The following is an 87,753-nucleotide window of genomic DNA, read 5'->3' on the forward strand; positions in this document are numbered from 1 at the left end:
TGCCTCCACCGCCGCCGGTCCCGCCCGGGTTACCCCCGCCACCGCCGCCACCGCCGTGGCAGCCCGGGCACGGTGGTGGCGGGTCCCTCGGGGCGGAACTCGCGAGCCCCGGTTCGACCGTCATCGCGGACAAGCCGAGGCCCACCGCGAACGCCGCCGCGCTGACGACACGTTTCATAGACATTGCTGCGTCCCCTCCCGAATGTCGATCGCCTGCGCTACGGGCAGGTCACGTCCATCTCGAACGACTTGGTCACCTGCTGCGCCTGGTTCGGGTTGTTCATATCGACTCCCGTGGCGGTGCCCTTGATGGCGTAGGCCTTGCCGTTGACGGCGGCTCCGGCGTTGCTGCCCTGGTTCGGCGCGGCGTCGGAAAAGCCCAGCGTGACGCCGTTGACGCTGCCGAGGCCGACCGAATGGACGATGGGTGGATTGTCGGTGCTGACCACCGCGCCGAGCCCGGACGACGCGTCGCCGATACCAATGGTGGTGACACCATTGGCCGACGTGCACGTCACCGCGCCGCTGACGTTCTGGTTCTGGCCGTCGACTATAACCTGCGGCGCGGCCGCCGGCGGGGCCGAGCTCGACGCACCGGTGCTGGACTTGTTGCCCGAACAGCCGGCGCAGGCCGCGACCACGACGGCCACACCCCCTACCCCGGCGACGATCGCACGCTTCACTGCTGCTCTCCTTCGAGTCGCTGGACCCGGGTCTCTTTCGTTGGCTGAGCGCGGCGGAATGTGGGGATCGGTTGTCCGACACTCACAACGCCGGAGCTGCGGATACCCCCGAACGGAGCTCGCAAACCCGCGCTTTCAGCGCCTCGACGAGCCGATAGTCAGGGAAGAATGCGCAAGCCCCACTTGCCGAGCAACGGCTGGACGAGGGCGAAGTACGTCGTGTTGTCGTCCCCGTCGGGTGACGACATCAAGATACCGACGGCGCTCGCGCTGCCGTCCGGGTTCTTGACGAACCCGGGGCTGCCGCTGTCGCCGTTGAGGCTGTAGACACTCGCCTCGACGACGTCGCCTTCGATGTCCGTGATCGAGCCGCACGTCTCCCCGGTGACCGAGCCGACCTTACAGAACGGCATGCCCACCCGAATCTGGTTCAGGCCGAGCGTATCCCGAACCGGCCTCCCACCCACGGCGCCTATCGGGGCGCCGACGCCGGGGTCGAGGCGGATGATCGCCGCGTCCCTCTTGTCGCCTTCCTGCTCGCTGGCGCTGATCTTCCCGAGCGGGACGCCGTCTCCATAGCTCCATTCGGATCCGTCGTGCGCATCGCAGTGCCCGCTGGTCAGCAGGAAGTAGGCTCCGTCGTTGCCCTGGGCGGCGAAACCCGCTGTGCACTTGCCGTTTTCGTCGTCGACCTCAATGCCGGGCGACGGCGGTGGCGCCGCCGCGGCACTGCCCGCGAGGATCGTCGCGGCGATCGCCGTGGCAGCGGCCACGGTCACACCTCGCAGCCACGATATGGTCACGGCGCCTCCTTCGCTCGTTCCGCGAAGCATGATTACAACCGACTACCGTCGGAGTTGGCAAGGCGGCACGAACCCGGCGCCCTTCGAGGGCGCCGGAGACCGCTTGGCACCCATCATCTTCGACCACGGCACGGGTCACGTCACGGCATGAGCCGTGGCGAAGATGTTTGCGGCGCGGAACTCCTCGACGCCGACGGCGTTTCGCAGGCGCCCGGCTGCCGCGTCACTCGGGCGTGGCGGCGGGTTCGGGCTTCATCTTGAGGTAGTGACCGATCCGGAATCGCCCGAACTCGCGACGACGGCGGGGTGACAGCTGAGGACCGGCGGTCGCCGCGTCGATGATCTCCGGCTCGACGGCGGGGCAGGTTTGACCGTTGACGTGCAACGTGGCCCGCCCCGCGGCCATCACGTTGCGGAGCCAGTCCACCTCCGTGCCATAGGGAAGCGGAATCATGTAGCCGTCACCGACCCGATCGATCACGACCGGCGTGGTGTACGTCTTGCCCGAGCGCCGCCCGGTGTGCTCGACATATCCCGCGTACCAATACCGTTGGCCCGCCACGAGCATCATGACCGGGTTGAGCACGTGCTTGTTGAACACCCGGACGGTGTCAAGGACCATGCCGATCACCTCGATTCTCCGAATCTCGATGATCACGGTAGGGCCGCCCAAGGCGGCGCGGTAGGGCCTTTCGACCCCACCGCCATGACCGCGCCGTCACGGCCGAATACGGCAGCGGCGCAGGTGATTCCGCGGCAGCAACCGCAAGCGCGGTCAGTCGACGTGCCGGGCCAGGAAGTCCAAGACGGCCCGCGCGAAGATGTCATTGCGGTCGCCGGCGACCATGTGTCCGGCGCCGCGGACATCGGTGAACTCAACCTGCGGGAATCGTTCGAGGAACTCGTCCGCGCGGTCCTGGCTGACCAAATCGCTCACCTGGCCCCGCACCAGAAGCATTGGCACCCCGCTGTTCAGAATCGTCTCGACGGCCGTGTGCATGCGGTCGGGATCGGTGACCTCGAACGGGGGGAAAGCGGCTGTGCCGCTGATGAATTGCGGATCCCAATGCCAATACCAGCGGTCGCCGCGACGGCGAAGATTGGCCGTCAGCCCCTCGAGGTCCGACGGGCGTGGACGGTGCGGGTTGTATTCGGCGATCGCGTCGGCGACCTCGTCGAGCGAGCCGAAACCCGATTCGACCCGGTCGGACATGAACGCGTGGATCCGATTAGCCCCCGACTGGTTCATGTTGGGCACGATGTCCACCAGCACGACGGCGCTGGCGATGCCGGGCGAGATCTCCCCCGCCAGCAGCATCGAGGTGAACCCGCCGAGCGAGGCGCCCACCAGCACCGGCCGCGGCGGAAGCGTGCGCAGCACCTCCTGGACATCGGCCGCAAAGCTCACGACGCGGTAGTCGCCCTCGCTCGACCAGTCCGATTCGCCGTGCCCGCGCAGGTCGATCGTCACCGCTTGCCAGCCGCGCTCGGCCACGGCCGCGGCCGCCTTGCCCCACGAGCGACGCGTCTGACCGCCGCCGTGCAGGAACACCACGGCCCGTGCCGACGGATCGCCCAGGCGGTCGGCGACGATGCGAACCCCGCCGGGTCCCTCGATGGAGAACGGTTGCGCGGCCATGGGCATCTGGTGATAGTAAGACGCCCGGGCCCGCGGTGGCGGTGAGGTGGCTCAGCCGATCAGCTGTTGGGCTTGTCCTCCGGGGACGCGTGGTCGCCGCGCCACAGCGTGGCGAACCGCCGGGCGACGTCACCCAACCGGATTCGCGACCGCCGTGAGTCGTTGATGTTGTCGAGCGTCTGCTTTCCCTCGGCCGCGTAATCCTTGACGGATTCGTCGCCTTCCTCAGCGCGCATGCCTGTCCCCCTGCTTGGTCGAAATGGTTATGTATCCCACGCCCGCCGCGGGCAGCCGAACGCCGTGATCGGGCGGCTCAACGGTGCCTACCCGCGCCCGCCGTGTCCGAAACGGGCGCGAGCGCGAGTTCCCAGCGCTATCACGCTGCGGATTAACCGGTTTCAGGACACCCGCTGCTTGCTGGCCTTGATGGGCGTGGTGCTGGGCGGGGATGTGAGCAGATTTCCGCGCAGGCTTCCGCGGGCGGTCCGAACCGCCACCAGCACCCAGGTCAGGAGCAGACCGGCGTAGGCGACGACCGCGGCGATCCGGAAGGCCGGGAGGTGCGTGTGCGCCGCAAGCTGCGCCGTCCCGGTGACGAACGTCCCGACCGGAAAGGTCAGGCTCCACCACGTCAGGGCGAACGGCATGCCGCGCACCAGGGTGCGGGCGGTCAGGGCGGTGGCCAATGCGATCCACAACACCGCGAAGCCCCACACCGGAACTCCGTAGAGGATGGCGAAGGCGTTCATGTCCTCGGCGATCTCGCCGTCGACGGCCAGCGCGGCGTTGGTCCCCAAAAGCCCTGCCGCCGTGATGGATTGGCCGAGCGGACCAAGAACGATCCACAGCGTGGGCACCCGCGCGGTGCCCGACGTCCCGTAGAGAACGAGTCGGCTCCAGATCATCGCGATGATGTTCAGCGAGGCCACCAGCGACAGCCCGAACATCGCGTAGCAGCCGTACAGCAGGGTTTCCCGGCCCGTCCCGGCCGCCATGTGTGGCAACAACAGCGCCCCGGTCGCCGCCGACACCATCGGCGGAACCACCGGCATCAGCCAGCCCCCGAACGCCGCGTCCGGCTCGACGTCGTGCTGGGTGAACATCAGGTAGGGGATGCTGACGGCCGTGAACAGCCCGCCGAGTGTGCCCCCGGCCCACAGCACCCAGTCGAGGTCGACGGCCGCGCGCTCACCGATCAGGTCGCGTCCCACCAGCACCGCTCCGCCGCCCACCGTCATCAGCGCCATCGGCGCGGCGCCGTAGAAGTGCGCCATCTGTGGGTTGCGCGCGTGGCTTCGCGCCACCGTCGGGTGCCGCAGCCAGTGGCCACCGACGAGCGCGAGCAGGAACACCAGTAGGACCGCGGCGATCACCCAGACTCCTTGGGTGAATGCGCGCAGTCCCGCGACGTGGACGGGCAGCGTGGCTCCGGCAACGGCGACGATGCCGGTGCCCATCACGGAGGCGAACCAGTTGGGCCCGATGTTGCCCAGGACTTCGACCCGCGGCTGCGGCGACGGCGCCGGACCCGGGTTGGGGGTGGCCATAGCTGTGAAACCTACTTGGCCGAGGGCCGCGCGTGCCCCCTTATCCGAATCGGTGCGGGACGGATGCGCGGCCTGGTGCACGATCGTTTCCCTACTGTGACGGCGCTGACACAGCATCGGAATCTGCATGGCTAAAAGCGCTGGTAGACGGCCCGGCATGGACCGCCGGGCCAGGCCAAGAGGACGCTTGGGCGTTTGCTCGGGGGCACTTTGATTGGGGGCTGGCGAGCAAGCTCCCGCATACTTGACACCATGCTTGAAGCGACATTGCCGCAAACCGCCGACGCGGTCCGCGGTGATGCGCGTGATGCGCTGGGCCGAGGTCTGTGATGGGACGCTCCGGCGGTGCTCACCACCGCCATCGAGCCCCTCGCAAGCCCTCGCGGTTCCGTAGGGGGCTGGTGCGCGGCCTGATGGCGCTGGGGTCGGTGGGCGCCCTGCTGATGACGGCGGCGGGCTATTACGTGGCCCACGGCGCGCTGGGCGGCATCACCGTGTCGCAGGCGCTGCAGCCCGACGATCCGCGCTCCAGCGGCAACAACATGAACATCCTGCTGATCGGGCTGGATTCACGCAAAGACCAGGACGGCAACGACCTGCCCTGGTCGATCCTGAAGCACCTGCACGCCGGCGACTCGGACGACGGCGGCTACAACACCAACACGCTGATACTCGTGCACGTCAGCGCCGACAACAAAGTGGTCGCGTTCTCGATCCCGCGCGACGACTGGGTCGCGTTCAACGGGGTCCCTGGGTACAACCACATCAAGATCAAGGAGGCCTACGGGCTCACCAAGCAGCACGTCGCGAACAAGCTGGCCAATCAGGGCGGGATGGACCAGAAGGAGCTGGAGACCAAGGGCCGCGAGGCCGGCCGGGCCGCGACCCTACGCGCGGTGCGCAGCCTGACCGGTGTGCCGATCGACTACTTCGCCGAGGTCAACCTGGCCGGCTTCTTCGACATGGCGCAGACGCTGGGCGGTGTGGAGGTGTGCCTGAACCACCCGGTGTACGACGAGTACTCCGGCGCCGACTTCCCTGCCGGTCGGCAGAGGCTGGACGCCTCGCAGGCGCTGTCGTTCGTCCGGCAGCGCCACGGCCTCGAGAACGGGGATCTGGACCGCACCCACCGCCAGCAGGCGTTCCTCTCGTCGGTGATGCAGGAGCTTCAGGACTCGGGCACTTTCACCAACATCGACAAGCTCAAGGGGCTGATGGCCGTTGCCCGCAAGGACGTCGTGTTGTCGGCCGGCTGGGACGAAGACATGATCCAGCGGCTCGGGGCGCTCGCGGGCGGCAACATCGAGTTCCGGACCCTGCCGGTGGTGCGCTACGACAACATCGACGGCCAGGACGTCAACATCATCGACCCGGCCGCGATCAAGGCCGAGGTGGCCGCGGCGATCGGCACCCCCGTCCCGACGACCACGCCGGCCACCACCGCCGCGAAACCGAGCCCGTCCACGGTGGTCGACGTGGTCAACGCCGGAAGCATCAGTGGTATGGGGACCCAGGTCTCCAGCGCCCTGAAGAAGCAGGGCTATACCGCCGGTACGGTCCGCGACCGCAACTCCGGTGAGCCGACCACCACCACGGTGCAGTACGGCATCGGCGCGGAGACGGACGCGCAGAACGTGGCCAATGCCCTGGGCATCGACTCCCCCACGCAGCTCAGTCCCAGCCTGGAGCCCGGGCACATCCGGGTGATCGTGGACACCAACTTCTCGATGCCGGCCGCGGACGAAACCACCACGACCACGAGCACAACGACGTCGAGCAAGGCGAGCACGTACTACTACAACGGCACCACCACCACCTATCCGACGCCCAACGAGGGCAAGCCGATCGACGGCGGCGGGGTGCCCTGCGTCAATTAACGGCGACCCGCAGCGCCCGGCTACGCCGCCCTTGCGATCGCCACGCCAATTAATGGCGACCCGCAGCGCCCGGCTACGCCGCGCTTGCGATCACCACGCTAATCAATGGCGACCCGCAGCGCCCGGCTACGCCGCCCTTGCGATCGCCACGCCAATTAGTGGCGACCCGCTAGGCGTGCGTTCCGCCGTCGATGCGGATCTCGGTGCCGGTGATGAACGCGCCGTCGTCCGACACCAGCATGGCGATGACCCCCGCCACCACCGACGGGTCGGCCATGCCGGTTCCGCTGGATTCCACGGTGGTGGGCAGGACGGGCATCAGCCGGGTGAACAGCGACCAGTCCGCGTCCTGGGGAATGTAGCCGCCCGTGGCGTCGGTGATGCCCGACTTGATACTGCCCGGCGCCACGCACACCGCGCGCAGGCCGTCGCGCGCGTACTCGAGCGCCAGCGAGTGGGTGAAGGCCTGGATCCCGCCCTTGCTGGCCGCGTAGGCCGCCATGTAGGGGTGCGCGAACGAGGCCGACGTCGAGCTGAAGTTGACGATCGAGCTGCCCGACTTCGCCAGCAGCGCCGGCAAAGCTTCGCGAACCACCAGGAAGGTCCCGGTGAGGTTCACCCCGATGATCTGATTCCACAGGTCCAGGCTCGTCTCGTGGGTGTGGGCGGCGCGCAGCATGCCCGCCGCGTTCACCAGCGAGTCCAGCCCGTCGAGCGTCTGGACGGCCCAGCACACGCCGTCGATGACGGAGTCCTCGTTGCTGACATCCATCGGCATGGTGGTCAGGCGGTCGGCCGTCCCCCTCTCGTCGGCGCGGGAACGGGTGGCGCGGAGGCCTTCCTCGGCGACGTCGGAGGCCACGACGCGGGCGCCCTCGTCGAGCAGTCGCAACGCCGTGGCCTGCCCGATGCCCGACGCCGCCCCCGTCACCAGGATCCGTTTGCCCTCGAGTCGGTTCATCCACTGCTCCCGTCGCTCAACGTGCCCATCATCGTAAGGACCCCCGGACCGGGATAGGGCAGGCTGGACGCATGGAAATCGGATTCGTGGGCCTGGGGAACATGGGCCGGGGCATGGCAGCCAACCTGATCAAGGCCGGTCACCACGTGATCGTCTATAACCGCTCCCCCGACAAGGCGGAGGCCCTCGCTCAGCAGGGGGCGACGGCCGCGCGGACGGTCGCGGAGGCCTGCGCCGGCGAGGTCGTGTTCACGATGTTGTCCGACGATTCGGCCGTCGAGGATGTGACGTTCGGTGAGGGCGGCATCGTGGCGTCGCTGAAGCCCGGCGCCACCCACGTCTCGTCGAGCACGATCAGCGTCGCCCTCTCGCAGCGCCTGGCGACCGCCCACGCCGAAGCCGGCCAACACTATGCGTCGGCACCGGTATTCGGCAGGCCCGAGGCGGCCTCGGCGGCAAAGCTTTTCGTGATCGCCGCCGGCGACCCCGAGGTGCTGCGGCCGCTGTCCGAGCTCTTCGACGCGATCGGTCAGCGGACCTTCGTGGTGTCCGAGTTGCCCCATACCGCCAACCTGGTGAAGCTGAGCGGCAACTTCCTGATCGCCTCGGTGATCGAGAGCGTCGGCGAGGCGGTCGCGCTCGTCGGCAAGGGCGGGGTCGACAGGCAGCAGTACGTCGACATCCTCACCTCGACGCTGTTCGCCGCGCCGGCGTATCAGACGTACGGCGGGCTGATCGCCCGGCAAGAATTCGAGCCGGCCGGCTTCGCGGCCCGCCTGGGATACAAGGACATTCGGCTGGCGCTGGCCGCCGCCGAGCAGCTCGAGGTGCCGCTGCCGTTGGCCAGCCTCCTGCATGACCGCTTCCTGACGCTGGTGGCGACCGGAGGGGGGAACCTGGACTGGTCGGCGGTCTCCACGCTGGCCGACCGGGACGCCGGGGTTCACTCAGACCAGTCCGCGTAACCCCTCGGCCCCGAACGCCGGCTCGAGCATCGCGGAGAAGTCCGGCCCCCGTCGCAGGATGTGACCGCCGTCGACGTTGATGCACTGCCCGGTGATCCACGCGGCCGCGTCGCTCAGTAGGAACATCACCAGGTTGGCGACGTCCTCGACCTCACCGGGCCGCGGCAGGGGGGTGCAGGTCGCGTAGTCCGCGCTCAGTTCCGGCGAATCGAGCACGGGCGCAACGAGATCCGTGCGGATCAGGCCGGGACGGACGCTGTTGACGCGCACCCACGAGGGTCCGAGCTCGTCGGCGGCCAACTGCATCATGTGGTCGAGGGCCGACTTGGTGACGCCGTAGGCGCCGAACCAGCGGTGGGTGTTGCTCGCCGCGATCGAGGAGATCCCGACGAAGGAACCCCCGCCGCCGCGCACCAGCTCGCGCGCGGCGTGCTTGAGCACGTACATGGTGCCGTTGACGTTGAGGTCGACGGTGCGCCGCCACGCCTCGGAGTCGATCTGGGTGATCGGGCCGATCGTCTCCGACCCACCGGCGCAGTGCACCGCGCCGTGCAGCCGGCCCTGCCACGCCGTCGCGGCGTCCACCGCGCGGGCGGCCTCGTCCTCGTTGGTGATGTCGGCCGGCTCGTAACGGATCGCGCCGTCGCCCTCGCGCCGTTCGATGTCCTCGACGGCGGCGGCCAGCCGGTCGGGATTGCGGCCGACGATCATGACGTTCGCGCCGGCGGCGACGAGCCCGGCGGCGACACCCTTGCCGATCCCGCTGCCACCGCCCGTGACCAGGTACGTCCGGTTCTCGAAAGAAAGCTGCACGCGAGCTCCTCACGCCCAAACTGAAACAGGTTCTAGCATGCTGTCACACGCCAGACGGGCTCCGCCGAGCGAGGGCTAAGGGACGTCGCGGCGGGCGATCTGCGTCGGCTTGGCGTTGCGCCAGTCCTCGACGTCGGGCGGCAGGCCGACGGCGTACCGGTTCTCGTTGTGTGCGGCCCAGTGCGCGTGGCCCAGCTCGTGAATGTGGAACGCGTGACGCAGCGCCTCGGTGAAGCCCATCGCGTCCGAGGCGGCGTTGACCGAGTCCTTGACCAGCAGCGCCGCCATCGTCGGCCGATCGGCGATGCGCCGCGCGAACTCCAGTGTCTTCTCGGCCAACTCGTCGACCGGAAACACCTTGGACACCATGCCGAGCCGGTAAGCCTCGTCGGCGTCCAGCGAATCACCGGTCAGCAACAGCTCTTTCGCCTTCCGGGGGCCGAATTCCCAAGGGTGGGCGTAGTATTCGACGCCGGGCATCCCGAGTCGCACGGCTACCACGTCGCTGAACTTCGCGTTGTCGGCGGCCACGATGAGGTCGCATGCCCAGACGAGCATCAGGCCGGCCGAGATGGCGTTGCCCTGGACCTGGGCGATGGTGATCTTGCGCAGATCCCGCCAGCGGCAGGTGTTTTGGAAGAAGTAGTGCCACTCCTGCAGGTAGATCTTCTCGGCGATCGGTTCGCGGGTGCCGCCGTTGATGCGAAAGCTCGGCAGCTGGCCGCGCTCGGCGATGGCCAGCTCCGAGCCCAGGTCGTGTCCCGCGGAGAAGTTGCGGCCGCGCGCCGCGAGGATGACCACGCGCACCGTGTCGTCGGCCTCGGCGCGCAGGAAGGCCTCGTCGAGCTGGATCAGCAGGCCGCGGCTTTGCGCGTTGTGGGCCTCGGGCCGGTTCAGCCAGATGCGGGCGATGCGGCCCTCGTCGAGGGTCTCGTAGGTCACCAGCTCGTCGCCGTCGGCGGGGGACGCCTCGGACCCGGCCTGCTCGGAGAGCGTCATTTGCGCACCTTCTCTCGGATCGGACTTGTTTACACATTACGGCCAGGGTGTAAGCGAAACGCCCGCGGGGTGGAGGCCCTGGCGAGAGCCCTCGGAGGTCCGATTAAACCGCGGTGACCGGCCTCCGGGAGATCGGCGCGAGCCGGTGGTCGCGGGTGAACAACAGCCGGACCAGGCCGAGGGCGACGACGACGGTCGTGGCGGCGACCGAACCGAGGATGAGGAACATGACGACGGCCTGGACCAGCACCGCCTGCACCGGGGGGACGCCCGCGAGGATCAGGCCGGTCATGGCGCCCGGCAGGAACACCAGGCCGGTGGCCTTGGTGGTCTCGATCTGGGGCGAGATGGCCGACCGGAGCGCGGTCCGCAGGTAGGGGCCGGCGGCCTGCCGGGACGTCTGACCGAGCGCGAGCCTGGCCTCGACCTCGTCGCGTTTGTCGCGCAGCTCGTCGACGAGGCGCCGGGCCACCAGCACCATGGCCGTCATCGAGTTGCCGATCATCATCCCGGCGATCGGGACGAGGGTCCGCGCCTGCAGCGGGAACACGCGCATCCCGAAGATGACGCCCAAGGTGACGGCGGCCGCGGTGGCGAACGCCGCCATCGCCAGCGGCGCCAGCCTGGGCACCTCCGGGGCCCGTCGGCGCGCCACGTCCCCGGCGTACGCCACCATCGCGGCGACCCATGCCCACGACCACCACAGCGACCGGCCGGGCGCGAACAGCAGGGTGAGCGCACCGCCGACGAGCAGCAACTGGGCCAGGGCGCGGGCGGCCGCCCAGGCCAGCTGCCGCTCCAGGCCCAGGCGCTGCCAGACGGAGACGGCCGCGGCGACCGCGACCAGCGTCAGCGATGTCGCAAGGCCCACCCAGCCGACCTGACCGTTCATCGGGGCCCCGACCGGACCGGCTCCAGCCCCAGGCTGCGGCCGCGCTCGATGTGCACGACCCGGTCGGCGGCCCGCTCGACCTGTGCCGCGTCGTGGGTGACCCACAGGGCGGGCGTCCCGTCGGCGGCCAGGTCCCGCACCGCGCGCTCGATCGCGGCGGCCGCTTCCGCGTCGACGGCCGACGTGGGCTCGTCCAGGAGCAACACGTCCGGTCGCGCCATCAGGGTGCGCGCGAGGCACACCCGCTGCGCCTCGCCGCCCGACAGCGCGGTCGCGTCGCGGTCCAGCCACGACCCCGTCAGCGCCACCCGCTCCAGCAACTCGCGCATCCGAGCGTCCGACGCGTCGGGGTCGGCGGGCCGCAGGTTGTCGGCCACGGTCCCGGGAAACGGCGTCGGACGCTGGAAGCACATGCCTACCCGCCGCCGCAACCCCAACGGGTCGACGTCCGCGATGTCGTCGCCGCGGAACAGCACCCGCCCGCTCGTCGGCACCTCCAGCCGGTTGCACAACCGCAGCATCGTCGACTTCCCGGAGCCCGACGGCCCGAACACGGCCGTCACGCCCTGCCCGGGAATCGTGACCGTCAGTCCGTCGAGGGCACGCGTCCCGTCGCGCTCCACCACCACGTCGACGAAGTCGAACACCAAGTCCTCACCCCCGCCCGCCATCCTGCCCGAGATCCGGCGGGCCGCCCACCCCGCCAAGACCCCTGCGGCCGGGCAAAACGGTCGCCTACAGTTGTGTCATGCCTACGAAATCTGACCCGGCCGAGATCGGCGACGTGGAGCCGGTGGCCGACAGCACCGCAAGCCAGGCGCGGCGAGTCGTGGCGGCCTACGCCACCGACGCCGACGAATGCCGCGTGTTCCTGTCCATGCTCGGTATCGGACCGGCGAAACTCGACACCTAAATGGCTCCCGCGCGAGGGAGACGGCCGGCAGGTTCCCGCTTCGGGAACTCCGACTTCGTCGTGGTCGCCAACCGATTGCCGGTGGACCAGGAACGGCTCCCCGACGGCACGACCGCCTGGAAACGCAGCCCCGGCGGACTGGTCACGGCCCTGGAACCGCTGCTGCGTCGCCGGCGCGGAGCCTGGGTCGGGTGGCCCGGTGTCGCGAGCGAGGAGACCGACGTCGACGACGAGCCGGTCGTCCAGGACGACATCGAGCTCCACCCGGTCCGCCTCTCCGCCGACGACATCGCGGAGTACTACGAGGGATTTTCCAACGCCACCCTCTGGCCGCTCTATCACGACGTCATCGTCAAGCCCCTCTACCACCGGGAATGGTGGGACCGCTACGTCGACGTCAACCGCCGCTTCGCCGAGGCCACATCGCGCGCGGCCGCCGAGGGCGCGACGGTGTGGGTGCAGGATTACCAGCTGCAACTGGTCCCGAAGATGCTGCGCGAACTGCGGCCCGACCTCACGATCGGCTTCTTCCTGCACATCCCGTTCCCGCCGGTCGAGCTCTTCATGCAGCTGCCCTGGCGCACCGAGATCACCGAAGGTCTGCTCGGCGCCGACCTCGTCGGGTTCCATCTCGCCGGCGGCGCCCAGAACTTCCTGATCCTGTCCCGGCGGTTGATCGGCGCCAACACGTCACGGGGGTCGGTCGGGGTGCGCTCCCGCTTCGGGGAGGTCGATCTGGGGTCGCGCACCGTGCGCGTCGGCGCCTTCCCCATCTCCATCGACTCCACCGCGCTCGACCACTCGGCCCGCCACCGCGATGTGCGCCGCCGCGCCCGCGAGATCCGTGCCGAACTCGGCAACCCGCGCAAGATCCTGCTCGGCGTCGACCGGCTCGACTACACCAAGGGCATCGACGTCCGGCTGAAGGCTTTCTCCGAGCTGCTCGCCGAGGGCCGCGCCAAGCGCGACGACACGGTCCTGATCCAGCTGGCGACTCCGAGCCGCGAACGCGTGGAGAGCTATCAGCTGCTGCGCAGCGAGATCGAGCGGGAGGTCGGCCACATCAACGGTGAGTACGCCGAGGTCGGACACCCGGTGGTGCACTACCTGCACCGCCCGGTGCCCCGCAACGAACTCATCGCGTTCTTCGTGGCCGCCGACGTCATGCTCGTCACCCCGCTGCGTGACGGGATGAACCTGGTCGCCAAGGAGTACGTCGCCTGCCGCAGCGACCTCGGCGGCGCGCTCGTGCTGAGCGAATTCACCGGTGCGGCAGCCGAACTCCGGGCCGCCTACCTGGTCAACCCGCACGACACCGAGGGCGTCAAGGACGCGATCGAGGCCGCGCTCGGCCAGACGGTGGAGGAGGGCCGGCGCCGGATGCGGTCGCTGCGGCGGCAGGTGCTCGCGCACGACGTGGACAGGTGGGCGCGTTCGTTCCTCGACGCGCTCGCGGAATCGCACCCGCACCGCGACTGACTGGCCTCAAGCCATGGTGTTGGCGCGCAAACGCTGTGATACTCGATGCAGCGTGAAGGGAGGGCACCATGGACATCCGTCGCACGCTGGCCGCGGGTGCCGGCGTCTGCTCGGTGTTGGCGATGGGGTTCGCGCTCGAGTCGGGCGATCCGGCGAAAGCGGTCGCCCCACCTGCCGACGGCACCTACACCCTCAATGAGGCGGGCGCGTCCGGGGTGAAGTGGACGATCGGCGTGCTGTGCGACCAGGTCAACGGAAGCCGTTACTACAAGGACTATTCCAATCCCGACATCATGGCCGACTTCTGCGCCTTGAACGTCGTCAGTTCCACGGATGAGCAGATCAGCCAGCAGGACAAGGTCCAGAACTTCAGCGGACGGGCCCGGCTGGTCAGCGGGCTGTGGACCTTCAAGGTCGACAAGGCGGACGGGGTGTCGTGCCCCGGCGGCGGCACCGGGTCGTCCAGTGAGACCTACGCGTTCGACAACGAGAGCCTCGCCGGCACGCACACCATCGTGCACGGGGCCGTCTGTGGCCTGCAGCCGGCGATGACCAAGCGGCCGTTCTCGTTGGTGCTCAGCGGACCGCCGCCGAGCCCGATAGAGCGCTACCCGTTGCGCTGCAACGACATTGCGATGTGCTTTTAGAGCCCTAGATCGGCGTGATGTAGGAGATCAGCCACTGCTTGCCGATCTTCTTGAAGTCCACCCGCAGGCGGCTGCCGTCGTACAGCGGCTGCCGTGACTTGTCGGTGACCGTGCGGTTCATGTAGACCATCACCGACGCCGAATCCCGCTTGGCGGTCATCACTCCCACGCCGACGACGTTGGCCTGGACGACCACTTCGCGCTTCTTGGCCTCCGGGATGATCTGCGTGTTGGCGCTCTTCTTGAACTCCTGGCGATAGTCCGGCGTCAGCAACGGATACGCGTCGGCCAGGCTGCGCTCGACGGTCTGGTAGTCGTAGGCGAACACCTCCGGTATCCGCTTGGCGGCCAGCCCGGGCAACACCGCCCGCGCGGCCTGCTCGTCCCGGGTCTGCACCCGGTCCCAGTAGAACCAGCCGGCCGCGGCCGACAGCCCGACGATGCCCGCCACCAGCAGGCATCCCGCCACGGCGACCAGCCACCTTCGCAACCGCGGCCAGCGCATCAGTTGCCCCCGTCGGGATACTTCAGGTCGTAGCCGGTCATCTGCCCGGTCTGCTCGTCTTCGTGCACGATGACGCGCAGCCGATAGGGCATCGACGGCTTGTTGACCCCGTCGATGTCGGCGACCGTCACCCGCACCGACACCAGCACCGAGGCGTTGTTGGTGACCGCGTCGATCCCCTCGAGGGCGGCGCCGTTGACGACGGCCTCCGAGGTCGCGTTGGTCGATCGGAACAGCCCCTTGAGGTTCTCGATGTTGTTGTTGGCGCCCAGCATGCCGCGCAGGGGCCCGCTGGTGCCGTTGTAGAACCGGTTGACGCTGTCGTCGATGTTGTCCTGCTTGTAGCTGAACATGTTCACGACCGTCTGGGTTGCGGTGTCGACGAAGCGCTGGTCGCGCGCCTGTTCGGCGTTGGCGTGCCGTTGCTGCCCGACGAGCGCGACCACGCACGCGGCCAGGGCCCCGACCGCCACCAGTGCGACGGCGAAGGCGATCGAGGCGACGAGGGTCCGGTGCGGCCGCCGTCGCGGCGGCGGCTTGACCGGCTTGAGTTGCTTGGCGCCCTTGCCAGTTTGCTTGGCCGCCGGCTTGGGGGCGACGTCGACCGCGACCGTCGCGGGCTCGGCGGGTTCGTTCCGGGCCGGGCCCGCCGCGCGGGACGCCCGGCGGCGGACGCGCCGCGCCGGCTCGGCCTCGTCCTTCGCGTCCCGCACCGTTTCGTCGGTGACTGCCTGGTCCGTCACTACATCGGCCTCGGATCAAGCATCAGGTCCACCCAGTTCTCCGCGCTCGACGCGCCAGTCGCGCCGGCCGCGAAAATACCAGTTCCGCCGGCCGGGTCCACGAACGCACCCGTCCGTTGGTCGTAGGTGGTGTAGGCCGTCCCGCTGGCCTGCGGCTGCGAGGCGCCTGGCGGTGGGCCCCACGGCTTCTCCGGTCCCGGGCCGGCCGGCGGAGGATTGATGCCCTCCGGCGGCGGCGGTGGGGGCAGCCACTTCGGGTACGGCAGCTGAGGCGGCACCGGCGGGTAGTTGGGCGGCATCCACGACGGGTTGCCGGGTGGCGGCGGCCTGTCGTTCGGCGGCGGCGGGTCATAGGCGGGCTGATGCGGCGCCGGCCCGGGCCCGGGCACGACACCGGGAGGCGGCGGTCCCACGATCGGCACACCCGGATCGGGGTCCGCACCCGGCGGGATGTACGGAAACTTGTTGGGCGGCAGGGTGTTCAGCCCGTTGGTGACCGGGGTGTCGTAGGGCACCGGCGGACCGCGCCACGGGTTGCGACCCACCGGCACATAGCCTTTCGGGTCACGGCAGAGCTGGATGGTCGGCGCGCGCTTGCCGGGGAACTCCTGGCACGGGTAGTTGCGTGCGCCGCGCACGGTGCTCGGGTCGTTCTGGGCGACCTTGCAGTACATGTCCCTCGGCAGCTCGCGCAGCGTCTCGTCGGCCGGCGTGCGCATCAACGGCGGGGGCAGGAATCCGACCGCGCACGGCGGCGGGTCGTTGAGGTCCAGCTTGAAGTCCAGCTTCGCGCCCTCGTCTTGGGGCACGCCGCCGGCGGCCGTCGTGATCGCGGCGAACAAGGCCGGGAACGTCACCAGCAACTGCTCGATCGACTTGTGGTAGATCACCCCGACCCGGCCCAGATTGGACAGGCTGGCCGCGAGCATCGGGAAGGACGGGCGGATGCCGGAGAACGCCGTGCTGGCCTCGTCGGCCGCGCCCGGGGCCGTGGCGAGCGTCTGGCGAAGCTGCGGATCGGCCTGCCGGACCTCGGAGGTGAACCGCGCCAGGCCGTCCGACAGCGACTTGATGTCGGCGCCGGCGCGAATCTGGGCCTGCAGGAACGGGCCGGCGTCGTCGATCAGCTGGGAGATCTGCGGGTAGTTGGCGTTGGCCTCGTCGACCAGCAGCCGGGCGGATTCGAACAGCCGGGCCAGCTCGGGGCCCGACCCGTTGGCCGCGAGGAACGTCTCGTGCAGCAGCTCGCGCAGCCGCGTGTCGCCCAGGCTGTTGACCAGCGCCTCCGCCCGCTTCAGCAGGTCGGCGACGTCCTGCCCGATCCGCGTGTTCTGCCGGTCGATGCGAAAGCCGTTGTGCAGCTTGCTGGTCGCCGGCTTGGCCGGTGGCACCAGGTCGATGTACTGCTCACCGACGGCCGACACGCTCTTGACGGTGGCGGTGACGTTCGACGGGATCGGCGTGCCGCTGTTGAGCCGCATGGTCGCGGTGACCCCGCTGGGGTTGAGCCCCACCGACTCCACCCGGCCGACCGCGACGCCGCGGTAGGTGACGTTGGCGTTCTTGTACAGGCCGCCGCCGGCGACGAAATCGGCCGTGCCCGCATAGGTTCCAATGCCGAACGTGGCCGGCAGCCGCAGGTAGAAGATGGCCATCAGGGTCAGCGTGATCGCGGTGATCACCGCGAAGATGCCGAGTTGGACTCGCGTGAGTTTGTCGATCATCCGCCGCTCCCTGTCGTCCCCGTCGAACCCGAAGCCGTGCCGGGCGGAATCGTGAACGGGTCGGCCGCCTGTCCGGAGAGGTTGGCCAGTTCACCGGTCAGGAAGTCCGGTGGGTTGACGATCTCGCTCATGTGCATCATGTTCGGGTCGAGCGCATACGACGTCGTGAAGAACGTCTCGCCGATCCGGCGCAGGGTGAGGTCGAACGTGGTGAACACGTTGAGGTAGTCGCCGCGCACGGCCTGCTTGATCCCGAAGTTCGGGAACGGGAACGTCAGCAGCAGCTGCAGCGAGGTGACGAAGTTTCGGCGGTTGTCATTGAGCTCCTTGACGACCGAGTAGAGGCCCTTGAGGTCTTCGGCGAAGTCGACCTTGGTCTTGGCCAGGACGTTCGACGTCACCAGCGCCAGCCGCCTGAGCGAGGCGAAGGCGTCGACGATGTTGCCGCGGTTCTTGTTGAGCACGCGGATCGCTTCCGGCAGCGTGTCCAGCGCCCGGCCGAGGTTGTCCTTGTCGCGCGCCAGGGTGGCCGAGAAACGGTTCAAGCCGTCGACGGCGTCGATGATGTCGTTGACCTGCCGGTTGAGTCCGGCGGTCAGCTCCGCCAGCCGCGGCATCAGGCCCGAGAATTGGTCCTGCCGCCCGGCGACGGCCTGGTAGGTCTCGTCGGTGATCTCCTGCAGCGCACCGACATTGCCCTTGTTGACCACGACTCCGAGGGCGGACAGCACCTCTTCGGTGGTCGGGTACCGGCCCGTGTGCGACTCGGGAATCTTCGAGCCGTCGGTCAGCCTGCCGGTCGCGGGCTTGTCCTTCGGGCGGATCAGGTCGATGTGCATCGAACCCAGCAGCGACGTCTGCGCCACCGTGGCCGTCGTGTTGGCCGGCAGCTCCACGTTCTTGTTCAACGCCAATTTCACTGCGGCATAGAACGACCCGTCGGCCCTCTGCTCGGCCGAGATTCCGGCGACGCTGCCGACCGTGACGTCGTCGACCATCACCGGCGAGTTCTGCGGCAGCGTCGCCACGTCGGGCATCTCGACCGTGATCGAGTACGCGCCCAGGCCGTGGCCGGCGGTGCCCGGCATCGCCAGGGAGTTCAGCCCGTTGAACTGGCAACCGGCCAGCAGGGCACCACCCATCGCCAAAACGCCGCAGCGCAACCAGTTTCGGCTCATCCGCCGCCCTCCTGGTCGGGCGGGGCAGGGGCCGCGTTGGGCGGCGGCCCGGGCAAGGGGCCGAACGGGGAGTTCGGCGCCCCGGCCGGCCCCGGCGCACCCGCGCCGGCCGGCGGCGGTCCGGGAAGCGGTACCCCGCCCGCGCCGGCCGGCGGCGGACCGGGTAGCGGCGCCGACGGGACGAGCAGCGCCTGCAGGTCCGCGGGGTTCTGGGCGGCGGGCGGCGGTTGGGCGCCCTTGGCGGGTATCCAGGTCAGCTGCGGGATCGGGGTGGCCGCCTTGGCCTGGGTCTGCGGGGTGTCGTAGATGATCTGGCCCTTGTACGCCGTGATCGTGTTCAGCGGGTGGAACATGACCGGCGGGTAGTTCACCGCGAGCCGGCGCAGCACCGGGCCCAGCCGCTCGCGACAGATCTCGGCGCGCTTGTAGTAGTCGGGCGCCCTTGGCCCGCCGGCGGTTTCGAATGATCCGCCGCAGATGAACTGCACGGGGTTGGCGAACTCGGGGATGGACAGCAACCCGTTCAGGGTGCCCTGCGCGGGGTCGTAGATGTTGTAGAAGTTCGCGATGCCGGGCCCCGCAACGTGCAGCACCTGCTCGATGTTCTCGCTCTGGTCACTCAGCGTCTTGGCGAAATCGTTGAGCTGGTTCACCGTTTCGATGAGCGTCGAGTTGTTCTCGTGCAGGAATCCCCGGACGTCCGACAGCGCCTGATTCAGGGTGCCCAGTGTGTTGTCGAGGTGGCGCGAGCTGTCGGCGAGCACCTGGGACACCGAGGCGACGTTGCCGGCGAACTGCACGATCTGGTCGTTGCTCTTCGACAGCACATTGACCAACACCTGCAGGTTCTTGACGGTGCCGAAGATGTCGCTGCGCGAATCCCCGAGTCGCCCAGCGACCTGGGACAATTCGCGCAGCGCGTTGTGGAACGAGTCCCCGTTGCCGTCGAAGGTGTCGGCGGCCTGGTTGATGACGGCGCCCAACGGTCCCTGCATCGCTCCCGTGGTGGGGCCCAGCTGGACGGCGAGCTGGGTCAGCGCCTCCTTGACCTCGTCCCATTCGACCGGAACCGCGGTGCGGGACAGGTCGATGGTTCCGCCGTCGGGCAGCACGGGGCCACCGGTGTAGGCCGGGGTGAGCTGAATGAACCGCGCCGACACCAGGTTCGGCGAGATGATGACGGCCTTGGCGTCCTTCGGGATCTTGACGTCCCGGGAGACCGACATGGTGATCTTGACGTCGGAGGGCCGCGGTTCGATCGTGTCGATGGTACCGACGGGCACCCCGAGCACCCGCACCTCGTCACCGGGATAGAGCCCGACCGCGGACTGGAAGTAGCCCGCGAGGGTCCGGTTCTTGCCGTGCGAGTTCAGGACATACACGCCACCCACCAGCACCGCGATCAGCGCGATGACGGTGGCGTAACGCAGCCCCCTGCTGCCGGCAATCCGTCGGATCATGGTGACTTCGGCCTGATGATCCAACGCTCCTGGATGAGCCCGCGCAGGTAGTCGGCGAGGCTCGCGGGCAGCTTGCCCGGCTGGTAGAAGAAGTCGAACATCGTGGCCATCAGCGGCGCCGGGATCACCCCGTAGACGTTGACGTTGAAGCCCGGTCCCGAGCCGACCACCTCACCCAGTTCGGTTGCGTACGTGGGCAACCGCTTGAGCGCCTCGGTGATGTAGTCCCGGCGCTGATTGAGGTTGTCCAGCACCTGGTTGAGCTTGCTCAGGGCCGGACCGAACTCCTTGCGGTTGTCGGCCACGAACCCGGAGATCTGCGCCGAGACGTCGTCGATCCCCGAGATCAGTTGTCCCAGCGCCGCACGTCGCTCGTCGAGCGCGGCGAACAACTCGTTGCCGTCGTCGACCAGCTTGTTGACCTGCTCCGCGCGTTGCGCGAGCACCGACGTCACCGACTTGGCGTGCGCCAGCAGGCCCTGCAGCGCCTCGTCGCGGCGGTTCAGCGTGCGCGACAGCGACGTCACGCCGTCCAGCGCGCCGCGCAGTTCGGGGGTGGCGTCGTGCAGCGTGTCGGTGAGCACGTTCAGCGCCTGTTCGAATTGCGGCTTGTTCAGATTGTTGGCGTTGTTGCCCAGATCCTCCAGCGCCCCGGCCAACGTGTACGGCGTGGTGGTGCGCGACAGCGGAATCGTTGTCGTCTTGCCGGTTCCGGCGGGCGTCAGGGCGATGGAGCGCTCGCCGAGGATGGTGTCCGTCCGGATCGCGGCGAGCGACTGGTCACCGATCGTCACGTGCCGGTCGACGGAGAAGGTCACCTTTGCGCTGTCCCCGGCCAGCGCGACGGACTGCACCTTGCCGACCTTGAAGCCGGAGACGTAGACGGAGTTGCCACCCTTGATGCCGCCGGCGTCGGAGAAGTAGGCCTCGTACGTCTTGCCCTGCGGGAAGAACGGCAGGTTCGCGTATCCGAATGCGACGAGCACGACGCAGACCACGAGCACCACGCCGAAGATGCCGGTGCGGATCGGGTCGCGCTCGTGCTTACGGCTACTTGGCAAAAGCGCACCTCCCCTTGCTCGGATCGACTGAGCCACCGAGCGGCAACAGGATGTCACCGCCGGCCGGTCCGTTGATCTTGATCGTCACGGAGCAGAAGTAGATGTTGAAGAACGACCCGTAGGCGCCCAGCGCCGCGAGCCGCAGGTAGTCCTCGCCGAGCTGCTCCACGTCGTTGTTCACCTCGGCCTTGCGGTTGTCCAGCTCCGTCGCGAGCGGACGGGTGTTCTCAAGGATGCCCTGCAGGGGCCGGCGCGAATTCTTCAGCAGCTCGGTCAAATCCGTCGTCGTCGAAGCCAGCGGCGGGATCGCGCCCGCGATGTCGTCCTTGTTCTTGGCCAGTCCGGTGATCAGTTGCTGCAGCTGGTCGACGCTCGCCGAGAACTGCGCGCTCTTCTGGTCGACGGTCCCGAGCACCGAGTTGAGGTTGGTGATCACGTCCCCGATGAGCTGGTCGCGCTGGCCCAGCGCCGTGGAGAAGGCGCTGGTGTTGGCCAGCACGTCGGACAGCGCGCCGCCTTGTCCCTGGAGCAGTTGGATGACGGCGCTGCTGATCGTGTTCACCTTGTCGGCATCCAGGCCCTTGACCACCGGTCGCAGACCGCCCAACAGAGCGTCGAGATCCAGGGCGGGCTGGGTGTGCTGGGAGTTGATCGTGCCTCCGGCCGGCAGCTTGCGCAATTCCCCGGGGCCCGAGGTGATTTCGAGGAACCGGTCACCGACCAGGTTCTCGTACCGGATCACCGCCCGCGTCGACGAGTACAGCTGGTAGCGCCGGTCGACACCGAACTCGACGTCAATCGTGTTGTCCTGATTGAGTTTGATTCCCGACACCGCGCCCACCGGCACGCCGGCGATGCGGACCTTCTGCCCGGCCTTCAACCGCGACACATTGGTGAACGTTGCGTGGTACGTGTTTTCGGCGCCGAACCGGAAATCGCCGAAGATCACCACCAGGCCCGCGGCGACCACCAGCATCGCGGCCGCGAAGACGCCGACCTTGATCACCATCGAGCGGTGCGACGGCATTCCCGACGCGGCCATCAGAAGTCGTCCCTTTCCGCGAAGGCGCCGTGGAACAGGAACTGCAGCGTCGAGGGCGCGTCGAACTGCAACTCCGTGAACGGCTCGTACGGGATATTGGCGTTGTCGGTCACCAGGAACGGTGAGCGGAAAAACGATCCGCCGGTCTGCTTGGTCGGGATGTCCGGCAGCCCGCGGCAATTCGGGCCACCGGAGGCGTTGACGATCGGCAGCGATTCGGGATAGGTGTAGGACGGCGCGCCGAGCACGAAGCTCGAGGACGTGAACAGCCCCGCCTTGCGGACGCCGATCAGCGGCGCGAATTCCTTGATGCCGCGCTCGATACCGGCGAACAGACAACCGAACTCGGGCGAGTAGTCGTGGGCCACCTTGATCGGGGCCCGCAGCCGCTGGAGCGCGTCGATCAGGTCCTGTTCGGCCGGAGCCAGCGTCTCGTAGGCGTTGTTGGCCAGCCCGATCGTCGCCAGCAGCGTGTCGTTGAGGTTGTTCTGCTGGTCGACGACGGTGCGGTTGATCGTCGGCAGGTTGTCGAAGATGGTGTTGAGGTCGGGGGCGGCGTCGGCGTAGTTGTTCGCGACGACGGCGGTCTTGCGGAAGTCCTCCTGCAGCGCCGGCAGCTTCGGATTGGACTGGCGCGTCAGGGTGTTCAGTCCCGACAGGGTGTCACCGAGGTCGTTGCCGTGACCCCGCAGCCCCTCGGACAACGCGCTGAGCGTCCCGTTCAGCTCGACCGGGTCGACCTTGTGCAGCAGGTCCACGAGCGACTGGAACAGCGTGTTGACCTCCAGCTGAACCGCGGACGCCGCGACGTGCGCGTCCGGGCGCAGCGATGTCGGCGACGGCGCCTGCGGCGGAACGAATTCCACCGACTTGGCGCCGAAGATCGTGTTGCCCGCGATGTGCACTGTCGCGTTGGAGGGGATGAAGTGCATGTCGTCGCTGTTGATCGCCAGTGTCAGCCGGGCCTGGTCGGCGGCATAGTCGATGGCCTCCACCTTGCCGACCTGGATGCCGCGGTACTTGACTTTGGCTCCCTTGTCCATCACCAGCCCGGCCCGCGGCGCGCTGACGGTGACGGTGTCCACCGAGGCGAAAGCCGCTGTGTAGGAAAGGTAAGTCAGGACGGCGAACGCCACGATCAAGCTGGCCAGCAGCGCCGCTGCCAGCCGGACACTTGTGCGTCGCGATCCGCCGTCTGCCATGACTGTTGAGCGGTCCCCCTTATCCGGAGAGGTTGAAGTTACCGGACGCCCCGTAAACAGCGAGCGAGATGAACAAAGTAATGACGACGACGACGATCAGCGAGGTCCGCACCGCCTGGCCCACCGCGATGCCCACGCCGATCGGGCCGCCGCTGGCGTTGTAGCCGTAATAGGTGTGCACCAGCATCACCGCGATGGACATCACGATGGCCTGCAGGAACGACCACAGGAGGTCGGAGGGTATGAGGAAGGTATTGAAGTAATGGTCGTAGAGGCCCTTGGACTGCCCGTTGATGTACACCGTGGTGAACCGCGCCGCGAAGAACGCCGCGAGCACCGACAGCGAGTACAGCGGGATGATCGCGACGAGCCCGGCGATGAGCCGCGTGGAAACCAGATACGAGACCGAATGAACCGCCATGCATTCCACGGCGTCGATCTCCTCCGACACCCGCATGGCCCCCAGTTGTGCGGTCGCGCCGGCGCCGATCGTGGCGGCCAGCGCGATGCCCGCGATCACCGGAGCGACCACCCTGACGTTCAGGAACGCCGACAGGAATCCCGTCAGCGCCTCGATGCCGATGTTGCCCAGCGACGAGTAGCCCTGCACGGCAATGACTCCGCCGGAGGCGAGGGTGAGGAAGGCCGCGACCCCGACCGTGCCGCCGATCATGACGAGCGCCCCCGCGCCGAGCGTCATCTCGGCGATGTTGCGGATCGTCTCCTTGCGATACCGGGTCAGCGCGTTGGGGACGTACCGGATCGTCTCGCCGAAGAACAGCGCCTGCTCACCGAAGTCGTCGACGGGGCCCTGCAGCCGGGAGAAGACGTTGCGGAGCCGGTAGGTGAGGTCGTAGCTCATCGCGGGCCCCCTTCCGCCGTCACTTGGCCGTGACCCGCACGCCGATGGCCGTCATCACCACGTTGATGACGAAGAGGCAGATGAACGCGTAGACGACGGTCTCGTTGACGGCGTTCCCCACCCCCTTGGGCCCACCCTTGACGGTCAGGCCGCGATAACACCCGACCAGCCCGGCCATCACGCCGAACAGCAGCGCCTTGACCTCGGCGAGGACCAGCTCTTTCAACCCGGTCAGAACGGTGAGCCCGTTGATGAACGCGCCGGGGTTGACCCCTTGGAGGAAGACGGAGAAGACGTAGCCGCCCGAGAGGCCGATCGCGCAGACGAGGCCGTTGAGCAACAGCGCGACGACGGTGGACGCCAGCACGCGGGGCACGACGTGCCGTTGGATCGGGTCGATGCCGAGCACCCGCATCGCGTCTATCTCTTCGCGGATCGTGCGGGCACCCAGGTCGGCGCAGATGGCGGTGGCTCCGGCGCCGGCCACGACGAGCACCGTCACCACCGGGCCGAGCTGGGTGATCGTGCCGAACGCCGTTCCGGCGCCGGACAGGTCGGCGGCGCCGATCTCGCGCAACAGGATGTTCAGGGTGAATGCCACGAGGACGGTGAACGGGATGGACACCAGCAACGTCGGCACCAGGGACACCCGGGCGATCATCCACGTCTGTTCCAGGAACTCGCCGAACTGGAACGGCCGGCGGAATGCCGCACGGCCGGTGTCAATCATCATTTCGAAGAACCCGCCAACAGCGCGGGCGGGGACGGCAAGCTGTTGAATCAACCTCGCAGCCCCCTCTGCTGCTCACGGCGAAGCCTATGGGTCGCCTTTGCGTTGTCATCGGTCACACTCGGCTCGCTGTGAGCCGGATCATATTAACTCAGAAGAAGTTCATGGTGTCAACGAACTGCTTATCTCTGTCTTAAACGTTAATTTTGCTGGTCAGACCCATTCTTTCGTTATAAAACTGACACCCGTTCCACGTCACATATCCCCCCGGTTATGTTTCATAGAATTGCTATTGTTCCATCAGTCCGACGGCGGAGAAGTTTTTCTCCGGGTCGCGGCCAGCAAAGTATTTCTGCAATGTCGAGCTCAGTTGCGCCGCCTCCCAGGCCGCCCCGTCCGCGCTGAATCTCTGCTCGGCGGTGGGCGCCGCGACCAGCGTCACCTGAGGACCGTAGACGATGAACACCTGGCCGTTGACCTCGGCGGCAGCCGGGGAGCACAAAAACTGCACCAGCGTGACCACGTGGTCGGGCGACAACGGGTCGATCTCCCCCGCCGCCGCTTCCGGCTGCGCCCCGAAGACGTCGGCCGTCATCGCGGTGCGGGCCCGGGGGCAGATGGCGTTGGCGCAGACGCCGTAGCGGCCCAGAGCCCGGGCGGCCGAGAGCGTGAGGGCGATGATGCCCGCCTTGGCCGCGCCGTAGTTGGCCTGACCCACCGGGCCCACCAGCCCCGCCTCCGAGGAGGTGTTGACGATGCGCCCGAAGATCGATCCACCAGCGTCCTTGGCCTTGCCGCGCCAGTAGGTGGCCGCGTTGCGAGTCAACAGGAAGTGGCCGCGCAGATGCACGGCGATCACCTGGTCCCATTCCTCGTCGGACATGTTGAACAGCATCCGGTCGCGGGTGATCCCGGCGTTGTTGACCACGACGTCGAGCCCGCCCAGTCCGTCGGCGGTGGCGATGAGTTCGTCGGCCGTCGAGCGCTGACTGATGTCGCCGGCCACCGCGATCGCCTTGGAACCGGCCGCGTTGATCTCGTCGATGACGTCGGACGCGTTCAGCGCGGCCTCGATGTCGTTGACCACGACGGTCGCGCCGAGCCGGGCAAGGCCCAGGGCCTCGGCGCGCCCCAGTCCCGCGGCCGCGCCGGTCACCACCGCGACCTTTCCGGAAAGATCGGTCGCGTTCGTGCTGCTAGTCAATTTATGAATACCTCTAGTTGACGGTGACGGGTTCTAGTCCTGGCGCTGCAGCGCGGCCCGCGGGCATTCCGCGATCGCCTGCTCCGCCAGCTGCTCCTGGTCGGGGGGAACGGGGTCGAGCTTCACGACGGCGTAGTCCTCGTCGTCCAGGTCGAAGATGTCCGGCGCGATGCCTAGGCACACGGCGTTACCTTCACACCGATCACGATCCACGATCACCCGCACAGCACCCTCCTCGTAGCTGGCCGTCAATTCGAGCACCTGTCCCGTCAGCGCGTAGGTACACCATAGGGCCCCGATGCCTCCAGGGGAACGGTCGCTGGATTCCCAGACTAGAACGTGTTACAACCGGGGAAGCGAACGGGTCGCGCCGCTGCTCGCGGCAACGAATCGAAGGACGGCTGACATGCGCATCAGTTACACCCCCGAACAGGAGGAGCTGCGTCGCGAGCTGCGGTCGTACTTCAGCACCCTGATGACCCCGGAGCGCCGAGAGGCGCTGAGCTCGACCCAGGGCGAGATCGGCACCGGCAACGCGTATCGCGAGGTCGTTTCGCAGATGGGCAAGGACGGGTGGCTCACCCTCAACTGGCCCGAGGAGTACGGCGGGCAGGACCGCTCGCCGATGGACTCGCTGATCTTCACCGACGAGGCGGCCGTCGCGGGCGTGCCCGTGCCGTTCCTGACGATCAACAGCGTGGCGCCGACGATCATGGCGTACGGCAGCGACGAGCAGAAGAAGTTCTTCCTGCCGCGCATTGCTGCGGGGGATCTCCACTTCTCCATCGGCTACTCCGAGCCCGGCGCCGGGACCGACCTGGCCAACTTGCGCACGAGCGCGGTGCGCGACGGCGACGACTACGTCGTCAACGGCCAGAAGATGTGGACCAGCCTGATCCAGTACGCCGACTACGTCTGGTTGGCGGTGCGCACCAACCCCGAGGCGAAGAAGCACCGCGGCATCTCGGTGCTGATCGTGCCGACCACCGCGGAGGGCTTCTCGTGGACGCCGGTGCACACCATGGCCGGTCCCGACACCAGCGCCACGTACTACACCGACGTGCGGGTGCCGGTGAGCAACAGGGTGGGCGAGGAGAACGGCGGCTGGAAGCTGGTGACCAACCAGCTCAACCACGAGCGCGTCGCGCTGGTGTCGTCGGCGCCGATCTTCGTGGCGCTGCGCGAGGTTCGCGAATGGGCGCAGAACACCAAGGACGCCGGTGGGTCCCGGCTGATCGACTCCGAATGGGTGCAGCTGAACCTGGCCCGGGTGCACGCGAAGGCCGAGGTGTTGAAGTTGATCAACTGGGAACTCGCGTCCTCTCAGGGTGATTCGCTCGGCCCGGCGGATGCGTCGGCGGCCAAGGTCTTCGGCACCGAGTTGGCCACCGAGGCCTACCGGCTGCTGATGGAGGTGCTGGGCACCTCGGCGACGGTGCGCCAGGATTCGCCGGGCGCGTTGCTGCGCGGCCGGGTCGAGCGCATGCACCGGGCCTGCCTGATCCTGACCTTCGGCGGCGGCACCAACGAAGTGCAGCGCGACATCATCGGGATGGTCGCGCTGGGACTCCCCCGAGCCAACCGCTGAGCCCCTTCTCTCTTCAAGGACATCGAACCCATGGATTTCACCACCACCGAAGCGGCAAACGACCTCGGGAGCCTGGTCGACACCATCGTCGACGCGGTGTGCACGCCGGAGCACCAGCGCGAACTCGACAAACTCGACCAACGGTTCGACCGTGAGTTGTGGCGCAAGCTGGTCGACGCCGACATCCTCACCAGCGCCTCGCCTTCGTCGCTGGGTGGCGACGGCTTCGGGGTCCTCGAGCAGGTGGCCGTGTTGGTGGCCCTCGGCCACCAACTGGCCGCGGTGCCCTACCTGGACTCTGTGGTCCTGGGCGCGGGCGCGTTGGCCCGGTTCGGTTCTGAGGAGTTGCAGCAGGGTTGGGGCGCGCCCGCGGTGGCCGGCGAGAAGATCCTCGCCGTCGCGCTGCTGGGCGAGATGGGTGAGGGACCGGTGCAGGCGGCCCGCGCCGGCGCCGGCTACCGCCTGACGGGCAGCCGCACCCAGATCGGCTACGGCCCCGTGGCGGACGCATTCCTTGTCCCGGCCGAGACGGATTCCGGGACAACGGTTTTCCTGGTCGCCGCCGATGACCCGGGGGTGTCGGTGACGGCGATGGAGACGACGGGCCTGGGCAGTGTGGGGCACCTCGTCCTCGAGGGCACGGAGGTCGACGGCGGCCGGGCGGTCGGCGGCGCCGAGGTCGTCCTATGGCTCGACACGCTTGCGGCGCTGGGCCGCAGCGCATTTCAGTTGGGCGTCCTGGAACGGGGCCTGCAACTGACGGCCGAGTACGCGCGCACCCGCGAGCAATTCGACCGCCCGATCGGCAGCTTCCAGGCCGTGGCGCAGCGGCTGGCCGACGGGTACATCGACGTCAAGGGGTTGCGGCTGACGCTCACCCAGGCGGCCTGGCGCGTCTCGGAAGACATCCCCGCCGAGATCGACGTCGCCAGTGCGGCGTTCTGGGCCGCCGACGCCGGCCACCGAGTGGCGCACACGATCGTGCACGTGCACGGCGGTGTCGGTGTCGACACCGACCACCCGGTGCACCGCTACTTCCTTGCCGCCAAGGATGCGGAGTTCGCTCTCGGCGGCGCCACCGGGCAGCTGCGCCGCATCGGCCGTGAACTGGCGGAAACGCCCGCCTGATCGCTCGAACGTGAAGCTAGCCGCACACTCGAGCCCGAACGTGAAGCCAGCCGCACATTCGCGACGACGGGGACGTGGATGCTCGACCCGACCGACCTGACCGTCACCCAGCTCCTGGTGCCGCTGGCCGAAATCGACGATCGCGGTGTCTATTTCGAGGACTCGTTCACCAGCTGGCGTGATCACCTGCGGCATGGCGCAGCGATAGCGGCGGCGCTGCGCGCCCGCCTCGACCCGTCCCGGCCCCCACACGTCGGCGTGCTGCTGGAGAACACCCCGTTCTTCTCGGCGATGCTGGCGGCGGCCGGGATGTCCGGCATCGTGCCCGTCGGCCTCAACCCGGTGCGGCGCGGCGCCGCGCTGGAACGCGACATCGCCCGCGCCGATTGCCAATTGGTGCTGGCCGACACCAATTCGGCCGCCCCGCTCGGCGACATCGACCACGTGAACGTCGATTCGCCGGACTGGGCGGCCGAGGTGGACGCGCATCGGGACGCCCAACCGTCATTCCAGTCCGCGTCGCCCGCCGACCTGTTCATGCTCATCTTCACGTCGGGCACCAGCGGCGACCCGAAGGCGGTGAAGTGCAGCCACGGCAAGGTGGCGGTCGCCGGCGTGACCATGACGCAGCGGTTCGGCCTCGGCCGCGACGATGTCTGCTACGTGTCGATGCCGCTGTTTCATTCCAACGCGGTGCTGGTCGGCTGGTCGGTGGCGGCGGCGTGCCGGGGCTCGATGGCGTTGCGGCGCAAGTTCTCCGCGTCGAACTTTCTGCCCGACATCCGCCGCTACGGCGCCACCTATGCGAACTACGTGGGCAAGCCCTTGTCGTACGTGCTGGCCACCCCGGAGCGCCCGGACGACGCGGACAACCCGTTACGGGCGGTCTACGGCAACGAGGGCGTGCCGAGCGACATCGACCGCTTCGCGCGCCGGTTCGGCTGCGTCGTGCAGGACGGCTTCGGGTCCACCGAAGGGGGCGTCGCGATCGCCCGCACGCCCGATACCCCGCCGGGCGCGCTGGGCCCGCTGCCCGAAGGCATCGAGATCATCGACCCCGACACCGGCGACCCGTGTCCCGCGGGCGTGGTGGGCGAGCTGGTGAATGTCGCCGGCCCGGGGCGCTTCGAGGGCTATTACAACGACGAGGCTGCCGAGGCGGAGCGGATGGCCGGCGGCGTATACCACAGCGGTGACCTCGCCTACCGCGATGACGCCGGCTACGCGTATTTTGCCGGACGGCTTGGTGATTGGATGCGCGTCGACGGGGAGAACCTGGGCTCGGCGCCAATCGAGCGAGTCCTGCTGCGCCACCCCGACGTGGCCGAGGTCGCGGTGTATCCCGTGCCCGACGCAAGAGTCGGCGACCAGGTGATGGCCGCGCTGGTGCTGAGGCCGGGCGCGGAGTTCGACGCCGACGCGTTCCGCGCCTTCCTGGCCGGGCAGCCCGATCTCGGGCCCAAGCAGTGGCCGGCGCACGTGCGGGTCAGTGCCCAGATGCCGCGCACGGCAACCTTCAAGGTGCTGAAGCGTCAGCTGTCGGCGGAGGGTGTGGATTGCGGCGACCCCGTCTGGCCGATTCGCCGATAGCGCCGCGATGGATGTCTCGCTGGAGGAGAGCTTCGGCCGGCTCCGCGCCGGGGTGCGGGCCACCATCGGCGTCGCGGTCGCCGGGCCGGGCGGCGTGCGGTCCTTCGGCGACTGGACCACCGGGGTCGCCTGGTCGACCATCAAGGTTCCCCTGGCGATCGCGGCGGTGCGCGCCGAACCCGCGCTTGCCGGACCGTTGTTGACCAGCGTCATCACCGAATCCGACAACGCGGCCTCCGAAGCGTTGTGGCGACTGCTGGGCCCACCGGTCGACGCCGCTCGCCACGTGCGGGCCGTCATCGAGGATGCGGGCGACTCGGAGACCGCGGTCGAATCACGGCGGCTGCGTGACGGATTCACGCCGTTCGGCCAGACGCAGTGGCCGCTGGTCAGGCAGGCGGCTTTCGCCGCGCGGTTGCCGTCCGTGCGCGGTGCCGGCACGGTGGTCGAGCTGATGCATCGCGTGGTCGCCGCGCAACGCTGGGGCCTGGCCGCGAGGAACTTCGCGGCCAAGGGCGGTTGGGGTCCCGGGTTGCGCGGCGACTACCTGGTCCGCCAATTCGGGGTCGTGCCCACCGGTTCCGGGGACGTGGGGGTGGCGCTCGCCGCGCAGGCCGAGTCGTTCGAGGCCGGGGTCGAGATCGTCGGCGCCATCGCCGACTGGACGGCGGACCACCTAGCCGAACAGTGACGGCACCACCGCGTCGATCAGGTGCGGCCCGGCCTCGGTCAGCCCCCAGCGCAGCGCGTCGGCGAATTCCTCGGCGGTGGTGACGCGGCGCGCGGGCACGCCCATGCCCTCCGAGATCTTCACGAAGTCCATCGACGGTCGCGACAGGTCAAGCAGGTCAAGGGCTTTGGGTCCCGGAGCCGCCCCAACCCCGACGCGCTGCAGCTCGACGCGCAGAATGTCGTACGCGTTGTTGTCGTAGAGCACCGTCGTCACGTTGAGGTTCTCGCGGGCCTGCGTCCACAACCCGGAGATGGTGTACATCGCGGACCCGTCCGATTCCAGGCAGAGCACCGGGCGGTCGGGGGCGGCCACGGCGGCGCCCACCGCGGCGGGAATGCCGTAGCCGATCGCCCCGCCGGTCAGCGTCAGCCAGTCATGCGCCGGCGACCCCGCGGTTGCCCCGGGAAGCAGCAGGCCCGACGTGTTCGACTCGTCGACCACGATCGCCCCTTCGGGCAGCAACGCCCCGATCGCCGCGGCCACGGACGCGGAAGTCAGTGCGCCCGTCGGGAGTTCGGGGCGCGACGCGGGCGCCAAGGGCGCTTCGGTCCCCGGCGCGACCTCGTCGGCCACCGTGAGGAGGGCGGCCTGCGCGCCGCTGTGCTCGGCCAGCACGTGCACCTCGCAGCCCGCCGGCACCAGGTCACTGGGCATGTCGGGGTAGGCGAAGAACGACACCGGCGACTTCGCGCCGGCCAGGATCAGGTGCTTGGCGCCGTCGAGTTGGGCCGTGGCGGCCTCGGCGAAGTACGCGAGCCGTTCGATGGCCGGCACGCCGGCGCCGCGCTCCAGTCGCGTCGGGAACGTCTCGCACAGCAGCCGGGCGCCCGTCGCCTGCGCGATCCGCGCGGCCGCCGCCAGACCCGGGCCGCGGGTTGCGTCCCCGCCCACCAGGATCACGGTGGGTTCCCCGGAGCGCAGCACCTCCACCACGTCGAGGGCGAGCGTCGGGTCGGCCTCCGGCGGCCGCCAGGGTGGCGTGTCGGCGGGTTGCGCCCCGTCGGTCCACGAGACGTCGGCGGGCAGGATCAGCGTCGAGACCTTCAGGCCGGCCCGGCTGGCCGCGATCGCCGCGGCAGCGTCGGAGCCGACTTCGGCCGTCTCGGTCGTCCTGTGCAGCCATCCTGAGACGCTGCCGGCGAGCGCGTCGATGTCGGATTCCAGTGGGGCGTCGTATTTCTTGTGATAGGTGGCGTGGTCGCCGACGACCACCACCATCGGCACCCGCGCGCGGCGTGCGTTGTGCAGGTTGGCCAGCCCGTTGCCCAGGCCCGGGCCCAGGTGCAGCAGGACCGCCGCCGGCCGGTCGGCGATGCGGGCGTAGCCGTCGGCCGCGCCGGTGGCGACGCCCTCGAATAGGGTGAGCACGCCGCGCATTCGGGGCACGGAGTCCAGCGCCGCGACGAAGTGCATCTCCGATGTGCCCGGGTTGGCGAAACACACGTCGACGCCGCCGTCGACCAGGGTGTCCAGCAGGGCCTGAGCACCGTTCACTTGGTTTCCTCCAGTCCGAAAACTCGCTCTGCGTTGCGGTACAGAAAGGCGTCGCGGGTCGCGTCGTCGAGCCCGAGCTCATCCAAGCCGGCGAGCGCGTGCGCGTGCGCGATCATCGGGTAGTTCGTGCCGAACAGCACCTTGCGTTGTCCCGTCGAGGTTTTCATGAACCGGACGAGCTCGTCCGGCAGCCTTCTGATCGTGTAGGCGGAGGTGTCGATGTAGACGTTCTCGTGCTTGCGCGCCACCGCGACCATCTCCTCGGTCCACGGGTAGCCGACGTGCCCGCACACGATCACCAACTCGGGGAAGTCGAGGGCCACCTGGTCGATGTAGGGGATCGGGCGGCCGGTCTCCGACGGCCGCAGCGGCCCGGTGTGACCGACCTGCGTGCAGAACGGCACCCGGGACTCCACGCATTGGGCGAACAGCGGGTAATAGCGACGGTCGGTGGGCGGCGCGCCCCACAGCCAGGGCACCACCCGCAGGCCCACGAAGCCCTCGGCGAGCCATCGCCGCAGTTCGCGGACGGCGTCCATCGGCCGGTCCAGATCGACGGCAGCCAGACCGGCAAATCGGTTCGGATGCAGGCGAACCCACTCGGCGACCTCGTCGTTGGACACCAGGTCCTGACCGTTCGGGCCGCGCCACGCGCTGAGCAGCCCGAAGCCGACGCCGCCGGCGTCCATGGCCGCGAGCGTGACCTCGATCGGGACGTCACCCTCGGGGATGGACCCGCCCGTCCACCGCCGCAGGGACGCCAGCATGTCGCTGCGCAGGAATCGCGCGGTCGGATGCTGCATCCACACGTCGATCGTCATCGCGATCGACTGTATGCCACCGTCGGATCAAGCGGCCAGCGCGGCGCGGGCGGCTGTGTGCGTCTGCCGCGCGTAACCGCCGCCGAACAGCACGACGTGCGCGAGCAGCGGGAAGAGCTGGTGCAGCCCGATGCGGTCGCGCCAGCCGGGCCTCAGCGGCCGTACCCGCTCGTATCCGGCCACGACCGCCTCGTAGTGCGGGCAGCCGAACAGCGCGAGCATGGCGAGGTCGGTCTCGCGGTGGCCGGCGTGCGCGGCGGGATCGATCAGCACCACCCCGTCGGGGGTCCACATCACGTTCCCGCTCCACAGGTCGCCGTGCAGCCGCGCCGGCGGGTTGTTGTCGTCGAAATCACCTGAGCGGCAACGCTTCATGACCGACTCGATAGCGGCCCGGGTCGGGGCGTCGAGCCTGGGCGACGCCAGCTCGGCCATCGGGGCCAGCCGCTCCTCGGCGTAGAACTCGCCCCAGCTCGGGTGGGCGTTCAGCGACATCGGCAGGGGCTGCGACAGCGGCCCGAAGAACCCGGGGCCGCCCCATCCGTCGGGACCCGCGCCGAATGCCGGCGCGCCCGCGTCGTGGGTCACCGCGAGGTGCGCGCCGAACGCGCGCGCCGCCTCGGCCGTCGGGCTTACCGAGCGCAATCGCCCGAGGGTCAGGCTCGTCGCGTCGACGGCGACGACCTCGGCGCAGCGCACGCCGCCCTCGACACCGGCGAGCCAGCGCAATCCCGCTGCCTCCCAGGCGAAGTAGCCGTCCGGGGCGCCCGGGTTCTGCTTGACGAAATCGGTCAAGCGCTCACATGGGCGGCATGCACGTCGTCCGCGGGCCTTGCCTCGGTCTGTTCCTTGGCCCAGCGGTAGTCGGGCTTGCCGGCCGGCGAGCGCTTCACCTCGTCGACGAGCCAAAGGCTGCGTGGCACTTTGTATCCCGCGATCTCCGAGCGCACGAAGCGGTCCAGTTCGGCGAGCAACGGCCGCGCGCCCGGCCGGGGCTGCACGACGGCGGCGACGTGCTGGCCGTAGCGGGGGTCGGGCACGCCGACCACCAGCGCGTCGAAGACGTCGGGATGGCCCTTCAGCGCGGCCTCGACCTCTTCGGGGTAGATCTTCTCGCCGCCGCTGTTGATCGACACCGAGCCGCGGCCCAGCATGGTGACCGTCCCGTCCTCCTCCACCAGGGCGTAATCGCCCGGGATCGCGTACCGCACCCCGTTGAAGGTCTTGAACGTCTCGGCGGTCTTCTTCTCGTCCTTGTAGTAGCCGACGGGAATGTTGCCCTTCTTGGCGATGAGGCCGCGCACGCCCGAGCCGGGCTTGACCTCGTTGCCCTCCTCGTCGAGCACGACGGTGCGGTGGTCGATCGTCACGCGCGGCCCGCCGCTGTGCGGCGCGTCCTTGGCGACGATGCTGGTGCCCCCGAAGCCCGTCTCCGAGGAACCGATCGAGTCGGTGATGACGCGGTTCGGCAGCAACTCGAGCAGCTTCTCCTTGATGCTCGGCGAGAACAGCGCCGCCGTGCTGGCCAACAGGAACAGCGACGAGAGGTCGTAGTCGTGGTCGCGGTCCAGTGCGTCGAGCAGCGGCCGCGCCATCGCGTCGCCGGTGAAGAACAGCAGGTTCACCTTGTGCTTGTGGATCGTGCGCCACACCTCTTCGGCGTTGAATTCCGGTGCGAGCACGGTGGTTTGGCCGGAGAAGATCGACATCCAGGTGGCCGACTGGGTGGCGCCATGGATCATGGGCGGAATCGGATAACGGATCATCGGCGGGTTGGCGGTCGCCCCCTTGGCCAGGTCGTACTCGTCCTTGACGAATTCGCCTGTGGCAAAGTCGGTTCCACCCAACAGCACCCGGTAGATGTCCTCGTGGCGCCACATGACGCCCTTCGGGAAGCCGGTGGTGCCGCCGGTGTAGAGCAGGTAGATGTCGTCGGCACTGCGCTCGCCGAAGTCGCGCTCTGGTGACCCCTGGGCGATCGCGTCGTAGAACGAGACGCCGCCGTAGCGCTGGAAGTCCTTGTCGCTGCCGTCCTCGATCACCAGGATCGTCTTGACGTTGGGGGTGTCCGGCAGGACGTTCGCCACCCGGTCGGCGTACTGGCGCTCGTGCACCAGCGCCACCATGTCGGAGTTGTCGAACAGGTAGCGAAGCTCGCCCTCGACGTAGCGGTAGTTGACGTTGACCAGGATGGCGCCCGCCTTGACGATCCCCAGCATCGCGATGACGATTTCGATGCGGTTGCGGCAGTAGATCCCGACCTTGTCGTCCTTCTTCACGCCCTGATCGATCAGGTAGTGCGCGAGGCGGTTGGCCTTCTCCTCCAATTCGGCGTAGGTCAACTTCTCGTCGCCGCAGATGAGGGCAACACGGTCAGGCACAGCGTCGATGGCGTGCTCGGCAAGGTCGGCAATGTTCAGGGCCACGAACCCCAAATTAGAACGTGTTACATTTCTTGACAAGTTCCAGGAGAAAGGCGGCGCCGTGAGCGAGTCCGAGAACCAGCCCTCAGAGGCGGATGCGCTCGTGGAGCAGCGCGGCCACACTCTGATCGTCACGCTGAACCGGCCGCACGCCCGCAACGCCCTGAGCACCGAAATGATGGAAATCATGGTGCAGGCCTGGGATCGCGTCGACAACGACGACGACATCCGCTGCTGCATCCTCACCGGGGCCGGCGGCTACTTCTGCGCCGGCATGGACCTCAAGGCGGCAACGAAACGGCCACCTGGTGAATCTTTTAAGGACGGCAGCTACGACCCGTCGCGAATCGACGCGCTGCTCAAGGGCCGCCGCCTGACCAAGCCGTTGATCGCGGCCGTCGAGGGCCCCGCGATCGCGGGCGGCACCGAGATTTTGCAGGGCACCGACATCCGGGTCGCCGGCGAGAGCGCCAAGTTCGGCATCTCGGAGGCCAAGTGGAGCCTGTACCCGATGGGCGGGTCGGCCGTGCGGCTGGTTCGGCAGATCCCGTACACGGTCGCATGCGACCTGCTGCTGACCGGGCGGCACATCACGGCGGCCGAGGCCAAGGAGATCGGGCTGATCGGGTATCTCGTGCCCGACGGTCAGGCCCTGACCAAGGCGCTCGAGATCGCCGAGCTGATCGAGAACAACGGACCGTTGGCCGTCCAGGCCATCCTGCGGGCGATCCGCGAGACCGAGGGTCTCAACGAGAACGACGCGTTCAAGATAGACACCCAGATCGGCATCAAGGTGTTCCTCTCCGACGACGCCAAGGAAGGGCCGCGGGCGTTCGCGGAGAAGCGCAAGCCGGAGTTCAAGAACAGGTAGTCGGTTCACCTTCTTGCGCCGAACGTGCATTCCTTGTGCATTCTCGGCCGATTTCTCGCGCTGAGTGCACGCTCGGCGAAGGTGTCGGTACCCCACGCCACACTCGGCTGCCATGGAACCGTTCATCGGGAGCGAGGCCGTCGCCTCCGGCATCGTCACGCCGTACGCCCTGCGCCGGCGTTTCGTCGCGATTCATCCCGACGTCTACATACCGGCCGGTGTGGATCTCACCGCTCGATCCCGCGCCAGCGCCGCCTGGTTGTGGTCGAGGCGGCGCGGCATCGTCGCAGGGCAGTCCGCGTCGGCGTTGCACGGCGCCAAGTGGGTCGACGATCGCACACCGGCGGTCCTGCTTTACGACTATCGCCGTCCGCCGGACAACATCATCACTTGGTCGGATCGCGTGACCGAGGACGAGGTGACCTCAATTGAAGGCATCCCCGTGACCACGCCGGCGCGAACCGCCTTCGACCTCGCTTGCCGAACGCCGACGTCGACCGCGGTTGCGGCCATCGACGCGCTGTTGCGCGCAACAAAATTTGACGTGGCCGAAGCTCTTTCGCTCACCCAGCGGCGCAAGGGACATCGCCACGTCAGGCGCGCGCGGCGCGCCCTGACCCTCGTCGACGCGGGCGCCCAATCGCCTCGAGAGACCTGGCTGCGGCTGCTGGTCATCGAGGCCGGTTATCCGCGACCACGGACACAGATCCCGGTCTACGGCGAATACGGGGAACTCGTTGCCGTCCTCGACATGGGCTGGGAGGACGTCAAAATTGCGCTCGAGTACGAGGGCGACCATCATCGGATTGATCGCCGGCAATTTCGGAGAGACATCGCCCGCTTCGAGGCGCTGCCAGACCTCGGCTGGATCACGATTCGGGTGAGCGCCGGCGACACGCAGGGCGGCATCCTGGCGCGCCTGGCCACAACTTGGGCGCGCCGAACGTGCACTCAGCGTCGAAAAACCGCGTGAATCTCGCGCTCAGTACACGCTCGACGACGCAGGGGCCTCTAGCCCACCGGGGCGGTGGGGGTGAACACCACCGGCATGGACTCCAGGCCGCTGACGAAGTTCGCCGGGCGCAGCGGCAGATCCGCGTCCGAGGCCAGGCGCATGTCCGGAAGCCGCTGCAGAAGTCGTGACTGCATGATCGACATCTCGAGCCGGGCGAGCTGATTGCCGAGGCAGAAGTGCGTCCCGAAGCCGAACGCGAGGTGGCTGTTGGGGTAGCGCTCGATGTCGAAGCTCTCCGGGTCCTCGAAAACCTTCTCGTCGAAGTTGGCCGACTCGAACAGCAGAATCATTTTCTCGCCCTGGTGCAGCGGGGTGCCGTGGAAATCGGTGTCCGCGGTGATCGTGCGGGCCATGTTCTTCACCGGGGACGTCCAGCGCAGCATCTCTTCGATGGCGTTGGGCAGCAGCTTCAGGTCTTTGACCAGGCGCCGGTGCTGGTCCGGGTGCAAGAGGAGTTGCCGTGTCCCGCCGGAGAGCGTGTGCCGGGTGGTCTCGTCGCCGCCGATCAGCAGCAGCAGCACCTCGGTGACGATCTGGTGATCCTCCAGGCGTGAGCCCTCGACCTCGGCGTGCACGAGGACGCTCACCAGATCGTCGGTCGGTTGCTCCTTGCGGGCGGCGATCATGCCCATCATGTATTCGCTGTATGCGGCGAAGGCGTCCATGGTCACCTGGACATCGGCTTCGGCCGCCGTGCTGCTCAACGCGCCGACCAGGTCATCGGACCACTTGAGGAACATCGTGCGTTCCTCCGGAAGTACGCCCAGCATATCGCCGATGACGGCCATCGGCAGCGGGGCGGCCAGGTCCCATACGAAATCGCACGCGCCGCGCTCGCACACCGCGTCGATCAGCGTGTCACACAGCGAAAGAATCTTGGACTCCTGGTCTTTCACGCGTTTGCGGGTGAAGCCGGAATTGACGAGCTTGCGGCGCAAGAGATGCTGCGGGTCGTCCATCTCGATCATCATCTCGACACCCGGTTGGTCCGGCCGGATGCCGCCCGCGTTCGAGAACAATTCGGGATTGCGCTCGGCGTCGATCACCGATTGATAGGTCGAGGCGGCCGCCAACCCGTTGCGGTCGCGGAACACCGGCTCGTTCTCGCGCATCCAGCGGTAGACGGCGTGGGAGTCACCGGCGTAGAAGGTGCCGTCGGTGAGGTCGACGTCCGGCCTGGTCATGGTCATGAGATCTCCTTGGCGTCGCCGAACGTCATCTGTACGTGGTCCGCGGAGCTGGACACCATCGCGCGCTTCGGAAGTCCCAAGGAGGCAAGCTCTTTGGCGTAGGGGTGGTCGCCCAGCCGGACGCGCACCCCCCCGAATCGGGTGCGCACACCGTCCAACGTGAACTCGAACGGGGTCTCGCGCGTGACGCCGTCGCGGTGCGAGTAGCTGCGCTGCTCCTGGTGGCGGGGCGCCAGCCGGAACGGCAGCCCGCGGGCGAAGTCCATGCCGATCACCAACTGCCCGTCCACGCGGCACTCGAACCCGAACTGCCGGTCCTCGCGAACGGTGAAGTCCGCCATGACTTTCGGGTAGCCCCAGATCTTGGTTCCCGCCTCCAGCGTGAACTCCTGGTCAACGGGCAAGTGGTGGATGAAGGCGCCCGCCGACTGCAGCGCGCGCGGTCCGCTCGCGCTCGATCCCGGGGGGTTGACCATCACGCTGGTGCCCCATTCGTAGTACTGGCCGAGGTCCCCGTCGATGTAGTGCATCAGCATGAGCACCACGACCGCGCGGCCCGGCAGGTAGCGGCAGACCCGCAGACCGCTGTAGTCGATCAGCTGCTGGGCCGCGTCGGCGTCGACCGAGAACATCGCCATGTGCTGAGTCGCCTGACGGATCCTCACCGGCATGGTGAGCACCGTGCCCGCGATGGTGTGCTGCGAGGCAGTCATTCGGTCTCCTGTCCTCGTGGCGACCCGTCCCCCAACGTGCGCGGGGGTGCCCCCGGCGCCCGGCTTCGCCGCGTTTGCGATCGCCAGACTAGAACGCGTTCTATTCCTCCGGCAACACCCTGGTTAGGTCAGCGAGGCGAGTTCACGGATATGTCCCGCGTCGCGGCCGTTGACGACCATCATGGTGACGCCCGCGGCCTCCCACACCTTCACCTGCCGGCGCACGTAGTCGAGGTCGCCGGCGATCGCGGCGTCGTCGACCAACTCGTCGGGAATGACCTCCGCGGCCTTGTCCTTCTGGTTGCTGCGGAACAGCTTGGTCACGTCGTCGACCACCTCGGCGTAACCCATCCTGCGGTAGACGTCGGCGTGGAAGTTGGTGTCCTCGGCCCCCATCCCGCCCATGTACAGGGCCAGATACGGCTTCATGGCCGCGAACGCGGCGGCGCGGTCGTCGGTGACGACGATCGTCGCGGTCGCGCAGATCTCGAAGTCCTCGCGGCTCCGGCGCGCGCCGGGCCGGGCGAACCCCTCGTCGAGCCACGCGTTGTAGGTGTCGGCCATCCGCGGGGTGTAGAAGATGGGCAGCCAGCCGTCGCAGATCTCGGCGGCCAGCGCGACGTTCTTGGGGCCCTCGGCGCCGAGCATGATCGGGATGTCCGCGCGCAGGGGGTGGGTGATGGGCTTCAGGGGCTTGCCCAGCCCCGTCGTGTTCGGGCCGGACAGCGGCAGCGGGTAGTGCGGGCCGGCACTGGTCACCGGCTTCTCCCGGGCCCACACCTGCCGCACGATGTCGATGTATTCGCGGGTGCGCGCGAGCGGCTTGGGAAACGACTGGCCGTACCAGCCCTCGACCACCTGCGGCCCGGACACCCCCAGGCCCAGGATGTGCCGGCCGCCGGAGAGGTGGTCCAGGGTGAGCGCCGCCATCGCGCAGGCCGTCGGCGTGCGGGCGGACAGTTGGACCACCGACGTGCCGAGCCGCACCCGCCGCGTCGACGAGCCCCACCACGCCAGCGGCGTGTAGGCGTCGGATCCCCATGCCTCGGCGGTGAACACGGCGTCGAAGCCGGCCTCCTCGGCCGCGGCGACGAGTTCCGCGTGGTTTGCGGGCGGCTGCGCCCCCCAATAGCCGAGCTGTAAACCGAGCTTCATGACGTTCGCCCTCCCGGAGGCTGACCCGATGTTGAATCCGTACTTAGAACCTGTTCTACTCGATGGCGTGACAGCCAGCTCAAGCAGCCCGACCTTGACCGATCACTCCGAGCCGCCGCTCTCCGCGCCGCTGACGTTGTCCTTTGACTACACCCGTTCGGTCGGCCCGACGCTCGGGAAGTTCTTCACCGCTCTGCGTGACCGCCACGTCCTCGGCGTGCGTGGCTCGGATGGCCGAGTTCATGTCCCGCCGGCCGAATACGACCCCGTCACCTACGAGCCCCTCGGCGAGATGGTGCCGGTCTCGGCCGTCGGCACCGTGGCATCGTGGAGCTGGCAGCCCGAGCCGCTCGAGGGTCAGCCGCTGGACCGCCCGTTCGCCTGGGCGCTGATCAAGCTCGACGGCGCCGACACCCTGCTGATGCACGCCGTCGACGCCGGCAGCCCCGATGCCATCCACATCGGCAGCCGGGTGCACGTGCACTGGGCCGACGAGCCGGTCGGGGCGATCACCGACATCGCCTACTTCGCGCTCGGCGACCAGGCCGAGCCGGTCGCGGAATCCTCTGGGACCGAACGGGATCCGGTGACCATGATCGTCACGCCGATCTCGATGACCATTCAGCACACCGCCTCCCACGAGGAGAGCGCCTACCTGCGGGCGATCGCCGAGGGCAAGCTGCTAGGGGCGCGCACCGGCGCGCAAGGGAAGGTGTACTTCCCGCCCCACGGCGCGGACCCGGCGACCGGCCAGCCGACCACCGAGTTCGTCGAACTGCCGGACAAGGGCACGGTGACGACGTTCGCCATCATCAACATCCCGTTCCAGGGCCAGCGCATCAAGCCGCCCTACGTGGCGGCCTACGTGCTGCTCGACGGAGCCGACATCCCGTTCCTGCACCTGGTCGCCGACGTCGACGCGCACGAGGTGCGGATGGGCATGCGCGTCGAGGCGGTGTGGAAGCCCCAGGACGAGTGGGGTTTTGGCATCGACAACATCGAGTACTTCCGGCCGACGGGCGAACCCGACGCCGACTACGACACCTACAAGCACCACCTGTAAAGGGCACATTCATCACATGAGCGCTCGCAACGTTGCGGTCGTGGGCTTCGCCCACGCCCCACACGTACGCCGCACCGACGGCACCACCAACGGCGTCGAGATGCTGATGCCGTGCTTCGCCGAACTCTACGAAGACCTCGGCATCACCAAGGCCGACATCGGTTTCTGGTGCTCCGGATCGTCGGACTACCTTGCCGGACGGGCCTTTTCGTTCATCTCGGCGATCGACTCGATCGGCGCGGTCCCCCCGATCAACGAGTCGCACGTCGAGATGGACGCGGCGTGGGCCCTGTACGAGGCCTACATCAAGATCCTGACCGGTGAGGTCGACACCGCGCTGGTGTACGGCTTCGGGAAGTCGTCGGCCGGCGTCCTGCGCCGCATCCTGTCGCGGCAGACCGACCCGTACACGGTCGCGCCGCTGTGGCCCGACTCGGTGTCGATGGCCGCGCTGCAGGCCCGCATCGGCCTGGAGAGCGACAAGTGGAGCTACGAGCAGATGGCGCGCGTGGCACTGGATTCCTTCGCCGCCGCCAGCCGCGTGGACTCGGTGGAGCCGGCGGTCAGCATCGACGACCTGCTCGAGCGTCCGTTCTTCGCCGACCCGCTGCGGCGCCACGACATCGCACCGATCACGGACGGTGCCGCCGCGATCGTGCTGGCGGCCGACGGGCGGGCGCGCGAGTTGCGCGAAAACCCCGCCTGGATCACCGGAATCGAGCACCGCATCGAGTCACCGTCGCTGGGCGTGCGCGACCTCACCGAGTCGCCGTCCACCACGGCGGCGACCAAGGCCGCCACCGGCGGCCATATCCGCGACCTCGACGTCGCGGAGATCTGCGCGCCTTTCACGCACCAGCACCTGATCCTCGCGGAGGCGATCCGGATACCGGGAGCCACCAAGATCAACCCGTCCGGCGGAGCGCTGTCGGCCAACCCGATGTTCGTCGCCGGTCTGGAACGCATCGGCTTTGCGGCGCAACATATCTGGAATGGGTCGGCCGGGCGGGTGCTCGCGCACGCCACCAGCGGTCCGGCGCTGCAACAGAATCTGATCGCGGTCATGGAAGGGAAGAACTGATGGCCGGTGCAGGGGCGCATCTCGCCGCCGTACTCGGTACGGGGCAGACCAAATACGTGGCCAAGCGCCAGGACGTTTCGATGAACGGACTGGTCCGCGAGGCGATCGACCGCGCGCTGGCCGACTCCGGTTCCACCTTCGACGACATCGACGCCGTCGTGGTCGGCAAGGCCCCGGACTTCTTCGAGGGCGTCATGATGCCCGAGCTGTTCATGGCCGACGCCGTGGGCGCGACGGGCAAGCCGCTGATCCGCGTCCACACGGCCGGCTCCGTCGGCGGATCCACCGGCGTGGTGGCGGCCAGCCTGGTGCAGTCGGGCAAGTACCGGCGCGTGCTGGCGATGGCCTGGGAGAAGCAGTCGGAGTCGAACGCCATGTGGGCGTTGTCGATTCCGATTCCCTTCATCAAGCCCGTCGGCGCGGGGGCGGGCGGCTATTTCGCCCCGCACGTCCGGTCGTACATCCGCCGGTCGGGTGCACCGTTGAACATCGGCGCCATGGTCGCCGTCAAGGATCGGCTCAACGGCGCCCGCAACCCGTTGGCGCACCTGCATCAGCCCGACATCACCCTGGAGAAGGTGATGCAGTCGCCGATGCTGTGGGACCCGATCCGCTACGACGAGACGTGCCCGTCGTCCGACGGTGCCGCCGCCGTCGTCATCGGCAACGAAGAGGCCGCGGAAGCCCGCCTGGCGCAGGGCAATCCGGTTGCCTGGATCCACGCCACCGCGTTGCGCACCGAGCCGCTGCAGTTCTCCGGCCGCGACCAGGTCAGCCCGCAGGCCGGCCGGGACGCGGCCGCGGCGTTGTGGAAGGCCGCCGGCATCAAGAGCCCCATCGACGAGATCGACGCCGCCGAAATCTACGTGCCGTTCTCGTGGTTCGAGCCGATGTGGCTGGAGAACCTGGGGTTCGCCGCCGAGGGCGAGGGCTGGAAGCTCACCGAAGCCGGCGAGACGAAGATCGGCGGTCGGTTGCCGGTCAACCCGTCCGGCGGGGTGCTGTCGTCGAACCCCATCGGCGCCTCCGGCCTGATCCGGTTCGCCGAGGCCGCCATCCAGGTGATGGGCAAGGGCGGCGACCACCAGGTGCCCGGCGCGCGAAAGGCGTTGGGACACGCCTACGGCGGCGGTTCGCAGTACTACTCCATGTGGGTGGTGGGGGCCGACAAACCCGAACCGGAGAAGGTGGGCGCATGACCGGGGCCGCCGCGACGACCAAGCATCCGGCCCACGAGGCCGGGGCCCGGTCACGCGCGGCGGTCGAGGCCCGCGACAAGGAAGCGTGGCTGGCGGTCTTCGCCGACGACGCGATCGTCGAGGACCCCATCGGCCCGTCGGCCTTCGATCCGGAGGGCAAGGGGCACCGGGGCCGCGACGCGATCTCCGCGTTCTGGGATCTGGCGATCGCGCCGACGGACAAGATCGAGTTCGTCTTCCGCGACACCTATCAATGCGGCAACGAGGAGGCCAACGTCGGCCACATCCTCATCACGACGGGCGGCTATCAGGTGACGGCGGAAGGCGTGTTCACCTACAAGGCCAACGACGACGGCCAATTGGTCGCGCTGCGCGCCTACTGGGAAATGGACCAGGCGGCCGCCAGCGTCACAAAGGTCTGACGGCCTCGGACCGGGACTTGCACCGCACGCCCGCTAGATCGGCTCCAGCCCGGCGATGTGGCGTTGTGCCAAGTCCCGGTAGGCCTGCGGGTTGACCTTGACCCACATCTCGGCGCCGGTCCCTGCGACCGGACCCTTCACCTGCGCCGGGGACCCGACCGCCAGCATCCCGGGCGGAATCTGCGTGCCGCCCAGCACGAGGGAACCGGCCGCAACCATGCAGCGCGCGCCGATGACCGCGCCGTCGAGGACGGTCGCGTGGTTGGCGATCAGCGCCTCCTGTCCCACATGGGCACCGTGGATGCAACACAGGTGCGCGACCGTGGCCCCCGGGCCGATGTCGACCGGGATGCCCGGCGGCGCGTGCAACACGGACCCGTCCTGCACATTGGCCCCCTCGCGCACCACGACCGGCCCGTAGTCGCCCCGCAGCACGGCGTTGAACCACACGGAGGCCCCGGCCTCGACGGTAACGTCGCCGATCAGCGTGGCGGTCGGGGCGATGAACGCGCTCGAATCGATCCGCGGTGCGCGGCCCTCGAAAGCAAACAGCGGCATCGCTTACATATACCCGTAGTGGGAATACCTCACAGTCCGACCCGCCATCATTGCGCATGCTGGCTGCAAAACTGTAACGTGTTCTAGTTAGAGGCCAGAAAACGGAGGTGAGAGGTGACTACCGACACAGCAGCGGTCGGGATCCGGGAGATCGATTCCGGCACCTTGCCGACCAGATTTGCCCGGGGCTGGCATTGCCTGGGCGTCGCGAGGGACTTCCTCGACGGGAAGCCGCACGGCGTCGAGGCGTTCGGCACCAAACTGGTCGTGTTCGCCGACTCCCAGGGTGAGCTGAAGATCCTGGACGGCTACTGCCGGCACATGGGCGGCGACCTGAGCCAGGGCACCATCAAGGGCGACGAGGTGGCGTGCCCGTTCCACGACTGGCGCTGGGGCGGTGACGGCCGCTGCAAACTGGTCCCTTACGCCAAGCGGACGCCCCGCATGGCGCGCACCCGGTCGTGGACGACGGACGTGCGCGGCGGGCTGCTGTTCGTCTGGCACGACCACGAGGGCAACCCGCCCGATCCCGCCGTCCGGATCCCCGACATCCCGGAAGCCGCGAGCGACGAGTGGACCGACTGGCGATGGAACCGCATCCTGATCGAGGGGTCGAACTGCCGGGACATCATCGACAACGTCACCGACATGGCGCACTTCTTCTACATCCACTTCGGGTTGCCGACGTACTTCAAGAACGTCTTCGAGGGCCACATCGCCTCGCAGTACCTGCACAACGTCGGCCGCCCCGACGTCGACGACCTGGGGACCGCGTACGGCGAGGCCCACCTGGACTCCGAGGCGTCGTACTTCGGCCCGTCGTTCATGATCAACTGGCTGCACAACAGCTACGGCGGCTACAAGTCCGAGTCGATTCTGATCAACTGCCACTACCCCGTGACGCAGAACTCGTTCGTCCTGCAGTGGGGCGTCCTCGTCGAAAAGCCCAAAGGCATGGACGAGAAGATGACCGACAAACTCGCCAAGGTGTTCACCGAGGGCGTCAGCAAGGGCTTCCTGCAGGACGTCGAGATCTGGAAGCACAAGACCAGGATCGAGAACCCGCTGCTGGTCGAGGAGGACGGCGCCGTCTATCAGATGCGCCGCTGGTACGACCAGTTCTACGTCGACGTGGCCGACATCAAGCCGGAAATGGTGGAGCGCTTCGAGATCGAGGTGGACACCACCAAGGCCAACGAGTACTGGAATGCCGAGGTTGCGGAGAACTTGAAGGCGAGGGAACTCGAGTCGGCTTCCGAGCAGCACTGACGTTCATGAGCGACGATCAGCCGGCGGTTCCCGACGTCGATCGCCTCGCACGCTCGATGCTGCTCCTGCACGGTGACCACGACGACCACAGGCACCCCGCCCAATCGGGTGAGGGGCCCCGATCCTGGTCTAAGTCAAGGAGTTTCGCCGACGACCCGCAACGGGCCGCCGCGGTCGCCGCGGCCACGCGCGCGGACCGGGAGCGCTACCTCACCTCCGGCCTGCTGCCGGTGGATTGCCGCTTCTGCCACGTCACGGTCACCGTGAAAAGGATGGGGCCGGGCCACACGGCGGTGCAGTGGAACACCGACGCGACGCGGCGCTGCGCCTATTTCGCCGAGATCCGCGATGCCGGAGGGGATCCGGCACGGGCGCGCGCCTGCCCGAAGATGACCGACAGCATCGAGCACGCGGTCGCCGAAGGCGTGCTGGAGCATGACGGTCCGCCCGTCGATTGAAGAACTAGGGCTCACAGCCCGGCGAAGCGCTCCTTCACCGCCTCGACGGTGAGCCCGTAGTCCGCCAGCGAGTAGGTGTGCTTGGGCGCGCGCGCACCGGTCTTGCTCTGGGCGTCGCTGTCGGCCATGGCCTTCCGGGCCTCCTCGGTCAGCGTCATGCCGAAGTGCCGGTAGATGTCGGCCACGGTGCCCATCGGGTCCGCGACCAGGTCGCGGTAGTGGACGTCGTAGAACTGGGCCGGGTTGTACTTGGCGCGTGCGGTGTTGAAGCGCTCCAATCCGCGCGACCACGTTTCCATTGCGTCGGAACCGATCTGGGCGCCGACGAACGTCGTCGACCAGCCTTCCGCGGTGTGCTGGGCCAGGGAACACATCGAGGCCATGATCGTCTCGACCGGCCGGTGCGTCTGGATCACCAGCGCGTCCGGATAGGTCGCCATCAGCGCGTCGAGCGCGAACAGGTGGCTGGGGTTTTTCAGCACCCACCGCTTGTCGGCGTCGTTGAGCCCGATCAGCTGAAGGTTTTTGCGGTGCCGGCGGTACGACGGCGTCCAGTCCTGCTGCGACAACCATTTCGCGTACGTCGGCAGATGCGCCAGCGTCTCGTACGACACCGAGTGCAGCGATTGCCTCAGCAGCTGCCAGCACTCCTCCAGCTCGTAGGCGGCCATGAAATGCAGACCGGTGTAGTCCGGGTTCTCCCGGTGCGCCCGCTCGAACTGCTCGTTGAGCCGGCTGTAAAACGGGTTGGACTCCCAGGTTTCGCGCGGCGGGCGCGGCTGCGGAAACTCGGCCAGCCACAGATGCAGGCCCTGGTGCGCCGGGTCGGCGCCCAGGAGCCGGTGCAGCGCGGTGGTGCCGGTGCGCACCAGCCCGGTGACGAAGATCGGCCGCTCGATCGCGACGTCGGCGTGCTGCGGGTACTGCTTCCAGGCGGACTCCGACAGTAGCCGGGCCACCAGCGCGCCGCGCAGGAAGAACCGGTTCATCTTGCTGCCCAACACCGTGAGGTTCGCCTCCCGCCGGTAGGAGTCGAGCAGCACCTCCAGCGCCTCGAGGTAGTTGTCGTCGTCGGTGCCGAAGTCGTCGAGCCCGACGAGCTTCGTGGCCGACGCTTTCAAATCGTCGACGGTGCCGACATCGGTTCTGTCGGTCATCAGACGTGGTACTCCCCGCAGTTGACGTCCAGCGTCTGCCCGGTGATGCCGCTCGACAGGTCGCTGGCCAGGAAGATGATGGCCGACGCCACCTCGTCCTCGGTGGGCAGGCGCTTCAGATCGGAGTTGGCCGCGGTGGCCTGGTAGATCTGCTCCGTCGTGGTGCCGTACTTGCCGGCCTGGTGCTCGAAGTACGCCTGCAGCGTGTCACCCCAGATATAGCCCGGAGCAACGGAATTGACGCGGATACCTTTCTCCCCCAGCTCGGTGGCCAGGGACTGCGACATCGCGAGCAGGGCTGACTTGGCCATCTTGTAGGCGCCGTACTTGGCTTGCGAGTGCCGCAGCACCATGGAGTTGACGTTGACGATCGAGCCGTGCGACTTCTCCAGCGCCGGGGTGAAGGCCTGAATCAGCCGCAGGGCACCGAGCGCGCTGAGTTCGATGGCGTCGCGGATGTGCTGAAAGCTGGTGCCGGCCAACGGCTTCATCGAGGGCACCCGGAACGCGTTGTTGATCAGGACGTCGACCTTGCCGTAGGTGGCCATGGTGGTCTCGACAAGGTAGGCGACCTCGTCGTCGTCGGTGATGTCGGCGCGCACCGCCAGGGCCCGGTGCCCGCCGTCGTTGACCTGCTTGGCGAGCTCCTCCAGCCGTTCGACGGTGCGGGCCGCCAGCACCAGGTCGGCCCCGTCGCGCGCGCAGCGGTGAGCCAGGGTCGTGCCGAGTCCCGGCCCGACACCGCTGATGACGACCACCTTCTCCTTCAACATGTCTGAGCTCACCCCAGCATCCTTGCCGCTATCTGCTGCTGGCGCAGCGCAATCCGCGCCCGCCACTGGTCGTCGGAAATCTTGTTGTGGTCGAAGTACGGCAGCTTGGTCGGAATGTCGTCGAAGTCCACCAGTTCCACGGTGGGCCCGTCGGCCTCGGTGAGCTGGCGCGACACCCGCTGCCAGCGGAACTGGAGGAAGCCGCGGCGATGCCCCAGCGTCTCGACCCAGTTGGTGACGCCCGGGTTCCGGTCGGCGACGACGATGCGGACCTTGTCGTCCGGATCCCGTTGCGCCTGAGTGTTGTTCAGCGAGGTCTGGTGGTTGATGTAGTCCAGCGAGATGTACCACATGCTGCCCAGCTGAAAGCCCAGGTATGGCGCGTCGGAGACCGGGATGGTGATGACCAGAGCCTGATCCGGCCGCAGGTCGAAATGCCCGGCCGATGAGTACTGGGTGGCCAGGCCGCCCGGTGTCAGCCGCGGCGCCACCATCGTGTTGACCGGGATGTTGAGGTAGAACCACTTCGGGAATTCCAACCACGTCTTGACCCGGTTGACGAGCTGCTTACCCGCTGTGGCGTAACGCTTTTCGATCACCTCGCGGGTCAGCGGCGGCGGCGCCGTACCGGCAGTGTCCAGCCGCGCGATCGTCAGCGTGCCGCGCCGCGCCGACCAGTCGCCGTACACCTCGCGGATCACCAACTGGCCGGGGCTCGTCGGACGCACCCGCCACTCGAAGCTGCCGTCGGGAGCGATGTCGAGTTCCCGGTCGTCGAACGCGGCCTGGCTGGCGGGCACGTTGTCGTCGGTGTATTCGCCGCCGAGCAGTTGGAAGCTCAGGTCGGTCGTGGTGCCCCGTACGCCGGTGACCACGTACTCGTGGTTCGCGTGCACGCGGGTGCCGAAGTAGAGCGTGTCCGGATTGTCCAGGCCCATCTTGGTGAACGGCCCGGTGCCCGACTGTAGGAACGGATGGTCGCGGTCGTAGTCGAAGGCCAGGTGCAGGCAGCCGGCGACGCAGCCCGCCAGGTATTGCAGCCCTTCGAGCAGGTCGGCTTCGGTCTCGATGTGCGGAGCCTCGGCCACCAATTTCTCGGCTTCGGCGATGGCAGAAGTGAGGGGATCAGAGAACACGCCTAGACGCTAGAACGTGTTCTCATTTTGAGTCAATGGCGAACATTCCCGCGTGTCGGCGGCGGCGTAGGAATACGACGCCCGCTCGCTACGGCACGCACTGCTGGGACAGGTCGATAAGGTGCTGGCGCACATCGGGGTGACGGTTCAGGTAGTCGAGGACGTTGGGTCCGCCGCCCTCCGCCTGAGACTGCGACTGGAGCCGCTGCTTCACGTCCGGATGCTTGGTCAGGTAGGAGTTGATGGACTGACCCACCGTCTGGTCCTGACTGCATTCCGGCTGGGCGTTGGCCACCGGCAACGCGAGGACGGCCGAGGCGGCGGCGCCGAGGAGACCGCCGGCGATCAAGCCGTACAGTCCGCGGCGGTACGAGGTTGCGGTGTTTGCGGTCATGCCCACGAGATTACCCGCGCCGGCCGGCCCTCGGGTCGTGCGCGCACACCGCTAAGCGAACGCTTAACTTCACTGGCTTGGGATCCGGTCGCCGGGCTACCCGGCCGCGGCCTCCGGCCTGTCGGGGGGTGTCGCCTCCACGGCGACCCGCTCGCGCGGACCCCGGTCTCCGGCCTCGGAGGCCTTCGCTGCCGGCGCCGCCGACGTCGCGGCTGCGGGCGCCGCCGACACCGAGGTTGCGCCCAAGGGGGTCGCGGCGGCGGGCGCGACGGCCTCCTCGACCTCCGTTGCAGGAGCCTCCACCGCCGCCGGCGCCTCCGTTTCGGCCGCCGGGGCGGGAGGTGCGGCGGCTTGCGTCGGAGGCGCTCCGGTTCCCTGTGTGGCCGATCCCGCGGCCGACGCCGCCATCATGGCGCCCATTCCGGCCACCCCCATGAAACCGGGGCTCGCGCCGACGGTGCCGCCGGCAACGACGCCGCCGGTACCGACGGCGCCGCTCGAGACGGGTGAGGGCCCTGCCGCGGCCACCTGACCGTCATTGCCGGCCGCGACGGCACCGCTGTCCGGGCTTGCGACGCCGCCGCCTCCGCCGCCGCCGGTCGCCGCGACTCCGGCGCCGCCGGCGGCCACCGCTGCGCCGGTCATGGCGCCACTGGGGCCGCTACCGCCGCCGGTGGCGGAGGAACTGTCCTGTGCGCCTGCGCCCCCGGCCGCGCCGCTGCCCGAACCCGAGGTGCCGATGCCACCGGCGGGCATGCCCGGGATGCTCGGCAGTGGCGGCAGGCTGGCCTGCCCCGACAGCAGCTGTCCGGCCGCCGCCGCCGCCCCGCCGTGGTAACCCACCATTGCGGTGACGTCCTGCGCCCACATCTCCAGGTAGTTGAATTCGGTTTCCGCGATCGCCGGCCAGTTCTGCCCGAACAGGTTCGACATCACCAACTGGTACAGGCCGTTGCGATTCGCATCGACCACCAACGGGTGCACGGTCGCCGCGAGGGCCGACTCGAACGCAGTCGCCACCGCCTGGGCCTGGGCGGCCGCGCCCGCGGCCTGGGAAGCGGCCGCGCTCAACCAGCCCGCATACGGGGCAGCCGCCGCGGCCATGGCCGACGCGGCCGCGCCCTGCCAGGCCTGACCCGTCAGCCCCGACGTCACCGACATGAACGACTCGGCCGCGGTCGACAACTCGGAGGCCAGGCCGTTCCACGCCGCAGCGGCCTCCAACATGGGGCCCGAACCCGCGCCGGAGTACATCAACAGTGAATTGATCTCCGGCGGCAGCGAAAAGAAACTCATCGAATCCCCTTAAGGCCCGTCCCCGCTTAACAACTTAGGCGAAGCCCGAGGCGAGACCCATCGTTTTCAGGAAACTCAAATAATCTACGCCGTGCGGGCCGGCGGCGGGTCCGCGGGGCTTAAGGCGCGGTGACGGCGCCGCTCTCGGCCCCCTTGGCGGCCGACGCCTCCTGCTCGCGCTTGATCTCCAGCGCGATGTCGATGAGCTGGTCTTCCTGCCCGCCGATCAGCTTGCGCTGACCCGCCCGGTGCAGCAGCTGGTGGGCCGGCACCCCGTAGCGCTCCGACTGGCGGATGGCGTGCTTGAGGAAGCTCGAGTACACCCCGGAATAGCCCATGATCAGGGCGTTGCGGTCCAGCAGGCACTCGGCGGGCATGGCCGGGGCGACGACCTCCTCGGCCGCGTCGGCGATGTCGAAGAAGTCGATGCCGGTCTTCACGCCGATCTTGTCGAACACGCCGATGAGAGCCTCGACGGGCGCGTTGCCGGCGCCGGCGCCGAACCGGCGGCAGGAGCCGTCGATCTGCTTGGCACCCGCCCGCACCGCCTCCACGGAGTTCGCCACCCCCAGGCCGAGGTTCTCGTGCCCGTGGAAGCCGACCTGCGCGTCGTCGCCCAACTCGGCGACCAGCGCGGCCACCCGGTCGCGCACGCCCTCCAGCACCAGCGCCCCGGCCGAGTCGACGACGTAGACGCACTGGCAACCGGCGTCGGCCATGATGCGGGCCTGCTGCGCCAACTTCTCCGGCGAGATCGTGTGGGACATCATCAGGAACCCGACGGTTTCGAGCCCCAGTTCGCGGGCCAGGCCGAAGTGCTGGATCGAGACGTCGGCCTCGGTGCAGTGCGTGGCGATCCGGCAGATCGACCCGCCATTGCCCTGCGCCTCCTTGATGTCCTCCTTGGTGCCCACCCCGGGCAGCATCAGGAAGGCGATCTTGGCCTCTTTGGCGGTTTCGGCGGCGAGCTTGATGAGCTCCTGCTCGGGCGTCTTGGAGAACCCGTAGTTGAAGCTCGAGCCGCCCAGGCCGTCGCCGTGGGTCACCTCGATCACCGGCACGCCGGCGGTGTCCAGGGCGGCGACGATCGCGCCGACCTCCTCCTTGGTGAACTGGTGGCGCTTGTGGTGCGAGCCGTCCCGCAGCGACGTGTCCGTCAGGCGGACGTCCCAGATCGGGTTGAAGAAGATGTCGTGGGTACTCATGCCTGCGCTCCCGGCGCCGTAGCGGATAGTGACTCTTTGGCGATTTCCTCGCCGACCTTGGTTGCCGCCGCGGTCATGATGTCGAGGTTGCCCGCGTAGGGCGGCAGGTAATCGCCGGCCCCCTCGACCTCGACGAACGTGGTGACGACGGCCTGGCCCCCGGAGTTGAGTGAGGGCTCGTCGAACTGCGGCTCGTTGAGCAGCCGGTACCCCGGCACGTACGTCTGCACCTCGGCCACCACATCATGGATGGACTTCGCGATCGCGTCGCGGTCGGCGTCCTCGGGGATGGCGCAGAAGATGGTGTCGCGCATGATCATCGGCGGGTCGGCCGGGTTGAGGATGATGATCGCCTTGCCGCGCTTGGCGCCGCCGATCGTTTCCACGCCCCTGCTCGTGGTCTTGGTGAACTCGTCGATGTTGGCCCGGGTGCCCGGCCCGGCCGAGACCGATGCCACCGACGCGACGATCTCGGCGTAGGGCACGTCGACGACGCGGCTGACGGCGTACACGATCGGGATGGTCGCCTGCCCGCCGCACGTGATCATGTTGACGTTCGGCGCGTCCAGGTGCTCGCGGAGGTTGGCCGGGGGGATCACCGCCGGCCCGACGGCCGCCGGTGTCAGGTCGATGGCCCGGATGCCGGCGGCCTCGTACTTGGGCGCCGCGTCGCGGTGCACGTAGGCGCTGGTGGCCTCGAACACCAGATCGGGTTTCTCCGACTGGGCCAGCAGCCAGTCGACCCCCTCGTGGGTGGTCTCCAGGCCCAGCTTGCGGGCCCGCGCCAGGCCCTCGCTCTCCGGATCGATGCCCACCATCCAGCGCGGTTCGAGCCAGTCCGATCTCAGCAGCTTGTACAGCAGGTCGGTGCTGATGTTTCCCGACCCGACAATCGCCACACTCGCCTTCGACGGCATGTCAACGCTCCTTATTCGAACGACAACCGAACGGCGCCGAGCCCGGCGAAGTCGGCAATGAATTCGTCACCGGCGCGGGCGTCGATCGCCCGGGTGCACGATCCGGGAAGTACGACGTCGCCCTTTTTCAGCCGCACCCCAAAACTCTCCACCTTGCGGGCGAGCCACGCCACCGCGGTGACGGGATTGCCCAGCACCGCGTCGCTGCGACCCTCGGCGACGACCTCGCCGTTGCGGGTCAGCACCGCGTCTATGGCCTTCACGTCGAGGTCGCCCGGCGACACCCGCGCCGCGCCCAGCACGAATCCCGCCGACGACGCGTTGTCGGCGATGGTGTCGCACAGCGCGATCTTCCAGTCCGTGATCCGGGTGTCGATCAGCTCGATCGACGGCACCAGCGCCTCGGTGGCCGCCAGTACGTCGTCCTCGGTGCAGCCGGCCCCCGGCAGATCCTCGGCCAGGACGAAGCCGACCTCCACCTCGACGCGCGGATAGAGGTAGCGGCTCGCCTTGACCGGGGTGTCCTCGAACACCTGCATCTCGTCCAGCAGATGCCCGTAGTCCGGCTCGTCGACCCCCATCATCTGTTGCATCGCCTTCGACGACAGCCCCACCTTGTGCCCGACCACCCGGGCCCCCTCGGCGACGCGCTGGCGGATGTTGATGAGCTGGATCTCGTAGGCGTCGACGACGTCGATGTCGGGGTGAGCGGCGGTCAGCGGAGCGATCGGCTCGCGGCTGCGTTCGGCCTGTGCCAGGTCGGCGGCCAGCTCGTCGCGGATGGCTTCACCGAGCATTTACCGAAGTCCCCTCGTTCGTGTGACCGGGCCGGTAGCGCCCAACCCGGGCAATTCTATAACGTGTTCTACATGACAGCGCAGGAGTACGACGTCGTCGTGGTCGGCAGCGGCGGAGCGGGCATGGTAGCCGCTCTCGCCGCGGCCCACCGGGGTCTGTCGACAGTAGTCATCGAGAAGGCCCCTCACTTCGGCGGCTCCACGGCCCGCTCCGGCGGCGGCGTCTGGATACCGAACAACGAAGTGCTCAAGCGCGACGGCGTGCGCGACACCCCCGAGGCGGCCCGCACCTACCTGCACGGCATCATCGGCGACATCGTCGAGCCCGAGCGGATCGACACCTATCTCGACCGCGGGCCGGAGATGCTCTCGTTCGTGCTCAAGCACACGCCGCTCAAGATGTGCTGGGTGCCGCGCTACTCCGACTACTATCCGGAGGCGCCGGGCGGCCGCGCGGGGGGCCGCTCGATCGAGCCGAAGCCGTTCGACGCCCGCAAGCTCGGCCCCGACGAGGCCGGCCTCGAGCCCGCGTACGGCAAGGTCCCCCTCAACGTCGTTGTCATGCAACAGGACTATGTGCGGCTCAACCAACTCAAGCGCCACCCCCGCGGCGTCGCCCGCAGCCTCAAGGTCGGTGCCCGCACGATGTGGGCGAAGGCGACGGGCAAGAACCTCGTCGGCATGGGGCGGGCGCTGATCGGACCGCTGCGTATCGGATTGCAGCGCGCCGGCGTTCCGGTGGTGCTCAACACGGCGCTCACGGACCTGTACGTCGAGGACGGCGTGGTGCGCGGCGTATACGTCCGCGACACAACGGGATCCGAATCCGCCGAACCGCGGTTGATCCGGGCCCGGCGGGGCGTCATCCTGGCCAGCGGCGGCTTCGAACACAACGAGCAGATGCGGGTGAAGTACCAGCGCGCGCCGATAACCACCGAATGGACCGTCGGCGCCAAGGCGAATACCGGCGACGGCATCGTCGCGGGCGAAAAGCTCGGCGCCGCTCTGGATTTGATGGAGGACGCCTGGTGGGGCCCGACGGTGCCGCTGGTGGGCGCGCCGTGGTTCGCGCTGTCGGAGCGCAACTCGCCGGGGTCGATCATCGTCAACATGTCCGGCAAGCGGTTCATGAACGAGTCGATGCCCTACGTCGAAGCCTGCCACCACATGTACGGCGGGGAATACGGCCAGGGACCCGGGCCGGGCGAGAACATCCCGGCGTGGCTGGTGTTCGACCAGCAGTACCGCGACCGCTACATCTTCGCCGGTCTGCAGCCGGGACAACGGATTCCGCGCAAGTGGCTGGAGTCGGGCGTCATCGTCCAGGCCGACACCCTCGAGGAACTGGCCGAGAAGGCCGGGCTTCCGGCCGACCAATTCGTTTCGACCGTCGGGCGGTTCAACGGCTTCGCGCGGTCGGGCGTCGACGAGGACTACCACCGCGGGGAGAGCGCCTACGACCGCTACTACGGCGATCCGACGAACAAGCCCAACCCCAATCTGGGCGAGATCAGCCACCCCCCTTTCTACGCCGCCAAGATGGTGCCGGGCGACCTGGGGACCAAGGGCGGGATTCGCACCGACGTGCACGGACGCGCGCTGCGCGACGACGGCAGCATCATCGAAGGCCTCTACGCCGCAGGCAATGTCAGCGCGCCGGTGATGGGCCACACCTACCCCGGGCCCGGCGGCACCATCGGGCCCGCCATGACTTTCGGGTATCTGGCAGCACTGCACATCGCGGGGGCGAACTGATGCCGATCGACGTCGACGTCGCGTTGAACGCGAAGCTCGATCCCATCGAATTCTCCTGGGCGAGCAGCGATGTTCAGCTCTACCACCTGGGCCTGGGCGCCGGCGCCGACCCTATGGATCCGCGCGAACTGCGGTACCTGATCGACGACACCCCGCAGGTGCTGCCGACGTTCGGCACCGTGGCCGCCACGTTCCACCTCACCAAGCCGCCGACCGTGCGGTTCCCCGGCATCGACATCGAGCTGAGCAAGGTGCTGCACGCCAGTGAGCGCGTGGAGGTGCCGGGGCCGCTGCCCCCGACGGGCTCGGCGCGGGCCGTCACCCGATTCACCGATATCTGGGACAAGGGCAAGGCCGCGGTGATCTGGAGCGAGACGACGGTGACGACGCCCGACGGCGCACACCTGTGGACGCAGAAGCGGTCCATCTTCGCACGCGGTGAAGGCGGGTTCGGGGGCGAGCGCGGGCCGTCGGGCGGCGACGCGACACCCGACCGGGCGCCCGATCTCGAGGTCGACATGCCGATCCTGCCGCAGCAGGCGCTGCTCTACCGGCTGTGCGGCGACCGCAACCCGTTGCACTCCGACCCCCAATTCGCCTCCGCCGCGGGGTTTCCCCAGCCGATCCTGCACGGGTTGTGCACCTTCGGGATGACCTGCAAGGCGATCACCGATGCGGCGCTGGACGGCGACGCCGGGGCCGTCGCCGCCTATGGCGCCCGCTTCGCGGGCGTCGCCTTCCCGGGCGAGACGCTCAAGGTCAACATCTGGAAGGACAAGGGCCGCTTCCTGGCCGGCGTTGTCGCGCCGTCGCGCGACAACGCCGTCGTGCTGAGCGGCGTGGAACTCGTCCCGGCCTAAGGCTCTACCGCCGAGCGTTTCCCGCCGAGCGTTCCCGCCGAGCGTTTCCCGCCGAGTGTCACGCCAGAGTGGCGTTGGACGCCGAGCGCTGCGCTAGCGTGACGCTCGAAGGGCGCGGGCCGCCGCCACCGCCCGAATGACGTCCATCGGCCGGTCCCCCGCCACCACTCGGACGTTTATCCAGCCAAGTCTTTCGATCTTCTCCTGGCGTCGGAGGTCCCACCTGTACTGTCGCTGATCGGTCCGATGCTGTTCGCCGTCGTATTCGGCGGCGACTTTCACGTCTTCCCACCCCATATCGAGATACGCGAAGACTTCACCGATCGCGTCGCAGACCGGAATCTGCGTCTGCGGCCGCGGAAAACCAGCTCGAATCAGCAGCAGTCGAAGCCAAGTCTCTCTGGGCGATTGCGAACCGCCGTCGACCAATTCGAACGCCTCTCGAGCTCTGCGGATACCGCGTCTACCGCGGCATCGCTCCGCCAACCGCTCGACCTCTGCGACTTTCAGGTCCGTGGCTCCCAACAACGCATCGATGGCCGCCACGGCCTCGTCGAGCGAGTACCAGCATGCCAAATCCAGCGCCGTCCGCGCCGGCGTCGTCACCGGTACGCCGTCAACGACGGTAACCTCGTCGTCGTCGATACGGCCACCGCGAACCACTATCCCGGGCAGAGGGTTTCGGTTGGTGTGCAAGATTTCGAGAGGCCTCGACGGTTCAATCCACCTAGCGCCGTACACAGCCGAAGCGGTAAGTCCCGCCACGATGCCACGGCGTCGTGACCATATCCACCCCGCTCGTGCCCGAACGATCGGACTCTGCTCGAGGCCGGGATTGGCATAGACGTCGCGGAACAGCCTGGTGTAGTGAGTGCGCAGCGCGCTCTTGAGAACCTCACCATTCGCGACAGCCTCGCTACCCACAAATGGCTCTGACATGGCGGCAGCGTTCCACCTGGCGCCACGGCCGTCACTTCACCACTCGCCAACGGTCCACAGCGTCACGCCAGTGTGACGCTCGGCGCCGGCGGCCACGCTGGCGTGACGCTCGGCGCCGAGAGAACCCTCAGCCCAGGATCAGGCCCGAGGTCGGCACACCTGTCCCCGCGGTGACGAGCACGTGCTCGACGTCGGGCACGGGATTCACCGACGTGCCGCGCAGTTGGCGCACGCCCTCGGCGATGCCATTCATCCCGTGGATGTACGCCTCGCCGAGCTGGCCGCCGTGGGTGTTGATGGGCAGCCGCCCGCCCACCTCGATCGCACCGTCGGCGATGAAGTCCTTCGCCTCGCCCTTACCGCAGAACCCCAACTCCTCCAACTGAATCAGGGTGAACGGCGTGAAGTGGTCGTAGAGGATGGCGGTCTGGATGTCGGACGGCGACAAGCCCGACTGCTGCCAAAGCTGCCGACCGACCACGCCCATTTCGGGCAGGCCCAGTTCGGGCCGGTAGTAGCTGACCATCGTGTACTGGTCGGGGCTCGATCCCTGCGACGCCGCCTCGATCACCGCGGGTCGCTGCTTGAGGTCCTTCGCACGCTCGACGGACGTCACGACGATCGCCACCGCCCCGTCCGTCTCCTGGCAGCAGTCCAGCAACCGCAGCGGCTCGGCGATCCAGCGCGAGTTCTGGTGATCCTCAATGGTTATCGGCTTCTCGTAGAAGTACGCCTTCGGGTTCTTGGCCGCGTGCTTGCGGTCGGCCACCGAGATCACGCCGAAGTCGCGGCTCGTCGCGCCGGACATGTGCATGTAGCGCTGGGCGATCATCGCGACCTGCGCCGCGGGCGTCGACAACCCGTGCGGATACGAGAAGGAGTTGTCGGCGGCCGTCGAATCGGCTTCCACCGCAGCGTCTCCCACCAATCGGGTCTGCACCTGGCCGAACCGCATGCCGGAGCGTTCGTTGAACGCCCGATACGCCACGACGACGTCGGCCACCCCGGTCGCGACGGCCATCGCCGCCTGCTGGATCGTGGCGCATGCGGCCCCGCCGCCGTAGTGGATCTTGGAGAAGAACTTCAGGTCTCCCATGCCCACCGCCCGCGCCACGGCGGTCTCGGTGTTGCTGTCCATGGTGAAGGTGGTCAGCCCGTCGACATCCGACGGCGAAAGGCCGGCGTCGTCGAGCGCGTCGAGCACGGCCTCGGCCGCCAGCCGCAGCTCGCTGCGGCCGGAGTTCTTGGAGAAGTCGGTGGCGCCGATGCCGACGATCGCGGCCTTGCCCGACAACATCTACGCGCCCCCCATCGTCAGCGTCACCGTCGCGATGACGTGATCGCCAAGGCTGTTGCGCCCGAACACCTTCACGGTGATCAGGCCGTCCTCGACGGCCGTCACCTCGCCGGAGAAGGTCACCGTGTCGTACGCGTACCACGGCACCCCGAGCCGCAGCCCGATCGACTTGATCAAAGCCGACGGCCCGGCCCAGTCGGTGACGTATCGCTGCACCAACCCGGTGTCGGTAAGGATGTTGACGAAGATGTCCTTCGACCCCTTGGCCTGCGCCTTATCCCGGTCGTGATGGACGTCCTGGAAGTCACGGGTGGCGATGGCCGTCGAGATGATGAACGTCGGGTCGCCATAGAGCTTGAGCTCGGGCAGCGTGGTGCCCACTTCAACGACGGGTGCGCTCATGCCTGCGGCTCCCACGCGTAAAGAGTCCAGTCCGGAAAGTCCAGATACGTTGCTTGCACGGGCATTCCGATCCGCACCTGTGCGGGGTCGACACCCCGCAACTCGCCCAGCATCCGGACACCCTCCTCGAGTTCCACCAGGGCGATGACGAACGGCAGCGTGCGCCCGGGCACCTTCGGCGCATGGTGCACGACGAAGCTGAACACCTCGCCGCGGCCGCTGGCCACCACGTAGTCGATCGGGTCGGCCTTGTCCTGCCACACCGCCGGCACAGGTGGGTGCTGCAGGCTGCCGTCCGGTCGGCGCTGGATCCGCAGCTCGTGCGCCTTGACGCCTTCCCAGAAGAAGGCGGTGTCCCGCGACGACGACGGCCGCATCAGCGCGTCCGGGTCGAGGTCCTCGGGGATCGGCGACGCGGCCGCGCCGGGCTTGAACTTGAGGATGCGCCAATTCATCTCGGCCACGTCTTCGTCGCCGACGCGCCAGATGATGTGCTGGTTGACGAAATAGCCCTCGCCGAGCGCGGTCTGCTTGGGCCCGATCACGTCCCCCATCTCGGACGTGATGCTCACCTGCTCGCCGGGCCGCAGGTAGCGGTGGTAGGTCTGTTCGCAGTTGGTCGCGACGACGCCGATGTACCCGGCGTCGTCGAACAGCTGCATGATGGGACCCAGCGGATCGTCCTTGGGCCGTTCCCCACCCAGCCCGAACATGGTCCAGACCTGAATCATGGCGGGAGGGGCCACGATCCCGGGATGGCCGGCGGCGCGGGCCGCGACGTCGTCGACGTAGATGGGGTTGCGGTCGCCGAGGGCCTCGACCCAGTTGTTGATGATCGGCTGGTTCACCGGATCCCGGGCGTCGCGCGGTTTGCTGCTGCCGGCCGCCTTGATCTGGGCAACCAACTCCTGGATGTCGCTCACCGGGGCACCCTCGGCACCTTGAGGCCCGAGGCCGCGATCATCTCGCGCATGACTTCGTTGACGCCTCCACCGAAGGTGATCACCAGGTTGCGCTTGGTCTGCGAGTCGAGCCAGTCGATCAGCTCGGCCGTGTCCGGGTCGGCGGGGTTGCCGTACTTGAAGACGATCTCCTCGGCGAGCCGGCCGATGTACTGGATGCGCTCCGTGCCAAACACTTTCGTGGATGCGGCGTCGGCCACGTTGATGTCCTCGCCGGAGGCGGCGACCTGCCAGTTGAGCAACTCGTTGATCCGCCACATCGCGTAGATCTCGCCCAGTGCCCGCTTGACGTCCTGATGATCGATCGGCGACACCCCGTCACCGCCCGGCTTCGACGCCCACGCGTGCACGCGGTCGTAGATACCGGCGACCCGTCCGGCCGGGCCCAGCATGACCCGCTCGTTGTTGAGCTGCGTGGTGATCAGCCGCCAACCGCCGTTCTCCTCGCCGACCAGCATGTCGGCGGGCACCCGCACGTCGTTGTAGTACGTGGCGTTGGTGTGATGGGCGCCGTCGGACAGAATGACCGGCGTCCAGGAGTAGCCCGGGTCCTTGGTGTCGACGATCAGGATCGAAATGCCCTTGTGCTTCACGGCATCCGGGTCGGTGCGGCAGGCCAGCCAGACGTAGTCGGCATCGTGGCCGCCGGTGGTCCACATCTTCTGCCCGTTGACGATGTACTCGTCACCCTGGCGGACGGCGCTGGTCCGCAGCGACGCCAGGTCGGTTCCCGCCTCGGGTTCGCTGTAGCCGATCGCGAAGTGGACCTCGCCGGCGAGGATGGCCGGCAGGAACTTCTTCTTCTGCATCTCGGTGCCGAACACCTGCAGGGTCGGCCCCACCGTCTGGAGCGTGACCGCGGGCAGTGGCACGTCGGCCCGATGCGCCTCGTTGACGAAGATCTGCTGCTCGATCGGCCCGAATCCCTGGCCCCCGAACTCCTTCGGCCACCCGACGCCGAGCATGTTGTCCTTACCCATGCGCCGGATCACCGCGCGGTACGCGGCGCCGTGGCGGTCCTTCTCCATCTCCTTCATCTCGTCGGACGAGATGAGGTTGGAGAAGTACTGCCGGATGTCGGCTTGCAGCTGTCGCTGTTCGGGGGTCAGGTCGATGAACATTGCGCTCCCACCAATTCCAGGCGATGAGATGGCCCGCCCAGCAGGCGGGTCAGGTCCTTGATCGTCGAGTAGTACCGGTGCATCGGATAGGTGATGTCCATGCCCATGCCGCCATGGAGATGGTGGCACGTCTGCATCGCCGGCGGCGCCTGGGAAGTGATCCAGTACCCGATCACGTCGAGATCGGCGTCCGCGTCGCGCCCCTCCGACAGCCGCCAGACGACCGACTTCGCGGCCAGATCGATGGTGCGCGAGGCGATGTAGACCTCGGACAGCTGGGCTGCGACGGTCTGGAACGTCGACAGCGGCTTGCCGAACTGCTTGCGGTTGGCCACGTAGTCGGCGGTCAGCCGGAGCGCCCCGGCCACCAGGCCGTCCGCGTACGCGCCGATCATCGCCACGGCGAGCTGGTTGACGCGGTGCACGCTGGCGCCCGCCAGGACGTCCGAGTCAGGCACCGCCACGCCGTCGAACGTGACGGTGTACTCGTCGGCACCGCTCGACGAAGGAGTCTGCACCAGCCGCACCCCTTCGGCCTTGGGCGATACGACGACGACACCACTGTCGGCGGTGACGACCAGCCAATCCGCCTGTGCCGCATACCCGACGGCGATCTTGGTGCCCGACAGCGTCCCGCCGGCGAGCGTGGTGGCCGGCCTGTCGGGCAGCGCCGCGCCCGGTTCGTTGAGGGCGGCGGTCAGCACCCCGCCCTTGGCGACGCCGGCCAGGAAGCGGTCCTGCTGTTCCTCGGATGCGAGGTCGAGCAGGGGCACCACACCTAAGCCGAGGGTCGCCAGCGCCGGCGTGATGGCGCCGCGGCGACCCGCTTCGGTGAGCACCGTTGCGATCTCGGGCAGGCCCACCCCGTCGCCGCCGAGGCGTTCCGGCACCGGCAGCGCCGTCACGCCGCCGCTCGCCAACGCCTCCCAGGACAGCTCCCGGTCGAGAACCGATGTCACCACGTCGGCGACGGCCTGCTGCGTTGCAGTGAGATCGAAGTCCATGGTCAGTGCGCCACCGGGCACTGACCGGTGTAATCGACCTGCCAGTGCTTGATGCCGTTGAGCCAGCCGGACCGCAGCCGCTCCGGCTTCGAGATCGGCTTCAGGTCCGGGATGTGGTCGGCCACCGCGTTGAAGATGAGGTCGATCGTCATCTTGGCCAAGTTGGAGCCGATGCAGTAGTGCGCGCCCGTACCACCGAATCCGACGTGCGGATTGGGGTTTCGCATGATGTTGAAGGTGAACGGGTCGTCGAACACCTCTTCGTCGAAGTTGGCCGACCGGTAGAACATCACCACCCGCTGGCCCTTCTTGATCTGGACGCCGGACAGCTCGTAGTCCTCGAGCGCCGTGCGCTGGAACGCGGTGACCGGGGTCGCCCAGCGGACGATCTCGTCGGCCGCGGTCTCGGGCCGCTCCTTCTTGAAAAGCTCCCACTGGTCGGGGTTTTCCGAGAAGGCGATCATGCCGTGGGTGATGGAGTTTCGGGTGGTCTCGTTGCCGGCGACGGCGAGCATCACCACGAACATCCCGAACTCGTCGTCCGAGAGCTTCTCGCCCTCGATGTCCGCCTCGATCAGCTTGGTGACGATGTCCTCGCCGGGGTTCTTGGCCCGGTCTTCGGCCATCTTCATCGCGTACATGATGAGCTCCGCCGACGACATCGCCGGGTCGATGTGCGCGTACTCGGGGTCCTCGTTGCCGGTCATCTCGTTGGACCAGCGGAACAGCTTGTCGCGGTCCTCCTGCGGGACCCCCAAGAGGCCGGCGATGGCCTGCAACGGCAGCTCGCACGAGACCTGTTCGACGAAGTCACCGGAGCCGGCCGACGCCGCCGTCTTGGCAATGTTCTGCGCGCGGGCGTCCAACTCGTCGCGCAGCCGGCCGATGGCGCGCGGCGTGAAACCGCGGGAGATGATCTTGCGCAACCGGGTGTGGTGCGGGGCGTCCATGTTGAGCATGACGTGGCGCTGCATGTCGATCTGGTCGCGCGTCATCGTCTGCGGCCAGACCGGGATGGCGCAATCCTGCTGGCTCGAGAAGACGTCGCTGCGCCGCGAGATCTCCTTGACGTCCTTGTGCTTGGTGATGACCCAATAGCCCCTGTCCCCGAAGCCGCCCGTGCCGCCGGGGACGTCGAGCCAGTAGATCGGCTGGGATTTGCGCACTTCGGCCAGCTCCGCGACCGGCAGTCCCTTGACGTTGACATCGGGATCGAGGAAGTCGAACCCGGGCGGAAGATGGGGGCTGGGCACGCTAATTTCTCCTTACTGCGGTACTCAAGTCCTCGGCGACTTGCGCTCTACAGACACTAGCTGTCCTAGTGATGCTCTTGTGCCAGTAAAACATGCCTTCACCGCAGACAAAAGGCGGTGAAGCATCGTCGCTTGTCATAGTAATGAAACGTGTTCTAGCCTGGCCCCATGGGTAACCCGGTAATCGTTGAAGCCACCCGCAGCCCCATCGGCAAGCGCAACGGATGGCTGTCAGGGCTGCACGCCACCGAGCTGCTCGGCGCGGTGCAAAAGGCCCTCGTCGAGAAGGCCGGCATCGACGCCGGAGACGTCGAGCAGGTTGTCGGCGGCTGCGTCACGCAGTTCGGCGAGCAGTCCAACAACATCACCCGGGTGAGTTGGCTGGTCGCCGGTCTGCCGGAGCACGTCGGAGCCATGACCGTCGACTGCCAGTGCGGCAGCGGTCAGCAGGCCAACGGCCTGGTCGCCGGGCTCATCGCCGCCGGCGCGATCGACATCGGCATCGCCTGCGGAATCGAGGCCATGAGCCGTGTCGGACTCGGCGCCAACGCCGGCCCGGATCGCAGCATCCTGCGACCCGCGTCCTGGGACATCGACCTGCCCGACCAGTTCACCGCCGCTGAGCGCATCGCCAAGCGGCGCGGCATCACCCGCGAAGACATCGACGAGTTCGGCTACCAGTCTCAGGCCAAGGCCAAGCAGGCCTGGGACGAAGGCCGCTTCGACCGCGAGATCTCGCCGATCGAGGCGCCCGCGCTGGACGAGAACAAGCAGCCGACCTCGGAGCGCGTCACGATCTCCCGCGACCAGGGCTTGCGCGACACCACGCTCTCGGGCCTGTCCGCGCTGAAGCCGGTCATCGAGGGCGGGATTCACACGGCGGGCACGTCGTCGCAGATCTCCGACGGCGCGGCGGCCGTGCTGTGGATGGACGAGGACAAGGCCAAGGCGCTGGGGCTGCGGCCGCGTGCCCGCATCATCAGTCAGGCACTGGTCGGGGCGGAGCCCTACTACCACCTGGACGGCCCGGTCCAGTCCACGGCCAAGGTGCTGGAGAAGGCCGGGATGAAGATGGGCGACATCGACATCACGGAGATCAACGAGGCGTTCGCGTCGGTGGTGCTGTCGTGGGCGCGCGTCCACGAGCCCGACATGGCCAAGGTCAACGTCAATGGCGGAGCGATCGCGCTGGGCCACCCGGTTGGGTCGACGGGCAGCCGCCTCATCACCACCGCGCTGCACGAACTCGAGCGCACCGACCAGACCACCGCCCTGATCACGATGTGCGCGGGCGGTGCGCTGTCCACCGGCACCATCATCGAGCGCATCTAGGTCAAGTGTGGAAAAACCGCGCAATCTGAACTCCCCTGTCGTCGGCTTCATCATCAAGTGGATGTCGCGCGGCAACGCGTGGATCTACAAGCGCAGCAACGGCAAGCTCGGCGGCGTGTTCCAGAAGAGTCCGGTCGCTCTGCTGACCACAACGGGCCGCAAGACGGGTCAACCGCGGGTCAGTCCGCTGCTGTACCTGCGCGACGGCGACCGCGTCATCCTGGTCGCCTCGCAGGGCGGCCGGGACAAACACCCGCTGTGGTACCTCAACCTCAAGGCCGACCCGAAGGTGTCGGTCCAGATCAAGGACGAGGTGCTGCAGCTGCGGGCACGGGACGCCACACCCGAAGAGCGCGAACACTATTGGCCCAAGCTCGTTGCCATGTACCCGAATTTCGACGACTACCAGTCCTGGACCGAACGGGTGATTCCTGTCGTCATCTGCGAGCCCTGAGGGGCCTCGCCGAGCGTGTAATCACTGCGTAAAATCGGCGAAAATCTCGCCGTGAGTGCACGTTCGGCGCGCTCGGCGCGCGCTACGTCCCGTAGACCGGCACCGGCGTTCGCGCCTTGGCCAGCAGGTCGGCGACAACGGGCCCGAGCTCGGCAGGATCCCACTTCGCGCCCTTGTCGATCTGCGGGCCGTGCGCCCACCCCTCGGCGACGGTGATCTTGCCCCCCTCGACCTCGAACACCTTCCCGGTGACGTCGCGGGACTCCGCGCTGCCCAGCCAAACCACAAGCGGCGCAATGTTCTCGGGTGCCATCGCGTCGAAATCCTGGTCCTGTGTGGCCATCATCTCGGCGAAGACGGTTTCGGTCATGCGGGTGCGGGCGGACGGCGCGATCGCGTTGACGGTGACACCGTAGCGGCCCATCTCGGCCGCGCCGACGAGGGTGAGGGCCGCGATGCCGGCCTTCGCCGCGCTGTAGTTCCCCTGCCCGACGCTGCCCTGCAGCCCCGCACCCGAGCTCGTGTTGATGATGCGCGCGTCAACGCCTTTGCCCGCTTTGGACAGGCCGCGCCAATAGGAGGCGGCGTGCCGCATCGTCGCGAAATGACCCTTGAGGTGGACGGCGATCACGGCGTCGAACTCGTCTTCGCTGGTGTTGGCGATCATCCGGTCCCGAACGATGCCGGCGTTGTTCACCAGGACGTCGAGGCCGCCGAAGGTGTCGACCGCCGCCTGGATGAGGGCGGCGGCCTGATCCCAGTCCGCGACGTTGGAGCCGTTGGCCACGGCTTCCCCTCCCGCCGAGGTGATCTCGTCGACCACGCTCTGGGCGGCGCTGCCGCCGCCGGCCGGCGATCCGTCGAGGCCCACACCGATGTCGTTGACCACCACCCGCGCACCCTCGGCCGCGAAGGCCAGCGCGTGCTCGCGGCCGATACCGCCCCCGGCTCCGGTGACGATGACGACGCGGCCGTCAACCACTCCCATAGTCGTTGTCTCCTTCTACTTGATCGCGCTCGCGTTGGTGGTCGCCAGATAGTGCGGCGGCTCCCCGCCGCCGTGCACCTCCAGTGCAGCTCCGCTGATGTAGGACGCCGCGTCGGAAGCCAAAAATGCTGCGGCCCAACCGACGTCGTCGGGCCGGGCCAGCCGGCCGAGCGGCACGTTCTTCGAGATCGCGGCGATCGACTCGGCGTCACCGTAGAACAGCTCGGACTGCTCGGTCTCGACCATCCCGACCACGCACGCGTTCACCCGCACCTTCGGCCCCCACTCGACGGCGAGCGTCTGGGTGAGGCTCTCCAGGCCCGCCTTGGCGGCGCCGTACGCGGCCGTCCCCGGCGAGGGCCGTCGACCGCTCAGGCTGCAGATGTTGACGATCGACCCGCCGCCCGGCTGGTCTTGCATCTTCTCGTTCGCGTATTGCGAAACCCACAGCCCGCCAATGAGGTTCAGCTCGATGATCTTGCGGTTGAACCGGGCGCTCGACTCGGCGGTCAGCACGTAGGGCGAACCCCCGGCGTTGTTGACGACCACGTCCAGTCGGCCGTGCCGGTCGACGATCTCCTGGATCATGCTCTCGACGGCCTCGTCGTCGCGGATGTCGCAGGAGTGAAACTCGTAGGGAAGTCCGTCGACGGCCCGTCGCGCGCAGGTGATCACCGTCGCGCCCTGCCGGTGGAACACCGAGCTGATGCCCGCCCCCACGCCACGCACACCGCCGGTGACCAGAACCACCCGTCCGGCCAGCCCGAGGTTGATGCCTTCCGAAAGGGGCGAGCCTGCTTCGGCGGGAGTCACTGTGCTAGCGTACCAAGCAAGTGCTTGCTTAGGTAGTTACAGCCCCCACGAGGAAGTGGCACCGTGCCCATCACCACCACCACCACCGAACCGGGCATCGTCGCGGTCACCGTCGACTACCCACCCGTCAACGCCATCCCGTCCCGCGGATGGTTCGAGCTGGCCGACGCGATCACCGCCGCCGGCGCCAATCCCGATACGCACGCGGTGATCCTGCGCGCCGAGGGGCGTGGCTTCAACGCCGGTGTGGACATCAAGGAGATGCAGCGCACCGAGGGATTCACCGCGCTGATCGACGCCAACCGCGGCTGCTTCGCCGCGTTCCGTGCGGTCTACGAGTGCGCGGTGCCGGTGATCGCGGCGGTGAACGGGTTCTGCGTTGGCGGGGGTATCGGCCTGGTCGGCAATGCGGACGTCATCGTGGCCTCGGACGACGCGACCTTCGGACTGCCGGAGGTGGAGCGCGGTGCTCTCGGCGCGGCAACCCACCTGTCCCGCCTGGTGCCGCAGCACATGATGCGGCGGCTGTTCTTCACCGCCGCCACCGTGGACGCAGCCACCCTGCACCACTTCGGTTCCGTGCACGAGGTCGTGCCGCGTGATCAGTTGGATGAGGCGGCGCTGCGGGTCGCCCGCGACATCGCCGCCAAGGACACCCGCGTCATCCGCGCCGCCAAGGAAGCGCTCAACCTCATCGACGTGCAACGCGTCAACTCGAGTTACCGCATGGAACAAGGCTTCACGTTCGAACTCAACCTCGCCGGCGTGGCCGACGAGCACCGCGACGCGTTCGCCGGTACGGCGAAGGGTAAGGGCGAGTGACCGACAAGCGGACGACGCTCGACGATGCCGTCGCCGAGGTGCGCAGCGGCATGACAATCGGCATCGGCGGCTGGGGCTCGCGACGCAAGCCCATGGCCTTCGTGCGCGCCCTGCTGCGCACGGACGTCACCGACCTGACGGTGATCACGTACGGCGGCCCCGACCTCGGGTTGCTGTGTTCCGCGGGCAAAGTCAAGCGCGCCTACTACGGATTCGTGTCCCTGGACTCCCCGCCCTTCTATGACCCATGGTTCGCGAAGGCGCGCACCGGCGGCACGATCGAGGCGCGTGAGATGGACGAGGGCATGCTGCGGTGCGGGCTGCAGGCCGCCGCGCAACGCCTGCCGTTCCTGCCCATCCGCGCCGGCCTCGGTAGCTCCGTGCCCGACTTCTGGGAGGGCGAACTGCAGACGGTCACGAGCCCGTACCAGGCGCCGGGCGGCGGGCACGAGACCCTGCTCGCCATGCCGGCGCTGCGCCTCGATGCCGCCTTCGTTCACCTCAATCTCGGTGACACTCAGGGGAACGCGGCGTACACCGGCATCGACCCCTACTTCGACGACCTCTTCCTGATGGCCGCCGAGAAGCGCTACCTGTCGGTGGAGCGGGTCGTGTCGACCCAGGAACTGGTCAAGGCGGTCCCCCCGCAGGCCCTGCTGGTCAACCGGATGATGGTCGACGGGGTGGTCGAGGCGCCGGGCGGCGCCCACTTCACCACCGCCGCGCCCGATTACGGCCGCGACGAAAAGTTCCAGCGGCACTACGCCGAGGCCGCGTCCACCGACGAGGGCTGGCAGAAGTTCGTCGACACCTATCTTTCGGGGGGCGAAGACGACTATCAGGCGGCCGTACGCGCGTTCGCACAGGAGGCGGCCAAATGAGCACCCGGGCCGAGGTCTGCGCGATCGCCTGCGCCGAGTTGTTCAGGGAGGCCGGCGAAATCATGGTCAGCCCGATGACCAACATGGCGTCGGTGGGCGCGCGACTGGCCCGCCTGACCTTCTCCCCCGACATCCTGCTGACCGACGGCGAGGCGCAATTGCTTGCGGAGACACCGGCACTGGGTGCGACGGGCGCGGTCGAGGGCTGGATGCCGTTTGGCCGGGTGTTCGAGACACTGGCCTGGGGACGGCGGCATGTGGTGATGGGCGCCAATCAGGTCGACCGCTTCGGCAACCAGAACATCTCCGCGTTCGGCCCGTTGCAGCGGCCGACCCGGCAGATGTTCGGTCTGCGTGGCGCACCCGGGAACGCCATCAACCACGCGACCAGCTACTGGGTCGGCAACCACTCGAAGCGCGTGTTCTGCGACGCCGTCGACGTCGTCTGCGGAATCGGCTGGGACAAGATCGATCCGAAGAACCCGGCCTTCCGGTTCGCCAACCCCTACCGGGTGGTGTCCAACCTGGGCGTCTTCGACTTCGGCGGCCCCGCCCACACCATGCGGGCGGTCTCGCTGCACCCCGGCGTGTCGCCGGGCGACGTCCGCGACAACACGTCGTTCGAGGTGCATGGCCTCGACGAGGCTGACGAAACCCGGCTGCCGACCGATGACGAGTTGCGCTTGATCCGCGAGGTCATTGACCCGAAGTCACTGCGCGACAGGGAAATCCGCTGATGAAACTACGCACGCCGCTGACCGAGTTGGTCGGTGTCGAGCACCCGGTGGTGCAGACCGGGATGGGCTGGGTGGCGGGAGCCCGGCTCGTGTCCGCCACGGCGAATGCCGGCGGCCTCGGCATCCTGGCCTCTGCCACGATGACGCTGGACGAACTGGCGACGGCGATCAAGAAGGTGAAGGCCGCCACCGACAAGCCGTTCGGCGTGAACATCCGCGCCGACGCCGCCGACGCCGGCGACCGCGTCGAGTTGATGATCGCCGAGGGCGTCAAGGTGGCGTCGTTCGCGCTGGCTCCCAAGCAGGAACTGATCGCGCGGCTGAAAGACGCCGGGGCGGTGGTGATTCCGTCGATCGGAGCGGCAAAGCACGCGCGCAAGGTCGCGAGCTGGGGCGCCGACGCGATGATCGTCCAGGGCGGCGAGGGCGGCGGCCACACCGGGCCCGTGGCCACGACGCTTCTTCTGCCGTCCGTCCTGGACGCCGTCAAGGGCACCGGGATTCCGGTGATCGCCGCGGGCGGGTTCTTCGACGGGCGCGGGCTCGCGGCGGCCCTGTCCTACGGCGCCGCCGGCGTCGCGATGGGCACGCGATTCCTCCTGACGTCGGATTCGACCGTTCCGGACGCGGTCAAGCGGCGGTACCTCGAAGCGGCGCTGGACGGCACGGTGGTCACCACCCGCGTCGATGGCATGCCGCACCGCGTGCTGCGCACCGGACTGGTCGAGAAACTCGAAAGCGGCTCGCCAGTAAGGGGTTTGGCCGCCGCTGTCCGTAATGCGGCGAAGTTCAAGCAGATGTCCCAAATGACCTGGCGGTCGATGATCACCGACGGCCTGGCGATGCGCCACGGCAAGGACCTCACCTGGTCGCAGGTGGTGATGGCGGCGAACACCCCGATGCTGCTGAAGGCCGGCCTGGTCGAGGGCAACACCGAGGCCGGGGTGCTGGCCTCGGGGCAGGTGGCCGGAATCCTCGACGACCTGCCTTCGTGCGCGGAACTGATTGAGTCGATCGTGCGCGACGCGATCGAGCATTTGCGCGCCGCGTCGGCGCTGGTGGAGTAGGCGCGACCCAAACGCCCCCATGGGGATCGCATGTGACTGATCCGTTCCCCGATCGTTAGTCAACATCGCCTCATCCGTGGCTGTACTTTTGCGGCCGCTTCCTATCGTTGAGGAGATGACAAACTTGGCGTCGATGGCACTGAGCGAGGTGACATGACTATCGCAACTCCCGCGCATCTCGAAGACGAACTGCCGTTACGACAGGAGGAGGCACGCCACGAGATTTCCGTGGCCGCAAGGGCCCTCGGGGCCCGGGCTCTACCGATCGAAGAACGCCCGCGCTGGCAGGTGGGCGAAGACGACATCGTGGTGGTCTCGAACTGGGTGATACTCGGAGCCCTGGTCGCCATCATCGTCGTGGCCGCTGCCGCCATCCTGACAATGGGCTAGGCGAAAAATTTAGCTGTAATCTAAACTAACCTGAAATTAAGCTATAGTCTTCATATGCAGAAAGTGAAGTCCACAGCTTCACTGCGCGCGGCCCTGCTCGGCGACGTGGTGGGATCGCGGCGCGCCCGCGACCGGTCGGCGCTGCACCGATCGGTCAAGCAAGCCCTGCAGGAAGTCGCAGACGGCGCGATCGACCGCCCCGCCTTCACCGTCGGCGACGAGTTCCAGGGCAGTTACCCCACCGTGGGCGCCGCGATCGACGCCGCCCTCGCGGTGCGCCTGGCCCTGTCCCCCGAGATCGACGTGCGTTTCGGCATCGGCTGGGGCGAGGCAACGGTTCTCGACGCTGACAGCGGGATACAGGACGGCCCCGCCTGGTGGGCGGCGCGAGACGCCATCACCCATACCGCCGACGTGCAGCGGCAGCCTGGCTTCGCCCTGGTAAGAACCACCTTTCGGGCACCCGAAGGCGCCGGCCGTGACGTCGCCGCGGTCAACGCGGCCCTGATTTGTCGGGACCATCTGCTTGGATCGCTCGATGAAAGATCATTGCGGATTTTGAGGGGCTTGATGAACGGGCAAACCAAGAAGGACCTCGCCGCGGCGGAGGGAATCACCGCCTCGGCGGTGTCCCAACGGGCAAGCCGCGACGGTTTGGATCTGATTGTCCTTGCTTCGCAATACCTTCGGGGCGTCACATGAGCGCCGTCGCCGTCCTGCTCATCGCCGCCGGTATCGCCGACGTCTGCCGGCGGCTTTTCAGATCCGTGTGGTTGCCATTGGCTGCCTGCCCCCTTGTGGTGGCGGGTTGTGCGGCTTTGTGCGGGCTGTGGCACGCGCGCGACATCGCCCCACTGGTGATCGCCGCCCTCGCGTCCGTCGCGTGGGAGGTGCTGTGCGTGCGCAGCGAGCGCACCGGCCGACACCAGCGGAGCCCCCTCGCCGTCATGATGGTCGCGCTCGTAGCGCTGATCATGCTGTCCGGGCTGGGTTCTCACGCGGGAGGGGCGGCCTGGCGCTGGGTGCACTGGGTGGCCCTGCCGTTGGGCGCCGTCACACCAACCCGACTGCTGATGGTCGTCGGCGTGGTGCTACTCCAACTGGCGACCGGCAACCAGTTGATTCGCCTGGTCCTCGGCGCCGTCGGGGCGGTGCGGCCCGCGGGTCAGCCGCAGCCTTCGGACAAACTGAAGGGCGGTCGGCTGCTGGGCCCGATGGAGCGCCTGCTGATCCTGAGCCTCGGTTTGGGTGGTCAGGTGGGGGCGGCTGGGGCGGTGGTCGCGGCCAAGGGGCTCATCCGGTTTCCGGAACTCAGCGCTCAGAAAGGGCGCAACGGCGAGGTCGGCATCGACGCGGTGACCGAATACTTCTTGGTGGGCAGCTTCGCCAGTTGGTTGCTGGCCCTTGGTGGCATCGCGCTGATCTTGGCCACTCGCTGAGACGCTCTCGCCCACTGTGCACTTCGCGACGCGACATGCCGTCGCGGAATGCACACTCGGCGGAGAGGCCGGGAGGAAGGTCTACAGCCGCTCGATGATCGTGACGTTGGCGGTGCCTCCGCCCTCGCACATCGTCTGCAGGCCGTAGCGCCCGCCGGTGCGTTCGAGCTCGTTGAGCATCGTGGCGAACAGTTTGGCGCCGGTGGCCCCGAGCGGGTGACCGAGCGCGATCGCCCCGCCGTTCGGGTTCACCTTCTCCGGGTCGGCCTTGATCTCCTTGAGCCAGGCCAGAACAACGGGAGCGAATGCCTCGTTGATCTCCACGGTGTCGATGTCGTCGATGGAAAGCCCGGCCTTGTCCAGCGCGTAGCGGGTGGCGGGGATCGGACCGGTCAGCATGAACACCGGGTCGGCGGCGCGCGCGCTGATGTGGTGGATGCGCGCGCGAGGCGTCAATCCGTGGTCCTTGACCGCCTGTTCGGACGCCAGCAGCACCGCGCTGGCGCCGTCGGAGATCTGGCTGGCCATCGCCGCGGTCAGCCGGCCGCCTTCGACCAGCGTCTTCAAGCCGGCCATCTTCTCCAGCGACGACTCGCGCGGGCCCTCGTCGACCCGGAACGGTCCGGATTCCGTTTCCACGGTGATGATTTCGTTGTCGAAGTGCCCGCCGCGGATCGCCGCGAACGCGCGCTCGTGGCTGGTCAGCGCGTAGCGCTCCATTTCTTCGCGCGACAGGTTCCACTTCTCGGCAATCAGCTCGGAGCCGCGGAACTGGGAGATTTCCTGATCGCCGTACCGGTGCATCCACTGCTTGGACTCGTTGGTCGGTGAGGTGAACCCGAACTGTTCACCGACGGTCATGGCCGACGAGATCGGGATCTGGCTCATGTTCTGCATACCGCCGGCGACGATGAGGTCGGCCGTGCCCGCCATAATCGCCTGGGCGCCAAAGGAGATGGCTTGCTGACTGGATCCGCACTGCCGGTCGACGGTGACGCCGGGAACCTCTTCGGGGTAACCGGCGGCCAGCCACGACAGGCGCGCGATGTTCCCCGCCTGTGCGCCGATCGCGTCGACGCATCCCGCGATCACATCGTCGACGGCGGCGGGGTCCACGTCGACCCGGTCCAGAAGTCCGCGCCACCCGAGCGCGCCCAGGTCGACGGGATGCACCCCGGCCAGTGCGCCATTGCGCTTGCCGACCGCGGTGCGCACGGCGTCGATGACGTAGGCGTCGGCCATGATTCAGACTCCTTCTTTGGTGATCCCGCCCAGGACGATGGCGAGATATTGCTGACCCACTTGCTCGGCGGTGAGCGGTCCGCCGGGTTGGTACCAGCGCACCGACACCCAGGTGGTGTCTCGAATGAAACGGTAGACGAGGTCGACATTGAGGTCGGGCCGGAAGAAGCCTTCGTCGATGCCCTGATTGATCACCTCTACCCACATCTTGCGTTGTTGACGGTTCATGTCCTCGATGTAGGAGAACCGCGGCTGGGTGGAGAGCCGCTGAGCCTCGTCTTGATAGATCACGACCTGCGAATGCCGGTGCTCGATTGCCTCGAACGACGCCATGAACAATCCCTTGAGGCGTTCCAGCGGATTGGCCTTCGTATCCATGATCTGGCCGTAGCGGGTGAACAGCCAGTCCAGGAAGCCGCGCAGCACCTCGTCCACCATCTCCTCCTTGGAGGCGAAATGGTGATAGAGGCTGCCGGAGAGGATGCCGGCGCTGTCGGCGATGTCCCGCACGGTGGTGGCGCGCAGTCCGCGTTCGGCGAACATCGCGGCGGCGAGTTCCAGTAGCTCGTCTCGCCGGCTGTTTGCCGGACCGGGCGCACGGTCCACCCGATCAGGGTAGCAACCAAGCGCTTGCTCGGCTAGCGGCGGCTGCTTGTTGACTCTCCGCTGGTGGCCACATTCCTGATCATTCGATCACCCCTTCCCGCGGGGCGACAGCGCGTGAAATCGACTCGGTCCAATTTGTTGAAAAACGCCCGTTTTCACTTACCTCGGCTTACCGTCCCTCCTTGTCCGATCCAATCAGGCCGAAAAGGACGGTTTCTGATGAGTTTCATGGCGCTACCCCCGGAGATCAATTCGCTGCTGATGTATTCCGGCGCGGGTTCGGCGCCGATGTTGGATGCGGCGGCGGCGTGGGAGGGCTTGGCCTCCGAACTGGGGTCGGCTGCTTCGTCGTTCAGCGCGGTCACCTCCGGGCTGGTCGGCCAGGCCTGGCAGGGCCCGGCCTCCCAAGCGATGGCCGCCGCGGCCACCCCCTACGCCGGCTGGCTCAACCAGGCCGCCGCCCAGGCGGCGGGCGCGGCCGGGCAAGCCCGCGCGGTGGCCAGTGCGTTCGAAGGCGCGCTGGCAGCCACCGTGCATCCCCTGTGGGTCGACCTCAACCGCAACTCGCTGGTGCAGGCGGTGATGTCGAACTGGTTCGGACTCAATGCCCCGGCCATCGCCGAGATCGAGGCCGACTACGAGGCCATGTGGGCCCAAGACGTCGCGGCGATGTCTGGCTACTACTCGGGCGCCTCGGCCGCGGCCGCCGGGTTGACCCCCGCCGCCGGCCTGCAAGACATCCTTGCGGGCCTGCCCAACCTGGGGATCGGCAACAAGGCAGGTACGACCGGCAATATCGGCAATGGCAACAACGGCAGTAGCAACATCGGCAACGGCAACACAGGCAACGGCAACTTCGGCGGCGGGAATGCCGGCAACGGCAACATCGGAAGCGGAAACAGGGGCGCCCGCAACTTCGGCTTCGGGAACGTCGGCAACGACAACATCGGTCTCGGCAACAGGGGCAATCCCTTGACGAGTACCAACCCGGGCGCAAACTTCGGGATAGGTAACTTCGGGAACGGCAACTTCGGCATCGGAAACACGGGCGTCGAAAACGTGGGGGCCGGTAACACCGGCAACGGCAACGTCGGCTTTGGTCTCACCGGAGACAAGTTGGTCGGTATCGGCGGGGCGTATTTCGACTCGAACACCCGTCAGTTCGTTTTCAACGGTCTGAACTCGGGCACCGGCAATATCGGCTTCGGGAACTCCGGTACTGGCAACATCGGCTTCTTCAACTCGGGCGACGGCAATGTCGGGATCTTCAGTTCAGGCGCCAACCTTTTTACTGCTGACCTGGGTAAGCTCCAAAGCTTTGGCATCGGCAACACCGGCTTCGGCAACATCGGCTTCGGAAACTCCGGGCTCGGCAACTTCGGATTCGGCAACGGGGGCTCGCTGAACACGGGCTTCGGGGACGCGGGCTCGGGGAACACCGGCTACGGCAACGCGGGCTCCTTCAACACCGGCAACGAGAACTCGGGCAACGTGAACACGTTCGACGGGAACTCGGGCAGCGTGAACACGGGCTTCTGGAATTCAGGGAACGACAACAACGGCTTTGGGATCAACACCAACAGCGGCGCTACGAGTTCCGGCTTCAATAACACCGGCATCAATATCTCGGGCTTCAACAACACGGCCACCGGTCCCGGGGCGACCAGAATCTCCGGGTTCTTCAATAGCGCCAGCGGCGGTTCACTTCTGAACGGCAACATCTCGGGCTTGCTCAACACTGGCATCACGGGTCCATTTCAAGGAAACCCGAGCGGTGTCCTGAGCGGCGACGACTCGGGCCTGTTAAACGCAGGCACCGGGTTGGCCGGCTTCTTCAGCATCGTCCAGCTGTTGAGGAACCTATAGCCTCACGGGTGCTGGTTGGAGACCGAAATCACCTCTCCGGTAAGGTAACTCGAGTAGTCGCTGGCCAAAAACGCGATGGTGGACGCGATTTCCCAGGGCTCGGCGGCGCGGCCGAATGCCTCGCGGGCCGACAGCTCGTCGAGCAGCTCCGACGACGTGGTCTTGTCCAGGAACTTGTGCCGGGCGATGCTCGGCGACACGGCGTTGATTCGGACGCCGTACTCCGCGGCCTCTATTGCGCTGCAACGGGTCAACGCCATGACGCCGGCCTTGGCCGCGGCGTAGTGCGCCTGCGAGTGCTGTGCGCGCCAGCCCAGCACGCTCGCGTTGTTGACGATGACGCCACCGTGCGATGCTTCGCGAAAGTAGCGCAGGGCCGCGCGGGTGGCGCGGAACACCGACGTAAGGGTGACGTCGAGGACGCGGTCCCACTCGTCGTCGGTCATGTCGGCCACCGGGGTCTGGCCTCCCAGGCCGGCGTTGTTGACCAGGACGTCGATGCGGCCCAAACGCGCTGTGGCGGAATCGATGAGGGCGTCGACCTGGGCGGTGGACGTCACGTCGCACAGCGCCTTTTCGACTCGGCCCAGCCCCAGCGCCGACAGCTGATCGGCCGTCTCGCCCAGCCGCCGCTCGTGGTGGTCGGAGATCAGCACGTCGGCGCCCTCGGCGAGGGCACGCCGGGCGGTGGCCGAACCGATGCCGGTGCCCGCGGCGGCGGTGACGATCACCACCTTGCCTTGCAGAAGGCCGTGTCCATCAACCTCTTTCGGCGCGACGGACAAACTCATGCTTTAACCTCTCGGGGCAGGCCGAGCACCCGCTCGGCGATGATGTTGCGCTGAATCTCGTTGGAGCCGCCGTAGATGGTGTCGGCGCGGGTGAACAGGAACAGCCGCTGCCAGTCGTCGAGTTCACCCTCGGACAGCGTCATCGAGGGCCTGCCGATCACGTCCATCGCCAACTCACCGAGATCGCGATGCCAGTTGGCCCACAACAACTTCGACACGCTGTCCTGGCCGGGCTGCTCGACGTCCATGGTCGCCAACGCATACGAACGCATCGCCCGCAGGCCAGTCCAGGCCCTGGTCAGCCGCTGCCGGATGATCGGGTCGTCGGCGGCCCCGGTGCGCCGCGCCAGCTCGGCCAGGTTGGAAAGCTCTCGCGCGTAGACGATCTGCTGTCCCAGCGTGGAGACGCCGCGCTCGAACGTCAGCGTTCCCATCGCGACGCGCCAACCGTCACCCGGCTGCCCGACGACCATGCCCGCCTCGGTGCGGGCGTCGTCGAAGAACACCTCGTTGAACTCCGACGTGCCGGTGATCTGGACGATGGGGCGAACCTGGACACCCGGCTGGTCGAGCGGCACCAGGAGATACGAGAGGCCGGCATGCCGCTTGGAGCCCTTCTCGGTGCGTGCCACCACAAAGCACCACTGCGACAAGTGGGCCAGCGACGTCCAAACCTTCTGGCCGTTGATCACCCATCCGTCTCCGACGAGCTCGGCGGTGGTCGACACGTTCGCCAGGTCGCTGCCGGCGCCGGGCTCCGAATACCCCTGGCACCACAACTCGGTGACGTCGAGGATGCGCGGCAGGAAGCGCTGTTGCTGCTCCGGGGTCCCGAACGCGATCAGGGTCGGTCCCACCAGTTCCTCGCCGAAATGGTTGACCTTCACCGGCGCGTCGGCGCGCGCGTACTCCTCGTAGAACGCCACCCGGTGCGCCGTCGGCAATCCGCGGCCGCCGTGCTCGACCGGCCAGCCCAGGCAGGTCAGCCCCGCCGCGGCGAGGTGCTGGTTCCACGCCCGCCGCTCCTCGAAGGCCTCGTGCTCGCGCCCGGGGCCGCCGAGCCCCCTGAGCTTGGCGAAGTCCCCGACGAGATTGTCGGCGAGCCACTCTCGGACCTCGGCCCGGAACTCCTCGACGTCCTGCATGCCTTGTAGGCTAACCTACCAAGCACTTGCTTTGTTAGGCCGCCGGCGCTGGCGCACGCGCCGCTTGAAGGAGCATCGATGACCGCCGATCCCCGCACCGTGCCCGCGGCGCTGGATCGGTTCGCGCGTCAACTGCCCGACCACCCCGCCCTGGTCACCGCGGAGCGGACGTTCACGGCCGCGTCCCTGCGCGACGAGGTTCACCGGGCGGCGGCGGCGCTGATCACGCTGGGCGTTCGGCCCCGGGACCGCGTCGCCATCTGGTCCCCGAACACCTGGCACTGGGTGGTGGCCTGCCTGGCGATCCACCACGCCGGCGCGGCGATGGTGCCGCTGAACACCCGCTACACCGCCGAGGAGGCCTTCGACATCCTGGCCCGCACCGGCGCGCCGGTGTTGTTCGCCGCGGGCCGGTTCCTGGGCGCCGACCGGGCGGCCGACCTCGACCGCGGCGCGCTCCCGGCGCTGCGGCACATCGTGCGCATCCCGATCGAGGCGGACGACGGCACGTGGGACGACTTCATGTCACAAGCCGCGGGTCTCGACGAGGTCCGCATCCGCGCCGCCGCGGTCACCCCCGACGACGTGAGCGACATCCTGTTCACCTCCGGCACCACCGGTCGCAGCAAAGGCGTGTTGTGCGCGCACCGCCAGTCGCTCTCGGCGTCGGCCTCGTGGGCCGCCAACGGCAAGATCACCAGCGACGACCGCTATCTTTGCATTAACCCGTTCTTCCACAACTTCGGGTACAAGGCGGGCATCCTGGCCTGCCTGCAGACGGGGGCGACGCTGATCCCGCACCTGACCTTCGACCCGGTAAGGGCGCTGGAAGCCATTGAGCAGCACCGCATCACGGTGCTGCCCGGACCGCCCACCATCTACCAGACGCTGCTCGACCACCCGGCCCGCGAGGATCACGACCTGAGCTCGCTGCGGTTCGCGGTGACCGGCGCCGCCACCGTCCCGGTCGTGCTGGTGGAACGCATGCAATCCGAACTCGACATCGACATCGTGCTGACCGCCTACGGGCTGACCGAGGCCAACGGCATGGGCACGATGTGCCGGCCGGAGGACGACGCGGTGACGGTCGCGACCACCTGCGGGCGCCCGTTCGCCGACTTCGAACTGCGGATCGCGGACACCGGCGAGGTCCTGCTGCGCGGCCCGAACGTCATGCTGGGCTACCTCGACGACCCGGAAGCGACGGCGGCCGCCATCGACCCCGAGGGCTGGCTGCACACCGGCGATATCGGCGCCGTCGACGACGCCGGCAACCTGCGCATCACCGACCGGCTCAAGGACATGTACATCTGCGGCGGATTCAACGTCTACCCCGCCGAGGTCGAACAGGTGCTGGCCAGGATGGAGGGAGTCGCCGACACCGCGGTGATCGGCGTGCCCGACGAGCGACTGGGTGAGGTGGGCCGCGCGTTCGTGGTGCGGCGCCCGGGCGCCGATCTCGACGAGCAATCGGTGATCGCTTACAGCCGTGAGCATTTGGCGAACTTCAAGGCGCCCCGGTCGGTGCGCTTCGTCGAGTCGCTGCCACGCAACCCCGGTGGCAAGGTGCTCAAGACAGAATTGCGGGAGCTTGCCTGATGGACCTCGACTTCGACGACGACACCCTCGCCTTCCGGGCCGAAGTGCGGGACTTCCTCGCGGCCAACGGCGAGGCGATCCCCACCAAGTCCTATGACAACGCGGAAGGCTTTGCCCAGCACCGTCATTGGGACCGTGTGCTGTTCGACGCCGGCCTCTCGGTGATCACCTGGCCCAAGCAGTACGGCGGCCGCGACGCCCCCCTGCTGCACTGGATCGTGTTCGAGGAGGAGTACTTCCGCGCCGGGGCACCCGGCCGCGCGAGCGCCAACGGCACGTCGATGCTCGCGCCGACGCTGTTCGCGCACGGCACCCAGGAACAATTGGATCGCATCCTGCCGAAAATGGCCAGCGGGGAGCAGATCTGGGCCCAGGCATGGTCCGAGCCCGAATCGGGGAGCGACCTGGCGTCGCTGAGGTCGACCGCCACCAAGACCGACGGCGGCTGGCTGCTGAACGGTCAAAAGATCTGGAGCTCGCGGGCACCGTTCGCCGACATGGGCTTTGGGCTGTTCCGCTCCGACCCCAGCGCCGAGCGCCATCACGGCCTGACCTATCTGATGTTCGACCTCAAGGCTCAGGGCGTCACGGTCCGCCCGATCGTCCAGCTCGGCGGCGACACCGGCTTCGGCGAGATCTTCCTCGACGACGTGTTCGTGCCGGACGCGGACGTGATCGGCAGCCCCAACGACGGCTGGCGGGCCGCCATGAGCACGTCGAGCAACGAACGCGGCATGTCGTTGCGCAGCCCGGCGCGGTTCCTGGCGACCGCCGAGCGGTTGGTAGAGCTCTGGCGGGACCGCGGCTCCCCCGCCGCCTTCGCCGACCGCGTCGCCGACGGCTGGATCAAGGCACAGGCCTACCGCCTGCAGACCTTCGGTACCGTCACCCGGTTGGCGGCCGGAGGCGAACTGGGCGCGGAGTCGTCGGTGACGAAGGTGTTCTGGTCGGACCTCGACGTGGAACTGCACCAGACCGCCCTCGACCTGCTCGCCGCCGACGGCGAGGTCGCCGGCGGATGGGCCGAGGGCCTGCTGTTCGCCCTCGGCGGCCCGATCTACGCCGGCACCAACGAGATTCAGCGCAACATCATTTCGGAACGGCTGCTGGGCCTGCCCCGAGAGAAGAAGTGACCAGTGGAATTCGAACTAGACGAGCAACAGCGCGACTTCGCGGCCAGCATTGACGCCGCGCTCGGCGCCGCCGACCTGCCCGGCACGGTGCGAGCCTGGTCGGCGGGCGACGTCGCGCCCGGCCTGAAGGTGTGGGAACAGCTGGCCAACCTCGGTGTCACCGCGCTGGCCGTGCCGGAGAAGTTCGAGGGCATCGAGGCACACCCGGTCGACCTCGTCGTCGCGTTGGAACGCCTGGGGCGCTGGTGCGTTCCCGGCCCGGTCGCCGAATCGATCGCCGTCGCGCCGATTCTGTTGGCGCACGACGAGCGCTGCGCGGGCCTGGCCTCGGGGGAGCTCCTCGCCACGGTCGCGCATCCTCCGCTTGTCCCGCGCGCCGTCGATGCCGACACCGCGGGACTCGTGTTGCTGGCCACCGATAACGGCGTCAGCGAAGCCGAGGCGGGCGAGCGGCACGACTCGGTCGACCCTAGCCGCCGCCTCTACGACGTGGCCGCGGCCGGCGAGCCCTGGCAGGCGGACGTCAACCGCGCCTTCCGATTTGGCGCGCTGGCCACCGCGGCACAGCTCGTCGGCGCCGCCGAGGCACTGCTGGGCGCCGCCGTGGACTACGCGAAGCAACGCTCCCAGTTCGGCCGGATCATCGGCTCGTACCAGGCCATCAAGCACAAGCTCGCCGACGTGCACATCGCGGTCGAGATGGCGCGGCCGCTGCTCTACGGCGCCGCGCTGTCGGTGGAGCAGCGGGACGTGAGCGCGGCCAAGGCGGCCGCCTCCGACGCCGCCCTCGCGGCGGCACGCGCGGCGCTGCAGACCCACGGCGCCATCGGGTTCACCCAGGAGCACGACCTGTCTCTGTGGCTGCTGCGGGTGCAGGCGTTGCGCTCGGCCTGGGGCACGCCCGAGGAACACCGGCGGCGAGTGCTGGAGGCGCTATGAGCATCATGAACGAAGAACGGGAGATGCTGCGTGACACCGTGGCTGCCCTGGTCACCAAGCACGCGACCTCGGGCGCGGTGCGCGTTGCCATGGAATCCGACCGCGGCTACGACGAGTCGCTGTGGCGGCTGCTGTGCGAGCAGGTGGGCGCCGCCGCGCTGGTGATACCCGAGGAGCTGGGCGGAGCGGGCGGCGAACTAGCCGATGCCGCAACGGTTCTGCAGGAGCTCGGCCGCGCCCTGGTGCCCTCCCCGCTGTTGGGCACCACGCTGGCGGAAGTGGCGTTGCTCTCGGCTCCCGAGCCGGACGCCGAGACGCTGGCGGGCCTGGCCGAGGGCGGCCTGATCGGCGCGCTGGTGCTCGATCCCGACCACGTGGTCAACGGCGACATCGCCGACGTCGTCGTCGCCGCGGACGCCGGGCGGCTCAGCCGGTGGACCCGATTCAGCGCCGAGCCCGTCGCCACCATGGACCCCACCCGCCGGCTGGCCCGAGTGCGCCCCGAGGAGACGCAAGACCTGGGCACCGACCCGGGACTCGGCGACATCGCCGCCGTGCTGCTCGCGGCCGAGCAGATCGGCGCCGCCGAGCGTTGCCTGGAACTCACCGTCGAATACACCAAGAGCCGGGTGCAATTCGGGCGTCCGATCGGCAGCTTCCAGGCGCTCAAGCACCGGATGGCCGACCTGTACGTCGCCGTGGCCGCCGCCAAGGCCGTCGTGGCCGACGCGTGCGGCGACCCGACGGCCACCAACGCCGCGACGGCGCGCCTCGCGGCCACCGAGGCGCTGCAGGTCGTCGCCGCCGAAGGCATCCAGCTGCACGGCGGCATCGCCATCACGTGGGAACACGACATGCACCTGTACTTCAAGCGCGCGCACGGCAGCGCGCACCTCCTGGCCGCGCCGAACGAACTGCTCCGCCAACTGGAAACCGAAGTGCTGCAAGCGTGAACGATCACGTCGCCCTGCGCGCCGGCATCCCGCCCTTCTATGTGATGGATGTCTGGCTGGCGGCCGCGGAACGCCAGCGCAGCCACGGCGACCTGGTCAACCTGTCGGCCGGCCAGCCCAGCGTCGGCGCGCCCGAACCGGTGCGGGCGGCCGCGGCCGCCGCCCTGCACCTCAACGAGTTGGGTTACACCGTCGCACTGGGCATTCCGGAACTGCGCGCGGCCATCGCCGCCGATTACGCACGCAAGCACGGCATCGACGTCGAGCCCGACGCCGTCGTGGTCACCACCGGCTCGTCGGGCGGTTTCCTGCTCGCATTTCTCGCCTGTTTCGACGTCGGCGATCGGGTGGCGCTGGCCAGCCCCGGCTATCCTTGCTACCGAAACATTCTGTCCGCGTTGGGATGTGAGGTGGTCGAGCTTCCCTGCGGACCAGAGACCCGCTTCCAGCCCACCGCGGGCATGCTCGCCGAGCTCGACCCGCCGGTGCGGGGCGTGATCGTCGCCAGCCCGGCGAACCCCACCGGCACGGTCATCCCGCCGGCCGAGCTGGCCGCGATCGCCTCCTGGTGCGAGGAGTCCGGCGTGCGGCTGATCAGCGACGAGGTGTACCACGGCCTGGTCTACCCGGGCGCGCCGCAAACCAGCTGCGCGTGGCAGACATCGCGAGACGCGCTGGTGGTCAACAGCTTTTCCAAGTACTACGCGATGACGGGCTGGCGGTTGGGCTGGCTGCTGGTGCCGCCGGCGCTGCGCCGGGCCGTGGACTGCCTGACCGGAAACTTCACCATCTGCCCGCCGGTGCTGTCTCAGATCGCCGCGGTCGCCGCGTTCACACCCGAGTCGACCGCCGAGGCCGATGGCAATCTGCGGCACTACGCGACCAACCGTGCGCTGCTGCTCGACGGGTTGCGCAGGATCGGGGTCGACCGGTTGGCGCCGACCGACGGCGCGTTCTACGTCTACGCCGACGTGTCGGCCTTCACGGCCGACTCGCTGGGGTTCTGCTCGAAGTTGTTGGCGGACACGGGTGTGGCCATCGCGCCGGGCATCGACTTCGACACCGCCCGGGGAAACACCTTCGTCCGGCTGTCATTCGCGGGCCCGACGAGCGACGTCGAGGAGGCGCTGCGGCGCATGGAACCCTGGCTCGCCGCCCGTTAGCCGCCGAGGACCTTCTCGATGCGGGCCTGCACCGCCGCCCGCCCACCGAGGTCGTCGACGTTGATCCCGAATCTCCCGGCGAGGGTGTCGACGACAGCGGCCGAACCGTCGAGGCGGACCTTCTCGCTCTCCTCGGCGCGGTGGACCACCAGGTCGCGCCCGGCCAGGTTGACCCGCGCGTTGTCGGTCACCAACGCAACCATCAGACCCGTCACGAAGTGCGACGACGGATGAGTGGACACAAACCAGCTACCCATCCGCAGGTCGATTGGTGGCACGCTTCGGGTGGCGAACTCGTAGAGCGGCTGCCATTCGCCGCGGATCATCGCCTGCAGGATAAGGCCGTCCCCGCGATCCATGAGCCGGTACGGCTCGTGCGTCGTCTGCTGCACGCTTCCGGTCTCGAGGCGGAGCGGGGAGGTGGGTGTCTGGCCGCCGAACCCGACGTCGACGAGGTAAGAGCCGTCGGATCCGGGGAACGTCACCGCCAGCACCGTGTGGGTCTGCGCCGGGATGGGCGCGTCGGGCGGACTCCCCCAGACCACCCGGCCGGCCAGCCGGCGCACCCTGAAGCCGAGGTCATCCAGGACGTAACCCATCAAACCGTTGTGCTCGTAGCAGTAGCCGCCGCGGCCGCGGCGCACCAGCTTGTCGGTGAGCGCATCCGGACCCAGGTCGTCGACCGGCACACCCATGACCGGATCGAGGTTCTCGAACGGGATCGATCGCGTGTGCGCGGTGACCAGGTCCTGGAGCACGGCCAGGTTCGGCTCGGCCGCGCCGCGGTAGCCGATGCGTCCGAAATAGCCGTTTAGATCGAGCGTCATGAACCCATTCTGGTGGGAACAACTCGCCGGGCATTGGCGGGCTTATACCCATGGGGGTATCCTGGCGGAGGCGTAACGAGAAAGGAAAGACCATGGCAACCGTCGACCTCTATCTCGACCCGGTGTGCCCGTTCTCCTGGGTCACCTCCCGCTGGCTCCTGGATGCCGCGGACGAGAGGCAGACCCCGGTCACCCTGCGCCAGATGAGCCTGGCCGTGCTCAACGAAGGCAAAGAGCTCGAAGGCAAGCAGAAACGCATGATGGAACGCTCACGGCGGCTGGGACGACTCTTCTCCGCGGTCGTCGACAAGCACGGCCAGGAGGCGTTCGCCCGGCTCTACGACGCGCTCGGTACCCAGATCCACGTGCGCGACGACGAGCTCACCACCGGCGAAGTGCGGGAACTCCTGTCGAAGTGCGGGCTGGAGGGATCACTCTGCGACGCGCTCGAGGACAGCCGTTTCGACGACGAGGTCAGGCGCACCCACGAGGCCGCGCAACAGGCGCTCGGAGGGCCGGCCGGCAGTCCGATCATCGTGATCGACGGACGGGCGTTCCACGGCCCGGTGCTCAACCGGATTCCGACCCATGCGGACGGCGTCCGGCTGCTCGATGCCATCCTCGTCGCCGCGCACACGCCCGAATTCCACACGCTGCAACGGCCCAACCAGGGGCCACCGGTGCTCGAAGAGGCGGCGCGCTGATGTGCCACCCCGTCAGATGCCGCATTTGCGGAAAGACCACGTGGGCCGGTTGCGGCGCCCACATCGAAGAAGTCCGCAAACTTGTCCCCGAATCGCAGTGGTGCCCGGGCCATCCAGCGCAGTCCCGCCGACGCTGGTGGTAGGAGCGGCCGGCGCTCTGTATTTCTCGCTCAGGGCCGCTGCCCCGGTGCCGGCAGTCCGGGCAACCACGCGGAGTGGCCCTGTTGCAGCCCGCGGTCGATCGCCTCGAGCGACGCCGCGCTGTTTGGCAAGGCGGTCTGCTGACAGTCGCAGCTGAGCGTCCCAAAGGGATGGGGCGCGTCGATCGACGGCTCGGACCCCTCCGCGGCGGCCGTTGACGCGGCCGCTACGGCATAGGCGAAAGTTCCTGCGGCGACGAGCATCCTGGCTCGCCACCGGCCCCGCGTCGGCCGTTTCGCAAGCGGGTAGGACATGACGATTCTCCTCTCTCGGCGGTGCAATATGCGAAGTAAACTACATGTATTTTGTTACATGTGTCTCGCTTCGCCGGATATGAATTCGATATGTGCCCGTCTTCCCGGTGCCGCCGAATAGTCGTGGCTTGGTAACGAAGTCCCCGAAAAAGACACCCGGAGGGGCCCGGGCGTTAATCTTGAGCTCTCCGATCACAAGGGAGTCTGAGCGCCACGAATGCCTGAAGAACCGGGGGACGCCGGAGAGCCGGCACCGAGCGGCATCGCCACCGAGCTGGCGGCCGCCGGTTTCGAGGAGGCGCGCCAGGTGGCCCGGGGCGGCGCCGGGGTGATCTATTGCTGCTACGAAACGGCGCTGGGGCGAAACGTCGCGGTCAAGGTGCTGCCGTCACACTTCGATGAGGACAGCCGCGAACGGTTCCTCCGCGAGGGTTACGCGATGGGTGGCCTCTCGGGACACCCCAACATCGTCAACATCCTGCGTGTCGGAGTCACCCCCAGCGGCAAGCCGTACATCGTCATGCCCTATCACTCCGCGGACTCCCTGGCGGTGCGGCTGCGGCGAGAGGGGCCGATCGCATGGCCAGAGGTGCTGCACATCGGCGTAAAGCTCTGCGGCGCTTTGGAAACCGCGCACCGCAGCGGGACTCTGCACCGCGACATCAAGCCCGCCAACATCCTCGTCAACGACTATGGCGAGCCGCAACTGAGCGACTTCGGGATCGCTCATATCGAAGGTGGGTACGAGACGGCGACGGGGTTCTTCTCCGGGACGATCGACTACACCGCGCCCGAGGTGATGACCGGCAACGCCGCGACCGTCGCCGCCGACATGTACTCCCTCGGCGCCACGCTGTACGCGCTCATCGCCGGCAATGCCGCGCACGAACGCAAGAAGGGCGAAGACCTGGTCGCCCAGTACCTGCGGATCAGTACGACGAAGATCCCCGACCTGCGCCCCGAGGGCATCCCGGACGCGGTCTGCTCGGCGATCGAGAAGGCGATGGCGATCGACCCCGCCGAGCGGCCCGCCTCGGCCGAGGAGTTCGGCCGGGAGTTGCAGGCCGCGCAGCGCCGCAACGGCCTCAAGCCGGACGCGATGGCGATCAGTGGGCGCCCCCTGGCCACGCCGACGGACGTGTTCCCGGCGGCCGGCGGCCCGAGCGAGCTGCTGCATTCGGTCACGGCGGAGACGTCGAGCGCCCCCTTGGCCGCGAAAGAGCCCGCCCGGCACGACGGTCCCACCGCCGCCGTCGGTGCGCCGGTCGATCACCCCGACTCGCTGCAAACCGATGCCCTCCTGCCGCCGGGTCCCGCCGAGCGGCAGAAGCTGTCGGAGGTGGGCCATAACGCGGCGACGCAGCCAAACTTCCGGCCCGGGGCGGATGCCGCCGGGTCGCCGTCGGGTTCGAATGGCGGCCCGAGCGTCCCGACGGGGA

General features: G+C 68.1%; 90 protein-coding genes and 1 pseudogene. 36 read left to right on the forward strand and 55 right to left on the reverse strand.

Annotated features, from left to right (window positions below):
• The 7 genes and pseudogenes from GPY60_RS27060 to GPY60_RS12015 form a co-directional block, all read right to left on the reverse strand.
• Window positions 1-184, reverse strand: a pseudogene (locus GPY60_RS27060) (MAP_0585 family protein); the annotation flags it as partial.
• A 34-nt stretch (window positions 185-218) separates the two neighbouring features.
• On the reverse strand, window positions 219-683 hold the full coding sequence (locus tag GPY60_RS11990; protein WP_156687896.1) for a lipoprotein LpqH: 465 nt from the start codon (window positions 681-683) through the stop codon (window positions 219-221).
• A gap of 158 nt (window positions 684-841) precedes the next feature.
• On the reverse strand, window positions 842-1,486 hold the full coding sequence (locus GPY60_RS11995; RefSeq protein WP_156687897.1) for a S1 family peptidase: 645 nt from the start codon (window positions 1,484-1,486) through the stop codon (window positions 842-844).
• Window positions 1,487-1,709: 223 nt separating this feature from the next.
• Complete coding sequence (locus GPY60_RS12000; RefSeq protein WP_156687898.1) at window positions 1,710-2,108, reverse strand: nitroreductase family deazaflavin-dependent oxidoreductase; 399 nt, start codon at window positions 2,106-2,108, stop codon at window positions 1,710-1,712.
• A 153-nt stretch (window positions 2,109-2,261) separates the two neighbouring features.
• A complete protein-coding gene (locus GPY60_RS12005) occupies window positions 2,262-3,125 on the reverse strand; it encodes an alpha/beta fold hydrolase (protein ID WP_197283654.1) in 864 nt (287 codons plus the stop codon).
• Between the two features lie 51 nt (window positions 3,126-3,176).
• Window positions 3,177-3,230: a hypothetical protein gene (locus GPY60_RS27715; protein WP_156687979.1), complete on the reverse strand. Its 54-nt coding sequence runs from the start codon at window positions 3,228-3,230 to the stop codon at window positions 3,177-3,179.
• 293 nt (window positions 3,231-3,523) lie between these two features.
• Window positions 3,524-4,672, reverse strand: coding sequence for a TDT family transporter (locus GPY60_RS12015; RefSeq protein ID WP_156687899.1), 1,149 nt, complete (start codon window positions 4,670-4,672; stop codon window positions 3,524-3,526).
• A 329-nt stretch (window positions 4,673-5,001) separates the two neighbouring features.
• Between GPY60_RS12015 and GPY60_RS12020 the strand changes: the two genes are divergently transcribed.
• Window positions 5,002-6,549: an LCP family protein gene (locus GPY60_RS12020; protein ID WP_156687900.1), complete on the forward strand. Its 1,548-nt coding sequence runs from the start codon at window positions 5,002-5,004 to the stop codon at window positions 6,547-6,549.
• Between the two features lie 169 nt (window positions 6,550-6,718).
• On the opposite strand, the gene GPY60_RS12025 is transcribed toward GPY60_RS12020, so the two are convergent.
• A complete protein-coding gene (locus GPY60_RS12025; protein ID WP_156687901.1) occupies window positions 6,719-7,510 on the reverse strand; it encodes an SDR family NAD(P)-dependent oxidoreductase in 792 nt (263 codons plus the stop codon).
• 71 nt (window positions 7,511-7,581) lie between these two features.
• Between GPY60_RS12025 and GPY60_RS12030 the strand changes: the two genes are divergently transcribed.
• Window positions 7,582-8,475, forward strand: a complete 894-nt coding sequence (locus GPY60_RS12030) for an NAD(P)-dependent oxidoreductase (protein WP_156687902.1) — start codon at window positions 7,582-7,584, stop codon at window positions 8,473-8,475.
• Here the strand turns inward: GPY60_RS12030 and GPY60_RS12035 are convergent.
• From GPY60_RS12035 to GPY60_RS12050, 4 genes are all read right to left on the reverse strand, one after another.
• Window positions 8,458-9,288 (reverse strand): SDR family oxidoreductase, encoded by an 831-nt coding sequence (locus tag GPY60_RS12035; RefSeq protein WP_156687903.1) that lies wholly within the window; start codon window positions 9,286-9,288, stop codon window positions 8,458-8,460. The genes GPY60_RS12030 and GPY60_RS12035 overlap by 18 nt on opposite strands.
• 75 nt (window positions 9,289-9,363) lie before the next feature.
• On the reverse strand, window positions 9,364-10,287 hold the full coding sequence (locus GPY60_RS12040) for an enoyl-CoA hydratase (protein WP_156687904.1): 924 nt from the start codon (window positions 10,285-10,287) through the stop codon (window positions 9,364-9,366).
• Window positions 10,288-10,390: 103 nt separating this feature from the next.
• On the reverse strand, window positions 10,391-11,179 hold the full coding sequence (locus tag GPY60_RS12045; protein ID WP_156687905.1) for an ABC transporter permease: 789 nt from the start codon (window positions 11,177-11,179) through the stop codon (window positions 10,391-10,393).
• On the reverse strand, window positions 11,176-11,886 hold the full coding sequence (locus tag GPY60_RS12050) for an ABC transporter ATP-binding protein (RefSeq protein ID WP_370462702.1): 711 nt from the start codon (window positions 11,884-11,886) through the stop codon (window positions 11,176-11,178). Before GPY60_RS12050 ends, GPY60_RS12045 begins: the two co-directional genes overlap by 4 nt.
• Before the next feature lie 41 nt (window positions 11,887-11,927).
• On the opposite strand from GPY60_RS12050, the gene GPY60_RS12055 reads away from it, so the two are divergent.
• The 3 genes from GPY60_RS12055 to GPY60_RS12065 all read left to right on the forward strand — a co-directional run bounded on the left by GPY60_RS12055 (window position 11,928) and on the right by GPY60_RS12065 (window position 14,218).
• Entirely contained in the window at window positions 11,928-12,092 is a 165-nt protein-coding gene (locus tag GPY60_RS12055; protein WP_156687906.1) for a hypothetical protein, read from the forward strand.
• Entirely contained in the window at window positions 12,093-13,571 is a 1,479-nt protein-coding gene (locus tag GPY60_RS12060; RefSeq protein WP_156687907.1) for an alpha,alpha-trehalose-phosphate synthase (UDP-forming), read from the forward strand.
• Window positions 13,572-13,639: 68 nt separating this feature from the next.
• Entirely contained in the window at window positions 13,640-14,218 is a 579-nt protein-coding gene (locus GPY60_RS12065) for a hypothetical protein (protein WP_156687908.1), read from the forward strand.
• 4 nt (window positions 14,219-14,222) lie between these two features.
• Here the strand turns inward: GPY60_RS12065 and GPY60_RS12070 are convergent, their stop codons facing one another.
• The 12 genes from GPY60_RS12070 to GPY60_RS12125 all read right to left on the reverse strand — a co-directional run bounded on the left by GPY60_RS12070 (window position 14,223) and on the right by GPY60_RS12125 (window position 26,154).
• Window positions 14,223-14,723, reverse strand: coding sequence for a mammalian cell entry protein (locus GPY60_RS12070; RefSeq protein WP_156687909.1), 501 nt, complete (start codon window positions 14,721-14,723; stop codon window positions 14,223-14,225).
• Window positions 14,723-15,436, reverse strand: coding sequence for a mammalian cell entry protein (locus GPY60_RS12075; RefSeq protein ID WP_156687981.1), 714 nt, complete (start codon window positions 15,434-15,436; stop codon window positions 14,723-14,725). Before GPY60_RS12075 ends, GPY60_RS12070 begins: the two co-directional genes overlap by 1 nt.
• A gap of 29 nt (window positions 15,437-15,465) precedes the next feature.
• On the reverse strand, window positions 15,466-17,190 hold the full coding sequence (locus GPY60_RS12080) for a virulence factor Mce family protein (protein WP_156687910.1): 1,725 nt from the start codon (window positions 17,188-17,190) through the stop codon (window positions 15,466-15,468).
• Window positions 17,187-18,368, reverse strand: coding sequence for a virulence factor Mce family protein (locus GPY60_RS12085; protein WP_156687911.1), 1,182 nt, complete (start codon window positions 18,366-18,368; stop codon window positions 17,187-17,189). Before GPY60_RS12085 ends, GPY60_RS12080 begins: the two co-directional genes overlap by 4 nt.
• On the reverse strand, window positions 18,365-19,828 hold the full coding sequence (locus GPY60_RS12090) for a virulence factor Mce family protein (RefSeq protein ID WP_156687912.1): 1,464 nt from the start codon (window positions 19,826-19,828) through the stop codon (window positions 18,365-18,367). Before GPY60_RS12090 ends, GPY60_RS12085 begins: the two co-directional genes overlap by 4 nt.
• The gene (locus tag GPY60_RS12095) at window positions 19,825-20,889 is read right to left on the reverse strand and encodes a virulence factor Mce family protein (RefSeq protein ID WP_156687913.1); all 1,065 of its coding nucleotides are present in this window, start codon (window positions 20,887-20,889) and stop codon (window positions 19,825-19,827) included. The genes GPY60_RS12090 and GPY60_RS12095 overlap by 4 nt, the downstream gene beginning before the upstream one ends.
• Window positions 20,879-21,931: an MCE family protein gene (locus GPY60_RS12100; RefSeq protein ID WP_156687914.1), complete on the reverse strand. Its 1,053-nt coding sequence runs from the start codon at window positions 21,929-21,931 to the stop codon at window positions 20,879-20,881. Before GPY60_RS12100 ends, GPY60_RS12095 begins: the two co-directional genes overlap by 11 nt.
• Window positions 21,931-23,133 carry an MCE family protein gene (locus GPY60_RS12105; RefSeq protein WP_156687915.1) on the reverse strand — a complete coding sequence of 401 codons (1,203 nt, stop codon included), beginning with the start codon at window positions 23,131-23,133 and terminating at the stop codon, window positions 21,931-21,933. The genes GPY60_RS12100 and GPY60_RS12105 overlap by 1 nt, the downstream gene beginning before the upstream one ends.
• 19 nt (window positions 23,134-23,152) lie before the next feature.
• On the reverse strand, window positions 23,153-23,995 hold the full coding sequence (locus GPY60_RS12110; protein WP_156687916.1) for an MlaE family ABC transporter permease: 843 nt from the start codon (window positions 23,993-23,995) through the stop codon (window positions 23,153-23,155).
• Window positions 23,996-24,014: 19 nt separating this feature from the next.
• Window positions 24,015-24,779, reverse strand: coding sequence for an MlaE family ABC transporter permease (locus GPY60_RS12115; RefSeq protein ID WP_156687917.1), 765 nt, complete (start codon window positions 24,777-24,779; stop codon window positions 24,015-24,017).
• Between the two features lie 235 nt (window positions 24,780-25,014).
• On the reverse strand, window positions 25,015-25,929 hold the full coding sequence (locus tag GPY60_RS12120; RefSeq protein ID WP_156687918.1) for a 3-oxoacyl-ACP reductase: 915 nt from the start codon (window positions 25,927-25,929) through the stop codon (window positions 25,015-25,017).
• A 33-nt stretch (window positions 25,930-25,962) separates the two neighbouring features.
• Window positions 25,963-26,154 (reverse strand): ferredoxin, encoded by a 192-nt coding sequence (locus GPY60_RS12125; protein ID WP_156687982.1) that lies wholly within the window; start codon window positions 26,152-26,154, stop codon window positions 25,963-25,965.
• Between the two features lie 181 nt (window positions 26,155-26,335).
• Between GPY60_RS12125 and GPY60_RS12130 the strand changes: the two genes are divergently transcribed.
• The 4 genes from GPY60_RS12130 to GPY60_RS12145 all read left to right on the forward strand — a co-directional run bounded on the left by GPY60_RS12130 (window position 26,336) and on the right by GPY60_RS12145 (window position 30,926).
• Window positions 26,336-27,517 (forward strand): acyl-CoA dehydrogenase, encoded by a 1,182-nt coding sequence (locus tag GPY60_RS12130; RefSeq protein WP_156687919.1) that lies wholly within the window; start codon window positions 26,336-26,338, stop codon window positions 27,515-27,517.
• A gap of 30 nt (window positions 27,518-27,547) precedes the next feature.
• Entirely contained in the window at window positions 27,548-28,645 is a 1,098-nt protein-coding gene (locus GPY60_RS12135) for an acyl-CoA dehydrogenase family protein (protein WP_156687920.1), read from the forward strand.
• Between the two features lie 78 nt (window positions 28,646-28,723).
• Window positions 28,724-30,235: a long-chain-fatty-acid--CoA ligase FadD17 gene (fadD17, locus tag GPY60_RS12140; protein ID WP_156687921.1), complete on the forward strand. Its 1,512-nt coding sequence runs from the start codon at window positions 28,724-28,726 to the stop codon at window positions 30,233-30,235.
• A 7-nt stretch (window positions 30,236-30,242) separates the two neighbouring features.
• Complete coding sequence (locus GPY60_RS12145; protein WP_156687922.1) at window positions 30,243-30,926, forward strand: hypothetical protein; 684 nt, start codon at window positions 30,243-30,245, stop codon at window positions 30,924-30,926.
• On the opposite strand, the gene GPY60_RS12150 is transcribed toward GPY60_RS12145, so the two are convergent.
• The 4 genes from GPY60_RS12150 to GPY60_RS12165 are packed head-to-tail and all read right to left on the reverse strand — an operon-like array spanning window position 30,912 to window position 35,709.
• A complete protein-coding gene (locus GPY60_RS12150) occupies window positions 30,912-32,462 on the reverse strand; it encodes an acetolactate synthase large subunit (protein ID WP_156687923.1) in 1,551 nt (516 codons plus the stop codon). The genes GPY60_RS12145 and GPY60_RS12150 overlap by 15 nt on opposite strands.
• On the reverse strand, window positions 32,459-33,283 hold the full coding sequence (locus GPY60_RS12155; RefSeq protein WP_156687924.1) for an amidohydrolase family protein: 825 nt from the start codon (window positions 33,281-33,283) through the stop codon (window positions 32,459-32,461). Before GPY60_RS12155 ends, GPY60_RS12150 begins: the two co-directional genes overlap by 4 nt.
• A gap of 27 nt (window positions 33,284-33,310) precedes the next feature.
• Window positions 33,311-34,078, reverse strand: coding sequence for a fructosamine kinase family protein (locus GPY60_RS12160; protein ID WP_156687925.1), 768 nt, complete (start codon window positions 34,076-34,078; stop codon window positions 33,311-33,313).
• Entirely contained in the window at window positions 34,075-35,709 is a 1,635-nt protein-coding gene (locus GPY60_RS12165) for an acyl-CoA synthetase (protein ID WP_370462708.1), read from the reverse strand. Before GPY60_RS12165 ends, GPY60_RS12160 begins: the two co-directional genes overlap by 4 nt.
• On the opposite strand from GPY60_RS12165, the gene GPY60_RS12170 reads away from it, so the two are divergent.
• Together GPY60_RS12170 and GPY60_RS12175 are read left to right on the forward strand one after the other, a co-directional pair.
• Window positions 35,696-36,577 (forward strand): crotonase/enoyl-CoA hydratase family protein, encoded by an 882-nt coding sequence (locus GPY60_RS12170; RefSeq protein ID WP_370462709.1) that lies wholly within the window; start codon window positions 35,696-35,698, stop codon window positions 36,575-36,577. The genes GPY60_RS12165 and GPY60_RS12170 overlap by 14 nt on opposite strands.
• Window positions 36,578-36,689: 112 nt before the next feature.
• The gene (locus GPY60_RS12175) at window positions 36,690-37,550 is read left to right on the forward strand and encodes a hypothetical protein (protein WP_156687928.1); all 861 of its coding nucleotides are present in this window, start codon (window positions 36,690-36,692) and stop codon (window positions 37,548-37,550) included.
• A 38-nt stretch (window positions 37,551-37,588) separates the two neighbouring features.
• Here GPY60_RS12175 and GPY60_RS12180 read toward each other — a convergent pair whose 3' ends face one another.
• From GPY60_RS12180 to GPY60_RS12190, 3 genes are all read right to left on the reverse strand, one after another.
• Complete coding sequence (locus GPY60_RS12180; protein WP_370462710.1) at window positions 37,589-38,782, reverse strand: cytochrome P450; 1,194 nt, start codon at window positions 38,780-38,782, stop codon at window positions 37,589-37,591.
• Window positions 38,779-39,495, reverse strand: a complete 717-nt coding sequence (locus GPY60_RS12185) for an acetoacetate decarboxylase family protein (protein WP_156687929.1) — start codon at window positions 39,493-39,495, stop codon at window positions 38,779-38,781. The genes GPY60_RS12180 and GPY60_RS12185 overlap by 4 nt, the downstream gene beginning before the upstream one ends.
• A 123-nt stretch (window positions 39,496-39,618) precedes the next feature.
• Window positions 39,619-40,650 carry an LLM class F420-dependent oxidoreductase gene (locus GPY60_RS12190; protein WP_156687930.1) on the reverse strand — a complete coding sequence of 344 codons (1,032 nt, stop codon included), beginning with the start codon at window positions 40,648-40,650 and terminating at the stop codon, window positions 39,619-39,621.
• A gap of 67 nt (window positions 40,651-40,717) precedes the next feature.
• Here GPY60_RS12190 and GPY60_RS12195 point away from each other — a divergent pair, with 67 nt between their 5' ends.
• From GPY60_RS12195 to GPY60_RS12210, 4 genes are read left to right on the forward strand one after another with little or no spacing between them, the layout of a single operon-like run.
• A complete protein-coding gene (locus GPY60_RS12195; protein ID WP_156687931.1) occupies window positions 40,718-41,713 on the forward strand; it encodes a Zn-ribbon domain-containing OB-fold protein in 996 nt (331 codons plus the stop codon).
• Window positions 41,714-41,729: 16 nt separating this feature from the next.
• Window positions 41,730-42,794, forward strand: a complete 1,065-nt coding sequence (locus GPY60_RS12200) for a thiolase domain-containing protein (RefSeq protein ID WP_156687932.1) — start codon at window positions 41,730-41,732, stop codon at window positions 42,792-42,794.
• On the forward strand, window positions 42,794-43,993 hold the full coding sequence (locus tag GPY60_RS12205) for a thiolase domain-containing protein (protein WP_156687933.1): 1,200 nt from the start codon (window positions 42,794-42,796) through the stop codon (window positions 43,991-43,993). The genes GPY60_RS12200 and GPY60_RS12205 overlap by 1 nt, the downstream gene beginning before the upstream one ends.
• Window positions 43,990-44,415 carry a nuclear transport factor 2 family protein gene (locus tag GPY60_RS12210; protein WP_156687934.1) on the forward strand — a complete coding sequence of 142 codons (426 nt, stop codon included), beginning with the start codon at window positions 43,990-43,992 and terminating at the stop codon, window positions 44,413-44,415. The genes GPY60_RS12205 and GPY60_RS12210 overlap by 4 nt, the downstream gene beginning before the upstream one ends.
• A gap of 33 nt (window positions 44,416-44,448) precedes the next feature.
• On the opposite strand, the gene GPY60_RS12215 is transcribed toward GPY60_RS12210, so the two are convergent.
• The gene (locus GPY60_RS12215; protein WP_156687935.1) at window positions 44,449-44,973 is read right to left on the reverse strand and encodes a gamma carbonic anhydrase family protein; all 525 of its coding nucleotides are present in this window, start codon (window positions 44,971-44,973) and stop codon (window positions 44,449-44,451) included.
• 114 nt (window positions 44,974-45,087) lie between these two features.
• On the opposite strand from GPY60_RS12215, the gene GPY60_RS12220 reads away from it, so the two are divergent.
• Window positions 45,088-46,242: a Rieske 2Fe-2S domain-containing protein gene (locus GPY60_RS12220; protein WP_156687936.1), complete on the forward strand. Its 1,155-nt coding sequence runs from the start codon at window positions 45,088-45,090 to the stop codon at window positions 46,240-46,242.
• Between the two features lie 5 nt (window positions 46,243-46,247).
• The gene (locus GPY60_RS12225; RefSeq protein WP_156687937.1) at window positions 46,248-46,700 is read left to right on the forward strand and encodes a hypothetical protein; all 453 of its coding nucleotides are present in this window, start codon (window positions 46,248-46,250) and stop codon (window positions 46,698-46,700) included.
• Between the two features lie 11 nt (window positions 46,701-46,711).
• Here the strand turns inward: GPY60_RS12225 and GPY60_RS12230 are convergent, their stop codons facing one another.
• The 8 genes from GPY60_RS12230 to GPY60_RS12265 all read right to left on the reverse strand — a co-directional run bounded on the left by GPY60_RS12230 (window position 46,712) and on the right by GPY60_RS12265 (window position 54,375).
• Window positions 46,712-47,857: a sulfotransferase family protein gene (locus GPY60_RS12230; protein ID WP_156687938.1), complete on the reverse strand. Its 1,146-nt coding sequence runs from the start codon at window positions 47,855-47,857 to the stop codon at window positions 46,712-46,714.
• The gene (locus GPY60_RS12235; protein ID WP_156687984.1) at window positions 47,857-48,630 is read right to left on the reverse strand and encodes an SDR family oxidoreductase; all 774 of its coding nucleotides are present in this window, start codon (window positions 48,628-48,630) and stop codon (window positions 47,857-47,859) included. Before GPY60_RS12235 ends, GPY60_RS12230 begins: the two co-directional genes overlap by 1 nt.
• Before the next feature lie 8 nt (window positions 48,631-48,638).
• Window positions 48,639-49,766, reverse strand: a complete 1,128-nt coding sequence (locus tag GPY60_RS12240; RefSeq protein WP_156687939.1) for a hypothetical protein — start codon at window positions 49,764-49,766, stop codon at window positions 48,639-48,641.
• Between the two features lie 88 nt (window positions 49,767-49,854).
• Window positions 49,855-50,160 (reverse strand): hypothetical protein, encoded by a 306-nt coding sequence (locus GPY60_RS12245; RefSeq protein WP_156687940.1) that lies wholly within the window; start codon window positions 50,158-50,160, stop codon window positions 49,855-49,857.
• Window positions 50,161-50,256: 96 nt separating this feature from the next.
• Entirely contained in the window at window positions 50,257-51,456 is a 1,200-nt protein-coding gene (locus tag GPY60_RS27535; protein WP_156687941.1) for a PPE family protein, read from the reverse strand.
• A 119-nt stretch (window positions 51,457-51,575) separates the two neighbouring features.
• Window positions 51,576-52,661 (reverse strand): 4-hydroxy-2-oxovalerate aldolase, encoded by a 1,086-nt coding sequence (dmpG, locus tag GPY60_RS12255; RefSeq protein WP_156687942.1) that lies wholly within the window; start codon window positions 52,659-52,661, stop codon window positions 51,576-51,578.
• The gene (locus GPY60_RS12260; RefSeq protein ID WP_156687943.1) at window positions 52,658-53,578 is read right to left on the reverse strand and encodes an acetaldehyde dehydrogenase (acetylating); all 921 of its coding nucleotides are present in this window, start codon (window positions 53,576-53,578) and stop codon (window positions 52,658-52,660) included. Before GPY60_RS12260 ends, dmpG begins: the two co-directional genes overlap by 4 nt.
• 11 nt (window positions 53,579-53,589) lie before the next feature.
• The gene (locus GPY60_RS12265) at window positions 53,590-54,375 is read right to left on the reverse strand and encodes a 2-keto-4-pentenoate hydratase (RefSeq protein WP_156687944.1); all 786 of its coding nucleotides are present in this window, start codon (window positions 54,373-54,375) and stop codon (window positions 53,590-53,592) included.
• Window positions 54,376-54,447: 72 nt separating this feature from the next.
• On the opposite strand from GPY60_RS12265, the gene kstD reads away from it, so the two are divergent.
• Together kstD and GPY60_RS12275 are read left to right on the forward strand one after the other, a co-directional pair.
• Complete coding sequence (gene kstD, locus GPY60_RS12270) at window positions 54,448-56,130, forward strand: 3-oxosteroid 1-dehydrogenase (protein ID WP_156687945.1); 1,683 nt, start codon at window positions 54,448-54,450, stop codon at window positions 56,128-56,130.
• The gene (locus GPY60_RS12275) at window positions 56,130-56,990 is read left to right on the forward strand and encodes a MaoC family dehydratase (RefSeq protein WP_156687946.1); all 861 of its coding nucleotides are present in this window, start codon (window positions 56,130-56,132) and stop codon (window positions 56,988-56,990) included. The genes kstD and GPY60_RS12275 overlap by 1 nt, the downstream gene beginning before the upstream one ends.
• Before the next feature lie 93 nt (window positions 56,991-57,083).
• Here GPY60_RS12275 and GPY60_RS12280 read toward each other — a convergent pair whose 3' ends face one another.
• From GPY60_RS12280 to GPY60_RS12310, 7 genes are all read right to left on the reverse strand, one after another.
• Window positions 57,084-57,929: a type IV toxin-antitoxin system AbiEi family antitoxin gene (locus tag GPY60_RS12280; protein WP_156687947.1), complete on the reverse strand. Its 846-nt coding sequence runs from the start codon at window positions 57,927-57,929 to the stop codon at window positions 57,084-57,086.
• Window positions 57,930-58,056: 127 nt separating this feature from the next.
• The gene (locus GPY60_RS12285) at window positions 58,057-59,226 is read right to left on the reverse strand and encodes a lipid-transfer protein (RefSeq protein ID WP_156687948.1); all 1,170 of its coding nucleotides are present in this window, start codon (window positions 59,224-59,226) and stop codon (window positions 58,057-58,059) included.
• Window positions 59,227-59,628 (reverse strand): MaoC family dehydratase, encoded by a 402-nt coding sequence (locus GPY60_RS12290; RefSeq protein ID WP_156687949.1) that lies wholly within the window; start codon window positions 59,626-59,628, stop codon window positions 59,227-59,229.
• Window positions 59,625-60,551, reverse strand: coding sequence for a bifunctional MaoC family dehydratase N-terminal/OB-fold nucleic acid binding domain-containing protein (locus tag GPY60_RS12295; protein WP_156687950.1), 927 nt, complete (start codon window positions 60,549-60,551; stop codon window positions 59,625-59,627). Before GPY60_RS12295 ends, GPY60_RS12290 begins: the two co-directional genes overlap by 4 nt.
• Entirely contained in the window at window positions 60,548-61,711 is a 1,164-nt protein-coding gene (gene fadE29 / locus GPY60_RS12300; protein WP_156687951.1) for an acyl-CoA dehydrogenase FadE29, read from the reverse strand. Before fadE29 ends, GPY60_RS12295 begins: the two co-directional genes overlap by 4 nt.
• On the reverse strand, window positions 61,696-62,715 hold the full coding sequence (locus tag GPY60_RS12305) for an acyl-CoA dehydrogenase family protein (protein ID WP_156687952.1): 1,020 nt from the start codon (window positions 62,713-62,715) through the stop codon (window positions 61,696-61,698). Before GPY60_RS12305 ends, fadE29 begins: the two co-directional genes overlap by 16 nt.
• A 2-nt stretch (window positions 62,716-62,717) precedes the next feature.
• Window positions 62,718-63,968 carry a cytochrome P450 gene (locus tag GPY60_RS12310; RefSeq protein WP_156687953.1) on the reverse strand — a complete coding sequence of 417 codons (1,251 nt, stop codon included), beginning with the start codon at window positions 63,966-63,968 and terminating at the stop codon, window positions 62,718-62,720.
• A 168-nt stretch (window positions 63,969-64,136) separates the two neighbouring features.
• On the opposite strand from GPY60_RS12310, the gene GPY60_RS12315 reads away from it, so the two are divergent.
• Window positions 64,137-65,300 (forward strand): steroid 3-ketoacyl-CoA thiolase, encoded by a 1,164-nt coding sequence (locus GPY60_RS12315; RefSeq protein ID WP_156687954.1) that lies wholly within the window; start codon window positions 64,137-64,139, stop codon window positions 65,298-65,300.
• A 61-nt stretch (window positions 65,301-65,361) separates the two neighbouring features.
• On the forward strand, window positions 65,362-65,754 hold the full coding sequence (locus GPY60_RS12320; protein ID WP_156687955.1) for a nitroreductase family deazaflavin-dependent oxidoreductase: 393 nt from the start codon (window positions 65,362-65,364) through the stop codon (window positions 65,752-65,754).
• An 82-nt stretch (window positions 65,755-65,836) separates the two neighbouring features.
• On the opposite strand, the gene GPY60_RS12325 is transcribed toward GPY60_RS12320, so the two are convergent.
• Both GPY60_RS12325 and GPY60_RS12330 read right to left on the reverse strand, forming a co-directional pair.
• A complete protein-coding gene (locus GPY60_RS12325; protein ID WP_156687956.1) occupies window positions 65,837-66,742 on the reverse strand; it encodes an SDR family oxidoreductase in 906 nt (301 codons plus the stop codon).
• 15 nt (window positions 66,743-66,757) lie between these two features.
• Window positions 66,758-67,555, reverse strand: coding sequence for an SDR family oxidoreductase (locus GPY60_RS12330; protein WP_156687957.1), 798 nt, complete (start codon window positions 67,553-67,555; stop codon window positions 66,758-66,760).
• Between the two features lie 63 nt (window positions 67,556-67,618).
• Between GPY60_RS12330 and echA20 the strand changes: the two genes are divergently transcribed.
• The 7 genes from echA20 (at window position 67,619) to GPY60_RS12365 (ending at window position 72,891) form a co-directional block, all read left to right on the forward strand.
• Window positions 67,619-68,377 carry a (7aS)-7a-methyl-1,5-dioxo-2,3,5,6,7,7a-hexahydro-1H-indene-carboxyl-CoA hydrolase gene (gene echA20 / locus GPY60_RS12335; protein ID WP_156687958.1) on the forward strand — a complete coding sequence of 253 codons (759 nt, stop codon included), beginning with the start codon at window positions 67,619-67,621 and terminating at the stop codon, window positions 68,375-68,377.
• Complete coding sequence (ipdA, locus tag GPY60_RS12340) at window positions 68,374-69,258, forward strand: cholesterol ring-cleaving hydrolase subunit IpdA (RefSeq protein WP_156687959.1); 885 nt, start codon at window positions 68,374-68,376, stop codon at window positions 69,256-69,258. Before echA20 ends, ipdA begins: the two co-directional genes overlap by 4 nt.
• Complete coding sequence (gene ipdB, locus GPY60_RS12345; RefSeq protein WP_156687960.1) at window positions 69,255-69,995, forward strand: cholesterol ring-cleaving hydrolase subunit IpdB; 741 nt, start codon at window positions 69,255-69,257, stop codon at window positions 69,993-69,995. Before ipdA ends, ipdB begins: the two co-directional genes overlap by 4 nt.
• The gene (ipdC, locus tag GPY60_RS12350) at window positions 69,995-71,062 is read left to right on the forward strand and encodes a (3aS,4S,5R,7aS)-5-hydroxy-7a-methyl-1-oxo-octahydro-1H-indene-4-carboxyl-CoA dehydrogenase (protein ID WP_156687961.1); all 1,068 of its coding nucleotides are present in this window, start codon (window positions 69,995-69,997) and stop codon (window positions 71,060-71,062) included. Before ipdB ends, ipdC begins: the two co-directional genes overlap by 1 nt.
• Window positions 71,063-71,215: 153 nt before the next feature.
• Complete coding sequence (locus GPY60_RS12355) at window positions 71,216-71,452, forward strand: hypothetical protein (RefSeq protein ID WP_156687962.1); 237 nt, start codon at window positions 71,216-71,218, stop codon at window positions 71,450-71,452.
• A gap of 54 nt (window positions 71,453-71,506) precedes the next feature.
• Entirely contained in the window at window positions 71,507-72,154 is a 648-nt protein-coding gene (locus tag GPY60_RS12360) for a SatD family protein (protein ID WP_156687963.1), read from the forward strand.
• Window positions 72,151-72,891 (forward strand): hypothetical protein, encoded by a 741-nt coding sequence (locus GPY60_RS12365; protein ID WP_156687964.1) that lies wholly within the window; start codon window positions 72,151-72,153, stop codon window positions 72,889-72,891. Before GPY60_RS12360 ends, GPY60_RS12365 begins: the two co-directional genes overlap by 4 nt.
• Before the next feature lie 81 nt (window positions 72,892-72,972).
• On the opposite strand, the gene fadA6 is transcribed toward GPY60_RS12365, so the two are convergent.
• Both fadA6 and kstR2 read right to left on the reverse strand, forming a co-directional pair.
• On the reverse strand, window positions 72,973-74,133 hold the full coding sequence (gene fadA6, locus GPY60_RS12370; protein WP_156687965.1) for a steroid 3-ketoacyl-CoA thiolase FadA6: 1,161 nt from the start codon (window positions 74,131-74,133) through the stop codon (window positions 72,973-72,975).
• Between the two features lie 3 nt (window positions 74,134-74,136).
• Window positions 74,137-74,739, reverse strand: coding sequence for a TetR family transcriptional regulator KstR2 (gene kstR2, locus GPY60_RS12375; RefSeq protein WP_156687966.1), 603 nt, complete (start codon window positions 74,737-74,739; stop codon window positions 74,137-74,139).
• Between the two features lie 216 nt (window positions 74,740-74,955).
• Between kstR2 and GPY60_RS12380 the strand changes: the two genes are divergently transcribed.
• On the forward strand, window positions 74,956-76,605 hold the full coding sequence (locus GPY60_RS12380) for a PPE domain-containing protein (RefSeq protein WP_444850856.1): 1,650 nt from the start codon (window positions 74,956-74,958) through the stop codon (window positions 76,603-76,605).
• Between the two features lie 2 nt (window positions 76,606-76,607).
• On the opposite strand, the gene ipdF is transcribed toward GPY60_RS12380, so the two are convergent.
• Together ipdF and ipdE1 are read right to left on the reverse strand one after the other, a co-directional pair.
• The gene (ipdF, locus tag GPY60_RS12385; protein WP_156687967.1) at window positions 76,608-77,396 is read right to left on the reverse strand and encodes a (5R,7aS)-5-hydroxy-7a-methyl-1-oxo-2,3,5,6,7,7a-hexahydro-1H-indene-carboxyl-CoA reductase; all 789 of its coding nucleotides are present in this window, start codon (window positions 77,394-77,396) and stop codon (window positions 76,608-76,610) included.
• Complete coding sequence (gene ipdE1 / locus GPY60_RS12390) at window positions 77,393-78,541, reverse strand: acyl-CoA dehydrogenase IpdE1 (protein WP_156687968.1); 1,149 nt, start codon at window positions 78,539-78,541, stop codon at window positions 77,393-77,395. The genes ipdF and ipdE1 overlap by 4 nt, the downstream gene beginning before the upstream one ends.
• Window positions 78,542-78,619: 78 nt before the next feature.
• Here ipdE1 and fadD3 point away from each other — a divergent pair, with 78 nt between their 5' ends.
• From fadD3 to GPY60_RS12415, 5 genes are read left to right on the forward strand one after another with little or no spacing between them, the layout of a single operon-like run.
• Window positions 78,620-80,140 carry a 3-((3aS,4S,7aS)-7a-methyl-1,5-dioxo-octahydro-1H-inden-4-yl)propanoate--CoA ligase FadD3 gene (fadD3, locus tag GPY60_RS12395; protein ID WP_156687969.1) on the forward strand — a complete coding sequence of 507 codons (1,521 nt, stop codon included), beginning with the start codon at window positions 78,620-78,622 and terminating at the stop codon, window positions 80,138-80,140.
• Window positions 80,140-81,273: an acyl-CoA dehydrogenase family protein gene (locus tag GPY60_RS12400; protein ID WP_156687970.1), complete on the forward strand. Its 1,134-nt coding sequence runs from the start codon at window positions 80,140-80,142 to the stop codon at window positions 81,271-81,273. Before fadD3 ends, GPY60_RS12400 begins: the two co-directional genes overlap by 1 nt.
• Before the next feature lie 3 nt (window positions 81,274-81,276).
• Entirely contained in the window at window positions 81,277-82,212 is a 936-nt protein-coding gene (locus GPY60_RS12405) for an acyl-CoA dehydrogenase family protein (protein WP_156687971.1), read from the forward strand.
• A 5-nt stretch (window positions 82,213-82,217) separates the two neighbouring features.
• On the forward strand, window positions 82,218-83,165 hold the full coding sequence (ipdE2, locus tag GPY60_RS12410) for an acyl-CoA dehydrogenase IpdE2 (protein ID WP_156687972.1): 948 nt from the start codon (window positions 82,218-82,220) through the stop codon (window positions 83,163-83,165).
• Window positions 83,162-84,328 (forward strand): pyridoxal phosphate-dependent aminotransferase, encoded by a 1,167-nt coding sequence (locus GPY60_RS12415; RefSeq protein ID WP_156687973.1) that lies wholly within the window; start codon window positions 83,162-83,164, stop codon window positions 84,326-84,328. Before ipdE2 ends, GPY60_RS12415 begins: the two co-directional genes overlap by 4 nt.
• On the opposite strand, the gene GPY60_RS12420 is transcribed toward GPY60_RS12415, so the two are convergent.
• Window positions 84,325-85,155 carry an arylamine N-acetyltransferase family protein gene (locus GPY60_RS12420; protein WP_156687974.1) on the reverse strand — a complete coding sequence of 277 codons (831 nt, stop codon included), beginning with the start codon at window positions 85,153-85,155 and terminating at the stop codon, window positions 84,325-84,327. The genes GPY60_RS12415 and GPY60_RS12420 overlap by 4 nt on opposite strands.
• 92 nt (window positions 85,156-85,247) lie before the next feature.
• Between GPY60_RS12420 and GPY60_RS12425 the strand changes: the two genes are divergently transcribed.
• Window positions 85,248-85,859 (forward strand): mycothiol-dependent nitroreductase Rv2466c family protein, encoded by a 612-nt coding sequence (locus tag GPY60_RS12425; RefSeq protein WP_156687975.1) that lies wholly within the window; start codon window positions 85,248-85,250, stop codon window positions 85,857-85,859.
• 170 nt (window positions 85,860-86,029) lie between these two features.
• Here GPY60_RS12425 and GPY60_RS12430 read toward each other — a convergent pair whose 3' ends face one another.
• Window positions 86,030-86,314: a hypothetical protein gene (locus tag GPY60_RS12430; protein WP_156687976.1), complete on the reverse strand. Its 285-nt coding sequence runs from the start codon at window positions 86,312-86,314 to the stop codon at window positions 86,030-86,032.
• 217 nt (window positions 86,315-86,531) lie between these two features.
• Between GPY60_RS12430 and GPY60_RS12435 the strand changes: the two genes are divergently transcribed.
• On the forward strand, window positions 86,532-87,753 hold a 1,222-nt coding region (locus GPY60_RS12435; RefSeq protein ID WP_156687977.1), incomplete at its 3' end, for a serine/threonine-protein kinase.

Origin of the sequence: Mycobacterium sp. Marseille-P9652, from assembly GCF_902652685.1 — a bacterium.
In the GTDB taxonomy this organism is placed as follows: domain Bacteria; phylum Actinomycetota; class Actinomycetes; order Mycobacteriales; family Mycobacteriaceae; genus Mycobacterium.

Excerpts from the sequence above, each read along its gene's own strand:
- GPY60_RS12245 (WP_156687940.1), bottom strand. The coding sequence starts at position 50,160 with ATGACCGCAAACACCGCAACCTCGTACCGCCGCGGACTGTACGGCTTG.
- GPY60_RS12130 (WP_156687919.1), top strand. The coding sequence starts at position 26,336 with ATGCGCATCAGTTACACCCCCGAACAGGAGGAGCTGCGTCGCGAGCTG.
- GPY60_RS12065 (WP_156687908.1), top strand. The coding sequence starts at position 13,640 with ATGGACATCCGTCGCACGCTGGCCGCGGGTGCCGGCGTCTGCTCGGTG.
- GPY60_RS12110 (WP_156687916.1), bottom strand. The coding sequence starts at position 23,995 with ATGAGCTACGACCTCACCTACCGGCTCCGCAACGTCTTCTCCCGGCTG.
- GPY60_RS12260 (WP_156687943.1), bottom strand. The coding sequence starts at position 53,578 with ATGCCGTCGAAGGCGAGTGTGGCGATTGTCGGGTCGGGAAACATCAGC.
- dmpG (WP_156687942.1), bottom strand. The coding sequence starts at position 52,661 with ATGAGTACCCACGACATCTTCTTCAACCCGATCTGGGACGTCCGCCTG.
- GPY60_RS12400 (WP_156687970.1), top strand. The coding sequence starts at position 80,140 with ATGGACCTCGACTTCGACGACGACACCCTCGCCTTCCGGGCCGAAGTG.
- GPY60_RS12280 (WP_156687947.1), bottom strand. The coding sequence starts at position 57,929 with ATGTCAGAGCCATTTGTGGGTAGCGAGGCTGTCGCGAATGGTGAGGTT.
- GPY60_RS12105 (WP_156687915.1), bottom strand. The coding sequence starts at position 23,133 with ATGGCAGACGGCGGATCGCGACGCACAAGTGTCCGGCTGGCAGCGGCG.
- GPY60_RS12320 (WP_156687955.1), top strand. The coding sequence starts at position 65,362 with ATGTCGCGCGGCAACGCGTGGATCTACAAGCGCAGCAACGGCAAGCTC.
- GPY60_RS12205 (WP_156687933.1), top strand. The coding sequence starts at position 42,794 with ATGGCCGGTGCAGGGGCGCATCTCGCCGCCGTACTCGGTACGGGGCAG.
- GPY60_RS12040 (WP_156687904.1), bottom strand. The coding sequence starts at position 10,287 with ATGACGCTCTCCGAGCAGGCCGGGTCCGAGGCGTCCCCCGCCGACGGC.
- GPY60_RS12000 (WP_156687898.1), bottom strand. The coding sequence starts at position 2,108 with ATGGTCCTTGACACCGTCCGGGTGTTCAACAAGCACGTGCTCAACCCG.
- GPY60_RS12215 (WP_156687935.1), bottom strand. The coding sequence starts at position 44,973 with ATGCCGCTGTTTGCTTTCGAGGGCCGCGCACCGCGGATCGATTCGAGC.
- GPY60_RS12085 (WP_156687911.1), bottom strand. The coding sequence starts at position 18,368 with ATGAGCCGAAACTGGTTGCGCTGCGGCGTTTTGGCGATGGGTGGTGCC.
- GPY60_RS12425 (WP_156687975.1), top strand. The coding sequence starts at position 85,248 with ATGGCAACCGTCGACCTCTATCTCGACCCGGTGTGCCCGTTCTCCTGG.
- GPY60_RS12190 (WP_156687930.1), bottom strand. The coding sequence starts at position 40,650 with ATGAAGCTCGGTTTACAGCTCGGCTATTGGGGGGCGCAGCCGCCCGCA.
- GPY60_RS12005 (WP_197283654.1), bottom strand. The coding sequence starts at position 3,125 with ATGGCCGCGCAACCGTTCTCCATCGAGGGACCCGGCGGGGTTCGCATC.
- GPY60_RS12430 (WP_156687976.1), bottom strand. The coding sequence starts at position 86,314 with ATGTCCTACCCGCTTGCGAAACGGCCGACGCGGGGCCGGTGGCGAGCC.
- GPY60_RS12275 (WP_156687946.1), top strand. The coding sequence starts at position 56,130 with ATGCCGATCGACGTCGACGTCGCGTTGAACGCGAAGCTCGATCCCATC.
- GPY60_RS12285 (WP_156687948.1), bottom strand. The coding sequence starts at position 59,226 with ATGTTGTCGGGCAAGGCCGCGATCGTCGGCATCGGCGCCACCGACTTC.
- GPY60_RS12170 (WP_370462709.1), top strand. The coding sequence starts at position 35,696 with ATGTTCAGGGCCACGAACCCCAAATTAGAACGTGTTACATTTCTTGAC.
- GPY60_RS12100 (WP_156687914.1), bottom strand. The coding sequence starts at position 21,931 with ATGGCCGCGTCGGGAATGCCGTCGCACCGCTCGATGGTGATCAAGGTC.
- GPY60_RS12070 (WP_156687909.1), bottom strand. The coding sequence starts at position 14,723 with ATGCGCTGGCCGCGGTTGCGAAGGTGGCTGGTCGCCGTGGCGGGATGC.
- GPY60_RS12200 (WP_156687932.1), top strand. The coding sequence starts at position 41,730 with ATGAGCGCTCGCAACGTTGCGGTCGTGGGCTTCGCCCACGCCCCACAC.
- ipdC (WP_156687961.1), top strand. The coding sequence starts at position 69,995 with ATGAAACTACGCACGCCGCTGACCGAGTTGGTCGGTGTCGAGCACCCG.
- GPY60_RS12175 (WP_156687928.1), top strand. The coding sequence starts at position 36,690 with ATGGAACCGTTCATCGGGAGCGAGGCCGTCGCCTCCGGCATCGTCACG.
- GPY60_RS12235 (WP_156687984.1), bottom strand. The coding sequence starts at position 48,630 with ATGTTGAAGGAGAAGGTGGTCGTCATCAGCGGTGTCGGGCCGGGACTC.
- GPY60_RS12365 (WP_156687964.1), top strand. The coding sequence starts at position 72,151 with ATGAGCGCCGTCGCCGTCCTGCTCATCGCCGCCGGTATCGCCGACGTC.
- ipdF (WP_156687967.1), bottom strand. The coding sequence starts at position 77,396 with ATGAGTTTGTCCGTCGCGCCGAAAGAGGTTGATGGACACGGCCTTCTG.
- GPY60_RS12025 (WP_156687901.1), bottom strand. The coding sequence starts at position 7,510 with ATGAACCGACTCGAGGGCAAACGGATCCTGGTGACGGGGGCGGCGTCG.
- fadA6 (WP_156687965.1), bottom strand. The coding sequence starts at position 74,133 with ATGGCCGACGCCTACGTCATCGACGCCGTGCGCACCGCGGTCGGCAAG.
- GPY60_RS12420 (WP_156687974.1), bottom strand. The coding sequence starts at position 85,155 with ATGACGCTCGATCTAAACGGCTATTTCGGACGCATCGGCTACCGCGGC.
- GPY60_RS12360 (WP_156687963.1), top strand. The coding sequence starts at position 71,507 with ATGCAGAAAGTGAAGTCCACAGCTTCACTGCGCGCGGCCCTGCTCGGC.
- ipdB (WP_156687960.1), top strand. The coding sequence starts at position 69,255 with ATGAGCACCCGGGCCGAGGTCTGCGCGATCGCCTGCGCCGAGTTGTTC.
- GPY60_RS12135 (WP_156687920.1), top strand. The coding sequence starts at position 27,548 with ATGGATTTCACCACCACCGAAGCGGCAAACGACCTCGGGAGCCTGGTC.
- ipdE2 (WP_156687972.1), top strand. The coding sequence starts at position 82,218 with ATGAACGAAGAACGGGAGATGCTGCGTGACACCGTGGCTGCCCTGGTC.
- GPY60_RS12180 (WP_370462710.1), bottom strand. The coding sequence starts at position 38,782 with ATGACCATGACCAGGCCGGACGTCGACCTCACCGACGGCACCTTCTAC.
- GPY60_RS12230 (WP_156687938.1), bottom strand. The coding sequence starts at position 47,857 with ATGACCGACAGAACCGATGTCGGCACCGTCGACGATTTGAAAGCGTCG.
- fadD17 (WP_156687921.1), top strand. The coding sequence starts at position 28,724 with ATGCTCGACCCGACCGACCTGACCGTCACCCAGCTCCTGGTGCCGCTG.
- GPY60_RS12315 (WP_156687954.1), top strand. The coding sequence starts at position 64,137 with ATGGGTAACCCGGTAATCGTTGAAGCCACCCGCAGCCCCATCGGCAAG.
- GPY60_RS12210 (WP_156687934.1), top strand. The coding sequence starts at position 43,990 with ATGACCGGGGCCGCCGCGACGACCAAGCATCCGGCCCACGAGGCCGGG.
- GPY60_RS12090 (WP_156687912.1), bottom strand. The coding sequence starts at position 19,828 with ATGATCCGACGGATTGCCGGCAGCAGGGGGCTGCGTTACGCCACCGTC.
- GPY60_RS12155 (WP_156687924.1), bottom strand. The coding sequence starts at position 33,283 with ATGACGATCGACGTGTGGATGCAGCATCCGACCGCGCGATTCCTGCGC.
- GPY60_RS12030 (WP_156687902.1), top strand. The coding sequence starts at position 7,582 with ATGGAAATCGGATTCGTGGGCCTGGGGAACATGGGCCGGGGCATGGCA.
- GPY60_RS27535 (WP_156687941.1), bottom strand. The coding sequence starts at position 51,456 with ATGAGTTTCTTTTCGCTGCCGCCGGAGATCAATTCACTGTTGATGTAC.
- GPY60_RS12145 (WP_156687922.1), top strand. The coding sequence starts at position 30,243 with ATGGATGTCTCGCTGGAGGAGAGCTTCGGCCGGCTCCGCGCCGGGGTG.
- GPY60_RS12060 (WP_156687907.1), top strand. The coding sequence starts at position 12,093 with ATGGCTCCCGCGCGAGGGAGACGGCCGGCAGGTTCCCGCTTCGGGAAC.
- GPY60_RS12045 (WP_156687905.1), bottom strand. The coding sequence starts at position 11,179 with ATGAACGGTCAGGTCGGCTGGGTGGGCCTTGCGACATCGCTGACGCTG.
- GPY60_RS12265 (WP_156687944.1), bottom strand. The coding sequence starts at position 54,375 with ATGCTCGGTGAAGCCATCCGCGACGAGCTGGCCGCCGACCTGGCACAG.
- GPY60_RS12355 (WP_156687962.1), top strand. The coding sequence starts at position 71,216 with ATGACTATCGCAACTCCCGCGCATCTCGAAGACGAACTGCCGTTACGA.
- fadD3 (WP_156687969.1), top strand. The coding sequence starts at position 78,620 with ATGACCGCCGATCCCCGCACCGTGCCCGCGGCGCTGGATCGGTTCGCG.
- GPY60_RS12015 (WP_156687899.1), bottom strand. The coding sequence starts at position 4,672 with ATGGCCACCCCCAACCCGGGTCCGGCGCCGTCGCCGCAGCCGCGGGTC.
- GPY60_RS12325 (WP_156687956.1), bottom strand. The coding sequence starts at position 66,742 with ATGGGAGTGGTTGACGGCCGCGTCGTCATCGTCACCGGAGCCGGGGGC.
- GPY60_RS12185 (WP_156687929.1), bottom strand. The coding sequence starts at position 39,495 with ATGACTGCCTCGCAGCACACCATCGCGGGCACGGTGCTCACCATGCCG.
- GPY60_RS12055 (WP_156687906.1), top strand. The coding sequence starts at position 11,928 with ATGCCTACGAAATCTGACCCGGCCGAGATCGGCGACGTGGAGCCGGTG.
- GPY60_RS12290 (WP_156687949.1), bottom strand. The coding sequence starts at position 59,628 with ATGAGCGCACCCGTCGTTGAAGTGGGCACCACGCTGCCCGAGCTCAAG.
- ipdE1 (WP_156687968.1), bottom strand. The coding sequence starts at position 78,541 with ATGCAGGACGTCGAGGAGTTCCGGGCCGAGGTCCGAGAGTGGCTCGCC.
- GPY60_RS12080 (WP_156687910.1), bottom strand. The coding sequence starts at position 17,190 with ATGATCGACAAACTCACGCGAGTCCAACTCGGCATCTTCGCGGTGATC.
- kstD (WP_156687945.1), top strand. The coding sequence starts at position 54,448 with ATGACAGCGCAGGAGTACGACGTCGTCGTGGTCGGCAGCGGCGGAGCG.
- GPY60_RS12020 (WP_156687900.1), top strand. The coding sequence starts at position 5,002 with ATGGGACGCTCCGGCGGTGCTCACCACCGCCATCGAGCCCCTCGCAAG.
- fadE29 (WP_156687951.1), bottom strand. The coding sequence starts at position 61,711 with ATGTTCATCGACCTGACCCCCGAACAGCGACAGCTGCAAGCCGACATC.
- GPY60_RS12225 (WP_156687937.1), top strand. The coding sequence starts at position 46,248 with ATGAGCGACGATCAGCCGGCGGTTCCCGACGTCGATCGCCTCGCACGC.
- GPY60_RS12305 (WP_156687952.1), bottom strand. The coding sequence starts at position 62,715 with ATGGACTTCGATCTCACTGCAACGCAGCAGGCCGTCGCCGACGTGGTG.